The sequence below is a fragment of the Nonomuraea sp. NPDC004580 genome, assembly GCF_040609855.1.
In the GTDB taxonomy this organism is placed as follows: Bacteria; Actinomycetota; Actinomycetes; order Streptosporangiales; family Streptosporangiaceae; genus Nonomuraea; species Nonomuraea salmonea.
In genome coordinates, this window is sequence record NZ_JBEXLH010000001.1 from 340,230 (window position 1) to 454,512 (window position 114,283).

92 protein-coding genes and 1 other RNA gene (2 of these 93 only partly in view) are annotated in these 114,283 nt (G+C 71.7%); 51 read left to right on the forward strand and 42 right to left on the reverse strand.

Going from position 1 to position 114,283, the window contains the following annotated elements; genetic code table 11:
* Nucleotides 1–264 carry the 3' portion of an acetoacetate--CoA ligase gene (locus tag ABZW11_RS01560; protein WP_355411442.1) on the forward strand. 1,710 nt of this gene lie to the left of the window's left edge, so 264 of the gene's 1,974 nt are visible here — the last part of the coding sequence; its start codon lies beyond the left edge, outside the window; its stop codon occupies nt 262–264.
* On the opposite strand, the gene ABZW11_RS01565 is transcribed toward ABZW11_RS01560, so the two are convergent.
* Nucleotides 251–889 (reverse strand): GNAT family protein, encoded by a 639-nt coding sequence (locus ABZW11_RS01565; RefSeq protein ID WP_355411444.1) that lies wholly within the window; start codon nt 887–889, stop codon nt 251–253. The genes ABZW11_RS01560 and ABZW11_RS01565 overlap by 14 nt on opposite strands.
* 141 nt (nt 890–1,030) lie before the next feature.
* Between ABZW11_RS01565 and ABZW11_RS01570 the strand changes: the two genes are divergently transcribed.
* The gene (locus ABZW11_RS01570; RefSeq protein ID WP_355411446.1) at nt 1,031–1,828 is read left to right on the forward strand and encodes a L,D-transpeptidase family protein; all 798 of its coding nucleotides are present in this window, start codon (nt 1,031–1,033) and stop codon (nt 1,826–1,828) included.
* 163 nt (nt 1,829–1,991) lie between these two features.
* Here the strand turns inward: ABZW11_RS01570 and ABZW11_RS01575 are convergent, their stop codons facing one another.
* The 4 genes from ABZW11_RS01575 to ABZW11_RS01590 form a co-directional block, all read right to left on the reverse strand.
* The gene (locus tag ABZW11_RS01575) at nt 1,992–3,575 is read right to left on the reverse strand and encodes an NADH-ubiquinone oxidoreductase-F iron-sulfur binding region domain-containing protein (RefSeq protein WP_355412018.1); all 1,584 of its coding nucleotides are present in this window, start codon (nt 3,573–3,575) and stop codon (nt 1,992–1,994) included.
* A 61-nt stretch (nt 3,576–3,636) separates the two neighbouring features.
* Nucleotides 3,637–4,476, reverse strand: a complete 840-nt coding sequence (locus ABZW11_RS01580) for a ferric reductase-like transmembrane domain-containing protein (protein WP_355411449.1) — start codon at nt 4,474–4,476, stop codon at nt 3,637–3,639.
* A gap of 74 nt (nt 4,477–4,550) precedes the next feature.
* Nucleotides 4,551–6,179: a DUF1996 domain-containing protein gene (locus ABZW11_RS01585; RefSeq protein WP_355411451.1), complete on the reverse strand. Its 1,629-nt coding sequence runs from the start codon at nt 6,177–6,179 to the stop codon at nt 4,551–4,553.
* A gap of 15 nt (nt 6,180–6,194) precedes the next feature.
* Nucleotides 6,195–6,821, reverse strand: coding sequence for a DUF4142 domain-containing protein (locus tag ABZW11_RS01590; protein WP_355411453.1), 627 nt, complete (start codon nt 6,819–6,821; stop codon nt 6,195–6,197).
* Nucleotides 6,822–6,929: 108 nt separating this feature from the next.
* Between ABZW11_RS01590 and ABZW11_RS01595 the strand changes: the two genes are divergently transcribed.
* The 4 genes from ABZW11_RS01595 (at nt 6,930) to ABZW11_RS01610 (ending at nt 13,488) form a co-directional block, all read left to right on the forward strand.
* The gene (locus ABZW11_RS01595; protein WP_345396666.1) at nt 6,930–7,484 is read left to right on the forward strand and encodes a sigma-70 family RNA polymerase sigma factor; all 555 of its coding nucleotides are present in this window, start codon (nt 6,930–6,932) and stop codon (nt 7,482–7,484) included.
* On the forward strand, nt 7,484–7,687 hold the full coding sequence (locus ABZW11_RS01600) for a zf-HC2 domain-containing protein (RefSeq protein WP_355411455.1): 204 nt from the start codon (nt 7,484–7,486) through the stop codon (nt 7,685–7,687). Before ABZW11_RS01595 ends, ABZW11_RS01600 begins: the two co-directional genes overlap by 1 nt.
* Before the next feature lie 84 nt (nt 7,688–7,771).
* Nucleotides 7,772–8,575, forward strand: a complete 804-nt coding sequence (locus ABZW11_RS01605; RefSeq protein ID WP_355411457.1) for a tryptophan 2,3-dioxygenase family protein — start codon at nt 7,772–7,774, stop codon at nt 8,573–8,575.
* Between the two features lie 38 nt (nt 8,576–8,613).
* Nucleotides 8,614–13,488 (forward strand): NAD-glutamate dehydrogenase, encoded by a 4,875-nt coding sequence (locus tag ABZW11_RS01610; protein ID WP_355411459.1) that lies wholly within the window; start codon nt 8,614–8,616, stop codon nt 13,486–13,488.
* Between the two features lie 56 nt (nt 13,489–13,544).
* On the opposite strand, the gene ABZW11_RS01615 is transcribed toward ABZW11_RS01610, so the two are convergent.
* Entirely contained in the window at nt 13,545–14,561 is a 1,017-nt protein-coding gene (locus ABZW11_RS01615) for a hypothetical protein (protein ID WP_355411461.1), read from the reverse strand.
* Nucleotides 14,562–14,608: 47 nt separating this feature from the next.
* Between ABZW11_RS01615 and prfB the strand changes: the two genes are divergently transcribed.
* On the forward strand, nt 14,609–15,727 hold the full coding sequence (prfB, locus tag ABZW11_RS01620; RefSeq protein WP_355411463.1) for a peptide chain release factor 2: 1,119 nt from the start codon (nt 14,609–14,611) through the stop codon (nt 15,725–15,727).
* Here prfB and ABZW11_RS01625 read toward each other — a convergent pair.
* Nucleotides 15,710–15,904, reverse strand: a complete 195-nt coding sequence (locus tag ABZW11_RS01625) for a hypothetical protein (RefSeq protein WP_355411465.1) — start codon at nt 15,902–15,904, stop codon at nt 15,710–15,712. The genes prfB and ABZW11_RS01625 overlap by 18 nt on opposite strands.
* Nucleotides 15,905–16,106: 202 nt before the next feature.
* Between ABZW11_RS01625 and ftsE the strand changes: the two genes are divergently transcribed.
* From ftsE to ABZW11_RS01660, 7 genes are all read left to right on the forward strand, one after another.
* Nucleotides 16,107–16,796 (forward strand): cell division ATP-binding protein FtsE, encoded by a 690-nt coding sequence (ftsE, locus tag ABZW11_RS01630; RefSeq protein WP_020541427.1) that lies wholly within the window; start codon nt 16,107–16,109, stop codon nt 16,794–16,796.
* Nucleotides 16,797–16,816: 20 nt separating this feature from the next.
* Nucleotides 16,817–17,728: a permease-like cell division protein FtsX gene (gene ftsX / locus ABZW11_RS01635; protein WP_355411467.1), complete on the forward strand. Its 912-nt coding sequence runs from the start codon at nt 16,817–16,819 to the stop codon at nt 17,726–17,728.
* 47 nt (nt 17,729–17,775) lie between these two features.
* On the forward strand, nt 17,776–18,243 hold the full coding sequence (gene smpB / locus ABZW11_RS01640; RefSeq protein ID WP_355411469.1) for an SsrA-binding protein SmpB: 468 nt from the start codon (nt 17,776–17,778) through the stop codon (nt 18,241–18,243).
* 28 nt (nt 18,244–18,271) lie between these two features.
* Complete coding sequence (locus ABZW11_RS01645) at nt 18,272–20,137, forward strand: penicillin-binding transpeptidase domain-containing protein (protein WP_355411471.1); 1,866 nt, start codon at nt 18,272–18,274, stop codon at nt 20,135–20,137.
* A 411-nt stretch (nt 20,138–20,548) separates the two neighbouring features.
* Nucleotides 20,549–20,932: a transfer-messenger RNA gene (gene ssrA / locus ABZW11_RS01650) on the forward strand.
* Nucleotides 20,933–21,084: 152 nt separating this feature from the next.
* Entirely contained in the window at nt 21,085–21,969 is an 885-nt protein-coding gene (locus tag ABZW11_RS01655) for a hypothetical protein (protein ID WP_355411473.1), read from the forward strand.
* Nucleotides 21,966–22,565 (forward strand): hypothetical protein, encoded by a 600-nt coding sequence (locus ABZW11_RS01660; protein ID WP_355411475.1) that lies wholly within the window; start codon nt 21,966–21,968, stop codon nt 22,563–22,565. The genes ABZW11_RS01655 and ABZW11_RS01660 overlap by 4 nt, the downstream gene beginning before the upstream one ends.
* A 141-nt stretch (nt 22,566–22,706) precedes the next feature.
* Here the strand turns inward: ABZW11_RS01660 and ABZW11_RS01665 are convergent, their stop codons facing one another.
* On the reverse strand, nt 22,707–23,126 hold the full coding sequence (locus ABZW11_RS01665) for a hypothetical protein (RefSeq protein ID WP_355411477.1): 420 nt from the start codon (nt 23,124–23,126) through the stop codon (nt 22,707–22,709).
* Nucleotides 23,127–23,224: 98 nt separating this feature from the next.
* Here ABZW11_RS01665 and ABZW11_RS01670 point away from each other — a divergent pair, with 98 nt between their 5' ends.
* The 5 genes from ABZW11_RS01670 (at nt 23,225) to ABZW11_RS01690 (ending at nt 29,831) form a co-directional block, all read left to right on the forward strand.
* Entirely contained in the window at nt 23,225–24,187 is a 963-nt protein-coding gene (locus tag ABZW11_RS01670; protein ID WP_355411479.1) for a GlxA family transcriptional regulator, read from the forward strand.
* 28 nt (nt 24,188–24,215) lie between these two features.
* Nucleotides 24,216–25,823 (forward strand): serine/threonine-protein kinase, encoded by a 1,608-nt coding sequence (locus ABZW11_RS01675; protein WP_355411481.1) that lies wholly within the window; start codon nt 24,216–24,218, stop codon nt 25,821–25,823.
* The gene (locus tag ABZW11_RS01680) at nt 25,820–28,591 is read left to right on the forward strand and encodes a BTAD domain-containing putative transcriptional regulator (RefSeq protein ID WP_355411483.1); all 2,772 of its coding nucleotides are present in this window, start codon (nt 25,820–25,822) and stop codon (nt 28,589–28,591) included. The genes ABZW11_RS01675 and ABZW11_RS01680 overlap by 4 nt, the downstream gene beginning before the upstream one ends.
* 75 nt (nt 28,592–28,666) lie before the next feature.
* Complete coding sequence (locus ABZW11_RS01685; RefSeq protein ID WP_355411485.1) at nt 28,667–29,293, forward strand: hypothetical protein; 627 nt, start codon at nt 28,667–28,669, stop codon at nt 29,291–29,293.
* Nucleotides 29,277–29,831: an OmpA family protein gene (locus ABZW11_RS01690; protein WP_355411487.1), complete on the forward strand. Its 555-nt coding sequence runs from the start codon at nt 29,277–29,279 to the stop codon at nt 29,829–29,831. Before ABZW11_RS01685 ends, ABZW11_RS01690 begins: the two co-directional genes overlap by 17 nt.
* Nucleotides 29,832–29,902: 71 nt before the next feature.
* Here the strand turns inward: ABZW11_RS01690 and ABZW11_RS01695 are convergent, their stop codons facing one another.
* Both ABZW11_RS01695 and ABZW11_RS01700 read right to left on the reverse strand, forming a co-directional pair.
* A complete protein-coding gene (locus ABZW11_RS01695; RefSeq protein ID WP_355411489.1) occupies nt 29,903–30,976 on the reverse strand; it encodes a trypsin-like peptidase domain-containing protein in 1,074 nt (357 codons plus the stop codon).
* Between the two features lie 20 nt (nt 30,977–30,996).
* Nucleotides 30,997–32,427 (reverse strand): AMP-binding protein, encoded by a 1,431-nt coding sequence (locus ABZW11_RS01700; protein WP_355411491.1) that lies wholly within the window; start codon nt 32,425–32,427, stop codon nt 30,997–30,999.
* A gap of 1,235 nt (nt 32,428–33,662) precedes the next feature.
* Here ABZW11_RS01700 and ABZW11_RS01705 point away from each other — a divergent pair.
* Together ABZW11_RS01705 and ABZW11_RS01710 are read left to right on the forward strand one after the other, a co-directional pair.
* Nucleotides 33,663–34,451: a hypothetical protein gene (locus tag ABZW11_RS01705; protein ID WP_355411493.1), complete on the forward strand. Its 789-nt coding sequence runs from the start codon at nt 33,663–33,665 to the stop codon at nt 34,449–34,451.
* A 68-nt stretch (nt 34,452–34,519) separates the two neighbouring features.
* Complete coding sequence (locus ABZW11_RS01710) at nt 34,520–36,697, forward strand: acyl-CoA dehydrogenase (RefSeq protein WP_355411495.1); 2,178 nt, start codon at nt 34,520–34,522, stop codon at nt 36,695–36,697.
* A gap of 16 nt (nt 36,698–36,713) precedes the next feature.
* On the opposite strand, the gene ABZW11_RS01715 is transcribed toward ABZW11_RS01710, so the two are convergent.
* The gene (locus ABZW11_RS01715) at nt 36,714–38,531 is read right to left on the reverse strand and encodes a hypothetical protein (RefSeq protein ID WP_355411497.1); all 1,818 of its coding nucleotides are present in this window, start codon (nt 38,529–38,531) and stop codon (nt 36,714–36,716) included.
* 82 nt (nt 38,532–38,613) lie between these two features.
* Between ABZW11_RS01715 and ABZW11_RS01720 the strand changes: the two genes are divergently transcribed.
* The 5 genes from ABZW11_RS01720 to ABZW11_RS01740 all read left to right on the forward strand — a co-directional run bounded on the left by ABZW11_RS01720 (nt 38,614) and on the right by ABZW11_RS01740 (nt 46,546).
* Entirely contained in the window at nt 38,614–40,149 is a 1,536-nt protein-coding gene (locus tag ABZW11_RS01720) for a hypothetical protein (protein ID WP_355411499.1), read from the forward strand.
* A 121-nt stretch (nt 40,150–40,270) separates the two neighbouring features.
* A complete protein-coding gene (locus ABZW11_RS01725; RefSeq protein ID WP_281394582.1) occupies nt 40,271–40,405 on the forward strand; it encodes a hypothetical protein in 135 nt (44 codons plus the stop codon).
* An 11-nt stretch (nt 40,406–40,416) separates the two neighbouring features.
* Complete coding sequence (locus tag ABZW11_RS01730) at nt 40,417–41,220, forward strand: glycosyltransferase (RefSeq protein ID WP_355411500.1); 804 nt, start codon at nt 40,417–40,419, stop codon at nt 41,218–41,220.
* Nucleotides 41,217–42,383 carry a glycosyltransferase family 4 protein gene (locus ABZW11_RS01735; RefSeq protein ID WP_355411502.1) on the forward strand — a complete coding sequence of 389 codons (1,167 nt, stop codon included), beginning with the start codon at nt 41,217–41,219 and terminating at the stop codon, nt 42,381–42,383. Before ABZW11_RS01730 ends, ABZW11_RS01735 begins: the two co-directional genes overlap by 4 nt.
* Entirely contained in the window at nt 42,380–46,546 is a 4,167-nt protein-coding gene (locus tag ABZW11_RS01740; protein ID WP_355411504.1) for an alpha-(1->3)-arabinofuranosyltransferase family protein, read from the forward strand. The genes ABZW11_RS01735 and ABZW11_RS01740 overlap by 4 nt, the downstream gene beginning before the upstream one ends.
* On the opposite strand, the gene ABZW11_RS01745 is transcribed toward ABZW11_RS01740, so the two are convergent.
* Nucleotides 46,473–47,618 carry an acyltransferase gene (locus ABZW11_RS01745; protein ID WP_355411506.1) on the reverse strand — a complete coding sequence of 382 codons (1,146 nt, stop codon included), beginning with the start codon at nt 47,616–47,618 and terminating at the stop codon, nt 46,473–46,475. The genes ABZW11_RS01740 and ABZW11_RS01745 overlap by 74 nt on opposite strands.
* A gap of 166 nt (nt 47,619–47,784) precedes the next feature.
* Between ABZW11_RS01745 and ABZW11_RS01750 the strand changes: the two genes are divergently transcribed.
* Both ABZW11_RS01750 and ABZW11_RS01755 read left to right on the forward strand, forming a co-directional pair.
* On the forward strand, nt 47,785–48,708 hold the full coding sequence (locus ABZW11_RS01750; protein WP_355411508.1) for a DUF3068 domain-containing protein: 924 nt from the start codon (nt 47,785–47,787) through the stop codon (nt 48,706–48,708).
* Between the two features lie 162 nt (nt 48,709–48,870).
* Entirely contained in the window at nt 48,871–49,977 is a 1,107-nt protein-coding gene (locus ABZW11_RS01755; RefSeq protein WP_355411510.1) for a nitronate monooxygenase family protein, read from the forward strand.
* 2 nt (nt 49,978–49,979) lie between these two features.
* On the opposite strand, the gene ABZW11_RS01760 is transcribed toward ABZW11_RS01755, so the two are convergent.
* Genes ABZW11_RS01760 through ABZW11_RS01770 form a run of 3 tightly spaced genes read right to left on the reverse strand, consistent with a single transcriptional unit; the run spans nt 49,980 to nt 51,522 of the window.
* Nucleotides 49,980–50,384, reverse strand: a complete 405-nt coding sequence (locus tag ABZW11_RS01760; RefSeq protein WP_355411512.1) for a type II toxin-antitoxin system VapC family toxin — start codon at nt 50,382–50,384, stop codon at nt 49,980–49,982.
* A complete protein-coding gene (locus ABZW11_RS01765) occupies nt 50,377–50,655 on the reverse strand; it encodes a type II toxin-antitoxin system prevent-host-death family antitoxin (protein WP_355411514.1) in 279 nt (92 codons plus the stop codon). Before ABZW11_RS01765 ends, ABZW11_RS01760 begins: the two co-directional genes overlap by 8 nt.
* 57 nt (nt 50,656–50,712) lie before the next feature.
* Nucleotides 50,713–51,522 (reverse strand): crotonase/enoyl-CoA hydratase family protein, encoded by an 810-nt coding sequence (locus tag ABZW11_RS01770; RefSeq protein WP_355411516.1) that lies wholly within the window; start codon nt 51,520–51,522, stop codon nt 50,713–50,715.
* A gap of 116 nt (nt 51,523–51,638) precedes the next feature.
* Here ABZW11_RS01770 and ABZW11_RS01775 point away from each other — a divergent pair, with 116 nt between their 5' ends.
* From ABZW11_RS01775 to ABZW11_RS01795, 5 genes are read left to right on the forward strand one after another with little or no spacing between them, the layout of a single operon-like run.
* On the forward strand, nt 51,639–53,186 hold the full coding sequence (locus tag ABZW11_RS01775; protein ID WP_355411518.1) for an acyl-CoA synthetase: 1,548 nt from the start codon (nt 51,639–51,641) through the stop codon (nt 53,184–53,186).
* On the forward strand, nt 53,176–54,075 hold the full coding sequence (locus tag ABZW11_RS01780; protein WP_355411520.1) for an OB-fold domain-containing protein: 900 nt from the start codon (nt 53,176–53,178) through the stop codon (nt 54,073–54,075). Before ABZW11_RS01775 ends, ABZW11_RS01780 begins: the two co-directional genes overlap by 11 nt.
* Nucleotides 54,072–55,100, forward strand: coding sequence for a lipid-transfer protein (locus ABZW11_RS01785; protein ID WP_355411522.1), 1,029 nt, complete (start codon nt 54,072–54,074; stop codon nt 55,098–55,100). Before ABZW11_RS01780 ends, ABZW11_RS01785 begins: the two co-directional genes overlap by 4 nt.
* Nucleotides 55,097–56,242, forward strand: coding sequence for a thiolase domain-containing protein (locus ABZW11_RS01790; RefSeq protein WP_355411524.1), 1,146 nt, complete (start codon nt 55,097–55,099; stop codon nt 56,240–56,242). The genes ABZW11_RS01785 and ABZW11_RS01790 overlap by 4 nt, the downstream gene beginning before the upstream one ends.
* Nucleotides 56,242–57,822 (forward strand): acyl-CoA synthetase, encoded by a 1,581-nt coding sequence (locus ABZW11_RS01795; protein ID WP_355411526.1) that lies wholly within the window; start codon nt 56,242–56,244, stop codon nt 57,820–57,822. The genes ABZW11_RS01790 and ABZW11_RS01795 overlap by 1 nt, the downstream gene beginning before the upstream one ends.
* Before the next feature lie 43 nt (nt 57,823–57,865).
* Here ABZW11_RS01795 and ABZW11_RS01800 read toward each other — a convergent pair whose 3' ends face one another.
* From ABZW11_RS01800 to ABZW11_RS01810, 3 genes are all read right to left on the reverse strand, one after another.
* Nucleotides 57,866–63,991, reverse strand: coding sequence for a tetratricopeptide repeat protein (locus tag ABZW11_RS01800; protein ID WP_355411528.1), 6,126 nt, complete (start codon nt 63,989–63,991; stop codon nt 57,866–57,868).
* 96 nt (nt 63,992–64,087) lie between these two features.
* Nucleotides 64,088–64,717, reverse strand: coding sequence for a LysE family translocator (locus ABZW11_RS01805; RefSeq protein WP_355411530.1), 630 nt, complete (start codon nt 64,715–64,717; stop codon nt 64,088–64,090).
* A 21-nt stretch (nt 64,718–64,738) separates the two neighbouring features.
* Nucleotides 64,739–65,611: a LysR family transcriptional regulator gene (locus tag ABZW11_RS01810; protein WP_355411532.1), complete on the reverse strand. Its 873-nt coding sequence runs from the start codon at nt 65,609–65,611 to the stop codon at nt 64,739–64,741.
* A gap of 109 nt (nt 65,612–65,720) precedes the next feature.
* Here ABZW11_RS01810 and ABZW11_RS01815 point away from each other — a divergent pair, with 109 nt between their 5' ends.
* Nucleotides 65,721–66,254: a cysteine dioxygenase family protein gene (locus ABZW11_RS01815; RefSeq protein ID WP_355411534.1), complete on the forward strand. Its 534-nt coding sequence runs from the start codon at nt 65,721–65,723 to the stop codon at nt 66,252–66,254.
* On the opposite strand, the gene ABZW11_RS01820 is transcribed toward ABZW11_RS01815, so the two are convergent.
* Nucleotides 66,251–67,606 (reverse strand): dipeptidase, encoded by a 1,356-nt coding sequence (locus ABZW11_RS01820; RefSeq protein WP_355411536.1) that lies wholly within the window; start codon nt 67,604–67,606, stop codon nt 66,251–66,253. The genes ABZW11_RS01815 and ABZW11_RS01820 overlap by 4 nt on opposite strands.
* A gap of 276 nt (nt 67,607–67,882) precedes the next feature.
* On the opposite strand from ABZW11_RS01820, the gene ABZW11_RS01825 reads away from it, so the two are divergent.
* Complete coding sequence (locus ABZW11_RS01825; RefSeq protein ID WP_355411538.1) at nt 67,883–69,265, forward strand: aspartate aminotransferase family protein; 1,383 nt, start codon at nt 67,883–67,885, stop codon at nt 69,263–69,265.
* Nucleotides 69,266–69,317: 52 nt separating this feature from the next.
* Entirely contained in the window at nt 69,318–70,427 is a 1,110-nt protein-coding gene (gene ald / locus ABZW11_RS01830) for an alanine dehydrogenase (RefSeq protein WP_355411540.1), read from the forward strand.
* Between the two features lies 1 nt (nt 70,428).
* Here ald and ABZW11_RS01835 read toward each other — a convergent pair whose 3' ends face one another.
* From ABZW11_RS01835 to ABZW11_RS01865, 7 genes are all read right to left on the reverse strand, one after another.
* Entirely contained in the window at nt 70,429–71,787 is a 1,359-nt protein-coding gene (locus tag ABZW11_RS01835; RefSeq protein WP_355411542.1) for a tetratricopeptide repeat protein, read from the reverse strand.
* Between the two features lie 72 nt (nt 71,788–71,859).
* The gene (locus ABZW11_RS01840; RefSeq protein ID WP_355412020.1) at nt 71,860–73,002 is read right to left on the reverse strand and encodes a sulfite exporter TauE/SafE family protein; all 1,143 of its coding nucleotides are present in this window, start codon (nt 73,000–73,002) and stop codon (nt 71,860–71,862) included.
* Complete coding sequence (locus ABZW11_RS01845; RefSeq protein WP_345396828.1) at nt 72,945–73,145, reverse strand: hypothetical protein; 201 nt, start codon at nt 73,143–73,145, stop codon at nt 72,945–72,947. The genes ABZW11_RS01840 and ABZW11_RS01845 overlap by 58 nt, the downstream gene beginning before the upstream one ends.
* A gap of 90 nt (nt 73,146–73,235) precedes the next feature.
* Entirely contained in the window at nt 73,236–73,523 is a 288-nt protein-coding gene (locus ABZW11_RS01850; RefSeq protein ID WP_355411544.1) for an SHOCT domain-containing protein, read from the reverse strand.
* 144 nt (nt 73,524–73,667) lie between these two features.
* Nucleotides 73,668–74,423 carry a class I SAM-dependent methyltransferase gene (locus ABZW11_RS01855; protein ID WP_355411546.1) on the reverse strand — a complete coding sequence of 252 codons (756 nt, stop codon included), beginning with the start codon at nt 74,421–74,423 and terminating at the stop codon, nt 73,668–73,670.
* 269 nt (nt 74,424–74,692) lie between these two features.
* Nucleotides 74,693–75,340, reverse strand: a complete 648-nt coding sequence (locus tag ABZW11_RS01860) for a response regulator transcription factor (protein WP_355411548.1) — start codon at nt 75,338–75,340, stop codon at nt 74,693–74,695.
* Nucleotides 75,337–76,443 carry a sensor histidine kinase gene (locus ABZW11_RS01865; RefSeq protein WP_355411550.1) on the reverse strand — a complete coding sequence of 369 codons (1,107 nt, stop codon included), beginning with the start codon at nt 76,441–76,443 and terminating at the stop codon, nt 75,337–75,339. Before ABZW11_RS01865 ends, ABZW11_RS01860 begins: the two co-directional genes overlap by 4 nt.
* 94 nt (nt 76,444–76,537) lie before the next feature.
* Between ABZW11_RS01865 and ggt the strand changes: the two genes are divergently transcribed.
* Complete coding sequence (ggt, locus tag ABZW11_RS01870; protein WP_355411552.1) at nt 76,538–78,277, forward strand: gamma-glutamyltransferase; 1,740 nt, start codon at nt 76,538–76,540, stop codon at nt 78,275–78,277.
* Nucleotide 78,278: 1 nt separating this feature from the next.
* On the opposite strand, the gene ABZW11_RS01875 is transcribed toward ggt, so the two are convergent.
* Complete coding sequence (locus tag ABZW11_RS01875) at nt 78,279–79,733, reverse strand: NAD(P)/FAD-dependent oxidoreductase (RefSeq protein ID WP_355411554.1); 1,455 nt, start codon at nt 79,731–79,733, stop codon at nt 78,279–78,281.
* A gap of 141 nt (nt 79,734–79,874) precedes the next feature.
* Entirely contained in the window at nt 79,875–80,048 is a 174-nt protein-coding gene (locus tag ABZW11_RS01880; protein ID WP_345396849.1) for a hypothetical protein, read from the reverse strand.
* 105 nt (nt 80,049–80,153) lie between these two features.
* Between ABZW11_RS01880 and ABZW11_RS01885 the strand changes: the two genes are divergently transcribed.
* Together ABZW11_RS01885 and ABZW11_RS01890 are read left to right on the forward strand one after the other, a co-directional pair.
* Nucleotides 80,154–80,939 (forward strand): SURF1 family protein, encoded by a 786-nt coding sequence (locus ABZW11_RS01885; protein WP_355411556.1) that lies wholly within the window; start codon nt 80,154–80,156, stop codon nt 80,937–80,939.
* Nucleotides 80,940–80,941: 2 nt separating this feature from the next.
* A complete protein-coding gene (locus tag ABZW11_RS01890) occupies nt 80,942–81,253 on the forward strand; it encodes a DUF3817 domain-containing protein (RefSeq protein ID WP_355411558.1) in 312 nt (103 codons plus the stop codon).
* Nucleotides 81,254–81,277: 24 nt separating this feature from the next.
* Here ABZW11_RS01890 and ABZW11_RS01895 read toward each other — a convergent pair whose 3' ends face one another.
* From ABZW11_RS01895 to ABZW11_RS01905, 3 genes are all read right to left on the reverse strand, one after another.
* Complete coding sequence (locus tag ABZW11_RS01895; RefSeq protein ID WP_355411560.1) at nt 81,278–81,469, reverse strand: hypothetical protein; 192 nt, start codon at nt 81,467–81,469, stop codon at nt 81,278–81,280.
* Nucleotides 81,470–81,596: 127 nt separating this feature from the next.
* Nucleotides 81,597–82,664, reverse strand: a complete 1,068-nt coding sequence (locus ABZW11_RS01900) for a protein kinase (RefSeq protein ID WP_355411562.1) — start codon at nt 82,662–82,664, stop codon at nt 81,597–81,599.
* A 38-nt stretch (nt 82,665–82,702) separates the two neighbouring features.
* Nucleotides 82,703–83,557 (reverse strand): arylamine N-acetyltransferase, encoded by an 855-nt coding sequence (locus ABZW11_RS01905; protein ID WP_355411564.1) that lies wholly within the window; start codon nt 83,555–83,557, stop codon nt 82,703–82,705.
* A 72-nt stretch (nt 83,558–83,629) separates the two neighbouring features.
* Between ABZW11_RS01905 and ABZW11_RS01910 the strand changes: the two genes are divergently transcribed.
* The 6 genes from ABZW11_RS01910 to ABZW11_RS01935 are packed head-to-tail and all read left to right on the forward strand — an operon-like array spanning nt 83,630 to nt 91,939.
* A complete protein-coding gene (locus ABZW11_RS01910; protein ID WP_355411566.1) occupies nt 83,630–84,313 on the forward strand; it encodes a response regulator transcription factor in 684 nt (227 codons plus the stop codon).
* The gene (locus ABZW11_RS01915) at nt 84,310–87,675 is read left to right on the forward strand and encodes a DUF4153 domain-containing protein (RefSeq protein ID WP_355411568.1); all 3,366 of its coding nucleotides are present in this window, start codon (nt 84,310–84,312) and stop codon (nt 87,673–87,675) included. The genes ABZW11_RS01910 and ABZW11_RS01915 overlap by 4 nt, the downstream gene beginning before the upstream one ends.
* 8 nt (nt 87,676–87,683) lie before the next feature.
* Nucleotides 87,684–89,210 carry an amidohydrolase family protein gene (locus tag ABZW11_RS01920; RefSeq protein ID WP_355411570.1) on the forward strand — a complete coding sequence of 509 codons (1,527 nt, stop codon included), beginning with the start codon at nt 87,684–87,686 and terminating at the stop codon, nt 89,208–89,210.
* Nucleotides 89,211–89,266: 56 nt separating this feature from the next.
* Nucleotides 89,267–90,343 carry an alanine racemase gene (locus ABZW11_RS01925; protein WP_355411572.1) on the forward strand — a complete coding sequence of 359 codons (1,077 nt, stop codon included), beginning with the start codon at nt 89,267–89,269 and terminating at the stop codon, nt 90,341–90,343.
* Between the two features lie 9 nt (nt 90,344–90,352).
* Complete coding sequence (locus tag ABZW11_RS01930; RefSeq protein WP_355411574.1) at nt 90,353–90,733, forward strand: Rid family detoxifying hydrolase; 381 nt, start codon at nt 90,353–90,355, stop codon at nt 90,731–90,733.
* A gap of 9 nt (nt 90,734–90,742) precedes the next feature.
* Nucleotides 90,743–91,939 carry a hypothetical protein gene (locus ABZW11_RS01935; RefSeq protein ID WP_355411576.1) on the forward strand — a complete coding sequence of 399 codons (1,197 nt, stop codon included), beginning with the start codon at nt 90,743–90,745 and terminating at the stop codon, nt 91,937–91,939.
* Between the two features lie 22 nt (nt 91,940–91,961).
* On the opposite strand, the gene ABZW11_RS01940 is transcribed toward ABZW11_RS01935, so the two are convergent.
* The gene (locus tag ABZW11_RS01940) at nt 91,962–93,215 is read right to left on the reverse strand and encodes an FAD-dependent monooxygenase (RefSeq protein WP_355411578.1); all 1,254 of its coding nucleotides are present in this window, start codon (nt 93,213–93,215) and stop codon (nt 91,962–91,964) included.
* Between ABZW11_RS01940 and ABZW11_RS01945 the strand changes: the two genes are divergently transcribed.
* Nucleotides 93,100–93,588 (forward strand): TetR family transcriptional regulator, encoded by a 489-nt coding sequence (locus tag ABZW11_RS01945; protein WP_355411580.1) that lies wholly within the window; start codon nt 93,100–93,102, stop codon nt 93,586–93,588. The two genes, ABZW11_RS01940 and ABZW11_RS01945, sit on opposite strands and share 116 nt — an antisense overlap.
* Before the next feature lie 97 nt (nt 93,589–93,685).
* Here ABZW11_RS01945 and ABZW11_RS01950 read toward each other — a convergent pair whose 3' ends face one another.
* Nucleotides 93,686–94,237: a TetR/AcrR family transcriptional regulator gene (locus ABZW11_RS01950; protein WP_355411582.1), complete on the reverse strand. Its 552-nt coding sequence runs from the start codon at nt 94,235–94,237 to the stop codon at nt 93,686–93,688.
* 5 nt (nt 94,238–94,242) lie between these two features.
* Nucleotides 94,243–94,857, reverse strand: coding sequence for a LysE family translocator (locus tag ABZW11_RS01955; RefSeq protein ID WP_355411584.1), 615 nt, complete (start codon nt 94,855–94,857; stop codon nt 94,243–94,245).
* Between the two features lie 103 nt (nt 94,858–94,960).
* On the opposite strand from ABZW11_RS01955, the gene ABZW11_RS01960 reads away from it, so the two are divergent.
* Nucleotides 94,961–97,714: an AAA family ATPase gene (locus ABZW11_RS01960; protein WP_355411586.1), complete on the forward strand. Its 2,754-nt coding sequence runs from the start codon at nt 94,961–94,963 to the stop codon at nt 97,712–97,714.
* 4 nt (nt 97,715–97,718) lie between these two features.
* On the opposite strand, the gene otnC is transcribed toward ABZW11_RS01960, so the two are convergent.
* The 4 genes from otnC to ABZW11_RS01980 form a co-directional block, all read right to left on the reverse strand.
* Complete coding sequence (gene otnC / locus ABZW11_RS01965) at nt 97,719–98,339, reverse strand: 3-oxo-tetronate 4-phosphate decarboxylase (protein WP_355411588.1); 621 nt, start codon at nt 98,337–98,339, stop codon at nt 97,719–97,721.
* A complete protein-coding gene (otnK, locus tag ABZW11_RS01970; RefSeq protein WP_355411590.1) occupies nt 98,336–99,568 on the reverse strand; it encodes a 3-oxo-tetronate kinase in 1,233 nt (410 codons plus the stop codon). The genes otnC and otnK overlap by 4 nt, the downstream gene beginning before the upstream one ends.
* Nucleotides 99,569–99,655: 87 nt before the next feature.
* Complete coding sequence (locus tag ABZW11_RS01975) at nt 99,656–100,753, reverse strand: hypothetical protein (protein ID WP_355411592.1); 1,098 nt, start codon at nt 100,751–100,753, stop codon at nt 99,656–99,658.
* Between the two features lie 95 nt (nt 100,754–100,848).
* A complete protein-coding gene (locus ABZW11_RS01980) occupies nt 100,849–101,790 on the reverse strand; it encodes an AraC family transcriptional regulator (protein WP_355411593.1) in 942 nt (313 codons plus the stop codon).
* 122 nt (nt 101,791–101,912) lie between these two features.
* On the opposite strand from ABZW11_RS01980, the gene ABZW11_RS01985 reads away from it, so the two are divergent.
* Entirely contained in the window at nt 101,913–102,470 is a 558-nt protein-coding gene (locus ABZW11_RS01985) for an NAD(P)H-dependent oxidoreductase (RefSeq protein ID WP_355411594.1), read from the forward strand.
* 370 nt (nt 102,471–102,840) lie between these two features.
* Here ABZW11_RS01985 and dnaE read toward each other — a convergent pair whose 3' ends face one another.
* Together dnaE and sbnB are read right to left on the reverse strand one after the other, a co-directional pair.
* Nucleotides 102,841–106,395: a DNA polymerase III subunit alpha gene (dnaE, locus tag ABZW11_RS01990; RefSeq protein WP_355411597.1), complete on the reverse strand. Its 3,555-nt coding sequence runs from the start codon at nt 106,393–106,395 to the stop codon at nt 102,841–102,843.
* A gap of 115 nt (nt 106,396–106,510) precedes the next feature.
* Entirely contained in the window at nt 106,511–107,536 is a 1,026-nt protein-coding gene (gene sbnB, locus ABZW11_RS01995; protein ID WP_355411599.1) for a 2,3-diaminopropionate biosynthesis protein SbnB, read from the reverse strand.
* A gap of 151 nt (nt 107,537–107,687) precedes the next feature.
* Between sbnB and ABZW11_RS02000 the strand changes: the two genes are divergently transcribed.
* Nucleotides 107,688–109,847 carry an MMPL family transporter gene (locus ABZW11_RS02000; RefSeq protein WP_355411600.1) on the forward strand — a complete coding sequence of 720 codons (2,160 nt, stop codon included), beginning with the start codon at nt 107,688–107,690 and terminating at the stop codon, nt 109,845–109,847.
* Between the two features lie 52 nt (nt 109,848–109,899).
* Here ABZW11_RS02000 and ABZW11_RS02005 read toward each other — a convergent pair whose 3' ends face one another.
* Entirely contained in the window at nt 109,900–111,486 is a 1,587-nt protein-coding gene (locus ABZW11_RS02005; RefSeq protein WP_355411602.1) for an MBL fold metallo-hydrolase, read from the reverse strand.
* Nucleotides 111,487–111,516: 30 nt separating this feature from the next.
* Nucleotides 111,517–112,260 (reverse strand): AfsR/SARP family transcriptional regulator, encoded by a 744-nt coding sequence (locus ABZW11_RS02010; RefSeq protein WP_355411604.1) that lies wholly within the window; start codon nt 112,258–112,260, stop codon nt 111,517–111,519.
* 441 nt (nt 112,261–112,701) lie between these two features.
* Here ABZW11_RS02010 and sbnA point away from each other — a divergent pair, with 441 nt between their 5' ends.
* Together sbnA and ABZW11_RS02020 are read left to right on the forward strand one after the other, a co-directional pair.
* Entirely contained in the window at nt 112,702–113,739 is a 1,038-nt protein-coding gene (gene sbnA / locus ABZW11_RS02015) for a 2,3-diaminopropionate biosynthesis protein SbnA (RefSeq protein ID WP_355411606.1), read from the forward strand.
* Nucleotides 113,727–114,283 carry the 5' portion of an ornithine carbamoyltransferase gene (locus ABZW11_RS02020; RefSeq protein WP_355411608.1) on the forward strand. 364 nt of this gene lie beyond the right edge of the window, so the window shows 557 of its 921 coding nt (coding positions 1–557); it begins with the start codon at nt 113,727–113,729; its stop codon lies off the right edge, out of view. Before sbnA ends, ABZW11_RS02020 begins: the two co-directional genes overlap by 13 nt.

Here is a 114,283-nt window from a genome sequence, read left to right on the forward strand (position 1 = left end):
CTGCTGCTCTACGTCACGCTCGCGGAAGGCGCCGAGCTGACCGAGCCGCTCGAACGCGAGCTGCGCGCCGCCCTCCGCAAGGAGCTGTCGCCGCGCCACGTGCCCGACGAGATCCGGGTGGTGCCCGGCATCCCGCGGACGCTGTCGGGCAAGAAGCTAGAGGTGCCGGTACGCAAGATCCTCCTCGGCACGCCCGTCGAGCAGGCCGCCAACCCCGACGCCATGGCCAACCCCGAGGTGCTGCGCCACTTCACCGGCTCTTGAGGCCGAACAGGGGCAGGCACGCCTCCAGGTTGTGGAGCTCGAAACCGGGCTCCTCCCGCCATTCCTCCCTGTCCATGCGGAAGCGGCGGGTGACGACCGGCTTGCCCTTGCGGTTGTGCAGGGTCGTGCCGTCCTCCCGGTAGCCGAGCTTGCGCGTGACGGCCAGCGAGGAAGGGTTGTCCTCGAACGCCTCCGTCACCGCCGACCTCGCGCCCAGACCGGCGAAGGCGAAGTGCAGCACGGCCTTGCGCATCTCGGTGCCCACACCCTGCCCCTGGAAGCGCCTGCCCAGCCAGGAGCCGGTCTTGACCTCGCCGAGCACGGGGAAGTCGGAGGCCATGACGCCCTGGGTGCCGATGACCTGGCCTTCGCGGACGACGACGAACTCGATCGCCCAGTCGTCCTCGCTGAAGCGGCTCCAGGTCCCGAAGTGGAACTGGATCGTGCGCCTGGCCCGCTCGGCCGGCTCGCCATCGGTCCACGGGAAGAGGAACGGCATCTGCCCCTCGTCGTGGACGCCCTCTGCGGCGCGGTCGCCCAGGTCGTCGAGGTCCTCGAGGGACGGGACGCGGAGGGTGAGGCGGGGCGTGGTGATCGAGAGCTCGAAGAGCGGCCAGTTGCGCATGGCACGGGATGGTGCCAGACGTCCCGGCGACCGCGCGACGCATTTTTCCGACAAAAGGGTATTTTCCTGAATCTCGATATTAGCCGCGTCTTTTCCTCAACAAAACCATGAATTCTCTGCTGTCTGGGTAGGCGTCGATTTATGACGATAAAGCTTCAGACATTCACCGTTCTCGCTCTGTCCGCCGGCGTCCTTCCCTTCATCGCGATCCCGCTGCCCGCCGCCGCCGTCACCGTCCGTCCCGCCGCCCCGCCACCCGCGGAGAGCGCAGAGCGGCCGGCGAGCGAGGAGACGGAGAAGGTCGAGAAGGCCGAGGAGGTCAGGAGCAAGCCGGTGCTGCTGCGCCCGGGACACAGGGGCGAGGCCGTCCGCACGCTCCAGCGCAAGCTGCACAGGGGGCGCTACTACTTCGGCCGGATCAACGGCGTGTACGACGAGCAGACCAAGTTCGCCGTCTGGGCGTTCCAGAAACACAAGCGCATGATGCCGAGGAAGGAGGTCGGGCCGAAGCTGCTGGCGGCGCTGGACAAGCCGGTCAGGCACAAGGTGCTGGTGCCCGGCGGCGCGCCCGACCGGGTGGAGATCGACCTGCGCAACCAGTTGCTGACCGTCTATCGCGACCGCAGGCCCGCGCTGATCTCGCACGTCTCCACCGGAGCCGAGGTGCGCTACTGCGAGAACGGGCGGTGCGGCAACGCCATCACGCCGACCGGGGACTTCCGCGTGCTGCGCCGCGCGCCCGGCTGGACGACGGGGCCGCTGGGGTCGATGTACAACTCCCTGTACTTCACGGGGGCCATCGCCATGCACGGCTCGTCGAAGGTGCCGCTGCAGCCGGCCTCGCACGGGTGCGTGCGGGTGCCGCTGGAGACGTCCAAGCGGCTGTACCAGATGGTGAAGATCGGCGAGCCGGTGCACGTCCGGGGAAAAATTATGTGACCCGCCTTACGGTGAAATTTCTCGAAATATCGGGCTATTCTTCCGCGAGCCATCGCGCCATTCCCGGCGCGGACGTCCGGGCAGGGCGAAGCCCGGCGGGGCGCCGCGCCTTTCTCGGTTGCGTTCCCGATGAGACGCGGTGAACCCCGCCGGGCTCGTCAGCTCACGCCGTGCCGCCCACCCGCGAGATGCGCGGGATGCCGCCCACGCGGCTCAGGCGCGGCACGCTGTCCCCTGCCTTCTTCAGCACGCCGTCCTTGACCAGCCGCAGCGGCGAACCGGCCGGCTTGGGGCCGTCGCCGGTGGTCTGCGCCAGGCGCAACGCCAGCGCCGGGCACATGTCGACCGCCCGCCTGGCGTCCTTGGCCATGAAGCCGGGGATCTGCCTGAACGACGGGAAGCCGTAGTCGTCCAGGTCCACGAACTCGGGCAGCAGGTGCGCGCACAGGCCGTGCCCCTGGCAGCGTGACCAGTCGACCTCCAGCCGGTACTCGGGCTCCGGCTCGCGCTCCGGCATCGGCAGCACGCCGCGTACCGGACGGCCGCAGGAGCCGTGCTCCAGGTGGATGGCGATCTCGTCCTCGAACGCGTCCAGCGCCGACAGCACGAACTTGGCCGTCCCGTCGGGGTGGAAGCAGGCGCCGCGGCGCTCCACGACGCGTACGGCGCGGCGGACCGCGTCCACGGAGCCGGTGCCCTCGGCCAGCGCGCAGATGGCCCTGGCGACGTCGGGCAGCCCGAGCCGGCAGGGGCCGCACTGGCCGGCCGACTCGGCCGCCAGGTACGAGGCGACCCTGGCCGCCTCGCCCAGCGGGCACGTGGACTCGCCGAGCGGCACGATGATCCCTGCCCCCAGGGTCGCCCCTGCCGCTTTCATGCCCTCGCGGGAGATGACGGCCGTCTCGACCGCCTCGGCCGACAGCCACGCGCCGTGGTAACCGCCGATCAGCACCCCGTCGCCGGCCTCCGCCTCGCACAGGGCGAGCACGTCGGCCAGCAGGGTGCCGGTGGGCGCCTCGATCACCGCGCCGTTGGCGGCGCCGCCGCTGACGGTGAGCAGGATCGTGCCGGGCTCCTTGGTGGTGCCCACTTCCGCGTACTTCTGGGGGCCGTACTCGGCCAGCAGCGCGAACTGCGCGTACGTCTCCGTGTTGGACAGCAGGGTCGGCAGCCCGTCCACGCCGCTCTGCGCGGCCCGCTTCTTCCTGCCCGGCGGGATGCCCTCCTCCCCGTTGACCGCACGGACGAGCGCGCCGCCCTCGCCGGAGATGAACCGTTCCTTGATCCCGACCACTCTGATCGGGACCCGGCTCTCGGCGCCTCCCGAGACGTTGGCGGCGCGGCGCTCGGCCACGGCGGCGGCGACGGACGCCTCGGCGACCTCGCCGCCGGCCGTGGCGACGACCACCTCGCGGGCGCCGAGCGCCTCGGCCGCCAGCACCGCGCCGTCCAGCACGAGGTGCGGGTTGCGGGTCAGCAGCATGGCGTCCTTGGAGCTGGCCGGCTCCCCTTCCGCGCCGTTGACCAGGACGACGCTCTCGCCGGTGCCGGCGGAGTCGGCCACCGCCCGCAGTTTCCTGGCGAAGGGGAAGGCCGCGCCGCCCCGCCCCCGCATGTCCACCTCGTTGGCGTACGAGATGAGCTCGCCCAGTTCGCGTGGCTCCACGAGACCGTGGAGCGTGCGGTGGGCGGGCAGGTCGAGACGGCGGCAATGGTCCAGCCCGGCGGTCAGCCGGGCCGGACCCATGCGCAGCACCCGTGGGACGCGGGCGGGAATCACGAAGCCTCCTGGACGAGTGCGAACAGGGTCATCCCGCCTCCCGGTACCTGCGCCTGGCCTCGGCGAGGCTGACCGGCGCGTCGGCGCGGGCCGCCGCCGCGGCGGGCTGCCTGCTCTTGCCGGGGGCCTTGGCGGCGGGCCGTTCCGCGGGCACGCCCATGGGCGCGGCGGAGGTCACGGCGGGCCCCTCGATTCTTTCCGGTACGATCGGCGGCCTGCGGACCGTGGCCAGCACGCGCACGACCAGCGCACCGCCGACCGCCGCCATGCTGGCCACGTACGACCAGGCCACCCAACCGGCCGGCGGACGGCCGGCCGTCAGTCCGTGCATGATGCCGATGGGCCAGGCCAGGTACGCGGCGGAATGCAGGATCCGCCACATCCACGGCCTGCTCCGTACGGCGAAGCGACCTCTCAGCATCCCCGTCGCCACGGCCACGACCATGAGGTCGAAGGCCAGCGCGCCGAATCCCACGTAGATCCCGGCGATGGGCACGACCGCCGCCCCCGGCGGCACGTGTCCCAGGCTGATCATCAGCGTGATGTGCGTGATCAGGTACGCCAGCCCGATGAGCGCGGTGGCTCGGTGCGCGAGCTGTGCCCTGACCCGGTTCGCCGGAGACAGGAAGACGCGTTCCGTGGTGAGCAGGCCGAGCGCGACGGTCGCGGTCAGCAGCACCAGGGCGAACACGCCCGCGTAGAACTCGAGGAAGCCCACCCCTTGGCCGAGCAGCGCGATGCCGCGTTCCGTCCTGGTCAGCGCGAACGCCGATAACAGGACGGCCGCGATCGAGGCGCTCGCCCCCAGCCGGACCTTCCTGGTGTCCAGCAGGGTGGGGGCGTGCCTGGGGTGTCGTCTGTGGAGCATCTGTTTCCCTCCAAGGTCGGGTGAGGGTGCGACTCGGAAGGCTGGGAGCCCGATGGTCCGGGCGGACGGTCAGGTCAGCACCGGCGGCCCCGGTTGATGCAGTTGACGACGTTCTGCATCAGCCTGTCGGGCATCACGTTGACGAAGTCAGCGTGGTCGGTGACCGGGTTGTGCTTCTGCTCCGGGAAGGCGTCCAGTGCGAACGAGGGTCCCTGCGGCACCGCGTACGTGAGGGTCATGCGGAGTGCGGGTACCGCTCTGGTGCCCTGCGGGCAGGCGCCGTTCTGGTCGGGGAAGACGATGTGCGTGCGGTGGTTGGCGCTGTCGGTGTTCTGACCGTCCCAGCAGCTGGGGAAGTCCAGGATACGAACGACCTGGCTGCCGCGCGGGCAAAGCGGGTATTTGTCGGTAGTTATGCGATTTTGGAATCCCGTGCAGGTCCAGGCCGAGCGGGCGTTGGCGGTGCCGTTGGTGGCCGCCTTGGCGTCGCCGGTGATGATCCGCAGGAACCTCGGCATGGCCACGACCCTGGAGTTCGCGTTGCCGCGGAACTGCAGCTGCACCGAGCGGGCCCGCAGCACCTGGCCGACGTTGCCGTCCGGGTCATCGGCGTTCGCCTCAGACCTGCGGTCCCTGATGACCGGCCAGAAGTACGTGGACTGGTCGCCGAGCCGGCAGGTCGTGCCCGCCGCCGCCAGGCTCTCGTCGGTCGAGAACGCGTCGGTCGAGAGGTTGCCCACGTAGTCGTGCAGGTGGTGCGCCCCGTTGCTCACGCCTGGGGCGACGATGAAGTTGTCGGGGTTGTTGTGGCCGTTGCGGTTGGTGCCGCACTGCGCGTCGAACGTGCCGCGCGAGCCGCCCCCGCCGACGCGCGCGTCGAGGCGGCGCGGCTGGACCTGGCGGATGTCCACGAAGTCCTGCACGAACGGGCCGAGGTCGGCGCAGGGGGCATCGGCGGTGGGGGAGGGAGAGGGGCTCTGTGACGGGTCGGCATTGCCGTTGTCACCGCCGTTGTCACCGCCGTTGTCGCCGCCGTTGTCGCCGGTGCCATTCCCGTTGTCGTTCCCGTTTCCGTTGTCGTTGCCCGGGTCGTTGCCGTTGTTGCTGCCGTTGTCCCCGTTGTTAGCGCCATTCCCGTTATCGCCGTTGTTTCCTCCGTTTCCGTTGTCGCCGTTGTTGTTCCCGTTGTCGGCTCCGTCGTTATTTCCGTTGCCGTTGTTGCCGTTGTCTCCGTTATTGCCGCCATTGTCCGGGTTGCCCTGGTTTGCGGTTGGGCTGGGGGTCGGGCTGGGCGATCTGGTCGGCTGGCGGCGGCGCGAGAAGGTGGTGGGATCGTCCTGGTCGTCGGGGAACTGCGGGTCCACCGCGACGCTGCCGCCCTGCGGCGCCTGCTGGTCCTCCTGCTGGTTCTGATCCTGCTGCCGGCCGAAGCGGCCGAACCGGTCGTCGTCGCGCTGGTCACGGCCCTGCTGGTCACGGCCCTGCTGGTTCTGCCCCTGCTGGTTCTGTCCCTGCTGGTTCTGCCCCTGCTGGTTCCTGCCCGGCTGCTGGGACTGCCGCCCCTGAGGTGACTGGCCACTCTGGGCGGGGTCGCAGGGCGCGGCGACCGCCGGCCCTACGCCGATGACGGCCGCGGACACCAGGCCGGTCGCCGTCACGGCCAGCGCCGACACGGCCGCGGCCATGCGTCTGGATCTCCTCATGTGCGTTTCCTCTTTTCAACCGCCATTGACGACGGGTGGAGCGGGTGAGGGCGTGGGGGCTTCTGGAAGCCGCTGGTGGTCCACCAGACGCGTGGACTCCAGGTACGCCATGTGGCGCATCACGTAGTTGATGCCTTCCTGGGCCAGCTTGCGTACCTCGGAGTTGCGGGTCCCGGACCGCACGCCCGCCACGACGGAGAACACCTTTCCGTGCGCGTCACGCAACAGGTTGGCGAAGTCCTTGTCGAAGGCAGGGCCGCTCTCCGCCGCCAGCTGGGCCATCCAGCGCTGCTGGTCGGGGTTGGGCTCGTCGGGCAGGGCCACGCCGAGCTTCTTCGCCGCCTGGCGGACCATCAGGTCGAGCTCCTTGTGCTCGTCCCTGATCAGCCTCCCGACTTCCTTCACACGTTGGGACTCGGCGCGGGTCTGGGCGTACTCGCCGACGGGCATCTCCCAGAGGCCCGCCTGGCGTACCTTGATGAGCAGATCGACGTCGGCGGCCGTGAGCGGGCCCGACGACCGTTGCGTCCACTGAGCGGACGCGGGGTCGATCGCCGGGGGCATGACCAGCGCGATCGTCGCGGCGGCGGCAACCACGAAGCCGCCGAGCATGAACAACTCGCCGCGCAAAAGCCTGTGCATGGTCGGAGGTACGCGGGCGTACCCGCCAAGGTTCACGTATGGTCGGAGATAGTTAGAAATGACTGGAGTTATCGGAGTGGCTACCGCTTGGATAACGAAGGTGTAAAGATGTGCCCCGTGCTAGGTCACCTCGACGGCAGGTTCGAGAGTGCGGATGCCGAGGCGGAGCATCGCATCGCGGTGCTTTACCAGGAGTTCGGCGGCCCTCTGCTGCGCCACGTACGCAAATCAACAGGTAACGACCTTCAGTGGGCTGAAGACGTCGTGCAGGAGACGATCGTCAGGGCCTGGCGAAACTCGGCAAGACTGCAATGGGAACCGAGCCTCATATGGGCGTGGCTGCTGACCGTGGCCCGTCGCATAGTCATTGATGGTCGTCGGCGGAAGAGCGTCCGGCCGCAGGAGGTCGAGCCGCCTGAAGTCGACATGATGTCGGTTCCGGATGGATCGGAGCGAGCGTTATCGGCGATGGTCGTCGCTGACGCGCTGCGGTCCCTATCTCCGGAACACCGCGAAGTCATTGAGCAGACCTACCTCCGAGACCGTACGATAAGTGAGGCGGCGGAGATTCTGGGGATCCCGCCGGGCACGGTGAAGTCCCGGCTCTACTACGGCATCCGGGCTCTCCGTGAGCTGCTGCGGGACAAGGGGGTAGCCGGCTGATGCACGAAGAGGTGGCCGCCTACGCTCTCGGCGTCCTCGATGAGGAGGAGCACGAGGCGTTCGAACGCCACCTCGAAACGTGCGAGCGCTGTCAGGCGGAGCTGGTCGAGCTCGCCGAGGTGCCAGGGCAACTCGACGAGCTCAAGAACGACCCCTCTTCGACCTCCGGCGACGACCCGCCGATGTCCTCCATGTCACGTTGACGTTTATCCCCTTTTCGGGTGGTATCGGTAGGGCAAGGCGTCACGCCCGGCCGCACGTGGCCGGGCGGTCAGGGGAGGTGTTCGGTGGGCATCGACGGTGATGCGCCCGGCCCTCCACGCCGGCGGTTCGGCGAGGAAGGCGGTCTGCTCTCCTACGGCGACTACCTCCGCCTGCCCGAGCTCCTCGACCAGCAGCGGCCGCAGTCCGCGGCCCCAGACGAGCTGCTCTTCATCACCACGCACCAGGTCTACGAGCTGTGGTTCAAGCTGCTGCTCCACGAGCTGGAATCGGTGCGCTCCGCCATGTTCGCGGGCGAGCTGTGGCTGGCCAGGCACCTGTTCAAGCGGGTGCACGCGGTCGAGCGGGTGATGGTCGAGCAGATCGAGGTCCTGGAGACGATGACCCCACAGGACTTCCTGGCCTTCAGGGCCGGCCTGGCGCCCGCGAGCGGGTTCCAGTCGGTCCAGTTCAGGGAGCTGGAGTTCCTGTCGGGGCTGAAGGACGAGCGCTATCTCGGCTCCTTCAGGCACGCGGGCGAGGACGAGCTCGCCCGGCTGCGCCGCAGGCTCACGGAGCCCACGCTGTGGGATGCTTATCTGACCGCCCTCTCCCAGCGTGGCCTGCCGGTCTCCGACAGCGAGATCATGGACTCGCTGCTGGCCGTGGCGAGGGACCGCGGGTCTTACGACGACCTGTGGCAACTGGCCGAAGACCTGCTGACGCACGACGAGACCGCCGCGATGTGGCGGATGCGTCACGTCCAGATGGTCGAACGCCAGATCGGCACCAAATCGGGCACAGGCGGCTCGACCGGTGCTCCCTACCTGCGCGGCAGAACCCGCCTGCACTACTTCCCGCTGCTGTGGGAACTCAGGGCCTGGCTATGAACAGCCATGGCGAACCCTCACAAAGGAGTGAGAGCGAAATGCCGCTCGACGAGGCCAAGGATGAGCTGCTCCAGCGAGCCGCGGAAAGATGCGCGGCGAGCAGTGGGCACATGAGCGCCGAGGAGGCGCTGTCCTTCCTGCGGCTCTACTATCGACACGTCGCGCCGGAGGACCTGCTCGACCGCAACCCCGTTGACGTCTACGGCCCCGCGATGTCCCAGAGGCAGCTCGCGGAGGTCCGCCCCCAGGGCAGGGCGGTGGTCCGTGCCTACACCCCCACGATCGAGCAGAACGGCTGGGACCCCGGCCACTCCGTGGTCGAAGTGGTGACCGACGACATGCCGTTCCTGGTCGACTCCGTCGCGATGGAGCTCGACCGCCGCGACGTCGGCACCCACCTGGTCGTCCATCCGCAGATGCGGGTGCGCCGCGACATGACCGGCCGCATGCTCGGCCGCGGCCAGGAGGACGTCACCGGCCAGATGCTGGTCGAGTCGTGGATCCACATGGAGATCGACCGGCAGTCCGACCCCGAGGTGCTCAAGCGGCTCGAGGCCGGCCTGCTGAAGGTGCTCGCCGACGTGCGCCACACGGTCGAGGACTTCGCGAAGATGCGGGCCCTGGCCGTACAGACCGCCGAAGACCTGAGCATGAACCCGCCGCCGCTGGAGCCCGCCGAGGTCGAGGACAGCCTCGACCTGCTGCGCTGGCTCGCCGACGGGCACTTCACCTTCCTCGGCTACCGCGAATACCGGCTGGAGCACACCGACGAGGGCGAGATGCTGCGCGCGCTGCCCGGCGCGGCGCTCGGCATCCTGCGCGACGACAAGGCCGGGTCGGAGAGCTTCGCCGCGCTGCCCCCCGAGGTGCGGGCCAAGGCGCGCGAGAAGCAGCTCATGATCATCACGAAGGCCAACTCCAAGGCCACCGTGCACCGGGCCAACTACCTCGACTACATCGGGGTGAAGCTGTTCTCGCCGGACGGCGAGGTGATCGGTGAGCGGCGCTTCCTCGGCCTGTTCACCCACATGGCCTACAACGAGTCGATCTCCCGCATCCCGGTGCTGCGCCGCAAGCTGGCCGACGTGCTCGACCAGGCCGGGCTCGCGCCCGACAGCCACGACGGCAAGGACCTCATCGAGATCCTGGAGACCTTCCCGCGCGACGAGCTGTTCCAGACCTCCATCGACCAGCTGCTGCCGATCGCGCTCGGCGTGCTGCGGCTGCGCGAGCGCAAGCAGGTCAAGCTGTTCCTGCGGCGCGACGACTACGGCCGCTACATCTCCTGCCTGGTCTACCTGCCGCGCGACCGCTACACCACCAAGATCCGGCTGAAGATGCAGGAGGTGCTGCTCAAGGCGCTCGGCGGCACGTCGCTCGACTACAGCGCCATGATCGGCGAGTCCGTGCTGGCCCGGCTGCACGTCGTGGTGCGCGGCGAGCGCGGCAGGCAGCTGCCCGCGCCCAGCGTCGACGTCGAGGAGCTGGAGGCCCGCCTCGCGGCCATCACCCGCTCCTGGGAGGACGATCTCGCCTCCGCGCTGACCGAGATGACCTCAGAGGAGGAGGCGCCCACGCTCATCAAGCGCTACGCCTCCGCCTTCCCTGAGGGCTACAAGGCGGACTTCCCGCCCAAGGTGGCCGTGGTCGACCTGCGGCGGCTCGAAGAGCTCGTCGAGGCGGGCGACGGCGACAAGGTCGGCATCAACCTCTACGAGCCGTACGACGCGGCCGAGGGCGAGCGGCGGCTGAAGATCTACAAGATCGGCTCGCCCATCTCGCTGTCCCGCGCTCTGCCGCTGATCCAGCGGCTCGGGGTCGAGGTCGTGGACGAGCGGCCGTACGAGGTCGACCGCGACAACGACCCGCGCACCAAGAACGCGTGGATCTACGACTTCGGGCTGCGCTACACGCCGGCCGACGGCGTCGGCAGGGACGAGTTCAAGCGGCTCTTCCAGGACGGGCTCAACGCCCTGTGGACCGGCCGGGTGCAGGCCGACGACTTCAACGCGCTCATCCTCAGCGCCGGGCTGACCTGGGAGCAGGTCGAGATCCTGCGGGCCTACGCCAAATACCTGCGGCAGGCCGGCAGCACGTTCTCGCAGCCGTACATGGAGGACGTGCTCAAGGGCAACGTCAGGGTGGCCAGGCTGCTGGTGCGGCTGTTCGAGGCCAAGCACGACCCGCGGCGCGGCGAGGACGTCAGGGTCGATCTCGTGGAGGCGCTCAACGAGGAGATACTCGGGGCGCTGGACGAGGTGGCCTCGCTGGACGAGGACCGCATCCTGCGGGCGTACCTGGAGATGATCCAGGCCACGCTGCGCACCAACTACTTCCAGACCGTCGAGGGCGTGCGCAAGCCGTACATCTCGCTGAAGTTCGACCCGCAGGCCATCAGCGTGCTGCCGCTGCCCAGGCCGAAGTACGAGATCTTCGTCTACTCGCCCCGCGTCGAGGGCGTGCACCTGCGCTTCGGCAAGGTCGCGCGCGGCGGCCTGAGGTGGTCGGACCGGATGGAGGACTTCCGTACGGAGATCCTCGGCCTGGTGAAGGCGCAGATGGTGAAGAACACCGTCATCGTGCCCACCGGCTCCAAGGGCGGCTTCGTCGTCAAGCGGCCGCCCAGGTCCGGCAAGCGGGAGGACCTGCTCGCCGAGGGCGTGGCCTGCTACCGGATGTTCATCTCCGGCCTGCTCGACGTCACCGACAACCTCGTGGACGGCAAGGTCGTGCCGCCGCCCGACGTGGTCAGGCACGACGGCGACGACACCTACCTCGTCGTCGCCGCCGACAAGGGCACCGCGACGTTCTCCGACATCGCCAACGGCGTGGCCAAGGAGTACGGCTTCTGGCTGGGCGACGCCTTCGCCTCCGGCGGCTCCATCGGCTACGACCACAAGGCCATGGGCATCACCGCCCGCGGGGCGTGGGAGTCGGTCAAATACCACTTCCGCACTATGGGCGTGGACGTCCAGACGACCGACTTCACGGTGGCCGGCATCGGCGACATGTCGGGCGACGTGTTCGGCAACGGCATGCTGCTGTCGCAGCACATCCGGCTCGTGGCCGCCTTCGACCACCGGCACATCTTCGTCGACCCCTCGCCCGACGCCGCCCGCTCCTACGCCGAGCGCCGCCGCCTGTTCGAGCTGCCGCGCAGCTCGTGGGAGGACTACGACGCCAAGCTGATCTCCCCGGGCGGCGGCGTCTTCCCGCGCACCGCCAAGTCCATCCAGATCACCCCGCAGATGCGCGAGGCGCTCGGCATCCCCGCCGGCATCGCGTCCATGGCGCCCAACGACCTCATCAGCGCCATCCTGCGGGCCCCCGTCGACCTGCTGTGGAACGGCGGCATCGGCACCTACGTCAAGGCCAGCTCCGAGTCCCACACCGACGTCGGCGACAAGGGCAACGACGGGCTCAGGGTCAACGCGTCCGAGCTGCGCTGCAAGGTCGTCGGCGAGGGCGGCAACCTCGGCTTCACCCAGCTCGCCCGCATCGAGTTCGCGCTCAACGGCGGGCTGGTCAACACCGACTTCATCGACAACTCGGCCGGCGTCGACACCTCCGACCACGAGGTCAACATCAAGATCCTGCTCGACCAGGTCGTCCGCGACGGCGAGCTGACCGACAAGCAGCGCAACCAGGTCTTCACCTCGATGACCGACGAGGTCGCCGAGCTGGTGCTGCGTGACAACAAGGCCCAGAACGTGGTGCTCGACGCGGCCCGTACGCAGGCCGTCGAGATGCTCCACATCCACGCCCGCTACCTGCGCAAGCTCGAACGCGACGGGCTGGTCAACCGGGAGCTGGAGTTCCTGCCGTCGGACAAGACCCTCGCCGAGCGGCGCCAGGCCAGGCTGGGGATGACCTCGCCCGAGTTCTCGGTGCTGCTCGCCTACACCAAGCTGGTGGCCGACGCCGAGCTGCTCGGCTCCGACCTGCCCGACGACCCCTACCTGGCGTCGTGGCTGGTCGACTACTTCCCCTCCGCGCTGCGCGAGCGGTTCAGGCCGTACATGGACGCGCACCCGCTGCGCCGCGAGATCATCACCACCCGCGTGGTGAACGAGCTGGTCAACTCGGCGGGCACCACGTTCATGTACCGCTTCGGCGAGGAGACCGGCGCGTCCACGCCCGACATCGTGCGGGCCTACCTGGTCGCGCGCGAGGTGTTCGACCTGCCCGGCTTCCACCGGGCGGTGGAGTCGCTGGACAACGAGGTCGACACCGCCACCCAGATCGCCATGCTGCTGGAGGCCCGCAAGCTGGCCGAGCGGGGCGCCCGGTGGCTGCTGGTCAACCGGCGGCCGCCGCTCGACCTCGCCGGGTCGGTGAGCTTCTTCGACAAGGGCGTCAACGGGATCACCGGGCACATACCCAAGCTGCTCACCGGGCCCGACCTGGCCGCCTTCGAGGAGCGCCGCGACGCTTTCGTGGCCCGCGGGGTGCCCGACGACCTGGCCGAGCGGGTGGCCGCGATGGTGCCGGCGTACTCGACGCTCGACCTCGTGGAGATCTCATCGCTGACGGGACGCCCGGTCAACGAGGTGGGCGAGGTCTACTTCGACCTAGCCGACCGGCTCCAGCTCTCCCGGCTGCGCGAGCGCATCATCGCCCTGCCCCGCGACAACCGGTGGAACTCAATGGCCCGCTCGGCGCTGCGCGACGACCTGTACGCCGCGCACGCCTCGCTGACCCGCGACGTGCTGGCCCACAGCCGCCCCGGGCTGTCGCCCGAAGAGCGGCTGGCCCGCTGGACCGAGGCCAACTCGGCGGCGGTCGCCAGGGCCAGGCAGACGCTGTCGGAGATCTGGGAGAGCGACAACTTCGACCTCGCCACGCTGTCGGTCGCGCTGCGCGCCATCCGTACGCTGGTGGCCGCCAGCAACCTGCCCCACACGGAGGCCTGAGAAGCGCGGGGGCGGGCTCGCCGGCCCGCCCCGCCTACTCCTCGCCTACTCCCCGCCTACTGTCCTGACGCGCGGGTGAGCGCCCCGTCGTGGGCGATGACGGGCGCGGGCGCCGGCTTCGTCAGCGGCGGCACGGCCGTGGCGTATTGGTGGGTCTCGGTCAGCTTGAGCGAGCGGCGCAGCACCGGCGAGCTGATGGCCCAGCGCGCCGAGTCGGGCACCGGGATGTAGTCGTCCTCGGCCGTCTTCGTCTGGGTGGACGTGGTGCGCGAGAGCGAGTATTGGATCAGCGCGCCGCCGTCCTCGGTGCGCAGGGCGTAAACCGCGAAGTTGTCGGCGCTGAAGATCGAGTCGTAGCTGAACCCGTCGCTCTTGGCGCTCTCGCGGCGCTCGGCGATCTGCTCGGCCACCTCGGTGGTGTAGGGGCCGGCCGCGAGCAGGCCGTCGGTGACGCCCGCCTTGCCCGTCTCGGCCACGCTGGCGTGGACGGGGCCGATGAACTGCGGGCTGATGGTGACGCTCTTGTCGTCGGCGGCCACGGCCGTGGCGTAGCCCTCGTCGTCGAGCTCGATGGGCGGCAGCTCCTGGCCGGGCAGCAGCTCGGCCGCCGAGCTGAGCCGCCAGCGGTCGAACTTGACGAACGTCAGCAGCGTCGGCGCGTCGTCGCGCGTCACCAGCACGCTGAACCAGGGCGAGCCCGCGCCCTCGTCGAAGCGGGGGACGTAGAACGTGGGCGAGCCCCACTGGTGGCGTGGCGGGGTGTAGCCGGAGGAGAGGTAGGCGGCCTGGATGAGCTGCCACTGACCGCCCGTCGTGATGTCCTGCACCTGCAGCAGCCGGCCCTGGAAGTCGCCGGGCACGTCGCGCAGCAGGTCGTCGGTGCGGGTGTAGGCGGCGAACTCCTCGGCCGCCTCGGCCCGGGTGACCGCCGGCGGCTCGGGCGACTTCGACGGCGTGGACGTGGCCGCGGCAGGTGTCGAGGGGGCCGGGCGGGCATCGCCGGAGCAGGCGGTCACCGCGGCGAGGAGGCCGGCGGCGAGCGCCAGCACCTTCCGCCGACCGTATGCACGCACCTCGCCATGTTATTCGGGCCCGCGTGGGTCGCGTACCCTTGGGAGACGTGGCAGGCATCGATCCGGCAGAAGAGATCAACGAGCTTCGGGGCACGCTCCGCAGCATCCAGGACGTGCTCGACCTCGACGCGATGCGCAAGCAGATCGAGGAGCTGGAGCAGCAGGTTGCCGCCCCCGACCTGTGGGACGACCCCGACCAGGCCCAGAAGGTGACGAGCCGGCTCTCCCACCTCCAGGGCGAGCTCAACAGGGTCGACGGCGTCGCCAGGCGCCTCGACGACCTGGCGGTCCTCTACGAGCTGGCGGCCGAGGAGGCCGACGACGACACGCGCGCCGAGGCCGACAAGGAGCTCGAGTCGCTGCGCTCCGACATCGGCGCCCTGGAGGTCCGCACGCTGCTGTCGGGCGAATACGACGCCCGCGAGGCGCTCATCACGATCAACTCCCAGGCCGGCGGCGTCGACGCGGCCGACTGGGCGGAGATGCTGCTGCGCATGTACCTCCGCTGGGCCGAGCGCAAGGGCTACGCGACCGAGGTCTACGACACCTCCTACGCGGAGGAGGCCGGCATCAAGTCGGCCACGTTCACGATCAAGGCTCCCTACGCCTACGGCACGCTGCGCGGCGAGCACGGCACCCACCGGCTGGTCCGCATCAGCCCCTTCGACAACCAGGGGCGGCGGCAGACCTCGTTCGCCGGGGTCGACATCGTGCCCGTCGTCGAGCAGACCGACCACATCGACATCAATGAGGACGAGATCCGCGTCGACGTCTACCGGTCGAGCGGCCCGGGCGGCCAGGGCGTCAACACCACCGACTCCGCGGTGCGCATCACCCACCTCCCGACCGGCATCGTGGTCTCCTGCCAGAACGAGCGCTCCCAGCTGCAAAACCGCGCCACGGCGATGAACGTGCTGCAGGCCAAGCTGCTGGAGCGCAAGCGGCAGGAGGAGGCCGAGAAGATGTCGGAGCTGCGCGGTGCCTCCACCACCTCGTGGGGCACACAGATCCGCAACTACGTCCTGCACCCTTACCAGATCGTGAAGGACCTGCGCACCAGCACCGAGGCCGGCAACCCGTCAGCGGTGCTCGACGGCGACCTCGACGAGTTCATCGAGTCGGAGATCCGGTGGATGCGGCGCCAGGAGTCAGGCGCCGAGCAATAGGTGCTCGGCCGCCAGCGTCAGCAGGAGCAGGGCGACGAGCAGCACGCCGATGAGGGCGGGTGACAACCCGGCGAAGCCGTGGTTGTGCATCCGCTCCCGGTTGGCGCGGCACAGGGGGCAGCGTCCCTCGATCACGGGGTGGGCGCACTGCGCGCATACGAGGTGTTCGCAACTCATGACAGCCCCAAGTCTAGCCGCACAATCGTTTTGTTTCCGTTATGGACGTTCCATGCCAGTCTTCCCCCTAGACTGTCGTCTGGCCAATCGGAACGTCGATCATCAGTAAAGAAGACGTAACCGATGGTCGCCTGGCGGGAAGTGGGCATATGCCACCCTCGCTTCCGTCCTGACCCCTAGACTGGCATGCCGTGATGCTCTCGTGATCCATTTCGATAATGTCACCAAGGTCTACGCGAACCAGAACCGGCCCGCCCTCGACCACGTATCCGTTGACGTGGACAAGGGTGAGTTCGTGTTCCTCGTCGGTCCCTCGGGATCAGGCAAGTCCACGTTCCTGCGTCTGGTCCTGAAGGAGGAGCGGCCAAACTCCGGCGCGATCCACGTCGCCGGCAAAGATCTGGCCCGCCTCTCCAATTTCAAGGTGCCGCACCTGCGCCGCCGCATCGGCTGCGTCTTCCAGGACTTCAGGCTGCTCCCGAACAAGAACGTCTACGAGAACGTGGCGTTCGCCCTCGAGGTCATCGGTAAGCCGCGGCGGTTCATCCGCAAGGTGGTGCCCGAGGTCATCGAGCTGGTCGGCCTCGAAGGCAAGGCGCACCGCATGCCCGACGAGCTGTCCGGCGGCGAGCAGCAGCGCGTCGCCATGGCCCGCGCCTTCGTCAACCGGCCGATGATCCTGCTGGCCGACGAGCCCACGGGCAACATCGACCCCGCGACGAGCATCGGCATCATGAAGGTGCTCGACCGCATCAACAGGACTGGCACCACGGTCGTCATGGCCACGCACGACGCGGCCATCGTCGACTCCATGCGTAAGCGTGTCGTGGAGCTGGAGGACGGCAAGATCGTCCGTGACCAGTCGCGTGGCGTGTACGGCCAGGCGTACTGACAGGGAGCTGCAGACAAGACATGCGGGCGAATTTCATCTTCTCCGAGGTCTGGATCGGCCTCCGTCGCAACCTGACCATGACGATCGCCGTGATCATCACGGTGGCGGTCGGCATGGCGATGCTGGGCGTCGGTCTGATGATCAACACCCAGGTCGGCCTGATGAAGGGCTACTGGGACGACAAGGTCGAGATCTCCGTCTTCCTGTGCAAGAAGGGGACGGCCATACCGGAGTGCAAGGGCAAGGCGGTTACGCCCGCGCAGATCAAGGCGCTCGAGTCGCACATCAAGGGCACCAAGGGCGTCAAGGAGGTGTTCTTCGAGGACGAGGCCGACGCGTACCAGAACTTCAAGCAGTCGTTCTCGTCCACGAACAAGGCGCTGGTCGACGCGACCAAGGTCGAAGACCTGCCGCAGTCCTTCCGGATCAAGCTCCAGGACCCCGACAACTACCAGCCGGTGATCCAGGCCGTGACGGGCCAGCCGGGCGTGGCCCAGGTGATGGACCAGAAACAGCTCATCGCCCCGTTCTTCGCCATGCTCGACAAGCTCGCCTTCGCGGCGCTGACGGTCGCCATCATCCTGGTGCTCGCGGCGGCGCTGCTGATCGGCAACACGGTGCGACTGTCGGCGTTCAACCGGCGCCGTGAGACGGGCATCATGCGGCTGGTCGGCGCCTCCAACCTCTACATCCAGCTGCCCTTCGTCATGGAGGGCGTCATCGCCGGCCTCGTCGGCGGCGTGTTCGCGGCGGTCATCCTGATCTGCGCGAAGGTGTTCCTGTTCGAGGAGATCGTCGGCTTCTTCGGTGGCGCGACGGCTCAGCTCGGCTGGAACGACCTGGCCCAGACGATCACCATCACCATGATCATCGGTGTCGTGATCTGTATCCTGGCCTCGTTCGTGACGCTACGTCGCTATCTGAGGGTGTAGCGGTGCGCATGGGCGCCGGGCGCCCCGGTCGCCGGTAAAGTCGAAGCATGCCACGTGAGACCGGGCGGAAGGTCATCGCCCAGAACAAACGTGCTCGGCACGACTACCACGTCGAGGACACTTTCGAGGCGGGTCTCGTGCTGCAGGGCACCGAGGTGAAGTCGCTACGCGAGGGCCGCGCCTCGCTCGTCGACGGCTACGCCATGATCGACGGCAACGAAGCGTGGCTGCTCAACGTGCACATTCCCGAATACTCGCAGGGCACGTGGACCAACCACGCGGCCCGGCGCAAGCGCAAGCTGCTGCTGCACAGGAAAGAGATCGACAAGCTCGCCGCCAAGACCAAGGAGGGCGGGCTGACGATCGTGCCGCTGACCCTCTACTTCAAGGACGGCAGGGCGAAGGTCGAGATCGGCATCGCGCGCGGCAAGAAAGACTGGGACAAGCGGCAGTCGCTGGCGGAGCAGCAGGCCAAGCGGGAGATGGCCCGCGCGCTGCGCTACCGCAACCGATGAGACGGCGGCACTGCGACCGATGCGATCGATGAGAGGCCGACCGATGCGGCGCGCCCGCCGCATCCTGGCCGCGACCGCCACGCTGGCGGTCGCGAGCACCACCCTGACCGGCTGCTTCGAGGAGTCGTCGCCGCACGACGCGGTGCGCGACTTCCTCGTCGGGTGGCAGTCGGAGGACTACGAGCTGGCCGCCGGGCGCACCGACGGCGATCCCGGCAAGGTGCGCAAGGCGCTCGAGGACGCCAAGCTCGAGCTCGACGCCGCCTCCTTCCGCTTCAAGATCACGAGCATCAGCGTCGCCGGCGACGAGTCCACGGCCGACTTCCACGCCGAGGTCGACCTGGGGGAGAACAACCCCCTCTGGGAGTACGAGAGCAAGCTCCCGCTCCACCTGGTCGACGGCGCGTGGAAGGTCCGCTGGTCGCCCTCGGTGCTGCACCCCCAGCTCAAGGAGGGCCAGCGCTTCGCGGTCGACACCGAGCCCAAGCCGCGCCAGCCCGTCCTCGACCGGGCCAACGACCCGCTACAGAGCGACACCGTCCTCTACGTCGCCGGGGTCGTGCCCGACAAGCTGGGCGAGCGGGCCGAAGAGGTCGTCGCCAAGCTGTCCGACGTCACCGGCTACGCCCAAGACCGACTGCTGAGCCGGGTCAGGTCGTCGCCGCCCGACAAGTTCGTGCCGCTGGTGACGTTCGGACGTTCCCGCTACCAGTCGATGCAGGACAAGCTGGGCGCGATCGACGGCATCGAGATCGACGCGCAGGAGCAGCCGGTCAACCCCGACGCGCCCCGGCAGATCGTCGGCACGGTCAGCGCGCTCACGCCCGAGACCGAGCAGAAGCTCGGCGGGCCGCAGCGGGCCGGTGACTCGGTGGGCAGGAGCGGGCTGCAGCAGGCGTACCAGGACTATCTGACGGGGTCCACCGAGACGAAGGTGATCACCCTCGACCTCAAGAGCGGCCGGCAGGTCGCGCAGCTCGAGGAGTGGCCCGGGCGGCAGAACGTCTCGGTCAAGACCACGATCGACCGCACCGCGCAGACGTCGGCCGAGCAGGCCGTGGCCGAGACCCAGACCAGCGCGCTGGTGGCGGTGCAGCGCGACACCGGCGAGATCCTCGCGGTCGGCACCAAGGGGCTGCACCAGGAGCGCCACGCGCTGGCGGGCAAGTTCCCGGCCGGCACGGCGTTCTCCATCGTGGCCGCCGACGCGCTGCTGAAGGAGCAGGTGAGCCCCAAGCAGCGGCTGGCCTGCCCGCAGGAGCGCACGGTGGGCGGCGCCAAGTTCGCCAACGCCGCCCACAGCACGCCGCTGCCGGCGTCGGCCACGTTCCAGGAGAACTTCGCGAAGGGCTGCGTGACCGCGCTGGCCTCGCTGGCCCGCCGCGTCTCGGCCGAGGGGCTGCTCAGGAGCGCCCAGACGCTGGGCCTGGAGCAGCCGTGGCGGCTGCCGCTGAAGTCGTTCAGCGGCAAGCTGCCGAAGCTGTCCAGCGACGCCGACAAGGCCAAGGCCATCGCGGGCCAGAACGTCCAGGTGAGCCCGCTCAGCATGGCCCTGGTGGCCGCGGCGGTGGCCTCGGGCACCTGGCGGCCTCCCGTGCTGGTGACCGAGCCCAGAACGCCCGACGCGACCGCCACGGCGCCGCCGGTCACCCAGCCCGCGCCGCAGCAGCTCGACCCGAAGGTGCGCGCGACCCTGCAGACGATGATGCGGGCCGGTGCGGCCGGCACGCCCGCGCAGGCGGGCAAGGGCAAGGTCTACGGCATCACGGCCACCGCTCCCGAGGGCATGACCTGGTGGGTCGGCTGGCAGGGCAACGTGGCGATCGCGGTGCTGGCGAAGAACCACGACGCCAGGGCCGTGGCGGGCGACTTCTTCGCGGGCCTCGCGAACTGACGCCGCCGGATGAAGCCGCTCACGGCCCTGTGAGCGGCGCTGTGAGCGGCGCTGTCGGCGGTGCTGCGGACTGAGTGTGAAAATGTCCGCACGGTGAGCAACCATCCGGGCGGCCGGTCGCGTCTTACTGAGTGACTGGGCCCGCTCGGGGGGTTGCGGTCCCAGTCGCCGTGATGAGACAGGACTTCATCTCGGGGGAAGTCCTGCCGTCCGGACCGGCTCGACCCTGCCGGTCGGCCCCCGGGAGCACGTGCCTCAGTGCCGGGCTCCCGGGGGTTTCGGCATGGGTGGGTGCATGAGCCGTGGCGGTCACGCCGTGGGGAATTAAGTTGGCGCCGAGGGTGTTGTCCGATGTACATTCCTGTTGCGCCGCCCCTCGCGGGGTCGGCGGTGACGGTTGACAACTGCACAGGGGGTGACTGGCTTCGACTTTGGCCTTGCAAGCCAGGTGAAGCGGGCCGAGGACTGCGGACATAACCTCGTTAATCCTGTGACCGCAAACAACAAGTGCCAATTCCAAGAGCACTGTGGCTGCCAGGGACTCCCTGGCGCTCGCTGCCTAAGCAGCGAAACCACTGTCAGCCCGGGAGCGCCTTCGGCCCGGGATCTGGCATCGCTAGAAGGCTCCACCGCTCGACCCGGCCACGGGGGAGAGCGGGAAATCAAACAGTGGCTGAGCCCGTCGGCGACTCGCCTGCGTGATCGCCGGGGCTGAGAAAAGCACAGCAGGCTGCGCCCGGAGAAGCCCTGACTTGGGGTTGAAGGACGCGGGTTCGATTCCCGCCACCTCCACCAGTCTCGCGACAGGCCCGGTTCCCGTAGGGAGCCGGGCTTTCGTGCGTTTAAGGACCGGTCTGGTCACAGATCTGCCACTCCGTCACTACTCATTGCACTACGTGTGCCAAGGTGTGCTTTGACATTTTCCTGTGCTGGAGTGGGGTTGAAGCGTGTCAAGGTTCGACTGGCGCCATTCGGGGTTCGCGCCGCTGGTGGGGCTGCTGGTGTCAGCGGTTTTGCTGATGACGGGGATGGTCCGGCAGTTGCTGCAGTTCGTGGGGGCGACCACGGCGCCGGGGGCGGCAGAGCTGGTGGTGACGCTGATCTTCGCGGTGTTCCTCACCACCGTGCTGCGGATCGTGCGAGCCGTGCCGGACATCCGCCGCGAGGCGGCCGCGACGGCACGCGCCGCGGCCAGCGTGCAGTCGGTGCGGCCGAGCGATGACACGCTGGTCGGCAAGCGTCTGCGGCTGTTCAGGGAGGCCGCGGAGGCCGGTGGCGACGCCGAGGCGGTGCTGACCGCCCGCTCCGCGCTCGACGACGGGGAGATGGCCAACAAGCACCACATCGACCACGCGCTCATCTGGGCACTGCCGGTCTTCGGCTTCATCGGCACGGCCCTCACCATGGCCGCGATGGTCGGCTCGTTCTCCAGCGCCCTCGACAGCCGTGGCGACCCCGGCGTGCTGATCACCGCGCTCAAGCAGCACGTGCTGCCCGAGCTGGCCTCCGCGTTCGGCGTCACCATGATCGCCTTGTTCCTGAGCGTGCTCGCGTTCGGCGCGATGACGCTGATCGAGCGGTCGGAGCGGGCCAGTGTGGCGGCGGCCGACGAGGTGTTCCTCATCTACCTGGCCCGGCTCCCCGGCGGCAAGGGCGCGGCGCCGGCCGCGCCCGCCGGGTCCGAGCTGCGCGGCCTGACGCAGGAGCTGGCGCAGTCGCGTGACAGGACCGAGGAGCTGATCAAGGGGCTGGACGCGCTGCGCACGGCGGTCGAGCGGCGGAGCGCCGCCGAGAGCAAGCCGCAGAAGTACACGCTGGTGAGGGAGCAGTGAGGAAGCAGGCCAGCCGGTCGTTCGCGCCGCCGCTCGACCTGCGGTTCATCGACCTGTTCATGGCGATCGTGCTGGCATTGTCCTTCGTGGCGATCATGCTGACGGTCGTCGCGCGGATGCTGCCCACCGAGGAGTCCGCGCAGCCGCCGCGCCGCCAGCAGACCATCGCGCAGCTCGAACGCAAGCTTGAGGAGTCGGAGCAGGCGCGGCGGGCCGCCGAGGCGGAGCTGCGCGCCACCAAGGAGCAGATCTCCGAGCAGACCGCGTTCGCGCTGCCGTGGTGGCTGATCGGGTTCTGCGCGCTGCTGGGCGTGCTCGCGGTGTTCATGAACTGGCGGGTGCGGCTGTGGAACAAGGGCAGCCTGCCGCGCTGGTGGACGTGGGCGCTGGTCACCGTCGTGGTGGCGGTGGTCACGGTGGTGATCAGAGAGCTGAGTGACGGGCAGGGCTACCTGCTGCTCGCCGAGATCCCGTGGTGGGCGGCCGACGTGCTCTGCCTGGGGCTGCTGCTGGTCGCGTACGTGCTGATCACCGACATCCGCGACAGGCAGCTCAAGCTCGGAGAAATCAAGGCAAGGTACGCACCGGATCGGTAGCAGGGCTCCGGACGGGCCGGCCGGGCACGCTCGACGCCGCCGCGCCGCGCATCAGCGAGCCATCGCTGGGGATGCGGCTGCGGCGGGCCGGGTTCGGGCATCTGCTGCGACAGGACGTGCTGGACGGCTACCGCAAGGCGCTCAATGGCGGCACCCGGCGTACTCGTCGAGGCGGAGCAGCATCGCCGCCAGCATGAGCGGGAACATGCCGACGTGCGAGACGAGCATGAGCACGTCGCCGTCGATGACGCCCGTCCACAGCAGCGGGAAGAGCGGCACGGCCGGCGCGAACATGATCGCGCACATCTCCAGCGTGGGCGTCCAGCGGTGCCCGCGCACCCGCATCCAGGCGCCCATGCCGATCGACATGTCGAACGCCATCGCCAGGTACCAGAGCTCGGGCTGCTCGGCGAGGGAGACGCCGAGGCCGACGGCGGAGCGGAGCATGCCGATGAGGAACATGCCGGCGAACATGGCGATGATCATCTCGACGTAGTGGAGGGCGAACCTGCCCCAGCGGCGCCCCGTGGGCGTGGTGGTGGTGGTGGTCGTCGTCGTCATGCTTCGACTGTCGCCCTGAGCGGTGGCGGGGCCCAAGGGAAGCCGTCCGGCAGGTCCGGATACTTGGGTTCCTTGTCCCTCGGACCTACAGTCGTGCCATGGATCGACGACGGTTCGTCGTGGTGGCGTACGAGGCGGCCGAGCTGCTCGACATCGCCTGCGTCACCACGACGCTGGAGAGCGCCAACTGGCACGGCGCGTTACCGTACTACGAATACCGCGTCGCCACCCCCGGCGGCCACCCCATCACCACCGGCACCGCCCTCCGGCTGGACGCGCAGCTCGCGCTCGAACGCGTCACGGGGCCGCTCGACACGCTGCTGATCTCCGGCGGCATCGGCCACGAGGACGCCGCCGCCAACCCCCTCGTCGTCGCCCACGTCAGGCGGCTGGCCAGGGAGAGCAGGCGGGTGGCCTCGGTCTGCACCGGGGCGTACGTGCTGGCCGCCGCCGGGCTGCTCGACGGCCGGCGCGCCACCACCCACTGGAAGGAGGCGCACGTGCTGGCCGGCCGCTTCCCCGGGGTGACCGTCGACCCCGACCCGATCTTCATCCGCGACGGCAACGTCTCGACCTCCGCCGGCATCACCGCCGCGCTCGACCTCACGCTCGCCTTCGTCGAGGAGGACAACGGCCCCGAGCTGGCCAGGACCGTCGCCAGGAACATGGTCACCTACCTCCAGCGGCCCGGCAACCAGGTCCAGATGAGCATGTTCGTCGAGCCGCCCTCGCCCGCCAACAGCCTGGTGAGGCGGATCGTCCAGCACATCTCTACCCACCTGCGCGACGACCTCGCCACCGCCGCCCTCGCGGCCGAGGCCGGGGTCAGTGAGCGGCACCTCACCCGGCTCTTCCTCAAGCACCTCGGCCAGACCCCCGGCCGGTACGTCCGCCAGGCACGCACCGAGGCCGCCGCCCACCTGCTCGCCACCACGTCCCTGCCGATGGCCGCCGTCGCCACGCGCTGCGGGTTCAACTCGGCGGAGACGCTGCGGCAGGCCTTCATCGACCGGTACGGCATCTCGCCCTCCCGCTACCGGTTGTCCCAGGCCGCCGGGTGAGTGCCCGGATCTGGCTAATGTGTCTGCGATGAACGACAACCGGGTCATAGGCGGGTACGCGCTGCGGCGCCTGCTCGGCCGGGGCGGCATGGGCGAGGTCCACCTCGCCACCACGCCGACCGGCGGCCTGGCCGCGGTCAAGCTCATCGACCCCGCGCTGGCCAGGGATCCGGCCTTCCGGCGGCGCTTCGAACGCGAGGTGGCGGCGGCGCGGCAGGTGGCGCGGTTCTGCACCGCGCCCGTGCTGGACGCCGGCCTCGACGGTGACGTGGCCTACCTCGTCACCGAATACGTCAAAGGGCCCGACCTGGCGCGGGCCGTGCGCGAGCAGGGGCCGCTGTCCGGCGGGAACCTGGAGGCGCTGGCCGTCGGCATCGCCACCGCGCTGAGCGCCATCCACGGGGCCGGGGTCATCCACCGTGACCTCAAGCCGGCCAACGTGCTGCTGTCGCCACTCGGGCCCAAGGTGATCGACTTCGGCATCGCGCAGCTCGCCGGGCACGACAGCCTGGCCAGCCAGGCGCTGCTCGGGACGCCCGCGTTCATGTCGCCCGAGCAGGTGCGCGGCGAGCCCCTGACGCCCGCCGCCGACGTGTTCGCGTGGGGCGGGGTGATCGTGTTCGCCGGTACGGGGCGGCTGCCGTTCGGCGGCGGGGCGCCGGCCGAGGTGCTGTACCGGATCACGCAGGACGAGGTCCGGCTGGACGGGCTGGACGAGGGGATCCAGGGGGTGGTGCGGCGGGCCCTCGCCAAGGATCCCCGGGTGCGGCCTTCCGCTCAGGAGCTGCTGGGTGATCTGGTCGGGGGGACGCGGCTGGCGGCGGCCACCGAGGTCGTGGAACGCACATGGACCGGCTCCGTCCCCCTGCACCCGGCCACGGAGGCCGCTGGCGATGCCGCCGGCCGATGGGGTGGCGCTGAGCCGCTGAGCCCCGGGGATGGTGGCGCCGGAGGCTCTCCGGTCCTCAAGGCCGCTGCGCACTCTGGGCGAGCGCGGAGGCGGCGGTGGCCTTGGGTGGTGGCCGGTGGGATGGTGGTCGCCGGGGTTGTTGCGGCCGTGACGTTGCCTGGGGTGCTTGCTGCGCCTCGGTGGCCGTATGAGGCCGGGTTCGATGCTTGGGACACCGGGGTGTCCGAGGGTGGGAGTGCCCGGCCGGCCGGGTCCGGTTACGAGCTGAGCGTCAAGCCCGGATGGCGGTTGTGGAAGTCGGCGCCCGTGGCGGAGCCGAAGGAGGGTGTGGTCGTCAGCGCCACAGCCAGGCTTCGAAGTGGGGCCGGTGCGTATGGCGTGTGGTGTCATGGGTCGGCTCGGTCGGGTGATCGGTACGAGTTCGGGGTCGACGGCACGGGCAAGGTGTCGATCGTCAAGCGGCGTACGGGCACCGACGGCGTCACCCTTCACGGGCCCACTGCCGTGCCGAAGACGGCCACTTACCGGGTCGTCGCCGAGTGCGGGGGCGGTGGGGACACGGTCGGGCTGCGGCTCTGGGTGAACGAGCGGCTGGTGGCGCAGGTGTCCGACGGCGACTCCCCGTACGGGCCTGGCGAGGCGGGTGTGCATGCGGCGTCCGCGCCCGGCGAGAGCGTGCACGTGAGCTTCGAGTCGTTCGCCGCCAGGCCGGCGGCCGGCACGTGAGCGTGCGCTTCGGCCTGCTGGGGCCGCTGCGGATCGACGGTGGGCTGCCGCCCGGCCCGGCCAAGCACCGTACGCTGCTGGCCGCCCTGCTGCTGTCGGCGGGCGAGCAGGTGCCGGTCGAGCGGCTGCTGTCGGTGGTGTGGGACGACCGGCCGCCGGCTTCGGCGGAGTCGGTGCTCAGGGTGTACGTCAGCGCGCTGCGCAAGCTGGTGACCGGGATCCGTACCGTGGCCGGTGGTTACCTGCTCGACGTCGAGCCGGACGACGTGGACTGTCACCGGTTCGAGCGGCTGGTCGCCGAGGCGCGGCGGGCGCGGGCGGCGGGGCAGGTGGCGGGGGCGGCCGAGGTGTTCCGTACGGCGCTCGGGCTCTGGCGTGGGGAGGCGCTGGCCGGGGTGGAGTCGTCGGTGCTGCGCCGCGCGTACGGGGTGCCGCTGGAGGAGCTGCGGCTGACCGCCGTGGAGGAGCGGGTCGAGCTGGATCTGCAGCTTGGCAGGGGCGCCGAGGTGGTGGGTGAGTTGCGGGCGCTGACGGGTGCCCATCCGTTGCGGGAGCGGGCGTGGGTGCGGCTCATCGACGCTTTGCACCAGGCGGGGCGCAGGTCGGAGGCGTTGGGGGCGTACCAGGAGGCGCGGCGGACGCTCGTGGACGAGCTGGGGCTGGAGCCGGGCGACGAGCTGGTGGCCGCCCACCAGCGGGTACTGGACGGCGATCAGCCGCCTGGCTACGGCGGCTTCCCCGCTGGTCAAGGCGGGTTTCCTGACGACCGGCGCGGCTTCGCCGCTGGTCAGGGCGGGTCTCCCGTCGGACATATGGGCTTTCCCGCGGGTCTGGGTGGGTGGGTGGATGAGTTGCCGCCGGATATTTCTGACTTTGCTGGACGGCGGCAGGTGCTCGGCTGGATCGCGCGGACGGCCGCCGAGAGCGCCACCACACCCGTCCACCTCGTGCTGCACGGCCCGCCGGGGTGCGGGAAGTCGGCGGTGGCCGTGCATGCGGCCTCGGCGCTCGACCGGCCCGACGGCCGCCTGTACGCCGCGCTCGGCTCCCGCCCGCCCAGTGCGGTGCTGGAGGATCTGCTGCGCTCGCTCGGCTGCCCCGACGGCGCGGTGCCGCCGGGGCTGGACGACCGGGTACGCCTCTACCGCAGCACGACCGCCCGCCGCCGGCTGCTCGTCGTGCTGGACGACGCCGCCGACGAGGCCCAGGTGCGCCCCCTGCTGCCCACAGGGCCGGGCAGCATCACCCTGGTCACCAGCCGGTCGCCGCTGGCCGGGCTGGAGGCGGCGCGGGCGTACGAGCTGGGGCTGCTCGACGAGGACGAGGCCGTCGCGATGCTCGCCGGCGTGGCAGGCGCAGAGCGCGTACAGGCCGAGCCTGAGGCCGCGCTGCGCATCGTCAGGCTCTGCGGTCACCTGCCGCTGGCGCTGCGCATCGCCGGCTCCCGGCTGGCGAGGAGGCCGGGCTGGACGCTCGACCACCTGGCGGGCCGGCTCGGCGACGAGCGGCGCAGGCTCGACGAGCTGAGCGCGGGCGACCTCGCCGTACGCGGCAGCCTCGCCCTGGGCTACCGCGGCCTGCCCGACCCCGAACGGCTGCTGCTGCGCCGCCTGGGCGCCCTGTCGGCGCGGGACTTCGCGCTCTGGGTGGCGGGCGCCGACCTGGAACCGCTGGTGGAGGCGGGGCTGCTGCAGTCGCGCGGGCTCGACGAGGCAGGCCAGGAGCGGTACGGCTGGCACGACCTCACCCGCCTGTACGCCGCGGAACGCCTGGCCGAGGAGGACGGCGGTCCAGGCCCGGTGCTGGCCTCGCTGGCGGGCGAGATCCTGGAGCGCACCAGGCAGGCCAGGGCCGCGCTGCTCCCGGCGGAGCCGGGCACCGGCCGTACCGAGGTGCGCCCGCCCGCCGCCGGCCTGGAGACGGGCCGGCTGCGGCAGGAGGCGCGGTGGCTGGGCGCCGAGCGCCGCTTCCTGGTGGCGACCGTGCACGACTTCTTCCAGTCCGGTCTGTACGAGGCCGCCTGGCGCCTGGCCTTCTACCTGACGCCGCTGTTCGCCCTGAACGCCCACCACGACGACTGGCACGCCACGACCGCCACAGGCCTCGACGCGGCGAGGGCCGCAGGGCATCGGGAGGGCGAGGCGCTGCTGCTGCGCGGACTGGCCGACCTGCACAGGGCCGAGGGGCGTACGGAGGCGGCCGCGGCGGCGTTGCGGGCGGCCCAGCCACTGGTCGAAGGGCTGGAGCTGGCCCGGGTCACGCTGAGGCTCGGCCTCGTGCACGCGGCGCGTCCCGGCGGGGGCGGCGAGGCGGAGCGGGCGTTCGTCCGGGCGCTGCAGGTCTTCGAGGAGCACGGCGACCGGCGGGGACGGGCGGACACGTTGCGCGCGCTCGGCGCTCTGCGCGGGGACGAGGGGATGCTGGGGGCGGGGCTGGCGGCGTACGAGGAGCTGGGTGATCCGCGCGGCGCGGCGGAGGCGCTGCTCGACCTGGGCAGGCTGCACCTGCGGGAGGGGCGGATCGCGCGGGCGCGCGAGTGCGTGGAGCGGCGGCTGCGGGTCAACCGGCGGCTGGGCGACCGGTTGCCCGAGGCGGTGGCGCTGCTGGTGCTGGCCGAGGTGCTGACGGCCGGGGGCGACTTCGACGCGGCGGTTGAGACCGTTATGCGAGCTATGGCAGAGTTTGACGCCCTTGGCGATAGCCAGGGCAGGGCCGAGGCCGAACGGCTCGCGTACGAGCTTCAGAAGCGGCGTGATCTGCGCATATGACGCGACTATGCGGATACTGAACGGCGCCTCCCTAAGGTGAGGCTCACAACCCCCGACGACGAAGGTGACCACACGATGCGAAAGTTGTTCGCGCCGGTTGTCGCGGCTCTCGCGCTGGCGGGCTGCGGCATGATCCCCGGCCCGCCCGGCGCCGGTGGCGGCGAGGAGCGGCAGACGCAGACCGCCGCCCAGGAGTCCGCCCAGCAGGCCCAGCCACCCCAGACGCCGCCCCAGACGCCCACCCAGGCGCCGCCGACCGGGTCAGCCCAGCAGGCGCCCGCCCAGGACACCACCGTGATCGCCACCCGCGAGGCCAAGACGGGCGCGGGCGACATGTACGGCACCGCCCGGGTCGACATCACCTCCCTGCGCCGCCAGGGCAAGACGGTCAGCCTCACCTGGACGGTCACCGCGACCGACGGCAAGGTCAACCTGCACAACGGCATGGGTAGGGGGCCGCTCGACTTCACCGTCTCCAAGGTCTCCCTGATCGACCCCGTCAACGCCAAGCGCTACCGGGTGGCGCGCAACGGCACCGGCCAGGACGCCGAGTGCGTGTGCTCGGGCACGCAGGGGCAGTTCCTGGAGTCGGGCGAGGCGTCCACGCTGTACGCCGTCTTCGCCGCCCCGCCGCCCGACGTCACCAAGGTCAACGTCGAGATGCCGATGATCGGCGTGCTCAGCGATGTTCCGATCTCTTAGCGTCGCGCTCGCCGTCACCCTGCTGCCCGCGCTGTCACCGACGCCCCCGCCCGGCGTGCCCGCCGACGCCACCGGGGTCGTCGAGGACCTCGTGCTGCCCGTCGAGGACATCATCGGCGAGGTCGAGTCCATGGACGGCACCGAGAGCGAGACCACCCAAGGGCGCCAGGTGACCGTGGCGGTGACCAGCGACGTGCTGTTCGCGCTCGACAAGTGGCAGCTCACCGCCAAGGCGCGCGACCGGCTCGCCAAGGTGGCGCGCAAGGTGCGGACGGAGGGGGCCGGCGGGGTCGTCAAGATCGAGGGGCACACGGACGACCAGGGCACCGACCCCTACAACCGTACGCTGTCGCTGCGCCGCGCCCAGTCGGTCGAGAGTGCCATGCGCGGGCTGCTCGCCGACGCCGGGGTGACCCTTCAGGCGCAGGGGTACGGCGAGAGCCGCCCCAAACTGCCGAACGTGGTGGACGGCAAGCCGGTGGAGGCCAACCGCGCCAAGAACCGCCGCGTCGAGATCATCTTCACCGCAAAACAGTGACCCTCCCGGACCCCTCAGCGGGATCGCTGACACCACACCCCCTCCTGCGTCGCTCCCTCGGTGGGCCGGGCTCAGTCGGCTCGGAGCTGGCCGAGGGTGACGGTGACGGTTTCCTCGGTGCCGTCGGCGCGGATCAGGGTCACCTTGGCGCGGGCCCCGGGCCGGAGGGTGGTGATGATCTCCGCCAGGGCGGCCATGGTGTTCGTGGGCTTGCCGTTGATCGAGGTGATCACGTCGCCGGGCCGGATGCCGGCCTTCTCGGCGCCGCCGCCGCGCTCGACGGTCGCCACCCCGACCCCGGCGGGCTGGCCGTCCGGGCCGATGACCGTGCTGCCGCGGATGCCAAGGGCGGCGCGGTGGCTGTTGGTGACCTTGCCGTTCTTGACGATCTGGCGGGCGATGTCGGTGGCCGTGTTGCTCGGGATGGCGAAGCCGATGCCGGGCGCGGCGCCGCCGCCCAGTTGCGGGTCGGTGGCGGCCAGGGTCGGGATGCCGATCACGCTGCCCGACAGGTCGACGAGCGCGCCGCCGCTGTTGCCCGGGTTGATGGCGGCGGAGGTCTGGATGGCGCCGGCGATGGTGGCGCCGGGGGAGCCGGGGTCCTGGGGTTCGGTGACCGTACGGCCGAGTGCGGAGACGATGCCGTTCGTCACGCTGCCGGACAGCCCGAGCGGGTTGCCCATGGCCAGCACGATCTGCCCGACCCGCACTTTGGACGAGTCGCCGAACCTGGCCGGCCGCAGCCCGTCCGCCTTGTCCACCTTGATCACCGCGAGGTCGCCCGCGGGGAACGACCTGACCAGCCGGGCCGACCGCGGCGCCCCGCCCGTGGCGATGGTGACGGTCATCTGCGTGGCCTGGCCGACGACGTGGGCGTTCGTGACGATGTGTCCGCTGCGGTCGAACACGATGCCCGAGCCGAGCCCGACCTTCGTGTTGATCTGCACGATGGACGGCAGGACGTCCGCGATCACCTTCTCGTACGCCGCCTCCAGGCCCTGCGGCGAGACGGGACGGGACGTCGCCGGGGACGGCGAGGTGGGCCCGGTCACGGTGGGTGTGGTGGTGCCTGTCGTGGTCGGGGGAGGGCCGCAGCCTGTCAGCAGCACTGCGGCGGCGGCCAGTCCTGCGGCGATCTCCCTCATGGGAAGGTGAACTGCCCAGCTCACCCCGAAAGATACGCCTCCCTGACATTTCTCCTGCTGAGCTTGCCGGTCGGGGTGCGGGGCAGCGACTCGCGGTACTCGATCACGCGGGGGTGCTTGAGCCTGGCCAGACGGGGCGCGCAGTGGCGCAGCAGCTCGGCCGTGAGCTCGTCCCCCGCGGTCGCCCCGGCGGCCGGCTGCACCAGGGCCACCACCTTGTGCCCCCATTCCGGGTCGGGCACCCCGATCACCGCGACGTCGGCCACCGAGGGGTGTTCGAGCAGCGCCGCCTCGACCTCCGCCGGGTAGATGTTGACCCCGCCGGAGATGATCAGGTCGGTACGCCGGTCCAGCAGGAACAGGTAGCCGTCCTCGTCGAGGTAGCCGATGTCGCCCGGCGTGTACGCGCGTCCGCGCATCGTCGAGGCCGTCTTGCCCGGGTCGCCGTGGTACTCGAACCGGTTGATGCCGCCGATGTAGACCAGGCCGGGGGAGCCCGCCGGCTGCTCCTCGCCGTCCTCGCCGATGATCGTGAACGTCATCCCGTCCAGCGCCCTGCCCACCGTGCCCGGCCTGGCCAGCCACTCCTCCGACGACACCATGGTCGCCACCGCGGCCTCCGTGGAGCCGTAATACTCCCACAGCACCGGGCCCAGCCAGTCGATCATCGCCTTCTTGGTGGCGGGCGGGCAGGGGGCGGCGCCGTGGTAGAGGTGGGTGAGGGACGACAGGTCGTACTTCTCCCTGTCCGGTACGTCCAGCATGCGGTGGAACATGGTGGGCACCATGAACGCGTTCGTCACCCGGTGCCGCTCGATCAGCTCCAGCGTGGCGGCGGCCTCGAACCGCTCCGGCGCCACGATCGCGTGGCCGAACTGCAGCGCCATCATCGCCTGGCCGTACGGGGCCGAGTGGTAGAGCTGCGAGCACACCAGGTGCACGCCGTCGATCGGGAGATCGAAGTGGCGCCAGCTCTTGCGCATCAGGATCGGGTACAGCTCCTCCGGCGTCAGGTCCAGCAGGCGGCGGCGGACGCCTTTGGGGCGGCCTGTCGTACCGGAGGTGTAGAGCATCATCGAGCCCGCCTTGCGGAGTGGCGGTGGCGTGGCGGGCCGGCCTTCGATCAGCTCGGGCACCGTGAGCGCGTCCGGGGAGATCACCGCCTTGGCCTGGCAGTCGGCCACGATGTAGTCGATCTCCTCGGTGGTGAAGTGCCAGTTGACGGGGACGAGGTAGACGCCGATCTGGTACGTCGCCAGCATCATCGTCAGGGCGTCGAGCCCGTTCTTCAGCACGGTCACCACGCAGTCGCCCGGTCCCGCGCCGCGCGAGGTCAGGCCGTTGGAGGCGCGGTTGACGCGGTCGAGCAGCGCGCCGTAGGTCGTGCCCTGGTCGCCGAGGAGGGCGGGGCGTTCTGGGTCGTGGGCCGCGATCTCGTAGAAACCCCTCATGTTCGCTGACATTACAGAATTAGATTCTGCTGGGGGAATAGCGGAAATATCGTGCTCGTCGGTGACGTAACCTCATGGCCATGGCGGACGACGGCGAGCAGACACCTACGTATGACCCACCCACCACCCCGTTCCGCAAGATCGTCCTGCCCGCCGAGGAAACGGTAAAAATCCCCCTCCCACCCCCCGGCACCAAGCCCTCCACCCCGGCCAAGGACTCCCAGCCCTCCGCCAAGGACTCCGGGCCGGCGAAGGGCGCAACCCCGGCAAAGGACTCAGGGCCGGCGAAGGACGCGACTCCAGGTAAGGGCGCCGCTTCGGCGAAGGGCGCGGCACCGCGTAAGAGCGCGGCATCGGGTGACGCTGCCGCCCCGCCCAAGGGTGCCGGTTCTGTGCAGGGTGCTGGAGCGGGGAAGGGCGCGGCGTCGGGTAAGAGTGCGGCGTCGGGCGAGACTGCCGCCCCGGCCAAGCCCGCCGCCCCTGCTAAGGGTGCGACGTCGGGCAAGGGTGCGGCCTCTGGCAAGGGCGCGGGTCAGGCTCAAGGCGCTGGGGCGGGCAAGGGGGCTGGTTCCGGGCAGGGGGCTGGTGGTTCGGCTGCGTCGCAGGGTGTTGCGGCGGGGGCTGAGGCTGGGCAAGGGGCTGCGGCTGAGGAGGAGCAGCGGCGTGTGGCGCCGCCTTCGGTGCCCTCGCAGGATCTTGGGCGGAAGGTTGCGCCCATCACCAAGCCCGATGCCAAGCCGGTGCGGGGTGTGCCGCCTTATGCGCCGCCCACGTCGGGCTCTGGGCCGAACCCCGTGCCGCCAGGTGTCGGGCCGAACGCGGTGCCGCCGCGTGTCGGGCCTTATTCCGTGCCGCCGGGTGCTGGGCCGCATGTCGGGCCTGGGCCGCAGGCGGGGCCTCATCCGGTTCCGCCGCCGGGGGTGGGGGCCTATGCCGGGCCTGGGCCGCAGTCAGGGCCTAGTCTCGTGCCGCCGCCTGGGGCTGGGCCGAATCTCGTGCCGCCGCGTGGGGCTGGGCCGTATCCGGGGCCTCAGCCGCACTCGGGGGGCAATCCCGTCCCACCGCAGGGGGCGGCTCTCCACATCGGGCCTGGGCCGCATTCGGGGGCTGATCCTGTGCCGCCGCCGGGTCCTCATGCGGGGCCGATGCCGGGCTCAGGGCCCCATCCTGTGCCGCCTGCCGGGCCGGGGGCGCATCCCGTCGCCGGGCGGGAGCAGCAGTTCGGGCAGCCGGGGGTGCAGGCGTTGGTGCCCCCGCCGCCCAGGCGGCGCGGGCTCGGGGATATTCCGATCAAGGTGATTTACCTGTTCGGGGCCATTCTTGCGACGGTTCTGGCTGTTCTGCTGGTGTTCGTGGTGTTCTCCGGGGATGTGCCTAATCAGGAGCAGGAGCAGGTCGTGCAGGTGGCGCCGGTGCCTACGACGCCGACGCCGTCCGCCTCCGCGTCGGCGAGCCCGACGGTGACCGAGACGCCGATCGTGTTGCCGCCCGTTCCGGCGAGCAAGAAGTACGCCGCGTTCTCCGGCACGGCGTCCGCGGTCACAGGGACGATCACCGACAAGAAGTCGGGCATCAGCTACCCGAGGCTGGCCGCGCCGTGGACGGCGAAGTCGTTCTCGCCGTTCTCGATCGCCCAGCGCATCGGCAAGGTCGCGGTGCCGCACACGGTGGTCGCCTCGGCGATGCTCCCGGGTGACGCGCCGGAGAAGAAGCCGTCGTCGAACGGCGACTACCGGGCGATCGCGACGCAGGCGGCCCGCTGGACGATCCGCACCCAGTATCCGAAGGGCGCGACGCTGGACGAGTGGACGGCGTCGAAGAAGGTCCCGGTAGGCAAGGGCTGGACCTTGGGTTACAAGGTGACCTTCACCTCGGGCGGCAAGAAGCAGGTGGCACAGGCGATGGTGACGGTGATCGAAGTCGGCAAGACGAAGCCGGCGATGCTGATGGCGTCGATCCCGGAGGCGAACAAGGCCCGCTGGCGCGATCTGAACACGCTCGCGGAGCAGGTTCGTCCACTCTGACCGAGAGGCAGAAGCATCCTCTAGAATATGGTTCTGGGCATGACTCGGACCTGGCTGGAGGATGAGTAATGGCGATCGGTTTGAGCGAGGAGCACGAGGCGCTCCGCGAGTCGGTGAGCGGCTGGGCCGAGCGGAACATCCCCTCGGAGCTGCTGCGCGCGGGCACCGAGGGGCGTCCGCCGTTCTGGTCGGGCCTCGCCGAGCAGGGGCTGCTCGGCCTGCACGTGCCCGAGGAGCGCGGCGGCTCCGGCTACGGCCTGCTGGAGGCGGCCGTCGCGGTCGAGGCGCTGGCCGAGCGGATGGCCCCGGGCCCGTACGTCCCGACCGTGCTGGCCAGCGCGGTCATCGGCGCGTCGAAGCGCCCCGAGCACCTGGAGCAGTACGCCGACGGCACCCTGACCGCCGCCGTCGCGCTGACCGGCAGCCTGACCGGCACGCGCACGGAGGACGGCTCGCTGGTCGTCTCCGGCGCCGCCGAGCCCGTGCTGGGCGGCTCGCTGGCCGACTCGCTCGTGCTGCCCGTCACCACCGACGACGGTGAGGAGTGGGTGCTGGTCGAGGCCGCGTCGGCCACCGTCACCGAGCTGAAGTCGCTCGACCTCACCAGGCCGGTCGCCAAGGTCGAGCTGGACGGAGTGCGGGTGCCCGCGTCGGGCATCCTGGGCGGCGTGCAGCGTTCCGACGTGCGCGGCATCGCGGCGATCCTGCTGGGGGCAGAGGCGGCGGGTCTGGCGTCGTGGTGCGTGACGGCCGCCTCCGAGTACGCCAAGGTACGCGTCCAGTTCGGCCGCCCGATCGGCCAGTTCCAGGGCATCAAGCACAAGCTGTCGCGCATGCTGGTCGCGCTGGAGCAGGCCCGCGCCACGGTCTGGGACGCCACCCGCGCCGAGGGCAAGGAGCTGGAGTTCGCCGCCGCCGTCGCCGGGGTGATGGCCCCCGACGCGGCCGTGCAGTGCGCGAAGGACGCCGTCCAGACATTCGGCGGCATCGGCTACACCTTCGAGCACGACGTGCACCTCTACTACCGCCGCGCGCTCACCCTGCGCGCGCTGCTCGGCTCGTCGGCCGAGTGGGCGGGCACGGTGGCGGAGCTGGCGCTGGCGGGCGTGGCGCGGGAGATGGAGATCGACCTGCCGGAGGGCGCGGAGGAGCTGCGCGAGTCGATCCGGGCCGAGATCGCGGAGATCGCCGGGCTGGAGGGCAAGGAGCAGAAGCGGGCGCTGGCCGAGCGCGGCTTCGTGATGTCGCACCTGCCGAAGCCGTGGGGCCGGGGCGCCAAGCCGCTGGAGCAGGTGCTGCTCGCGCAGGAGCTCAAGGCCGCCAAGGTACGCCTGCCCAACATGATCATCGGTGCCTGGGTGGTGCCGTCCATCGTCGCGTACGGGACGCCTGAGCAGCAGCAGCGCTTCCTGCCCAAGACGCTCAGCGGCGAGATGATCTGGTGCCAGCTCTTCTCCGAGCCGGGCGCGGGCTCCGACCTGGCCTCGCTGCAGATGAAGGCGGAGAAGGTCGAGGGCGGCTGGAAGCTCAACGGCCAGAAGATCTGGACGTCGGTCGCGCACGTCGCCGAGTGGGGCATCTGCATCGCCCGCAACTCCAGCGAGGGCTCCAAGCACGAGGGCATCACGTACTTCCTGGTGGACATGAAGGCGCCGGGCGTGACGGTCAGGCCGCTGACGGAGATGACCGGCGAGAACCTGTTCAACGAGGTGTTCCTCGACGACGTGTTCGTGCCGGACGACCTGGTCGTGGGCGAGGTGGGCCAGGGCTGGAAGGTGGCGCGCAACACGCTGTCCAACGAGCGCGTGTCGCTGTCGTCCGGCTCGGGCGGCACGGGCGCGTCGGTGCCCGACCTGCTGGGCCTGGCCGGACGGCTGGGCAGGGAGCTGACGCCGGCCGAGAAGCAGCGGGTGGCCGAGGTGGTCTGCGAGGGCCACTCGATCAACGCGCTGTCGCTGCGGGTGACGCTCAAGCAGCTGGCCGGCAGCGAGCCGGGCGCGGACGCCTCCGTACGGAAGCTGCTGTCCACCTCGCACGCGCAGCACGTGTCGGAGACGGCGGTCGAGCTGCTCGGGACGTCCGCCGTGGTCGCCGCGGACATGAAGCTGGGCGACGCGGGCTACTGGAACAGGGCGGTGCTCGCGACCCGCGCCATGACGATTTACGGCGGCACCACGGAGGTGCAGCTCAACATCATCGGCGAGCGCATGCTGGGCCTGCCGAGGGACCCCGAGCCCGGCAAGTAGCGGGGGAGACGCCCGGTCAGCCCCCCAGGGGGATGGCCGGGCCGTCCTCGTCGGGGGCGGGGCGGCCGATCCTGATCTCGCCGACGCAGGCGCCGGGGCCGAGCGCGCGCAGGAACAGGTCGGCTCCCTGGCCGTGGACCTGGGCGTACGTCGTGCCGAGGTCCTTGCCGGCGGCGGCCTGCGCGTGGCCCGGGGCGCCGAGCCGGACCGCGAGGGTGGTGGGGGCGGCGTTCAGGTAGGAGATCTGGGCGGTGTGGACGCCGCCGGGCAGCGGCGCCGGCAGCCGGAAGCGCACCTCATCGGCCCCGACCGGTACGCACGTGCGCTGCGGCACCCGCAGCCCGCGCACGGTCACCGGCCGCAGCCGACCGCGCGCGTCGAACGTCAGCGGCTCGCGCAGCGGCCCGTTCAGCTCGTCGACCCAGCTGACCGGCCACGGGCGGGGCACGCCGAGGAGCTTGGAGTGCCGGGCGTACTCGTGGAAGAAGACGGCTGCGGCGACCTCGGGCGGCACGTACGTGTCCAGCACCACCGTCCCCGAGGGCACCTGGGACAGCGCCCGCTCGGCCGTCCGCACGTAGTCGCGCACGGTCCGGCCGAGCGGCCGGTCGGCGTACGCGGCGACGGACCAGACCGAGCCGGCGGCGACGACGGCGGCCAGCGGCACCCAGCCGAGCCGCCATCGAGGCAGGGGCCGTGACCAGGGACGTTCCTCGCCGTCGAGCGGGATGAAGGCGAGCCCGGCGGTGAGCGCCACGACGGTGGCGGTCGCGGCGAGGTAGCGCAGCTCGTGGCCGAGCACGCCGGGTCCGAGCACCTCGATCCTGCCGAGCAGCACCGGCACCACGTCGGCCAGCAGGAAGTAGCCGAGCAGCGTCAGCCAGGCGGCCCAGGCCCGCCGCCGGTGCCGCAGCGACACCGCCACCACGACAGCCGCGACCGCCAGCCCGGTCCAGGCGAGGGGTTCCGGCGTGGCCGCCATCGCGTAGTCGTCGCCGATCGGCCGCCACTGCCAGGGCCCGCCCAGCGCCGACGGCACCAGCGCGCGGACGCCGAGCACCCACGCGAACTCGGCCGCCGTCCCCGCATCGGGCAGCTCGGGCGTCTGGGTGGCGTCGTTGAGCTGCACGGAGCCGTAGAGCCCGGTGAAGAAGACGGCCGCGTACGCGGAGAGGATCACCGCGTACGGCACCCAGGCCCGCCACAGCCGCCACCACCCGCGCGGCGCCAGCCAGAAGACGGTCACCACCAGCATCAGCACGGGGATGAACGCGGCCTTGACGAAGAACAGCAGCCCGAACACCGTCCACGCGCACGCCGCCACGAGATGCCGGGCGCGCCCATGACGCACGTAGAGCACGTGGGAGGCCAGCGCCATCGGCAGCGCGAGCTGCAGCGGCAGCGTCTCCAGCACCGCCGCCCACCACGACAGCGACGGCACGGTCATGGGCGTGATCAGGTAGAGCCCGAGCGGCACGAGGATGACCGGCCGTGGACCGAACAACACCCACAGCAGCCGCAGCATCGCCAGGCTCGCCCCGGCCTGCAGCGTCATCGTGGTGGCATGGGCGAGCAGCTCGTTGTAGCCTCCCAGCCTGGCCATCGCCCACGAGATGCCGAAGCCGCCGGGCAGCAGGTGGCCGACGTCCACCCACATCAGGTAGTCCCAGGTGAGGCCGCTCTCCTGGCCGCGCATGATGTAGTGGAAGTCGTCCTGGCGGAAGAACGTCCGCCTGACCAGCTCGTACTTCCACACGAGCTGCACGGCGACCATCACCAGGCCGGCGGTCAGCACGGCGTCGCGCTCGCGCAACCGCTGCCACATGGTCGTCATCCCCGTCCTCCCCCGGGCGCAGCGTAATCACGGGACCGGCCGCGATGGAATGATCGTGTCCCGGTTGTGATGTCATAGCGGGATGTCTCACCCCGCCCGTGCCGGGCTCGCCGCCGCCCTGCTCGGGCTGGTGCTCGGCTGCGTGGCGCTCGGCCCGGCGCTGGGCTGGGGGTTCGTGCTGGTCCAGGACATGGTGTTCGTGCCTGAGCCGGAGTTCTCGCGCTTCACGTTCGGGCTGGCGGGCGGGGCGGCGCGGGTGGTGCCGAGCGACGCCGTGGTGACCGCGCTGGCGCAGGTGCTGCCGGCCGAGCTGGTGCAGAAGGCGATCCTGCTGGGGATCTTCGTGCTCGGCTGCTCGGGGGCGGCGCTGCTGGTGCCGTCGGACTCGCTCGGGCCGCGCCTGGTGGCGGGCGCCTTCTACGTGTGGAACCCGTACGTCGCCGAGCGGCTGCTCATCGGGCAGTGGGCGCTGCTGCTCGGGTACGCCGGGCTGCCCTGGATGGTGCGGGCGGTGTGGTCGGGGCGGCGGCTCGCCCTGGCGATGCTGCCCGCCGCCGTGGGCGGGTTCGCGGCGATGACGGTGACCGCGATCACCGCGCTGCCCGCCGCCGTGCCGCGCCGGCAGGCGGTGGCGCGGGTGGCGGTGGTGCTGGCGCTGTTCAGCCTGCCGTGGCTGGTGGTGACGGCGCTGCGGCCGTACGGGATCGAGGGTGACCCGGTGGGGGTCGCCGCGTTCGCGGCCAGGGCGGACACGCCGTTCGGCGCGGTGGGCAGCCTGCTGGCGCTGGGCGGGATCTGGAACGCGTACGCGGTGCCGCCCGGCTACGAGAGCTTCGTCGGCGCGGTGGCCCGGCTGGTGCTGACGCTGGCGGGGGTGGTCGCGTTCCTGGGCAGCCGGTTGCCGCACAAGTGGGGGCTGGCCGGGGCCGCCGCCGTCGGGCTGGCGGTGGCGTCCGTGGGGGTGAGCGGGCCTGGGCGGGCGGCGTTCGCGTGGCTGATCGGCGTGTGGGGCGGGTTCGGGGTGTTCAGGGACGCCCAGCAGTACGTGGCGCCGCTGGCCCTCGTCGCGGCGCTCGGGCTGGGGCTGCTGACCGAGCACGTGGCGGGCCGCAGGGCGTGGGTGGGCGCGCTGGTGCTGGTGCCGGTCGCGGTGCTGCCGACCCTCGCGTGGGGCGCGCTCGGGCGGCTGGACGCCGTGCGCTACCCCGACGGCTGGACGGCCGCGCGCGAGGTGATCAGGCGGGACCCCGAGCCGGGCGAGGTGCTGGTGCTGCCGTTCGAGTCGTACCGGCGCTTCCCGTGGAACGGGCACCGGGCGGTGCTCGACCCGGCCCAGCGCTTCTTCGCGGTGGCGGGGCGGCGGGTGGTGACCAACGACGCCGTACGGGTCGGCGATCTGGTCGTCGGCAGCGAGGATCCCCGTGCCCAGGAGGTAGAACGCGTACTAGTAGGACCTTCGCCTGACCTCCGCGCGGCAGGATTTCGCTATGTGATGGTCGACGCGGGGACAGGTGCGGAACGACATCGTTTCGACCAGTGGCTACGGAGCGCGGAGGTCCTAGTCGATACCGGTGACCTGCGCTTGTATCGGTTCGACGGCCAGGTGGCGGCCCGCTGACCTCGATCGGTACCCTCGTCAACGGCTTTGTTAGAGTTTCGCCTAGCTACTTCCCAGTAGCAAGAATTGGTTCTAAGTTTGGGGACGCTCGCACCACCCGCCCGCTTCAGGAGGAACCCCCGTGATCAAGATCCTCTTAGCAGCGATCATCGGCGTCGCCGTGGCGGCACTCGTGGCCACGGTCACCACGGTCTCCTTCACCGGCGCCACGGCCACGCCGGTCAACCAGCCGCTCTACAACTACGGCGACCGGTAACCCCCAGCGCCATGGCACCCTCTCCGCTTGGGGGCGAGGGGGCGAGTCGGCGACCACTGCTCGAGATCGTCATTCCCGCGTACAACGAGGAAGGACGACTACCCGGGGGGCTCCTGCAGCTGTGCGCGAAGCTTGCCCGCATGCCGTTCCCCACCTCCGTCATCGTCGTGGACAACGCCAGCACCGACCGGACGGCCGAGATCGTCTCGGGCTGGCCGCGCGGGCCCGTCCCCGTCCGGCTCGCCCGCTGCGCGACCCCCGGTAAGGGCGCCGCCGTCCGCGCCGGGCTGATCGGCACCACCGCGCCCTTCGTCGGCTTCTGCGACGCCGACATGGCCACCGACCTCGACGCCATCGACCACGCGCTCGGGCTGCTGCTGTCCGGCGAGCGCGTGGTGATCGGCTCGCGGGCGCACCGCGACTCGCGCGTGGAGAACCGGCACAGCCGGATTCGCGAGCTGGGCGCGTACGGCTTCCGCGCACTGGCCGGCGCGCTCGTCCGCGGCGTCAGCGACACCCAGTGCGGGTTCAAGTTCTTCGACGGCGTGCTCGCCCGCGAGACCGCCGAGCTGCTGCGCACGCCCGGCTTCGCCTTCGACGTCGAGCTGCTCGCGCGCTGCGTCGAGCGGGGCGGCCGGGTCCGCGAGATCCCCGTGCGCTGGCGGGACATGCCGGGGTCCCGGTTCTCGCCGGCCAAGCACACCTTCGGCATCGTGCTGGAGCTGGGCCGGATCTGGCTGCGGCTGCGCACGAAACCCGGCTCCGCCGCCCGGCCGGCGTGGGAGCCGCCGCTCGACCCCGTCGGATATCCGTGAAGATCGCCGTCGTCAACTGGCGTGACCCCTGGCATCCCCAGGCGGGTGGCGCCGAGACCTTCGCCTGGGAGTCGGCCCGCCGTTTCGCGCGGGCCGGCCATCAGGTGTGGTACGTCACCGCGCGCGCTCCAGGGCAGCGCCGCCGCGAGCGGGTGGAAGGCGTGACTTTCGTACGGATGGGCGGGGTCTTCACCGTCTATCCGCTGGTGCTGGCCTGGTTGCTGCTGCGCGGAGGGCGCTTCGACGCGGTGCTCGACTGCCAGAACGGCATCCCGTTCTTCACCCCCTGGGTGGTGCGGCGGCGGACGCGGGTGGTGTGCGTGGTGCACCACGTGCACGACCGGCAGTTCGGCGTGCACATGCCGGGGTGGCTGGCGGCGTTCGGGCGGTTCCTGGAGGGGCCGGTGTCACGGTGGAGCTACCGGCGGCACGCCAGTGTCGCCGTCTCGCCGTCCACCGCGCGCGCCATGCGCGAGCGGCTCGGGTGGCGCGGGCCGGTGCACGTCATCCCGAACGGGGTCAGTGTCGCTCGACCTGGGCCTGTCGCGAAGAGCCCTGAGCCGCGGGTGGTCTGCCTCGGGCGGCTGGTCGCGCACAAGCGGGTGCACCTGCTCCTCGACGCCGTCGCCGAGCTGCGCGAGCACCGGCCGGGCCTGGTCGTGGACGTCATCGGCAGAGGACCTGAGGAGGACGCCCTGCGGGCCCGGCTGCCCGAGGGCGTCACGCTGCACGGCTACCTGCCCGAGGACGACAAGGCGCGGCTGGTCGCGCGGGCGTGGCTGCACGTCAGCGCCTCCCAGGGGGAGGGCTGGGGGCTGAGCGTGCTGGAGGCCGCCGCGCTGGGGGTCCCGACCGTGGCGTTCGACGTGGACGGGCTGCGTGATGCCGTACGGCCTGGTGAGACCGGGTGGCTGCGGCCCGAGGGGACCGGGCTGGCCAAGGGGATCGCCGCCGCACTCGACGAGCTGGACGACACTTATACCGTGAAATGTCGGGAATGGGCTGACCGCTTCTCCTGGGACCGCACCGCCGCCCGCCTCACCGCCCTCCTGCGCGGCGACGACCCCGGCGCGGACCCCGCCTTCGGCGGCCTGAGCGGCGACCTCGGCCGCGACCCCGGCGCCGGCGGTGGCGGCCCCAGCGGCGGCGGGGAGCGCCCATGACCCCAGCCGCCAGGCCGCCCGCGACCGGGCGGATGAGGACGCTGCTGCCCACCCGGCTGCCCACCGACAAGCTGGTGGCCGGGCGGCGGACCGGGGCGGGGCGCCCCGTCGGGGAGGCCGCCCGGCGCCGCCTGTGGCTGCTGCTGTGCTGCTTCGGCTTCGGCCTGCTCGCCTTCACCACCCGGCCGGGCCACCTCATCTCCGACACCAAGATGGACCTCGCGCTCAACCCGGTCGGCTGGCTGGAGCGCGCCGCCCACTTGTGGGACCTGCAGCACTTCGGCCAGCTCCAGAACCAGGTGGCCGGCTACATCTTCCCCATGGGGCCGTTCTTCGCGCTGGGCGAGCTGGCCGGCGTCGAGCCGTGGGTGACGCAGCGGATCTGGCTGACGCTGCTCATGTGCGTGGCCTTCCTCGGCGTGGAACGGCTGGCGGGGCGGCTCGGCATCGGCTCGCCCGGCACCAGGATCGCGGGGGCGCTGGCGTACGCGCTGGCTCCGCGCACGCTGTCGATCATCGGCGAGATCTCCGTCGAGTGGCTGCCCGCCGCGATGCTGCCGTGGATCCTGCTGCCGCTGCTCACCGCGTCGGAGACCGGCCAGCGGGCGCGCGGCGCCATCAGGTCGGCGCTGGCGGTGGCGCTGTGCGGCGGCGTCAACGCCGTCGCGGTGCTGGCCGTGCTGGTCGCGCCCGTGCTCTACATCCTCACCAGGCCGCGTCCCGTGCCGCGCTGGCGGCTGCTCGGCTGGTGGTCGGGCGCGGTGGCGGTGGCCACCCTGTTCTGGTCGCTGCCGCTGCTGCTGGTCGGCCGGTACGCGTTCTCGTTCCTGCCGTACACCGAGACCGCGGGGACCACCACGGCCGTCACCTCGCTCACGAACGTGCTGCGCGGCGCCTCCGACTGGGTGCGTTACCTGCCGCTCAACGGCGTGCTGGAGCAGCCGCCGGGGTTCAGGATCGCGACCGCGGCCTCCATGGTCGTCGTCACGGGCGTGATCGCGGCGCTCGGGCTCGCCGGGCTGGCCCGCCGCGACCTGCCGGCCAGGGGGTTCCTGGTGGCGGTGTTCGTGGTGGGCGTGGTGGCGCTGGTCGCGGGGCACGCGGGCGCGCTGGAGCCGGTCACCGCCGAGCCGGTGCGCTGGCTGCTCGACGGGCCGCTCGCGCCGCTGCGCAACCTGCGCAAGTTCGACCCGCTGGTCCGGCTCGCGCTCGCCATGGGCCTGGCGCACCTGCTGGTCAAGGCCAGGATGCCGGTCCGTACGGTGGCCGTCGCCGCCTGCGCCGCGCTCGTCGTGCCCGTCTTCAACCAGGGCCTGGCCGCCCCCGGCGCCTTCGAGGACGTGCCCGCCCACTGGCGCGAGGCCGCCGCCTGGCTGGACACCAACGCGGGTGACGACGGCGTGCTGCTCGTGCCGGGCGCCAAGTTCGGCGAGTACGTCTGGGGCCGCCCGATGGACGAGCCGCTCCAGGCGCTGACCACGGCCCGCTGGACCACCAGGAAGATCGAGCCGCCCGGCTCGGTGGGCCTGACCCGGCTGCTCGACGCCATCGACCAGCGCCTGACCTCCGGCCACGGCTCGGCCGGCGTGACCACCGTGCTGCGCCGGCTCGGCGTGCGCTACCTGCTCGTCAGGAACGACCTCATCCGCCAGAACCTTCAGGGCGCCTGGCCGTCGCGCGTCTACGAGGCGCTGCGCGAGTCGCCGGGCATCACGAAGGTGCGCTCGTTCGGCGCGCCGGTCGGCGACAGGGAGACCGACGACGCGGTCAACGCGCTCGACCCCGCCTTCCCCGCGCTCGACCTGTACGAGGTGTCGGACGCCGCCGACCTGGTCACCGTCCGCCCTGCGGCCGACGCGCTGGCCGTGCGCGGCGGGCCCGACTCGCTGCTCGCGATGGGCGACCTCGGCCTGCTGGGCGACGAGCCGGTGCTGGTCAACGGCGACGCGGGCACCCGCGAGGCGCCCTCCGTGGTCAGCGACGCGCTGCGGCTGCGCGAGCGCTCGTTCGGCGAGTTGCGGACGAACCGGTCTCCGACCCTCACGGCCGGCAAGAAACGCGACTTCGACGGGGTCAGGGCGCTCGACCTGCTGGAGAAGGGCTGGCTCGACGAGGCCGCGGTCGCCGAGTACGACGGCATCGCCGGCATCAGCGCCTCCTCCTCGGTCGCGGACCCGTACGCGCCGGCCGGGATCAGCAGCGCGGGACGCGGCCCGTACGCGGCCATGGACGGCAACACGAAGACCGGCTGGGAGACCGACGGCACCAGGGCCCCGCAGGGCGAGTGGCTGCGGGTGGACCTGCGGGGACGGATGCGCATCCCGTACGTGAACGTCATGTTCGCGCCCGACCTGCTGCTCGGCCAGGCCGTCTCGCGTGTGGCGGTGGAGACCGAGTCGGGCAGCCTGGTGCAGGACGTCGCCCGTACGACGGACCCGCAGCGGCTGCGCGTGCCGGACGGGCCGGCGAGCTGGGTGCGGCTCAAGGTGGCCGGCACGGCGTCGGAGACGTGGACGTACGGCCAGCGCATCGGCGTGGTCGAGCTGTCGATCCCCGGCGTCACGGCCGGCCGCACGATCCGGCTGCCCGGCCAGGGCGGCGACGCGTACGTCATGGATCGCGGCCTCGACGAGCGGCCCGCCTGCATGCGCAACCCGCAGCGCTGGGTCTGCAACGAGGTCGCGCTGGCCGAGCAGAGCGAGGAGACCGGTTTCGACCGGACCTTCCGCGCCGATGCGGCTTCGAGCGTGACCGTGCGGGGAACGGCGGTCCTGCGGGACCCCGACCTGATCGACCGCTACACCCGCATCCGTGCGGACCTGAGCACGGTGACCGGCTCGTCCCAGCTCAGCGATGACGCCGTGGTCGCGCCCAGGTCGGCGTTCGACGCCGACGACAGCACGACGTGGATCCCCGACGCCGAGGACAAGGAGCCCACGCTCACCGTGGCGTGGCGGGGCAGGAAGACGATCTCCCGCGTCCAGATCGGCCGCCCCGGCGGCGACCAGGCGCCGCTCGACGTGATCGTCACCGGCGACGGCGGGGCCGTGCGCGGCGGGCGGGTGGACGAGCACGGCATCCTGACGTTCAAGGCGATGAAGACGAGCCGGCTCAAGCTCCGCTTCACCCCCTTCTCGCAGCGGCTGCAGGTGACCGAGCTGGTCATCCCCGGCGTGGACCCGGTGGGGCGGCCCGCCGACGTGCCGCTGCGGCTGGCGTGCGGGTTCGGCCCGGCCATCGAGGTGAACGGCCGCAGCGTCCCCACCCGGGTCACCGGCACCCACGCCGACCTGCTCGAACAGCGGCCGGTGCGGATCACGGGCTGCGCGAGGGCGCCGCTCGCCGCCGGGGACAACCGGGTGCGGGTGGCGGGCTGGGACCCCTACGCGATCGACGCGCTGGTGGTCGGGGCGCTGCCCGAGCGGCCCGCCGGCGTGGAGGGCTCGGCGGTGCCGAGCACGTGGACGCCGTCGCAGCGCGAGGTCGCCGTCAGCGCGCCCAAGGACGCCTTCCTCGTCGTCAACGAGAACGTCAACGCCGGCTGGCGGGCGAGCATCGGCGGAGAGACGCTCAAACCGGTCAGGATCGACGGCTGGAAGCAGGCATGGGAGCTGCCCGCCGGCACCTCCGGCACCGTCCGGCTCGACTACCTGCCCGACCGGCTCTACCGGCTCGCGTTGCTGCTGGGGCTGGCCGGGATCGCGCTGCTCGCCCTCGCCGCCCTGGTGCTGCGGGGGCCGCGACCCGAGCACGTACGCGAGACCGCCCCCGCTTCGGCCGCCCGCCTGTCGCGGCCGCGGGCGCCGCTCGTGGTGGTGGCGGCGCTGGCGTTCGGCGGCTGGACGGCGAGCTGGCCCGGCATGCTGGCGGTGCTCGGCGCGGCGCTGGTGACCCTGCTGCTGCGGGCCAGGCGATGGCCCGCGCACTGGGCGGCGGCCGGTGCGTTCTGCGTGGCGGCGCTGTCCCTGGCCGCCGGCATGACGCTGCGGGACTACGGGATCGACGTGGAGGTGCTGATGGACCCGCTTATGGACCACGTGCCGCAGCTCGCGTCATGCGCGGCGGTCGGCGTGCTGTTCGGCCAGCTCGTCACGGAGCCGGCGCGGCCGGCAGCGCCGCGCGAGCTGCCGGCGGCGAGGCAGGTGCTGACCGGTGTCGGCTGAGCTTGAGCGCGCTCACCTCGATCAGGTGGTAGCTGCCGACGCTGAGCAGCATCGTCACGATGAACGAGATCACCGCGACGCTGGTGAAGTCGGCCTGGAACGGCTGCGCGCCGGTCAGCTTGAGCTGCAGCGTGATCACGGGCGCGTGCCAGAGGAAGAAGCTGTAGGAGATGCGGCCGAGGTAGCTCGCGACGGGGTTGCCGAGCACCCGGCTGCGCAGCGAGTCGGGTCTGGAGGCCAGCGCGAACGGCGCCACCAGCAGCACCGCGACCGCCGTCTCCAGGCTGAGCCGCCACAGCGACTGTCCCAGGGTGGGCAGCACGAGCGTGCGCGGGCCGGCCAGGTCGGTGCTGAGCAGCGCGTACAGCAGGCCGGCGAGCACCAGCAGCTGCGGGGCCAGCGAGTCGATCACACGGCTGTGCCCGATCCACACCGACAGCACCGCCATCGCCATGCCGCAGCCGAAGAACACCAGGTGGTACGGCAGCAGCAGGGCCAGGTCCGGCTGCCCGGACAGCCGGGCGACGACCACGGTGACCACCGAGACGAGCGGCAGCACCGCGATGCCGGCGAGCAGCCGCACCGGCCTGTTGCCGCCGCGCGCCCACCGGTGCAGCGCCCAGCCCAGCACGGGCAGCAGCACGTAGAAGGACATCTCGATGGGCAGCGTCCACATCTGGTAGAGGCCGTCGGGCGTCGGGTCGGCGGGGAAGAAGTTCTGCGCGAGCAGCATCCACTTCAGCCAGCCGGTCCAGTCGTACGACGCCCACGCCCACAGGGCGAGCGCGCTCACCAGCCAGTAGACGGGCATGACGCGCAGCACCCGGCGCCACAGGTAGCCGAGCGGCCGGGGCCGTGGCGTATTCTCGATCACCGCGCGCGCCCACGGGCGGTAGAGGAGCAGGCCCGACAGGAGGAAGAAGATGGGGACCGCGATGCCCAGGCGGCTCATCAGCCAGTGGAGCATGCCGTCGCGGTACATCACGCCGGTGTTGCTCCCGACGTGCAGCAGCCAGACGCCGAGCGCGGCCACCGCGCGGATGCCGTCGAGTGCCGCGTCCCTGCCCTTCATCGCTGCTCCAATGTCCCGTCACCGATTGCGGCAACCACGATAGAACCTGTTTCTATCGATTTGGTTGCGGTGGTTTGCCCGCCGCTGACGGGCCGCACCCCCTGTCATACTTTGATGCTCGACGATCGCACCGAACGACAACATGTTCTACAATGCGGAGGCCTCGATGGGTCGCATCTCAACGCTCGTCCTCATCGGGTTCGGGGCTTTCTTCATCGCGCTGGCGCCACTGCTCAAGTTCTGGGCGGCGGGCCAGGTCATCTCCGCGCCGGCCGACCAGTTCGGCATCTCGCGGCTGGAGGCCAAGAACGCCCAGTACTTCTCGCTGCAGGACCTCAAGGTGCTCACCGGTGACCTCGACATCATCGTCACCACCCGCGGTGACGTGAAGGAGGCCACCAATGACCGGGTGGTCTGGGACGAGGCCACGGTCGTCAACGACGTGACCAACAAGCGGCCCCAGATCGACATCTCCGAGCGGCGCAGCGCCTTCGACCGCTACACCGGGGTGGCGCTCAACTGCTGCGGGTCCAGCGTCGAGAAGGCGCCGGTCACGCTGGAGGGGCAGGTCTACAAGTTCCCCTTCGACGTGGAGAAGAAGACGTACAAGGTGTTCAACGCCACCGCGCAGAAGGCGTTCGACGCCACGTTCGTCCGCGAGGACAAGGTCAACGGCCTGCCGGTCTACGTCTTCGAGCAGACCGTGCCCCCGACCAAGACCGAGACCCGCAGCGCGCCCGCCAACGTGCTCGGCATCACGGGCACCACCGGTGACGTGCAGGTCGACCGCTGGTACGACGGCAAGACGACGTTCTGGATCGAGCCGGTCACCGGGTCTCCGGTCCGGCAGGAGGTGCAGCGGCACGAGGTGCTGAAGACGCAGGACGGCGTCGAGCGCTCCGCGGCCTTCGTCGCGACCGCGAAGATGACCGAGAAGACGGTCGACGACCTGGTCAAGAACGCCCAGGACGGCAAGAACATGATCAACCTGCTGCGGAACGTCATCCCGCTGGTGCTGCTCGTGATCGGTGTCGTGCTCGTCGTGGCCGGCGTCATCGTGGGGCGCCGCCGCCCGGCCGACGCCGGGTGACATTCGCGGTGTTTCGGGGGCCCGTGCGAACGGGCCCCTTTTTCGTTGACTCGACGCTTTGACGGAACGCGTTTCATTTCCAGGTTACTCACCAGTACCAGACGAAAGGTTCTGGTCTAGAACGCGTTGCAGTTCGCCGCTTTCCAGACGTATTGTCGGGCCATGCGGACACGCGTCACGGACATGTTCGGAATCGAGCTCCCGATCTTCGCGTTCAGCCACTGCCGGGATGTGGTCGCCGCCGTCAGCAAGGCCGGCGGCATGGGCGTGCTCGGCGCGCTCTACTTCACCCCGGAAGAGCTCGAGATGGAGCTCAAGTGGATCGACGACCACGTGGACGGCCGGCCGTACGGGGTGGACGTCGTCATGCCGGCCTCGTACGAGGGGGCCGACTTCGCGCCGGAGGAGCTGGTCGGCCGGCTCCAGACCATGATCCCCGACGGGCATCGGGCGTTCGTCGAGGGCCTCCTGGCCAAGCACGGCGTGCCGCCCCTGTCCTCGGACGCCGACCCGGGCCGGGTGCTGCTCGGCTGGACCGACGCCACCGCCCGCCCCCAGGTCGAGGTCGCCCTGCGTCACCCCATCGCGCTGCTCGCCAACGCGCTCGGGCCGCCGCCCGCCGACGTGGTCGAGCTCGCCCACGCCCACGGCGTCAAGGTCGCCGCCCTCGCCTCCACCCCGCGCCACGCGCTCAAGCAGGTCGAGGTCGGGGTGGACGTGGTGGTCGCCCAGGGCACCGAGGCCGGCGGGCACACTGGCGAGATCTCCACCATGGTGCTCATCCCGCAGGTCGTGGACGCGGTGGACGTACCGGTGCTGGCGGCGGGCGGCATCGGCAACGGCCGCCAGATGGCCGCGGGGATGGCGCTCGGGGCCGAGGGCGTCTGGACGGGCTCGATCTGGCTCACGGTCGAGGAGGCCGACACCCCGGAGATGGCCCGGCGTCGCATCCTCGCCGCCACCTCCCGCGACACCGTCCGCTCCCGGAGCTGGACCGGCAAGCCCGCCCGCCTGCTCAAGAACGAGTGGACCGAGGCATGGGAGTCGGAGGAGTCGCCGGGCACGCTCCCGATGCCCCTGCAGTTCATGCTCGTCTCAGACGCTCTGCGCCGCATCGGCCGCTCGGACGCCAGCGAGCTGGCCACCTTCCCCGCCGGCCAGATCATCGGCGTCATGAACCAGGTCAAACCGGCCAAGGACGTCGTCTACGACCTGATCTCGGAGTACACCGAAGCCCTCGACCGCCTCCACAGCCTCACCGCCGACTGACCTCACACCGGCACGACGGTGACCATGCTCTCTAGTCCGACGAAGTCGTCCGTGTTGCGGGTGTAGAGGGGGAGTCCCCGGCTGGAGGCGATTGCGGCGATCATGAGGTCCATCCGCCGCGGCCTCGGATCTCGCTTGGCTGCGAGGGTGAGTGCGACCAGGCTGCCATAACGCGCCGCGGCCTTGGAGTCGAAGGGCAGCGGCTCGAAATCGACGGCGGCCATGCCGAGCTTCTCCATGCGGGCGGCCCGGGACGCTTCGTTCTTCGCCATGGCCACGCCTTGGTGCAGCTCAGCGAGCGTGACGGTCGTGAGTTCCGGCTGCTTCGGAAGGGCCTCGGGTGGAATTTCCGCGAGGTCGATGAACACGCACGTATCGATGACGCCCATGGCACGGTGATCAGCCATGGTGCCGCTCCCACGGGTCGTCGCCCACGCGGTCCTCGCCGTCGAAGAACTCGTCGGCCTCGCGGCGCATCTCGGCGTAGTCCACCTTTGGCAGGAGACGGTGCTTGGCAACAAGCTCCTCCGCACTGAGCCGGCGCCTACGCGGAAGCGGACGCAGCTCTGCGATCTCGATGCCGTTGCGGGTGATGTGGAAAACCTCACCCGCTTCGACCTCGTCCATGACGGCAGCGGAGTTGTTGCGGAGCTCACGCTGACTGATGATCTTCAACATGCACCTCACTGTAGCCCCGCGTAGCTCGGTGTGCTACTCACATCAGTATAAGAGCATTCAGTGGCCTTGGTAGAAAGAGGGGCGTTTTTCGCGGAAGGCGCGGGTGCCTTCCTTGGCGTCCTCTGAGCCGATGACGGGCCAGCCCAGTTCGTCCGAGACCTTCAGGGCCTCCTGCTCCGGGAGGCCCAAGGTGTCGCGGTAGGTGCGGAGGATGGCCTGGACGGCCAGGGGGCCCGAGCTTGCCACGTCGTCCGCCAGTTCGCGGGCCGCCGCCAGCGCCTGGCCGTCCGGGACCACGCGGTTCACCAGGCCCATCGACAGGGCCTCCGCGGCCGTGACGGCGCGGCCCGTCAGCAGGAGGTCCATGGCGTGGCAGTACGGGATCTGGCGGGGGAGGCGGACGGCGCTGCCGCCCATCGGGAACAGGGCGCGCTTGGCCTCGAAGAGGCCCAGGGTGGCCGACTCGGCGACCACGCGCAGGTCAGTGCCCACCAGGAGCTCGGTGCCCCCGGCGACGGCGTAGCCCTCGACCGCGCAGATGATGGGCTTGGTCGGCAGGTCCTCGCGGAGCAGGCCCTTCCAGTGGAAGTTGGGGATCTGGGCGGCCCTGGCCTGGACGCCGGGGTCGCTCGACGGCTGTCCCATGGCCTTGAGGTCGGCGCCGGCGCAGAACGTGCCCTCGGCGCCGGTCAGGATCGCCACCCGGATGCCGGGCTCCCCGGAGGCGTACGCCCACGCCGACGCCAGCCCGATCAGCATGTCGGAGGAGAGCGCGTTGCGGGCCTCCGGCCGGTTCATGGTGACGGTCAGGACGTGCCCGTCGCGTTCGATCCGGCAGTGCGGCGTGCTGATCGGCAGGAGCTCCACGGGTGCCTCCGAAGTCGCTAGATCAAGCGCTTGCTACGAACTTGGGCCCAGGATACGCTCCCACCAGCAAACGAGAACAGGTTCCTGTTTTGCCCGCCCACAGCTGAGGAGATCAGATGGGCACGCTCGGTTTCTGGAGGCTCGCGCAGGCGGATCCCGAGTGGATCGCGGCCGTGGACCCCGACGGCACCCAGCACCGCGCGGGCGACCTCCTCGCCCGCTCCAACCGCCTCGTGCACGGGCTGCGCGCGCTCGGTCTCCAGCCGGGCGACGGCGTCTGCGGCCTGGTGCCCAACGGCGCCGACGGCCTCGTCCTCTACCTGGCGGCGCTGCAGGCGGGCTGGTACTACACACCGGTCAACTGGCACCTGACCGGGCCGGAGATCGCGTACATCGTCTCCGACAGCGAGGCCAAGGCGTTCTTCGTGCACCCGCGCTTCCTCGCCGAGGGCATTCGCGGCGCCGAGGCCATCGCGCCCGAGCGGCGGTTCCTGACAGGAGGCGAGGCCGGCGGGTTCCGTCCGATGAGCGAGCTGACCGGCGGGCAGCCGGACACCGCGCCGGAAGGCCGCACCGCCGGCGCGACCATGCACTACACCTCAGGCACCACCGGCAAGCCCAAAGGCGTCAGAAGGCCGCTCAGCGGGATGGACCCGGACGACGGGGCCGAGCTGATGACGTTCCTGCTCACGTTGTTCGGCATGACGCCGGGCCGACCGAACGCGCACCTCGTCACCTCGCCGAGCTACCACACGGCGGTGACCCAGTTCGGCGGCACCGCCCTGCACATGGGGCACACGCTCGTCTACATGGACAAGTGGGACGCCGAGGAGATGCTGCGGCTGTGCGAGCGGCACCGCATCACCAACTCGCACCTGGTGCCCACCCACTTCAAGCGGCTGCTGGCGCTGCCGGAGAAGACGCGCACCGCGTACGACCTGTCCTCGCTGCGCTGGATGATCCACGCTGCCGCCCCCTGTCCCGTCCCGGTGAAGTGGGCGATGCTCGACTGGTGGGGCGACTGCGTGTACGAGTACTACGCGGCCACCGAGGGCGGCGGCACCATCGCCACGCCCGAGGATTGGAGGGCGCACCCCGGCACGGTCGGCAAGGCGTGGCCGATCAGCGAGCTGCTCATCGTGGACGACCAGGGCGAACCGGTGTCCACCGGCACCCCGGGCACGATCTACATGAAGATGATGGGCGCCACGTTCGAGTACAAAGGCGACCCCGACAAGACCGCCGCGAACCGCCTCAAAGACCACTTCACCGTCGGAGACATCGGTTACCTGGACGAGGACGGCTTCCTCTACCTGTGCGACCGCAAAGCCGACATGATCATTTCAGGCGGCGCCAACATCTACCCGGCCGAGATCGAGAACGAGCTCATGGTCCACCCGAAGGTCGCCGACGTGGCCGTGTTCGGCATTCCCGACGAGGAGTGGGGCGAGCAGATCAAGGCCGTCGTCGAGCCCGCGCAGGACGCCGAGCCGGGCCCCGAGCTGGAGGCCGAGCTGCTGGCCTCGCTGGAGGGCCGCCTGGCCAGGATGAAGTGGCCCAAGAGCATCGACTTCATCGCCGAGATGCCCCGCGAGCCCAACGGCAAGCTGCTCAAACGCAAGCTCCGCGCCCCGTACTGGGAGGGACACGACCGTGCCATCTGATCCGCTGGTCGCGCAGCACGTCCTGGAGTTCCCCGGCGGCTACACGCGTACGACGGGGCCGGTGATCGGCCGGTTCCTCAGCGAATTACGCGCCCGCCGCCTGGTCGGCGTGCGTACGGCGGAGGGCCGCGTGCTGGTGCCGCCCCTCGAGTACGACCCCGCCACCGGCGAAGCCGTCACCGGCGATTACGTCGAGGTGGGCCCGGCCGGCACGGTCACCACGTGGGCCTGGGTGGACGAGCCACTGCCAGGACACCCGCTCGACCGCCCCTTCGCCTGGGCGCTGATCCGCCTCGACGGCGCCGACACCGACCTCGTGCACGCCCTCGACCCCGGCGATCCCAAGGCGCTGCGGCAGGGCATGCGGGTCTGGCCGGTGTGGCGCGACCGGCCCAAGGGCCACATCACCGACCTGTCGCACTTCGTCCCCGAGGTCACCCACATCGTCTCCGACGTGCGCGCCGAATACCGCCTCCAGGCCGGCGGCGCGCTGCGGGTCTTCCTCGAAGGGGTCGAGCGCGGCGTCCTCCTCGGCGGGCGCTGCGAGCGCTGCGCCAAGGTGTACGTGCCGTATCGGGCGGCGTGCCCCGAATGCGGCAGCGCCCTCCCCGACACCTTCGAAGTGCCCGACACCGGGACGATCACCACGTTCGCCATCAACAACCTGCCCGACCCGCGGGCCCCGCAGGTGCCGTTCGTGTCGGCGTACATCCTGCTCGACGGCACCGACATCCCCTTGATCGCGCTGGTCGGCGACGTGCCCGCCCACGAGGTGCGCCAGGGCATGCGCGTCAAGGCGGTCTGGGTGCCCGAAAGCGAGCGCACGGCGTCCATGGCGAACATCCGCTGGTTCGCCCCCACCGGCGAGCCCGATGTGGAGCTGTCATGAGAGATGTGGCCATCGTCGCGTTCGCCCAGACGCGGCACACCGATCACGACACCGGCCTGAGCGAGCCCGAGCTGATCGCCCCGGTCATCAACGAGGTCAAGGAGCGCACCGGGCTCACCAGGTTCGGCTTCACCTGCTCGGGCAGCTGCGACTACCTCGCGGGAGCGCCGTTCTCGTTCGTGTCGGCGCTCGACGCGCTCGCCGCCTGGCCGCCGATCTCCGAGAGCCACGTCGAGATGGACGGCGCCTGGGCCCTGTACGAGGCGTGGGTCCGCCTCCAGCACGGCGACGTCGACTCGGCGCTGGTCTACGGCTTCGGCAAGCCGTCGCTCGGCGACCTGCGCACGATCATGACCCTCCAGCTCGACCCCTACTACCTGGCTCCGCTCGGCCTCGACCAGCTCTCCTACGCCGCGCTCCAGGCCGCCGCCGTCGGAGCCGACCCCGGGGAGCTGGCTGAGATCGTCCGGCGGAGCAGGGCGGACGGGCGCGGCAACCCGTACGCGCTGGACCTGCCCGAGCCGGAGCCGGGCGGTGAGGACTACGCCGTGCGGCCGCTCAGGAAGATCGACGTGCCGCCCGTCACCGACGGCGCGGCGGCCGTCGTGCTCGCCGCCGGCGACCTGGCCGGGCAGCTGTGCCCCAGCCCTGCCTACATCACCGGCATCGCCCACCGCATCGAGCCCCACTACCTCGGCCTGCGCGACCTCGCGCGATCCGGCTCCGCCGCCGACGCCGCCCGCGCCGCCGGGGTCGCCAAGGGCCCGGTCGAGGTGGCCGAGCTGCACGCCCAGTTCCCGCACGAGGAGGTCATCCTGCGCGAGGCCCTGGAGCTCGGCGGCGACACCCTCATCAACCCCTCGGGCGGGCCGCTCGCCGCCAACCCCGTCATGGCCACCGGCCTCATCCGCATCGGCGAGGCCGCGCGGCGCATCCACGACGGCGCCGCCCGCCGCACCGTCGCGCACGCCGCCGCCGGCCCCTGCCTGCAACAGAACCTCGTGACCGTCCTGGAGGCGCGATGAACAGGTGCGCGGTCATCGGCGTCGGCCAGACCCGCTACACCACCAAGCGGCACGACGTCTCGCTCGCCGGGCTCGTCCGCGAGGCGGCGCAGCGGGCGCTCGACGACGCCGGGCTGACGTTCAAGGACATCGACGCCGTGGTCGTCGGCAAGGCGCCCGACCTGTTCGAGGGCGTGATGATGCCGGAGGTGTACCTCGCCGACGCGCTCGGCGCGGCCGGCAAGCCGCTGATGCGGGTGCACACCGCGGGCAGCGTCGGCGGCTCCACCGCCATCGTCGGCGCCTCACTCGTCCAGGGCGGCGTGCACGACCGGGTGCTCGTCGTCGCCTTCGAGAAGCAGTCGGAGTCGAACGCCACCTGGGCCCTGTCCACCCACCTGCCCTTCAGCTCGTCCCTCGTGGTCGGCGCCGGCGGCTACTTCGCGCCGCACATCCGCGAGTACATGCGCAGAACCGGCGCGCCCGGGCACATCGGCACGCTCGTCGCGGTCAAGGACCGGCTGAACGCGCTGAGGAACCCGTACGCGCACCTCAAGATCCCCGGCATCGACCAGAAGATGGTCGAGTCGACGCCCATGCTCTGGGAGCCCATCCGCTACCTGGAGACCTGCCCCTCCAGCGACGGTGCCTGCGCGCTCGTGCTGGCCTCGGAATCGGCCGTCACCGGCACGCCCGCCTGGGTGCACGGCACCGCCATGCGCTCCGAGCCGATCTTCCGCGCCGGGCGCGACACCGTCAGCCCGCAGGCCGGCAAGGACTGCGCCGCCGACGTCTACCGCCAGGCCGGCATCACCGACCCGCGCAGGGAGATCGACGTGGCCGAGGTCTACGTGCCGTTCTCCTGGTACGAGCCCATGTGGCTGGAGAACCTCGGCTTCGCCGCCGAGGGCGAGGGCTGGAAGCTCACCGAGTCGGGCGCCACCGCGCTCGACGGCGACATCCCGTGGAACGCCTCGGGAGGGGTGCTGTCCAGCAACCCCATCGGGGCGTCGGGGCTCATCAGGTTCGCCGAGGCCGCGCTGCAGGTGCGCGGCATGGCCGGCGAACACCAGGTGGACGGCGCCCGTACGGCGCTCGGCCACGCCTACGGCGGGGGAGCCCAGTTCTTCGCGATGTGGATCGTCGGACGGGGGAGACCCTGATGGAGTTCAACCACGCGGACCTGTTCGAGGGGCTCGCGGACACGATCGGGGAGCGCACGGCCATCGTCTGCGGCGATGAGCGGCGCACGTACGCCGAGCTCGAGGCCGAGGCCAACCGGCTCGCCCACTACCTCATGGACCTCGGCATCGAGCCGGGACAGCACGTCGGCCTGCACCTCTACAACGGCGTCGAGTACGTCGCCGGGCTGCTCGCCGCGCTCAAGATCCGGGCCGTGCCGATCAACGTCAACTACCGCTACGTCGAGGCCGAGCTGCTCTACCTCTACCGCGACGCCGACCTGCGGGCGCTCGTCTACGACGTCGAGTTCGAGCCCCGGGTCGCCGCCGTCGCCGGGCAGGCGCCGCTGCTCGACCACCTCGTCGCCGTGGGCGGGCCGCCCTCGATCGGCGGGGCCGTGACGTACGGCGACGCTCTGGAGCGCGGCCGGCCCGACCGCGGCTTCCCCGCCCGCTCCGGCCAGGACGTCTACATCATCTACACCGGCGGCACCACCGGCCTCCCCAAGGGCGCGATGTGGCACGTCGAGGACCTGTTCATGGGGTTCGGCGGCGGCAACCCGTACGGCGAGCCGCGCACCACGCCGCAGGAGGTCATCGACGAGGCGGCCAAGGCCAACCCGATGGTGATGATGGCCGCGCCGCCGCTCATGCACGGGGCCGCGCAGATGGCCACGTTCATCGCCTTCTTCATGGGCTCGACCATGGTGTACGTCCGCAAGTTCGACGCCGCCGAGGTCCTGCGGACGATCGAGCGCGAACGCGTCACCACCGTGAACATCACCGGCGACGCCATGGCCAGGCCGCTCACCGAGGAGCTGGCGACCGGCTCGTACGACGTGTCCTCGCTGTTCGTGATCAGCTCGACCGGGGCGATCCTGTCCGGCGCCGTCCGCGACCGCCTCCAGGAGCTGCTGCCGAACGTCATGATCCTCGACAACTTCGGCTCCACCGAGTCCGGCTACACCGCCTCCGGCGTGGCCGGCTCCTCGCCCGAGAAGGGCCTGCGCTACCAGCCCAACTCCGTCGTCAGGCTGGCCGTCCTCGACGAGGAGAACCGGCCCGTCGAGCCCGGCTCAGGGCAGCTCGGCACCGTGGCGCGGTCGGGTCGGGTGGCGTTCGGCTACTACAACGACCCCGAGAAGACCGCGCGCACGTTCGTGGTCGACGAGGACGGCACCCGCTGGCTGCTCACCGGCGACCTCGCCACCGTCGAGAAGGACGGCACGGTGAACGTCTTCGGGCGCGGCTCGCAGTGCATCAACACCGGCGGCGAGAAGGTGTTCCCCGAGGAGGTCGAAGCGGTGCTCAAGGGGCATCCCGCCGTGTTCGACGCGGTGGTGACCGGGGTGCCGGACGAGCGCTGGGGCAACCGCGTGGCCGCCGTCATCGAGCCCCGGCCTGGGGTGCCGGTGACGCCTGAGGAGCTGGACGCGCACTGCCGGACGCTGCTGTCGGGGTACAAGGTGCCTCGGACGTACGCGTTCGTGGACGAGATGGTCCGCTCCCCGGCCGGGAAGGCCGACTACCGGTGGGCTCGGGAAACCGCCGAAAACGCCTGAAAGCCTTCCGCCTGGGCCGGGTCCGGGGGCGCTCGGCCTGGGCTCAGGTCGTGTGGCGGAGCTCGTCGTGGAGAGTCTGGGCTTCGGACGTCCTGCCGGCTTTCTCCAAAAGGGTCAGCCTGCGCTGCAGCACGTCGCGGAGCAGGCCGGCGGGGGCGTCGGCACCGGGGAGGCCGCGCAGCAGGTCGGCGGAGACGCGCAGCGCGGCGTCGGCGGCGTCGTCCCGGCCCAGCTCCTGCTGGCACATGCCGAGCCGGGCGTGCGCGACCGCCCGAGACAGCGGGTCGCGGGTCACCTGCGTACCCCGATGGAAGACCAGCCCGGCCTCCAGCGCCCGGCCCGCCTCCATGAGCGCGTCACCCAGCATGAGCATCGCCCTGGACAGCAGCCCGGCCTGCATGGGGTTGCCGGGCGAGAACCGTTCGAGCGCCGCCACCGCCTCCCGCAGCGGCTGCACCGCCTCAGCCGGCCGCGCCCGCATCCTGAGCGCCCCGGCCAGCGTCAGGCACGCGCCCGCCCTGCTGGTGTGCAGGGCCTGCGCGTTCGTGCCCGTGGCCAGCAACTGGTCGTAGACGGTGATCGCCTCACGCGCCCTGGCCTCCGCCTCGGCGCCGTCGTCCAGGCCGAGCAGGGGCAGCAGCTCGGAGCTCTGCGCCAGCGAGTCCGCCAGAATCGCCCGGTACGTCAGGTCGCCCGGCGTCTTCCTGGCCGCCGGAATCAGGCCCTCGACCAGCGTGTTCGCCTCGGCCAGCGCGCCCAGCATCATGTGGCACCTGATCAGCCGCTGGGTGGCCAGCACCTGCTGGACGGTGCCCGGCTCGTGGTGATCCGCGGCGATCCGAGCGTACTCGGCGGCCTCCTCAGGCCGTCCCTCCGCCAGCAGGTCGTCCGCGACGAGCGCGGCCGTCTCGGCGGCCGCCTGCGGCTCCGGCAACCGTCTGAACAACGTCAGTGCCTCTATGAGGTGCGCCAAAGCCTCCCGCCCCCGCCCGAACACCCTCAGCACCCGCCCGCGCACCTGAATCGCCCGCGCCCGCACCAGCGGCAGCTCTCCACCCGCCTCCTCGGCACGGTCCACCTCGGCCAGCGCCCACGTGATCGCCTCCAGCGCCGCCTGCGGCCGGTCGAGCGCGGCCAACGTGGACCCGAGCCGCGCGAACACCGCCGCCGCGACACCCGGATCATCCAGCTCATCGCACAGATCAGCGGCCCGCTCGCCATGCGCCAACGCCTCCACCGCCCGCCCCTGGTCGAGCAGCGCACCTGCGTAGTGGTGCGACGTCTCGGCCAGCGGACGCGGATCACGCTCATCAAGCAACGCAATGGCCTGCTCCAGCACAGGCAACGCGGGCCGCGCGATGGCGGCGAGGGTGGCGAGGGCGTGGCCGAGGGGTTCGCGGTGGGCGGGGGAGACGGCGGCGAGCCCTCGGTGCACGCGTACGCACAGCTCGGCCACCTGCACCGCGCTCGCGACGTCGCCCGCCCGCGCCGCCGCCGCAGCGAACGCCGTCAGGCACCGGCCGTACCGGTCGTGGGCGTCCGTCCCGCCCTCCGCGCTGAGCGGCACCTCACGTTCAAGCGCCTCGGTGAACGCGGTCAGCGGCCCCACCAGCCCGCCGACGTCCACGAGATCCTGCTCGGCCCCGTCGGCGAACCGACCGGCAGCCGCCAGCACCTCACCCGCGAACCCGGAAAGCGCCCCGATGAGCGCATCGAGCGCATCCGCCCCGGGCAGCGGACGAATATCAAGAATCCGCGCATACAACACAACCCCGGCCGCCGGCCCCTCCTGCTCCACCCGCAACCGCGCCAACCGCACCAGCGCCAGCACATGCACACCCATGAACTCACCCGGCACCCGCCCGGCGGGGCTCCCCTCCAGGGTTGCGTCCGGGGCCTGCGCGGTGAGGGTTGCCATCGCGGTGGTGCCCTCGGCCAGGCGGGCTTCGGCGGCGTCGGGTTCGTGCAGGTCGGCGAGGCACAGGCCGGCCAGCTCCAGGCAGGCTGCGGAGAGGAGTCGTTCGTCGTCGTCGCCCGGTGCTGGCAGGAGGCCGAGTGCTCGGTCGACGGAGGCCAGGGCGCCCTCGGGGTTCTGGCGGGCGAAGCGGATTCCGGCCTGCAGCCGCAGGGCGCCGGCCAAAGCCGACGGGCGGGCCGCCCCTTCGGCCACCAGGGACGTGTACAGGTCGACCAGGCGGTCGGCCGCCGCCTCCGCGTCCGAGAGGCAGTCCGCGCGGGAGAGGGCGACGGCTTCGAGGATGAGCAGTTCGCCCAGCTCGGCCTGGGCGCCCGCCTGCGGGCGGCTTGCCTCGATGGCGGTGAGCAGGTGGGGGATGGCCTCTTTGTAGCGTCCGAGGCCGACCAGCGAACGGCCCAGCGCCGCCGCCACCATGCCCACGGCGATGGCGTGCGGGGCGGCGGGCGCGGCATGACGTTCGAGCAGCTCGGCCGCCTGCATGGCGAGCGCGAAGCCCTCCCCGGCCCGCCCCGTGTCCGCCCAGACCCGGGCAAGGTCCGCCTGCGCCGACAGGTACGCATGGATGCGCTCGATCTCCGGCGTACCGGCGCGTTCCACCGCCTCCCTGCACTCGGCGAGCCGCCGCTCCGCCCTGGCCACGGCCTCCTCGGGCCGGTCGAGCACCATCCGCAGCAGCCACGGCTCGTCGGCGGGCCGGTCCGCCTCTCCGCCCCTGCGCAGCCGGGCCCGCACCTCGGGGCCGTACCGGCGGTAGGAGGGGTCCTCGACGCCCAGCACGTCGTACAGCTCGGCCGCCATCTCCAGTTGCGCCCGCCCGTCGGCCGTCCGGCCCAGCCCGTCCAGGCAGAGGCCGAGCAGCCGCCGCCCCCTGGCCTGGGTCGCCATGTGCCCCTCGGACGCCTCCACCCGCACGGCCATGGCCTCCTGCAACGGCCCGAGCGCGTCCTCAGGGCGGTCGTCGATCAGCAGCGACTCGCCCAGGTCGAGCAGCCGGTCGGCCAGGGCGGGCCGGTGCTCGGCGGGGTCGAGCGTCACGAGGGCCCGCAGGTTCCGTACGGCCTCCGCCGCCGCCCTGATGGCCGCGTCCAGGTCGTCCAGCCTGGCGTGCAGCCTCGCCACCAGGCCGGCCGCCGACGCCAGCATCGCCCGCAGCCCCGGCTCCTCACCCGCCAGGCCCCGCAGCCGCGCCACCGCCTCACCCGCCGGAACGAGCGCTTCGGCCGGCCTGCCGTTGCCCTCCAGCCAGGCGGCGACAAGGTGCAGCCGCTGCGCCACGTCCCGATGCGTCGGCGCGACACCCCTGACCGCAGAGGTGACCGCCACCGCCAGGCAGGCGGCCAGCTCAGGCAGCACCTCAGCCGTACCGACCTGATCGAACGGCATCAGCGGCTCCGGTCCCGCCACCGCCTCATGCCCGGGGGCGCTTCCACCTGACCCGGTGACAGCCCTCTGGCTGCCCGCGCGCGTCAGGCCGGTTTCGCCGGGCGGAGCGGGGCTGTCCGCGCCCTCCCCGGTGAGGCCGCCTGGGCCGGCGTGGGCGTTCCAGGTGGGGCTGGGGTGGGGGCCTGCGCCTGTGCCGGTTTTGGCGAGGGTGCGGAGGGTGGTCAGGTGGGAGGCGAAGCCGGGGTGGCCGCCGGCGTCTTCGAACGCCGTCACCGCCTCCTCCAGCCGGCCGCTCTCCAGCAGCGCGCAGGCCACGTTGTACTGGGCTCGGGCGGCAGGCCCGGCATAGCGGGGGTCGTCCTCGGCGAGGACGTGGAAGCGGGTCGCCGCCTCCTTCGCGGGCTTGATCGCCTCGCCCGCCTCGCCGCCCAGCAGCAGGTACGCCCCCAGGCCGAACAGCGCCTCCGCCTGCCCCACCGCGTCCTCGTACGGGGGAGCGCCGGCGTACAGCTCCACGGCCTCCGCCGCCGCCGCGACCGCCTCGCCCACCCTGCCGACGGCCGCCAGCCCCCGCGACCACCACGCCAGGGCACCGGCCAGCGCGACCCGTTCCCCGGTCGCGCGCCGGTGCCGCACGGTCAGCTCGGCGAGCGTCACGTCCAGCGCCCGCAGGCCGAGCCCGCCGTCACGCAGCCCAGGGCCGGCGTTCCCCGGTTGCGCCACGGGGAGGGCGGCCACCGCCTCGGCGAGCTGCCGGTCACCGCCGAACAGGACCAGCGCCGCGTTGACCGCGTCGCCCAGCCTGCTGCCGGGATCGCCCACGGCCGCCGCGACCAGCCGGCCGATGCGGCTGGCGATCAGCGACCACAGCGCCGCCCGGACTCGCTCGCGGCCGGCGGCGAGCCGCAGCACGTCGAGCATCCGTACGAGGTGCGCCGTCGTCCGTGCCTCGTGATCGTGGACGGCGAGGACGAGCGCGTCGAGATCCTCCGCCCCGTCCAGCAGCTGCTCGCCCACCACATCGAACCCCTGGGCCGGCACCCCCACCCGCACCAGCCACCGCGCCACCTCCCCAGCGACCCCGCTGCGGGCGCGGATGCTGGGGACGGCGGTCAGCAGGGCGGGGAGTTCGTCGGGGCGCGGGGAGGTGAGCAGCAGTACGGCCACCGCCTGTCGCCACGCTGAGTGCCCGAGCTGCTCTGGCCCGCCCGGCTGTTCGTCCTCGGGGTGGGGCTGCCACAGCTGGGCCCAGCGGGCCGACTCTCGGGTCAGGAAGCGGTCGATCAGGGTTGCGCCGCTGATCTGGGGTTCGCCGTCCAGATGGAGTAAGGCCGCCAGGTGGGCGTGGAGGGGGAGGCCGTATTCCGGGTCGTCGAGGCGGGGTGGGGCGGGGAGTGCGGCTTGGCCTGAGGTGAAGGCGCGCATGGCGGCCAGGGCGTGGTCTTCCCGCTCCGGGAGCGTCAGCGGGTGGGTGTTGAGCCGGATTCTCGTGGTGTTGAGGCGTCGTAGGCGGCCGCCCGCTGCTGTGTCGAGGCGGCGCCACCAGCCGGGGTCGCCAGGCTCACGGGCCACCAGCAGGAGTCGTATGCGGGGGTTGCGGCCGTGCTGGGCCAGGCGGCGGATCAGCTCGCCCACCAAGGGGGCCGACGGCTCAGGGCCGTCCAGGACGACGAGTGTCGGCCTCAAAGCCTCCAGGCGGAGCACCTGTCCGGACGGAGGTGTTCTCAGGTCGCTGGGTGGTGGTGCGGAGAGTACGGCGGCGAGGGTGTCCAGCGGGAGGAATCCCGCGTCCCATCCGGCCGATCCCAGCTCGGCGCACAGTTCGGCGGCCAGCCGGGTCTTTCCCGTGCCACCTCGTCCGGTCAGTACGGCGATCGACAACGCCGCCGCCTCCGCGGCCCACGCGTGCAACTCCGCGAGAGGCGCCTTCCGGCCCAGGAACGGCACCACGGCAGACCGGGCTGTCAAGTCCGCCCAGTGGCCGCTCACCGAGACAGGCGGGGGGACGACCGGTGAGGCCAGGACCTCCGGGACAGGCGGTACCCGTGGGGGGTTGTGGGCGGAGGGCGGCAGGGTGGGGAAGGTCACGGCGGGGGGCGGCGGCGTGGGGAGGGCCACGGCGGGGGTCAGCAGAGTGGGGAGGGCCACGGCGGGGGTGCCGGGGACGGTTTCGAGGCGCCAGGGGGCGACGCCGGTCAGGTCGCGGAAGCGTTCGTCGGCCAGCAACGCGCTCACCGGGACGACGTCGAGGCGGCGCGGCGCGTACCCGATGACCACGCCGACGATCTGCCCGGCCGGTTCGGCCAGCAGTGCGGCGCCGGGCAGTCCGTGCCAGAGCGCCGCCGGGCGGGTCTCGAAGCCGGGGCTGACCACGCGGGCCGTCAACGCCTTGGACACGGCGCTCGCGGGCGGGTCCACCAGCCCGGACACCGTCTCAGGCGCGCGGGCCCCGCCCCGCTCCCCGGCCTGCCCGTAGCCCGACGCCGCGCAGCGTGCCGTCGCCCCCGCGACGCGGCCCCAGCGCGTGTGCTCGATGTCGGCCAGGGTCGCCCAGGCGGGTTCCGGCACGCGCAGCAGCACCGCGTCCGCGCCGCCCCGGCCCCGCCACACCGGCTCGGCCGGCAGCCAGCGGTCCGACCACGCCGGGCGTACGTGGCACGGCCCGCCCGCGTCCACGACCTGCCCGGAGGTCAGCACGAGATCGGCACCTATCGCGTACCCCGAGCCGGTCACGCCGACGACGTCGTCATGACCGGAGAAGACCTCGGCGACCCGTTCGAGCCCGAGGCTGTGCGGTGGCGTGTGCATGGGTCCGCCTATCAGCTACGTCCCGGCGTGTCTTCCCCCTGATCAGCGGCTGATCTAACTCACTATCGCACTATGGCCAGGAAATTTCCTGGCTTGTCACGCCTTCTCCGTCGTGAGCCACGCCGCCATCCCCAGGTACACGAGCCCGCTGCCCACGTCCAGCCGCCGCCGGGCACGGGCCGACCCGCGCAGCCGGCCGGCGAGGGCGGAGGACAGCAGCGCGTACGCACCGTCGGACGCCACCCCGAGCACCACCCACAGCAGCCCCAGCAGCAGGATCTGCGGCCCCACAGGCCCGGCCTCCGGGTGCACGAACTGCGGCAGGAACGCCAGGAAGAAGATGGCCGTCTTGGGGTTGAGCACGTTCACCACGAACCCCTCCCAGAACAGCCGCCGCCGCGTCTGCACCGGCAGCTCCACCGGCGTGTCGCCGGTGGAGCCCCTGCGCATGAGCTTGCGTACGCCGAGCCAGAGCAGGTAGGCCACGCCGACGTACTTGACCACGGTGAACGCGGTGGCCGACGCGGCCAGCAGGGCGCTGATGCCGAGCGCGGCGGCGGCCACGTGGACGAGGGAGCCGGCGTGCACGCCGAGCACCGAGATCATGCCCGCGCCCCGGCCTTGGGCGACGCTCCTGGTGACGATGTAGAGCACCGCCGGTCCCGGGACGATCAGCAGTCCGAGGGTGGCCGCGCAGAAGAGGGCGAGGGTGGTGATGTCCGGCATGAGGCCATCGTAGGAGCGGCGTCAACGACTTTTCGAGAGGCTTTGGGTGAGGGCGGTGAGGAGGGCCTGGGTGGCGGGCGGATGAGGTGGTTCGCCGTAGACGGCGGCGTACACGTGTCGCACCGAGCCGGGCACCTCGCGTACCCGCACCTCGGGATGGCGGTGGGCGGCGAGCGCGAGGCCGGGCAGCAGCGTCACGCCCAGGCCGGCGGCCACCAGCGCCTGTACGGCCACGATGTCGTCGCTGGTGAACCCGATGCGCGGCTCGAAGCCGGCCTTCGCGCACACGTCGAGCAGGTGGCTGCGGCACCGGTCGCAGCCCGCGATCCAGGACGACCCGGCGTGGTCGGCGGGCGCGCCGGGCTCGTCGGCGGCCAGCAGGTAGCTGGGGTCGTCGAGCAGGTGGACGAGGTGGAGGCCGTTGTCCTCCGGAGCGGTGTCGTCGTAGCGGAAGATGACGGCGACGTCGACCCGCCCGGCCCGCAGCAGCCGCAGCGCCTCGGGCGGCTCGACCTCGGTGAGCTGGAGCCGCAGCCCGGGATGGGCGGCGGCGAGCCGTGTGGCGGCCTTGGGGATGAACGTGCCGAGCGCGGAGGGGAAGGACGCCAGCCGCACCCGCCCGGACCGCAGCCCCACGTGCGCGGCCAGCTCCTCGGCGGTGGCGTCGAGGCGTTCGATGATGTCGGCGGCCCGCTCGGCGAGCAGCCGGCCCGCCTCGGTGAGCCGGATGCCGCGCCCGGCGCGCTGGATGAGCTTGGCGCCGGTCTCGGCCTCCAGCCTGGCCAGGTGGTGGCTGACCGAGGGCTGGGAGTAGTGCAGCTCCTTGGCGGCCTCGGTCAGCGAGCCCTTGCGGGCGACCGCGAGGAGGACGCGCAGGCGAGCGACATCCAGCATTCATCAAGCATATCTATCGATCAACCACAAGACATCTGTTGGACCTATCAGTCGAGGTGAGGGACCGTGGAAGGGAAGGCAGCGGACGGACCTCGGCAGGGGGTTCACCATGAAGACGGCCACCGCCGGACCAGGCACCCGACCAGGGCTGGACGTGCTCGTGACGGGCGTGTCGCGCATCGTCGCCCGCGACCTCGGCGCACGACCCACCGCCTTCGCGGTCGCCGACCTGCTCCGCGACCACCTGCCCGGCCTCGACGTGCTCACGCCGCACGAACGCGAGGGCTCGCCGGGCGGCTACGTCTCGCACGTCCTGCACGCCGAGGACCGCTTCTCGATCTGCGGCGTCGTCTGGCGCCCCGGCCAGGAGACCCCGGTGCACGACCATGTGTCGTGGTGCACGTTCGGCATCCTGAGCGGCATCGAGGACGAGATCCTCTACCGCGACATGAGCGACCACCTGATCGAGATCGGCCGGGCGGCCAACCACCCGGGCGAGGTCAGCGGGTTCGCCCCGCCCGGCGACATCCACAAGGTGCGCAACACCAGCGACGAGGTGGGGGTGTCGCTGCACGTGTACGGGGCGGACGTGGCCAGGCTGGGCAGCAGCGTCCGCCGCGTCTACGACCTGCCCGTGCGTTAGACCCCGAGCGCGGACGGCAGGCTCAGCTCGTGCAGGAACAACGCCTCCGTCGTGGCGACCCGGCGCAGCTCCTCAAGATCGACCCGCTCGTTGGGCGCGTGGATGGCGGCCTCCTCGTCCTCCGCCCCGAACAGCAGGATCTCGGCCGCCGGGAACTGCTTGAGCAGGGTGCTGACCAGCGGGATCGAGCCGCCGGCGCCGACGTCCCTGGGCGGGCGGCCGAAGGCGCGCTCCATGGCGCGGTTGAGCGCCGAGCGGGCCTTGCCGCCGGAGTCGGCCTGGAAGCCGGCGCCCACGGTGTGGTCGCCGAACGACACCTGCACGCCCCACGGCGCCACCTGGCGCAGGAAGTCGGCCACGGCGTCGATCGCGGTCTTGGGGTCGCTCGCCGGAGGCACGCGGACGGTCACCCTGGCCCGCGCGACGGGCTGGACGGCGTTGATGGCGCCGGAGACGGTGGGCACGTCGAGGCCGGTGACGGTGATCGCGTACGACGACCAGAGCCGGTCGGCCAGCGACCCCGACCCCACGAGCGAGACGCCGTCGAGCACCCCGGCCGTCCTCCTGAACTCCTCCTCCGACGGCCCCTGCCCGAGGAACGACCCGCGGGGCAGGCCGGGCACGCGTACGTCGCCGTTCTCGTCGTGCAGCGCGGTGAGCATGCGCATGAGGGCGGCCAGCGCGTCGGGCGCGGCGCCGCCGAAGGACCCGCTGTGCACGGGCTCGCGCAGCGTGCGCACCTCGATGGTGAACGCGGCCATGCCGCGCAGCGAGGTGGTGACCGCCGGGTCGGCGACGCGCGGGTTGCCGGTGTCGGCGACCACGATGGTGTCGGCGCGCAGCAGCTCGGGGTTGCGCTCGACGAACGCCTCGAGGCGGTCGCCGGCGTATTCCTCCTGGCCCTCGATGATCACCTTGATGCCGACGGGGAAGCGCCCTTGGAAGGCGCGCAGGGCGGTGACGTGGGAGATGACGCCTGACTTGTCGTCGGCGGTGCCGCGGCCGTAGAGGCGGCCGTCGATCAGCGTCGGCTCGAACGGCGGCGTGCGCCACGCGGCGGGGTCACCGGCGGGCTGCACGTCGTAGTGGGCGTACAGCAGCACGGTCGGCATGCCGGGCGGCGCGGGGGCCTCGCCGTAGACGGCCGGGAAGCTGCCTTCGACGGGCACCTGCTGCACGCGCGGCAGCCCGGTGGAGCGCAGCAGCTCCTCCGTCATCTTGGCGGCGGCGAACACCGGCTCTTGCGGGTGCCCGGGGAAGGCCACGGAGGGAATGGCGGCCAGCCGCTTGAGCTCCTCGACGGCCTGTGGCATCGCGGCGGAGACAGCGTTCTCGATCTGGTCAGGAGTCACGGGACGGTCCCCCGGGGGTCGTTCTCAACAGTCGCGCCCGTCACCGGGCGCTCACGGCAGTTTCGGTCTCATTGGACCACAACCGGTCCTGTCCTGCGGAAACGGGACAGGGTCGCGGTCCTGACCCGCGGGCTAATCTACCTGCGGATTTCGTCGTAGTTACAGATGGGTTCTGCGGATCCCGATTTTCATGCATATTGCTGCGACCGATTCGCTTGGCAACTCCGCAGGTGAACGTGCAGACTGTGGGGAGTTCAGACACGAGGGAAGATAACCATGACGCAGCCGGAACTCGACGTCCTGAAAGCCGCGCAGGACAACCTGTGGTTGCACTTCACCCGACACAGCGCCTACGAGCAGTCCGAGATCCCCACCATCGTGCGCGGTGAGGGGTCCTACATCTACGACATCCACGGCAAGCGCTACCTCGACGGTCTGGCGGGGCTCTTCGTCGTCCAGGTGGGGCACGGCCGGCAGGAACTGGCCGAGGCCGCCGCCAAGCAGGCGCAGGAGCTGGCGTTCTTCCCGCTCTGGTCCTACGCCCACCCCAAGGCGGCCGAGCTGGCCCAGCGGCTGGCCGCCCACACTCCCGGCGAGCTGAACCGCGTCTTCTTCACCACCGGCGGCGGCGAGGCGGTCGAGACCGCGTGGAAGCTCGCCAAGCAGTACTACAAGCTCGTCGGCAAGCCGCTCAAGCACAAGGTCATCAGCCGGCAGATCGCCTACCACGGCACCCCGCAGGGCGCGCTGTCGATCACCGGCATCCCGGCGTTCAAGCAGATGTTCGAGCCGCTCGTGCCGGGCTCGGTCAGGGTGCCCAACACCAACCACTACCGCGCCGACGAGATCACCGGCGTCCCCGGCATGACCCCCGAGCAGTACGGCCGGTGGGCCGCCGACCGGGTGGCCCGCGCCATCGAGATGGAGGGCCCCGACACGGTGGCCGCCGTCTTCGCCGAGCCCGTCCAGAACGCCGGCGGCTGCTTCCCGCCCCCTCCCGGCTACTTCCACCGGCTGCGCGAGATCTGCGACGAGTACGACGTGCTGCTCGTCTCCGACGAGGTCATCTGCGCCTTCGGCCGTCTCGGCACCATGTTCGGCGGCGAGAAGTTCGACTACGTGCCCGACATCATCACCTGCGCCAAGGGCATGACCAGCGGCTACTCCCCGATCGGGGCCATGATCGCGCACGAGCGGCTGTTCGAGCCGTTCAAGGACGGCGACACCATGTTCGCCCACGGCTACACCTTCGGCGGCCACCCCGTCTCCGCCGCCGTCGCGCTGGCCAACCTCGACATCTTCGAGCGCGAAGACCTGCTCGGCCACGTCACCGCCAACGAGCCCCGCTTCCGCCAGACCCTCGACGACCTGCGTGACCTGCCGATCGTCGGCGACGTGCGCGGCTCCGGCTACTTCTGGGGCATCGAGCTGGTCAAGGACAAGGCGACGAAGGAGACGTTCGACGCCGAGGAGTCGGAGCGGCTGCTGCGTGGCTTCCTGTCGAAGGCGCTGTTCGACGCCGGCCTCTACTGCCGGGCCGACGACCGCGGCGACCCGGTCATCCAGCTCGCGCCGCCACTGATCGCCGGGCAGAAGGAGTTCGACGAGATCGGCGAGGTCCTGCGCGGCGTGCTCACGGAGGCGTGGGCACGGCTATGACACCCTCTCATCCGGTACGACGACGTGCCGGTTCCCGAAAGGAACCACCGCAATGAAGATCGGCGTCCCAGCCGAGGTCAAAAACCACGAATACCGTGTCGCCGCCACTCCGGCGGGCGTGCACGAGCTGGTGCGCAACGGGCACGACGTCTCCGTACAGCGGGGCGCCGGCCTGGGTTCGCAGATCACCGACGAGGAGTACCTGGCCGCGGGCGCCAAGATCATCGACTCCGCCGACGCCGTGTGGGCCGAGTCCGACATGGTGCTCAAGGTGAAGGAGCCCATCGCCGAGGAGTACCACCGGCTGCGTGAGGGGCTGGTGCTGTTCACGTACCTGCACCTCGCCGCCTCCAGGCCGTGCACCGACGCGCTGATCGAGGCCCGCACGACCGGCATCGCGTACGAGACCGTGCAGGTGGGCAACGCCCTGCCGCTCCTCGCCCCGATGTCCGAGGTCGCCGGGCGGCTGGCGCCGCAGGTGGGGGCGTACAACCTGATGCGCTTCAACGGCGGCAGGGGCATCCTGCCGGGCGGCGTGCCCGGCGTCGCCCCCGCGAAGGTCGTCGTCATCGGCGGCGGCGTCTCAGGTCTGAACGCCGCGCAGGTCGCCGTCGGCATGGGCGCCGACGTCACCGTGCTCGACACCAACATCGACCGGCTGCGCCAGATCGACGCCATCTACCAGGGCCGGCTCAAGACCGTCGTGTCCACCTCGTACGCGATCGAGCAGGAGGTCCTGCGGGCCGACCTCGTCATCGGCGCGGTGCTCATCCCCGGCGCCAAGGCCCCGACGCTGGTCTCCAACGACCTCGTCTCCCGGATGAAGCCGGGTTCCGTGCTCGTGGACATCGCCATCGACCAGGGCGGCTGCTTCGAGGACTCCCGGCCCACCACGCACGCCGAGCCCACCTACAAGGTGCACGAGTCGGTGTTCTACTGCGTGGCCAACATGCCCGGCTCGGTGGCCAACACTTCGACGTACGCGCTGACCAACGCGACCCTGCCGTACGCGGTCAAACTGGCGAACCTGGGCTGGCGCGACGCGCTCAAGAGCGACCCGGGGCTCGCCGGCGGGCTCAACACGCACGGCGGGCGGCTCACGAACGAGCCGGTCGCGCAGGCGCTCGGCCTGCCGTACACGCCGGTCTCCGAGGTCCTTTAGGTCAGCGGACCCCGAGGCGGCGGCGCAAATCGCGGGCCGTGGTCAGGACGTGCTGCAGCTCGCCCTGACCCGGCCACGGCGCGCTGCCGGGACGCAGCAGCGTGCCGCGCACCGACGCCAGGTGCTCCACCGCGCTGAGATGCACGCCGCTGCGCGCCACCAGCCACGCCACCACGTCGGAGTGATCGTGCAGCGGCCGGGTGACGACGTCCCACGTGCTCAGCACCTCGGCCAGGTCGGCCACGGCCGGCGGCTCGCCGCCGCCGCGCCCGATCGCCGCCGCGGCCAGCTCGGCCCTGGCCGTCAGCTCGGGCTCGGCCGGTCGCGCCCACGCGGGCGGCGGCGGGTCCGACAGCCACACCTGCGCCTCGCCGTGCTCGCCCGCCACCGACAGCAGGCCGCCCAGCTCGACGGCGGCCTCGTGGTGCCCCGCCTGCGCGGCCTGGCGGAACCAGTGGCGCCCGCCCGCCAGGTCGCCGAACTCGGCGATCAGCAGCAGCCCGTAGTTGTAGGCGGCCTCGGCGTCGCCGCCCGCCGCCGCCCGGCCGAACCAGTGGCTGGCCGCCGCCGTGTCGCCCAGCTCCACGCAGACGAACCCGGCCATCCGCTGGTCGCAGGCCCGCCCGGAGGCCGCCGCCTGCTCGAACCAGCCCCGCGCCGTGCGCAGGTCGCCCCGCGACAGCGCCACCCCGCCCAGGCGCGACGCCGCGCCGGGATGCTCGCTGCGCGCGGCCAGCCGGTAGTACGCCTCCGCGCCCTCGGGGTCGCGGCTCGCGTCGAGGTAGAGACCCAGGCAGTACGCCGACTCGGCGTGGCCGCCCCTGGCCGCGTACTCCCACCAGTGCAGGGTCGCGGCGTCGTCGCCCCCGCAGTAGGCCAGGAACCCCAGGTCGTGGGCCGAGGCCACGTCGCCGTCGGCCGCCGCCCTGCGATGCCACTCGCGGGCCGCGCCCAGCTCGCCCGTCTCCTCGCACATCAGCGCCAGCCGCCGGGCCGCCGCCCGGGACCCGGCCGTCGCCGCGCTCTCGAACCACACCCTCGCCGCCCCCGGGTCGCCGCGCTGCTCAAGCAGCAGGGTCGCGAGGTGCGTCGCCGCCTCGGCGTCGCCGGTGCTGGCCGCCGCCTCGTACCAGGTGACGGCCTCCTCCAGGCTGCCGTGCTTCTCGTGCCAGATGCCCAGGTTGTACGCGCTGTCGACGTTGCCGCCCGCGGCCGCCCGCTCCCACCAGTGCTTGGCCGCCGCCCGCTCGCCGTGCTGGGCGTAGAGCTTGCCCAGCCGGTGCGCGGCGCGGGCGTCACCCGCCTGCGCGGCGGCCAGCAACTCGGGCTCGTCTCCTGCGCGCGGTGCTGGTACCGCCACCTCTCCTCGCCAGGCCATGGCGACAGACTGGCACGTGATCAGCCGATCGCGAACCGTAATCGCCCTAAGGCTTCACGAGAAGTTGATGAAGCCCGTGTACATGCCCATCCCGCAGACGTACCGCAGGGTGCCGGGGGGCTGGGGCGGCAGGCGTACGGTGGCGGGCAGCGCCACGTCGCGCCCCTCGATGACCACGGTGCCGGTGCAGCCCTGGTCGAGCACCTTGAAGACCACCTCGACGGGGGCGTTCGCCCGGGCGTCGACCATGGCGGGGCGGTAGCCCTCGCGGGTCGCCCACACGGTCACCGACGTGGGCCTGCCGCCCTGCGAGGTGGCCTGGGCGGGGGCGGGGGTGGTCAGCCAGCCGCCGAGGTTGACGCCGGTCCCCGCCGTCCACAGGCCGGCGACGATCGCCACCACCCCGGCCAGCCTGGCCAGCCGGGTCCTGGAGACGCGCCGCAGGACGTACCCGAGGAGCGCGAACGCCGGTGCGGTGCCCGCCACGAACCCCGCCATGACCGCCGCACCCGCGAGCGGCGAGCCGCTGGTGATCGCGACCATCTCCATGCCGAGCGTGACCCCGCAGGGCACGAGGACGGTGACCGCTCCCAGCAGCGACGCGCGCCGCCCGGAGGCGGGACGGGGCTCGGCGCCGGCAGGCCCGTACTCGCCGCAGACCGTCGGCTCCGCTTCGAGCTCCGCGCCCGCTTCGAGTTCCGCGCCCGCTTCAAGCGTCGCGCCCGCTTTGAGTTCCGCGCCCGCTTCAGGCGTCGCGCCCGCTTTGAGTTCCGCGCCCGCTTCAAGCGTCGCGCCCGCCGCCGGCTCCGCGTCTGACGGTGGGCCGGTGCAGAGTGCCCGGTCGCGCCGGATCAGGCGGACGGCGAAGGCGATGACCGTGAGGCCGGCCGCGACGAGCAGCACCGCCCGCGCCTGGGGTGGCAGGCTGACGGCCGAGCCGAGCAGCCCGAGCAGCGCCCCCGCCGCCGTGTGCGAGGCAAGACGCCCCGCGAGGAACCAGCCGACCAGCGCGGGATCACGCCCGCGGCGCCCGTCGGCGAGCCCGATGAGCAGCCCGCCCTGCGCCGCCGTACAGGTCGCGGTGCCCGCGAGCAGACCGGCGGCCGCCCCGCCGGCCAGCAGGGTCAGGACCTGCGCGCTCAGGGTACGAGCGCCAGGCTGTCCAGAGACCCGCTCTTGGCGGCCTCCACGATCGATTCGAACTGGTCGAGGCTCATCTCCACGCGCTGCCCGAAGTCGTCGACGATGACCACCTGGCGTTCCTCGGGCGCCGTGTGATCGACGAACAGTTCGGGGCAGCCGCAGCTGCACTGGCCGCAGAACTTGGCGATGGACCGCATTCTTGTCTCCACTTCCGATGAAGGCGTATACGAAACGTAACGCGACGCCATGAATGCGACCAGTGACAGTTCTTTGCCTCCGAGTGACGTTTATGCAGCTCCGCCGCGAAGCACGGACATCTTCTCGAAGTACTCGTCGTCCGTCATCTCCCCGCGGGCGTACCTCTCGGCGAGGATCCGCTCCGCGGTGGCGGTCGGCTCGGTGGGCGCGCCCGGGGTCGCGGCGGCCGAGCGCCTGGGCCCCCACCAGCCCTTGCGGAACCCCGTGACGGCGAGTGCGATGGCCGCCACCCACAGCAGCCCCCAGGTGAGGGGGAAGATCGGCCAGAAACCCGCGGCGGGACCCCAGTGAGGCGCCGACATGACGATGGTGTGCATGTTCTCCTCCTTCGAACGCTGTGACTCAAGGGTCCTGCGCAGGAGGCCGCGGCGAATCGCACGCCGGGCTCTGTCGCGACTGCGCCCGGGGGAGTGTTCAGGCCGCGGTCGCGTACGACGCCGGGGGTAGACCGGGGAAGCGCCTCAACCGATCGGTTTGCGGGCGTCGATGAGGAAGCGGGCCGAGTGGGCCGTGAACGGCCCCTCCGACTCGATCAGCTCGTGCAGCTCGCGCAACCGGTCGTGGAAGCGCTCGACGGAGAAGCCGGGCACGATCCAGATCACCTTGCGCAGGAAGTAGATCACCGCCCCGACGTCGCGGAACTCCATGTGGAGCCGCTCGGAACGCAGGTCGACGACCTCCAGCCCGGCCGCCTCGGCCGCCGCCCTGGCCGCGCCGACGTCGCGGGTGTGGGAGTGCTGCGGGCCGAGGAAGAACTCGGTCAGCTCGCCGGCGGTGCGCGGGCCGATCTGCTGGGAGAAGTACGCGCCGCCGGGCCGGAGCACGCGGGCGATCTCCGTCCACCACGTCTGCACGGGGTGGCGGCTGACGACCAGGTCGAAGGCGGCGTCGGCGAACGGCAGGCGCGGCTCGTCGTCGTCGGCCACCACCCACGCGCCGCGCGGGCGCAGCCGGGCGGCGGCCAGCTTGAGGTTGGGCGGCCACGACTCGGTGGCCACGGTCACCGGCGGCAGGGTGGGCACGCCGGCCAGCACCTCGCCGCCGCCGGTCTGCACGTCGAGCGCGCTCCTGACCGTGGCCATGCGCTCGCCGAGCAGTTGCGAGTAGCCCCAGGACGGCCGTTCTTCGCTGGCCCTGCCGTCGAGCCAGGAGAAGTCCCATCCGGCCACGGAGACGGATCCGGCTTCCTGCACCAAGTCGTCAAAGCTGCGCCCCATCCCTCGACCTTCTCAACCCCCCGGCCTCCGCTCAACCGAATATCTTCCCCTAACGCGGGCGGCCGTCGCCGGAGGAGGTCAGGTCGCGGGGCGGTTGCGCGGGCGGGTCCCGCACTCCATGGGGAACGACGACTGGGTACGCGTGATCAGGGCGACCTGCGACGACCCGCCCGCCGACACGCTGCTCATCCGCCCCCGACGGCTACGTGGCCTGGGCGGGCGCCGACGGGGCCGAGGAGCGGCCGAGCGCTGGTTCGGGGGCAGCGCCGTCAGAGCCAGCCGGGTTTGACCAGGCCGGACTCGTAGGCGATCACGACGAGCTGGGCCCGGTCGCGGGCGTGGAGCTTCATCATGGCCCGGCTCACGTGCGTCTTGGCCGTCGCGGGCGACATGAACAGCCTGGCCGCGATCTCGTCGTTCGTCATGCCGGTGCCGACGAGGGCGAGCACCTCGCGTTCGCGCTCGGTGAGCTGGTCGAGGCCGTCGGCGGCGACCGGCTCCTTGGCGCGGGAGGCGTACTCGGCGATGAGCCGGCGGGTCACGCTGGGCGACAGCAGCGCCTCGCCGGCCGCCACCACCCGCACGGCCTGGATCAGCTCGGCGGGCTCGGTGTCCTTGACGAGGAAGCCGCTGGCGCCGCCGCGCAGCGCCTCGAAGACGTACTCGTCCAGCTCGAACGTGGTCAGGATGATGATGCGCGGCCCCTGCGGCATGCGGCGGGTGGCGGTCAGGCCGTCGGTGCCCGGCATGCGGATGTCCATGAGCACCACGTCGGGGCGGTGCTCGGCGGCCAGGCTGACGGCCTCCGCGCCGTCGGACGCCTCGGCCACCACGGTCATGTCGGGCTGGGCGTCGAGCAGCGCCTTGAAACCCGCGCGGACCAGCGCCTGGTCGTCCGCCAGCAGCACCTTGATCATGAACTCTCCTCGGGTAGGGGCAGCCGGGCCTCGACCTGGAACCCGGCTCCGCTGGGACCGGCGACGAGGCTGCCGCCGAGCGCGGAGGCCCGCTCGCGCATGCCGGGGATGCCGTTGCCGCTGCCCTCGTCGGACAGCGGGGCGGGGCTGGTGGCGCCGGTGTCGGTGACCCGGATGACCAGCTCGTCCTGACCGTATTCGAGCCGCACCCGCACGTCGGCGCCCGGCGCATGCCGGCCCGCGTTGGTGAGCGACTCCTGCACGATCCGGTACGCCGCCCGCTCCACCTGCGCAGGCAGCGGCCTGACGCCGTCACGTTCGAGCGTCACCCGCTGCCCCGAGCGCTCGGCCAGCTCGTCGAGCCGGTCGAGCCCGGCGGTGGGCGAGCGGGGCGCGCCCTCGCGCAGCACGTTCAGCACCGAGCGCATCTCGCCGAGCACCTCCTTGGAGGCCGTCTTGATCGTGGCCAGCGCGGTCCTCGCCTGCTCGGGGTTGGCGTCCATGAGGTGCAGCGCGGTGCTGGCCTGGACGTGGATGAGCGAGATGTTGTGCGCGAGCACGTCGTGCAGCTCCTGCGCCATGGTCAGGCGCTCCTCGCTGGCCTGCCGCCTGGCCTCCTCCTCGGCGGTGCGCTCGCGTTCGAGCCGCCGCTCCTTCACGATCCTGACCAGCTCGGCCACGACCATCAGCAGCATGACCGCGGTGATGATGGCGCCGCTGTGGAAGAAGTCCCTGGTGCCCGTCATCCAGGCGTAGCCGATGAAGGACAGCAGCGTCAGCCCTGCCATGCTCCAGGCCATCGTCCGCCGGCCCCGTACGACGAGGAGGAACAGCAGGACGGACGGGCTGATGAAGGTCGGCCCGTAGGCGTAACCGGCGATGAGGAACGCGTCGCACGCCACCAGCGCGCCGATCGTGGTGAGCAGCGGGAAACGGCGGTGCAGCAGCACCATGACGGGACCGACCGCGAGCAGCGCGAACGCGCGGCCGTCGAGCGGCTCGCGCCAGCCGGCCTGCCCCCAGGACGCGCCCCTGGCGATCACCATCTGGGCCACGGCCACGATCAGGGCGAGATAGGGGTCGAAGCCGGACTTCCTACGCACGGGACCACGCTAAGTCAAGCTTCTGACCAGCGCATCACCCTGATGTGTGACCAGGCCCTACCACAACGGGCGTAGCTGGGTCATCGTGGGAACCATGCGCCGTGCGATCTTCTCCGCAGCAGCAGTCCTCCTCTCCCTCGCGTCCGCGCCCGCCGCGGCGGCTCAACAGCAGCCCCACCAGCCCCAGAAGGCGCCCGTCGCCGAGGGGTACGGCGGCGCCGTCGCGACCGTCGACCTCGACGCCACCAAGGCCGCCATCTCCGTGCTCAGGAAGGGCGGCAACGCGGTGGACGCCGCGGTCGCCGCGGGCGCCGTGCTGGGCGTCACGGAGCCGTACTCGGCGGGCCTGGCCGGCGGCGGCTTCATGGTCTACTACGACGCCAGGAAACGTAAGGTCTTCACCATCGACGGCCGGGAGACCGCGCCGCGCGCCATGACCAGCAGGTCGCTTGAGGGCATCCCGTTCGACGAGGCCGTCACGAGCGGCCTGTCGGCGGGCGTCCCCGGCACGGTGGCCAACTGGGACGTCGCGCTCAGGAAGTTCGGCACGCTCTCGCTCAAGCAGGCGTTGCAGCCGGCCATCGAGGTCGCGTCCAAGGGCTTCGTGGTCGATCAGACCTTCCACGACCAGACGGCGGCGAACGCCGGCCGCTTCAAGGACTTCACCTCCACCGCCCGCCTCTACCTGCCGAACGGCGCCCCGCCGCCGGTCGGCTCGGTGTTCAGGAACCCCGAGCTGGCCGCCACCTACCGGGAGCTGGGCAAGCGGGGCCCCGGCTGGCTGTACGGCGGCAGGCTGGGCCAGGAGATCGTGGCCACGGTCAAGAAGCCGCCGGTCACGCCGGGCAGCACCCGTAACGTCAGGCCCGGCCTGATGGAGCTGTCGGACCTGCGCGCCTACCGGGCTCCGCTGCGCGAGCCGACGAAGGTCTCGTACAAGGGCTTGGACGTGTACGGCATGGCGCCCCCCTCCTCGGGCGGCTCGACGGTCGGTGAGGCGCTCAACATCCTGGAGGCGCTGCCGCAGGTCGGCCTGCACGAATACCTGGAGGCGTCGCGGCTGGCCTTCGCCGACCGCGGCGCGTACGTCGGCGACATCCCCCGTGTGCCGCTCAAGGAGCTGCTGTCGGACGGCTTCGCCAAGGAGCGCGCCTGCCTGATCGGCCAGACCGCGATGGCCCACCCGGCCGCGCCGGGCAACCCCGACGGCCGCTACGGCGCCTGCGAGCAGCCGACCGGCGCCGCGACCCCGGTCGCCAAGGAGGGCCCGGAGACCACCCACCTGGTGGTGGCCGACCGCTGGGGCAACGTGCTCGCCTACAACCTGACCATCGAGTCCACCGGCGGCAACGGCATCGTGGTGCCCGGCCGCGGCGTGCTGCTCAACAACGAGCTGACCGACTTCACCTTCGGCCCCGCACCCGGCGACCCGAACCTGCCGGGCCCCGGCAAGCGGCCGCGCTCGTCGATGGCGCCGACGCTGGTGTTCGACGACGGCAGGCCGGTGCTGGCGGTCGGCTCGCCCGGCGGCTCCACGATCATCACGACCGTCCTGCAGATCCTGCTCAACTGCTACGACTTCGGCATGAACCTGCCCGAGGCGCTGGCCGCGCCGCGCGCCACCCAGCGCAACACCGAGCAGACCCAGGCCGAGCCCGCGTTCCTGGCCGCGCACCAGGCCGAGCTGGAGGCTCAGGGACACGAGTTCGCGCCGAACCCGGAGATCGGGGCCGCCACGGCGCTCGAGTTCCTCGGCAGGGGCCGCGTCCAGGCGGTGGCCGAGCCGACCAGGCGCGGCGGCGGCAGCGCGATGGTGGTCTCCACGCGCCGGTGAGTCACGGGATGAGCTGGAAGGCGCCGGGTTTCATCCGCTTCGTACGCGCCCAGTACTCGAAGCTGAAACCCGGCCAGATCGTCCGGTTCACCCCGTGCTCGTCCAGGTACCAGGAGTGGCAGCCGCCGGCGTTCCAGACCAGGGGGTCGAGCCGGCGGCGCAGCCGCTCGTTGAAGGCGCGCTGCGCCTCGGACCGCACCTCGATGGCCCTGGCGCCGGTGCGGGAGAGCAGGCGCAGGCACTCCAGCACGTAGCGGACCTGCGCCTCGATCATGAAGACCACCGAGTTGTGTCCGAGCCCGGTGTTGGGGCCGAGCAGGAAGAACAGGTTCGGGAACCCGGCGGTGGCGACGCCCAGATACGCCTCTACGCCGTCCTTCCACGCGTCCTGGATGCTCATCCCGTCGCGGCCGGTGATGTGCTGCTCGGTCAGCGCGTCCACCACCTTGAATCCGGTGCCGTAGACGATCGCGTCGGCCGGGTGCTCGACCCCGGCCGCGTCCACCAGCGAGCGTGGCCTGATCTCGGTGATGGCGTCGGTGACCAGGGAGACGTCCGGCCTGGTCAGGGCCGGGTAGTAGTCGCCGGCGAGCAGGATGCGCTTGCAGCCGATGACGTAGTCGGGGGTGAGGGCGCGGCGCAGCTCGGGTTCGGGGACCTGCTCGCGCAGGTGGCGCAGCGCGAGCCGCTCCTGCGCCTTCATCAGGCGCGGGTGCACGGCGAAGCCGAGCGCCCTGGTCTCCAGGGCCCAGTAGATGGCGTACCGCAGGGCCCTGGCGGCGCCTGGCAGGCGCAGCAGGCGGCGGGCCGTGGGCGGGAAGGCGAAGTCGGGCTTGGGGTGCACCCAGGGGGCCGTGCGCTGGAAGACGGTGAGGTGGCGGGCGGCGCCGGCGAGCTTGGGGACGAACTGGACGGCTGAGGCGCCGGTGCCGATGACGGCGACGCGTTTGCCGGTCAGGTCGATCGAGTGGTCCCACTGGGCGGAGTGGAAGGCGGGGCCGGTGAAGGACGCGCGCCCGGGGATGTCCGGAAATTTCGGGATGTGGAGGGCACCGATGGCGGAGACGACCGCGTGCGGGCGCAGCGTCTCGCCGTCCTCCGTGGTGACCGTCCAGGTGCGGGTGGGGTCGTCGTACTCCAGGGAGGTGACGCGCCGGCCGTAGCGGATGTGCGGGGTGACGCCGTACGCGGCGGCGCAGGCGCGCAGGTAGCGGCGGATCTCCTCCTGCGGCGAGAACATCCGCGACCAGCCCGGATTGAGGGCGAAGGAGTAGGAGTACATGTGCGACGGGACGTCGCACGCGCAGCCCGGGTACGTGTTGTCGCGCCAGGTGCCGCCCGGCTCGCCGGCCTTCTCCAGGATGACGAAGTCGTGGTAGCCGGCCTCTTTGAGCTTGATGGCCATGCAGATCCCGGCGAAGCCGGAACCGACGATGACGATGCCTGGTCCGCTCACTGGCCCTCCCGGCGGGTCCGCCTATTGGACTGTGCATCCAACATAGAGAGGATGCCCTGGCCGGGTCCAGAGTACGGGCCGAACCTGCGGGAACGACGAATCCCCGCCACGGCCTCCGCGGCGGGTGATGCGGTCGGCTGGCTACTGGAGCAGCAGGAAGGCGACGACGCCGACGACGACGATGGCGGCGACGACCGCGATGATGGGGACGAGCGGCGACTTCTTCGGCTTGGCTGCGGCCTCCTGCTCGCGCGCGTTCGCGAACGCGCGGAAGGCCTGGGTGTTGCCCGCCGGATCGATGTGCTGGTCAGACATGGGCAGCAGCCTAGCGTTATCCTCTGCGTCGTTTGCGGCTTTTGGTGGGAACCATTGGGCCGGGCTGATTAGGGGACCGCCTCACCCGGCAGATAGCTTTGAAGCATGCTGCGGACCCTGCTGTCGCCCCGTCTCCTGGGGCTGCACCTGCTCACCATCGGGGTCCTCGTCGCGTTCATCCTGCTCGGGCGCTGGCAGCTCGGCGTGTTCGAGGACTCCGGCAAGCCGCGGTCCGCCACCGACCCCGCGCCCGTCGCGGTCGCCACGCTCGCCCAGGTGGGCGCGCAGATGAGCGGCGAGTCGGTGGGCCGCAAGGTCACCGCCGAGGGCGTCTACGAGGCCGGCGGGCAGCTCCTGGTCGCCGACCGGCGGGCCGACGTCGACGCGCCGGGCGGCAACGTCTCGCGCGGCCACGGCTACTGGGTGCTGACGCCGCTCAGGCTCGACGACGGCACGCTCATGCCCGTCGTACGCGGCTGGGTGGCGAAGGACAGCGACCCCGCGATCGCGTCCGTGCCGGAGGGCCGGGTCACGGTGGCCGGCCGGCTGCGTCCCCAACAGGGCACCGACAGCGTGCAGCGGCGGGCCGAGGGGCTGCCGCAGGGCCAGGTGCAGACGGTCTCCACGGGCGAGCTGGTCAACCTGTGGTCAGGCCGGCAGGTCCGCACCGGCTACGTCGTGGCCCAGCCGCCCTCGGGCCCGCTCACCCAGGTCAAGGTCGATCCACCGGTGGTCGGAGGAGAGCTGACCTGGCGTAATCTGGCTTATGCCGCCAACTGGTGGATCTTCGCTGGATTCGCCGTCTTCATGTGGTTCCACTTCGTGCGCGACGCGGTGCGGCGCGACAGGGACCGCGGCACGTCGTCCCCTGAGATGGTTCTGGAAGGTTAACGGTGGAATCGGCTCTCAAACCCTTCCGGGTGCTCGCCTACATCGTCGGCGTCATGCTGCTCGTGCTCTGCGTCGGCATGGTCCTGCGCTACGGCTTCGGCCAGGAGGCGTTGTCGAAGATCGTCGCCCCCATTCACGGCGGGCTCTACATGATCTACCTCGTCGCCGCGATGAACCTGGGCATGAAGGCTCGCTGGTCGTGGCCGTACCTGCTGGGCGTCATGCTCGGCGGCACGGTGCCGTTCCTGTCCTTCTACGTGGAGCGAAGGGTGACCCAGCGCGTGCTGAACGCGCCGGCCGCGGCGGAGGCGTGACGGCCTCCGCCGCCCGGCGGTGACTCAGCGGCCGATGCCGCGCCTGCGTGCCCTCTTGAGGCGCTCGCGCTGCGACGGGTCGAGCATCAGGTAGCCCACCACCGGGGCGGCGACCAGGCCGAGGAGGACCAGCAGGGTGACCCATCCCGGCAGGAGCCACCACGAGAGCAGGACCGCGGCACCCGCGCCGATCAGATACTTCTGGATTGGCGACATCCTCGAAACCCTCCGAACGCGGAGCGCGCGCTCCGCCTCTTTCCACATTCTGCGTCGCCTGTCCAACGTGTGAACCAGGCGCCTTGGTTCCGTCTCGCGATGTATCTCAATTGTTGCACAACGGTCATCACGGGCGGGCGCCGGTGATCTCACGCAGGTCGCGGCGCAGTTCGTCCAGTGTGGGACGTTCCAACGGGTTGGCGGCGAGCAGCCGGAACAGCACGGGAGCCAGCGGTCCCGCGCGGGTCAGCGCCGCGCCGGGCGCGGGTGGCGCGCCCTCGACGGCCATGAAGAGCGTCGCGCCGAGCGACCACAGATCCGCCGCCTGGGTCGCCGCGCCCTCGGGAGCCGAGTACGCCGGGAGCGTTCCCGCCCGCAGCAACGGCATCAGCCTGGCCCGGCCGAACGCGTCGATCAGCACGTTGCCCGGCTGCACCCCGCCGTGGAACTCGCCCCATGCCGCCAGCCGGTCGAGCACGTCGAGCCCGATCGCCGCCACCTGGACAGGCGGCAGCGGGCCCGCGGCGGCGACCACGACGTCCAGCGGGCGATCGACCGCCAGCCGGTCGAGCGTCTCGCGCACCACCTCCATGGACGGCGGCCCCGACGGGTGCAGCATGGCCCGCAGCAGCGACCTGAACGGGTCGGCGCCCTCCGCCGGCACCTGGCCGGGCGGGCGGCCCTCCACCGCGAAGTGCAGCGTGGCCGCCAGCGACCACAGGTCCGCCGACGGCAGCATGCTCAGGCTGGGATGGCCGAAGCCGCTCAGCACCGCCCGCCCCGTCGTGGTGAGCAGGACGTTGCCGGGATCGACCCGGCCGTGCACGATGCCGGCCGCGTGGGCGGCGGTCAGCGCCGACAGCAGGCACACGCCCGCCCTGGCCGCCTGGGCGACGGGGAGCGGGCGGCGGGAGCGTACGACCTGCTCCAGCGACGTGCCCGCGACGAACTCCATGACCAGCCACGGCACGCCGTCCTCGATCAGCACGTCGAGCACCCGCACCACGAAGGGGTGCCGTAGCCCGCTCGCCCTGCGCGCCTCGAACAGGGCGGCCTCGCGCAGCTCCGGCGGCACCCGCAACTGCCTGACCGCGACGTCGCGGTGCTCCGCCTCGTCGAAGGCCAGGCGCAGGGAGCCCGTGCCAAGCGGATTGAGCAGGCGGTAGCGACCGTTCAGCTTCCTGGTCTCACCCATGTTGAGTGCACGATAGCGCCACGGACAGGGCTCGGCCATCACGAGGTGCCGGCCGCCAGCCAGGCCTCCTGCGCGGCGTGCACCTTGCTCCACAGGGCGTCCTTCTCCTGCGCGCTCACGTCGTCGAGCGGCAGGCCGAAGATGTCGGACAGCGCCGCGTAGTAGTCGCGCGCCGAGTCGAGCGTCACCGACAGCGACGTGTTGCCGTAGCGGGTCAGGGTCAGGCCGCGCAGGCAGTCCACGCCGTACGCGTCGCGCCGCTGCACCACCGCGACCCGCACGAACCCGGACGTCGGTGACGTCGTCAAATGCTCGTGCATCGCAGCGAACGCCGACATCTCCGCCGGTTCCGGCGCCAAGTCCATGCCCTGGAACGAGCCACTCGGGTCGTGCTCCAGCCGCCACCCGCCGGGCGCCACCTCCGAGCGGCGCAGCCCGTACGTGAAAGGCCCCTGCTTGTAAGAGCCCTCGACCAGCGGCAGCGGCTCGTGCAGAGCGTCACCCAATCCCACGTCCACCAGCCACTCGCCGCCCGGATTGTCCACAGAGGGCAGGTCGCTCACGGTCAGCACCAGATGGTTGGCGGTGATCCCCGGCTCGGAGTTCCGCAGCTGCACCCCGCCGACGTGCCGCGTCACCCGGTAACCCAGCGCCGCGAGCAGCGCCGAGAACGCGCCGTTCAGGTGGTAGCAGTAGCCGCCGCGCCCCCTGAGGATGCGCGCGGCCGAGTCAAAGGGATCGACCGTCGTGGGCCGGCCCAGCCAGATCTCCAAAGCCTCATAAGGCACCCGCTCGACGTGCGCGGCGTGCAGCGCCCGCAGCGCCTCCGCGCTGGGGGGAGCGCCGAGCAACGAGGGCAGGCCGAGACGGGCGAGATAAGCGGTGGTTTCCATCCGGCAATTCTGCACGGATTGTGCACGACTTCGGCAGTGTCGTCTGCACAGCCCGCTTCTAGGCTTTCGTACGTGGCAGAGCAGCGACGCATCCTCGTGGTCGAGGACGACGTGACGATCGCGCTGGCCGTACGGAACAGGCTGGCCGCCGAAGGGTTCGACGTCAGGGTGGCGGGCGACGGGCAGGACGCCCTCATCCAGTACGGCAAGGCGGAACCCGACCTGGTCATCCTCGACCGGCTGTTGCCCGGGCTCGACGGGCTGGAGGTGTGCCGCCGCATGCAGGCCGCGCGGCCCGTGCCCGTGCTGATGCTCACCGCGCTCGGCGAGGAGACCGACGTGCTCGTCGGGCTCGGCGTCGGCGCCGACGACTACCTGGCCAAGCCGTTCAGCATGCGCGAGCTCGTCGCCCGCATCCACGCCCTGCTCCGCCGCGTCGAACGCGCCGCGCAGCTCGCCGCCGAGGACACCGTGATCAGGGTCGGCGAGGTCGAGATCGACACCGCCGCCCGCCGCGTCTTCGTGCGCGGCGCCGAGGCCCAGCTCACCAGGACCGAGTTCGACCTGCTGCGCCGCCTCGCCGAGCGGCCGGGGCACGTCTTCGAGCGCGACCGGCTGCTGTCGGACGTCTGGGGCTTCTCCGAGGCCGCCGCCACCAGGACCGTGGACAGCCACGTCCGCGCGCTGCGCCGCAAACTCGGCTCCGACGTCGTGCGCACCGTGCACGGCGTCGGCTACGCCCTGGTCGGCCGATGAACCCCCTCGACTTCCTCGGCCGCATCAAGGTCAAGCTCGGCATCGTGATCGTGCTGGCCGTCGGCACCGCGTTCGTCGTGAACGAGGTCGGCATCAACTCCGGGCTCTCCCGCGAGCTGCGCATCGCCGTCGCCGTCGTCCTCGCCCTCATCATGGTGCAGGTCCTCGCGATGGGGATGACCAAACCGCTGCGCCAGATGGCCCGCGCCGCCCAGACCATCGCCAAGGGCGGCTACAGCCTGCGCGTCAGCGCCACCTCACGGGACGAGGTCGGCGAGCTGGCCCGCGCGTTCAACGCGATGGCCGCCGACCTCGGCGAGGTCGACCGGCAGCGGCGCGAGCTGGTCGCCAACGTCAGCCACGAGCTGCGCACGCCCATCACCGGGCTGCGGGCCGTGCTCGAGAACGTCGTGGACGGCGTCTCCGCCGCCGACCCCGTCACCATGCGCACCGCGCTCGCCCAGACCGAGCGGCTCGGCCGGCTCGTCGCCCAGCTCCTCGACCTGTCGCGGCTCGACTCCGGCGTGCGCCTCATCGAGGCCGAGGCCGTCGCGCTCGCGCCGCTCGTCGAGCAGGCCGTGCGCGAGGCGGCGCTGGCCCGCGAGGACGTCTCCATCCGGCCGGCCGTCCCTGACGACCTCGTCCTGCGGGCCGACCCCGACCTGCTGGCGCAGGTGCTGGCCAACCTGCTCGACAACGCCGTACGGCACAGCCCGCCCGGTGGGACGGTCACCGTACGCGGGGCCGCCGTCGGGCCCGGCGTCCGGCTCGCCGTCGAGGACCAGGGGCCCGGCATCCCCGCCTCCGCCCGTGCACGCGTCTTCGAACGCTTCTCCCGCCTCGACACCGGCCGAGCCGCCGACTCCGGCGGCGCGGGGCTGGGGCTGGCCATCGTCAAGGAGATCGTCGAGCTGCACGGGGGCGCCATCCGCATCGACGACTGCGCGGGCTGCCGCATGGTCGTCGACTTACCAGGGAGAACCACGATGGCCCACACCTCCGACCTCCCCCACGGCACCGCCGCACCGTCCGTGACCGCTGTCACGCTCCCGGCCGCCGGGGACGGAGAAGACCCGCTGGCCGGCGGTCCCCCAGCGGCTGATGCGGCAGAGACAGGCCCTGCCGTGGCTGGTGTCGCGGGGGCAGACCCTGCTGTGGCCGGTGCCGGTTCCGCGAACGTTCAGACCGAAAGTGTGGACGCTCAGATTGGAGGTGCGGGCGCGCATGTCGATGGACTGGCCGCCGGGGACGGCGAGGCGGATGCGCATGGCGCCGGTGCCATGACCTCCGATGCGGCGGGGGCCGGCGCCGGCCGGCCGTACTCGGGGGCGGGGGCCCCGGCGGCGGGGTTCGGGGGCGGGGCCGGGGGGCTGGTGCGGATGGTCGCGGGTGGGGGCGTCGGGGTGCTGGTCGGGTTCATGGTGGGGATGTTCGCCGCCGTGCTGGCCAGTGTGGCCATAGGTGACATGGCGGCGCTCGTGACGCTCATCGGCTGTACCGCGCTGTTGGGCGCTGTCGGTGCGGCCCTGGGGGCGGGGTCGGGGCGGCGTGCGGCGGCGGCGGAGTATCACCGGCGTCAGGTCGCCTACCACCAGAGCACCGCACAGCCCCCGGCCTCCGCGAGCAGGTCGGCCGCGACGGCCGGTGCGACGAGTCGGTCCGATGCGGAAGGTGCGACGAGTCGGTCCGATGCGGGGGGTGCGCAGGACGCGACCCAGCTCGGCGCGGGAGGTCAGAAGGACGCGGCACAACCCGGTGTGGGGAGCCGGCAGGGCGCGGGGGCGTCTGGCGGCGTGGGGCAGGCGGGTGGGCGGGAGCCGGCGCAAGGGCAGGTGGTGGCGGGGCAGGTGCTTGTGGGGCAGGGTGGGGGGCCACCCCATGTGCCGCCGTACGTGCCGCCGCCGCTGTTCCCGCGGCCCGAGCTGCCTGAGCCGCCCGGGTGGATGGTGCCGGCGGCGGCCGGCGCGGGGGTGTTCGCGGCGGTGGCGCTGCCTGAGGCGCAGGTGGGGCTGGGGATGGTGCTGGTGTCGGTCGTGCTGGGCGGGGCTGCGCTGCCGGCGATGCTGCGGCGGATGACGCCGTGGACGGTGGCGTTGGGCGGGACGGCGTACTGGCTGATCTCCATGGCGGCGGTGCGCGACGCGGACTGGCTGGTCGCGCTCCTGCTGATCGCGGGCGCGGGGCTGGGCGCGCTGGCCGTGTCGGGCGCGGGCGCGGGCTGGCTGGGCGTGATCAGGGGCGGCTGCTCGGTGCTGCTGGCGCTGGGCCCGGTGCCGTGGTTCCTGGCGATGCCGATGAAGCGGCTGACGGCGCGGCGCAGGGTGCTGCCGATGCTGGCGGCACTGGGCATCACGGCGGTGCTGCTGCTGGTGTTCGGGCTGCTGTTCGCGTCGGCCGACGCGGTGTTCGCCTCGTACGTGGACCGCCTGACCGCCACCCCGGCCTGGGCGGAGACGATCCCGCTGCGGATCTTCCTGTTCGGGCTGTTCGGCGTGTTGCTGGCCGCGGTCGTGCTGGTGGCGCTGCGGCCGGTGGCGGACCCGGCGGGGCCGGGGGCGAAGTTCCGGGTCAGCACGAGCATCTGGCTGGTGCCGCTGACGGGGGTGAACCTACTCTTCGCGGCGTTCGTGGCGGTGCAGATCAGGGTCCTGTTCGGCGGCGACACGCTGGTGCTGCGGACGGCGGGCCTGACCTACGCCGAGTACGCCAGGCAGGGCTTCTTCCAGCTCGTGGTGGTCAGCGTGTTCGTGCTGGGCATCGTGGCCGTGGCGGCGGGCCTGCTGAAGGTGGACCGGCGCGAGCGCTGGATGCTGGCGGCGCTGCTCGGCGTCCTGTGCGGGCTGACCATGGTGGTGCTGGCCTCGGCGCTGCACCGGATGAACCTCTACACCGACGCGTACGGCCTGTCCCGGCTGCGGCTGTCGGTGCAGGCGACGGTGTACTGGCTGGGCGCGCTGTTCGCGCTGGTGCTGGTGGCGGGCGCGGCGCGGCTGGCGGGCCGCAGGCCGGGCTGGCTGCCCCGGACGATCGTGCTGGTCACGGGCCTGAGCCTGGGCCTGTTCTCGCTCGCGAACCCCGACCTTCAGGTCGCGCGTACGCAGGTCGAGATCCGCGGCGTCACCAACCTCGACTCCGACTACCTGGGCGACCTGGGCGCCGAAGCGGTCCCGGCGCTGGACCGGCTGCCCGAGCCGCAGCGCAGCTGCGTGCTGCACGACGTCGTCCAGGCCAACGGCCTGGACTACCCCGAACCGTGGAACGGCTGGAACCTCGCCCGCGCCCAAGCGCGAGCCCTGCTGGCCGAGCGCCCTGTGCGGTATCACCCGGACTGCGGAGCGGTGCGGGCCGGCGGCTCTGATTGAATCCTGGAGTGACCTTCGACGTAGTGATCAGCGGCGGCCGGGTGCTCGACGGCACGGGCGCCCCGCCGTTCCGCGCGGACGTGGCGATCTCGGGTGATCGCGTCGCGGCGGTCGGCAGGATCGACCCGGCAGGGGCGGGCGCGGTGATCGACGCGACCGGGCGCTTCGTGGCGCCGGGGTTCGTCGACTGCCACGCCCACGGTGACGCCGCCGTGTTCGATCCGGCGGTGCAGCGGGCGGCGTTGCGGCAGGGGGTGACGACGTTCGTGCTGGGCCAGGACGGGCTGTCGTTCGCGCCCGGCTCGGCGGCCACGGTGGCCTACGCCTCGCGTTACTTCGCCGCGGTCAACGGGGCGCTGACCGACGGGCCGCTGAGCGTGCGCGAGCTGCTCGACGGCTATGACGGGGCGGTGGCGCTGAACACCGCGTACCTGCTGCCGCACGGCACGATCCGCTACGACGTCATGGGCCCGTCGCCCGACAAGGCCGCGCCTTCCGATCTCGACGCGATGGTGCGCCGCGTCGAGCAGGGCCTGTCGGAGGGCGCGGTGGGGCTGTCCAGCGGCCTCGAATACCTGCCGGGACGCTACGCCGACGCGGCGGAGCTGGCCGCGCTGTGCGCGCCGCTGGGCGGGCTCCCGTACGTCACCCACATGCGCGCCTACGGCGAGCGCGCCGAGACGGGCATGACGGAGGTGATGGAGATCGCCGAGCTGTCTGGGGCCGCGGTGCACGTCTCCCACCTGCACGGACCCGCCGACGTGCTGCTGCCGCTGGTCGAGCAGGCGCTCGGCAAGGGCGTCGACCTCACCTTCGACACCTACCCCTACCTGCGCGGCAACACGATCCTGGCGATGGTCGTGCTGCCGCCGTCGGTGCCGGGCGCGGAGCCGGAGGCGGCGATGGAGATGATCGGCTCGGGCGTGCTGGACGACTGGTGGCCGGCGCTGGACGCCGTCTGGCCGCGCCTGACCGTCTCGCACGCGCCGGGGCTGGAGTGGGCCGAGGGCCTGACGATGGTCGCGGCGGCCGAGCGGGCGGAGGTCTCGCCCGCGGAGTTCTGCCGGCGGCTGCTGACGGAGACGCGGCTGGAGGCGGGCGTGGTCACGGCCCGTCCCGACGAGGGCCCGCAGGGCGAGCAGTCCGTACGCCGCATGCTCCGCCACCCCTCGCAGACCGGCGGCTCCGACGGCATCTACGTGGGCGGCCACCCGCATCCGCGCGGCCACGGCGCGTTCGCCAGGTTCCTGGCCAGGCACGTCAGGGAGCTGGGCGACTGGACGTGGGAGCAGGCGGTGACGCACCTGTCGGCCCACCCGGCGCGCCGCTTCGGCCTGCTCGACCGGGGATTGCTGCGGCAGGGCTGCGCGGCGGACGTCGTGGTGTTCGACCCGGCCACGGTGACCGACCTCGCCACCTACCCGGCGCCGCGCACGCTCGCCGAGGGCGTGGACGACGTGCTGGTCTCGGGCGTGCCCGTGCTGACGCGCGGCGAGCTGACCGGGGCCACCCCCGGCCGGGCGCTGCGGCCGTGAGCGCGCGGCCGGAGAGCCTGGTTGGGATAGGGTCGGACCCGGACGAAGGGGGTGTGGTGCCGGCGATCCTCGGTCAGTCGGTCTTCGACGGCGGCCTTGAGTTTCCCGCCATGGTGGTGCACCGCGACGCGCTGGAGCACAACGTCGCCACGATGGCGGCCTTCGCCCGCGATCACGGCATGGAGCTGGCGCCGCACGCCAAGACGCACATGTCAGCGGAGATCGCCGCGATGCAGCTGTCCGCCGGCGCGTGGGGGCTCACGGTGGCGACGCTGCGGCAGGCCGCGACCGTCAGGGGCTTCGGCGTGGGCCGCGTCATGGTGGCCAACCAGGTGGTCGATCCCGCGGGGCTCGCCTGGGCGGCGGCCGAGCTGGACCGCGACCCCGGGTTCGAGCTGCTGAGCTTCGCCGACTCCGAGGCGGGGCTCGACCTGCTCGCCGGGCACGCGGGAGAACGGCCGTTCCGGGTGCTGGTCGAGCTGGGTCACGAGGGGGGCCGGGCCGGCTGCCGCTCGCTGGAGCGGCTGCTTGAGGTGGCCGCGTACGCGCAGCGCACGCCAGGCGTGGAGCTGGCCGGGGTGGCGGGCTACGAGGGCGGGCTGAACAGCGCGGAAGACGTCCGGAAGTATCTGGCGGCGCTGCAGGACGCCGTCGAGTACGTCCGGCTCAAGCGTCCCATCCTGACCGTCGGCGGCAGCCAGTGGTTCGACGTGATCGGCCGCGAGCTGGTCGCCACCCAGGCGCGGATCCTGCTGCGCAGCGGCGCGTACGTCACCCACGACGACGGCTTCTACCGCGAGCGCACCCCGTTCAACCGCATCGACGGCGAGCTGCGCCCCGCGCTGGAGGTGTGGGCGCACGTGCTGTCCACCCCCGAGCCCGGCCTGGCCATCGTCGGCATGGGCAAGCGCGACGCCCCCTACGACGAGGGCCTGCCGATCCCGCGCCGCGGCGGCGTCACGATCATGAAGATGCAGGACCAGCACACCGTGGTCCGCGCCGCCGGGCTCAAGCCGGGCGATCTGCTGGCCTTCGGCATCTCCCACCCCTGCACCGCCTTCGACAAGTGGCGCGTGCTACCGCTGGTGGACCGGGATTACCGTGTCGTTGGCACGATACGCACCAACTTTTAGGGAGATCTCGTGAAAAAGGAGCTCAGGACCACAGAGGGCGCCGCCCCGGTCGGCGCCTACTCCCAGGGGCTCGTGGTCGGCGACTTCGTCTTCACCTCCGGCATGGGCCCGCTCGACCCCCACACCGGCGAAGTCGTCGGCGACGACGTCGCCACCCAGACCCACCAGGTGATGCGCAACCTCGGCGCGATCCTCGCCGCCCACGGGCTCGGCTACGACGACGTCATCAAGGCAACCGTGCACCTCCAGCACGTCAAGCGCGACTTCGCCGCCTACAACGAGGTCTACAAGTCCTACTTCAACCAGCCGTACCCGGTGCGCACCACCGTGGGCTCCGAGCTGATGGACATCCTGGTCGAGATCGACTTCGTCGCGCACAAGGGCGCCTGAGGCGCGGCTGTGGACAGTTCGGTGTACGTCTTCGTCGAGGACCTGCGCGGCGAGGGCGTCGAGCGGGTGCTCGACAGGCTCAGCGGTTACGGCGTGTCCGGCGTCACCGTCGGCGCCGTCCACCACGCCTCACGCGACGTCACCCCCCACGGGCTGTCCCGGCTGACCCTGCGCCACGACGGCACCCACTTCACGCCGCCGCCCGAGCTGTTCGACGGGCTGCGGCTGCGGCCCGTGCCCGGCTACACCGACGCGCTCGACGGGCTGGCCGAGGCGTGCGCGAAGCGGTCGATGAAGCTGCACGCCTGGACGGTCTTCCTGCGCAACGCCACCCTCGGCACCGCCCATCCCGACGTGACCGTACGCGACTGCTTCGGCGACCGCGGCTCGCTCACCGACCTGTGCCCGGCGCACCCCGACGTGCGCGACTACGCCGTGGCGCTGGCCAGGGCGGTGGCGCGGCTCGGGGCCGACAGCGTGGTGGCCGAGTCGCTGCACTTCAGGCCGCTCAAGCCGCAGCGCTCGTTCGTGCCGCTCGGGCCGATGGATGCCTACCTGTTCGGGCTCTGCTTCTGCGACTACTGCCTGCGCCGGGCGACCGACCTGGGCGTGGACGCAGAGGTGGCGCGGGAGGAGTGCGCCCGCATCGTGGGCGGCGTCTTCGACGGTGACCCTCCCGCGCAGGGCGAGGTCACCAGGGCGGCGCTCACCGCGTACGCGGGGCCCGACGTGGTGGCCTACGCCCGCGCCCGCTCCGAGACCGTCACCACGCTGGTCTCCGAGGTGGCGTCGGCGGTGGCCGACGAGGGCTCGAAGCTGGTGTTCATCGACTCGACGGGGGCGGTCAAGGGATACGCCGACGGGCTGCCCACCCCCGGCCTGGCCGCTCACGACGCCTGGCAGTTCGGCGTCGACCTGGTGGCGCTGGGCGACCTCGTGCCGGCGTTCGGGGTGCTGGCGTACGCGCGGGACGCGGCGCGGGTGGCCGACGACGTGGGCGCCTACCTGCGGTCCGTGGGCAAGGACCGCGAGGTGCGTGCGGTGCTGCGGCCCGGCCACCCCGACAGCGACTCCACCGACCGGCTGATGGCCAAGGCACGCGGCGCCAAGGCGGCGGGGGCGATGGCGGTCGACTTCTACGCGTACGGGCTGGTGCCGTACCCGGTGCTCGACCGCATCCCGTCCGCGCTGGCCGAGGCGCCCTGACCGGGCCTCACTCGACCGGGCCTCACTCGATCGGGGCGGCCTGCGCGCCGAACATCGCCGCGGCCTCCCTGCCCCTCTCCTGGTTCTCCTCGACGTAGGGCCGCAGCTCCGACTCGTAGGCGGCGAAGGCCGCCGCGTGGTCGCCGCCCGACTCGGCCAGGCACCGAGCCAGGGTCCACGCGCCGATGAGGGCCTGCGAGGTGCCCATGCCGCTGGTGGGCGCCGCGCAGTAGCCGGCGTCGCCGACCAGCGCCACCCGGCCGCGCGACCAGCCGTCCAGGACGACCTGGCAGGAGGAGGCGAAGTACAGGTCGTCGGCCGCGCTCATCGCCTCCAGCAGCCTCGGCACCTCCCAGCCGCGTCCGGCGAACGCGTCGCGTACGGCCTGTTCCTGCGTACGGCGGTCGCGGTGGTCGAGGTCAGGGCCGTCGGTGGCGAAGGAGAGGCTGACCGTGAGCGGGGCCGCCGGGTCGTGACCGAACAGCAGCACCGCCGAGCCGGGTGAGGTCTGGATCAGCGAGCGGTGGTCGAGCCCGAGGTGGTTGGGGGCGCTGAAGCCGACGCCCGACATGCCGAGGTGGCGCAGCGCGCCCGGCTGCGGGCCGAAGGCCAGCCGCCGGACGATGGAGTGCACGCCGTCGGCGCCGATCACCAGGTCGAAGTCGCGGGTCCCGGCGCGCTCGAACGCGACCGTGACGCCGGTGTCGTGCTGGGTCATCGCGGTGATGGAGTCGTCGAAGACGTACGTCACGTCGTCCGCGGTGCGGCGGTGCAGGATCCTCGTCAGCTCGCGCTTCGGCACCTCCAGCTCGCCGGCGAACGTCTCGCTGGGCAGCTCGGCGAGCACCTCGCCGTGCTCGTCCACCATCGTCGTGCCGCGCATCATCGTCTCGTGGGCGCGGACCTCGTCGAGCACGCCCATGTCCGCGAGCACGTCGAGCGCCCGGCCGCGGAAGTCCACCCCGTAGCCGCTGTCGCGCAGATGCGGGGCGCGCTCGACCACGGTCACGGAGCAGCCGTGGCGGTGCAGGAAGTACGCGAGTGCGGGGCCGGCCACGCTGGCGCCCGAGATCAGAACCGTCGTCATGGGGCCCGACTGTACGCGCGTCTTGTCCATTTGGTCAAACCATTTGGGCAAATATCTCGGTATGCTGCCGGGCATGGGAAACCGGGAGGATCTGCTGGCGGGCGCCAAGCGCTGCCTGATCGAGCGCGGGTGGGCCCGTACGACCGTGCGCGACATCGCCGCGGCCGCCGGCGTCAGCCACGCCGCCATCGGCTACCACTTCGGCTCGAAGGAGGCGCTGCTCACCCAGGCCCTGGTCGAGGCCGTGGACGAGCTCGCGGAAGAGCTGGCCCGCCGGGCCCCGACGGACCGGTCTGAGGAGCACTGGCAGGCGCTGATCGACAGCTTCACCACGCACCGGGCGCTGTGGGTGGCTCAGCTCGAAGCCGCGGTGCAGGCCGAACGCTCACCCGAGGTCCGCGAGCACCTCGCGAAGGGCCAGCGGCTGGGACGGGAGGGGATGGGCGGCTCGGTCCCGCTCGCCCTGGTGAGCGGCCTGATGCTGCAGTGGCTCGTGGACCCCGGCCACGCACCGTCCGCCGCGGACGTGGTCAGCGAACTGCGCTCACTCCAGGGGCTGTGACCCGCGCCGGTCACCTGCCCGGCCCAGGGGCACGAGGGTCACGCGCGCCCGCGCCGGCGCACGCCACGAGCCGGCTTGACCAGCGGGCGTTATGGGGTCAGCCTGGCCGGTGCACGCCGTCGAGCACCAGGGCGACGGCTTCGGCGGCGAAGCCGTCGCCGACCTTCATGCCGCGCAGCACGGCCCGCATCCACACCGCCCCGGCCAGCAGGTCCATGATGAGCAGCGGGTCGGCGGAGCCGGGCAGCTCGCCCCTGCGCGCCGCGCGTTCGAAGACCGCGCGCTCCCTGGCGAACCGGTCGGCGAAGAACCGCCGCCCGTCCAGCTCGGGATGGCGTACGGCGGCGGCCAGCGCGGCCACGGCGATGTCGCTGCCCGGCGGCTCGGTCAGCAGCCGCCGCACCCCCTCGACCAGCGCGACCAGGTCACCCCGCAGGCTCCCTGTGTCGGGCACGGTGAACCCCAGCACGTCGGACTCCACCAGCGCCGCCCCCAGCAGCGCCGCCTTCGACGGCCACCACCGGTAGATCGTGGTCTTGTTGACCCCCGACCGCTCGGCGACCCCCTCGACGGTCAGCCCGTCATAGCCCCGCTCGGCCACCAGCCGCAGGGTCGCGTCGAAGATCTCCCGCTGTTTCCTGGGTGCCATGAAGGTCATTCTCTCGCCGCGAACGCGGTGAGGACGCCCAGGCCCAGGTAGACGGTGCCGCTGACGTACTTCAGGGTCTTGGCGGCGCGGGTGAGGCGGCGGGAGAGGGCGCCGGCGGTGACGGCGTACAGGATGTCGGAGATCAGGCCGAGCAGCAGCAGCGTGAGGCCGAACACCACCACCTGGAGTGCGGGCGAGCCCGCGTCCGGGTCCACGAAGTGCGGCAGGAACGCCAGGAAGAACAGCGCCACCTTCGGGTTCAGCACGTTGACCAGCACGCCTTCGAGGAACACCTTGCCCAGCGGCTGCGGCTCGGGCGGGCCGGCCTGCTGGTCCTTGGCGGTGAACGCGCGGATGCCCAGGTAGACGAGGTAGGCGACGCCGGCCCACTTGATGACGGCGAACAGCGTGGCGGACTGCGCGATGACGTACGACAGGCCCAGGGCGGCGGCCGCGATGTGCACGAGCGTGCCGGCCTCCACGCCGAACGCGCTGGCCAGGCCGGCCGCCCGGCCCTGGGAGAGGCCGCGCGCGGTGATGTAGAGGTGGTTGGGGCCGGGGATGAGGACCAGGGCGAGGCTGGCCGTCACGAAGACGGCGAAGGTGGAGGGAGCTATCACGGAAGAGCAATCTAGGCCGGGTTTGGTCCGTCCAGGAGGGCCAATCCCGTGGGCGTTCCGTGGACCAATTTGTGGTCGGGCGAGCGTGGCATAGTTTGCAGACGTGAATGGTCTACTCGTCGGGCGCTCTGCTGAGCTGGCCGGACTCCTGCGGGCGCTGAGCTCGGCCGCCGATGGCGTGGCCGGCGTGGCGCTCGTCGGTGGAGACGCCGGCATCGGCAAGACCCGGCTCGCCGCCGAGCTGGCCGCCGCGGCCCGCACGCGCGGCTTCAACGTCCTGGTCGGCCAGTGCGCCGAGCTGGGTGACGCGCTGCCCTACCTGCCGCTGGCCGACGCGCTGCGCGGCGCCGAGCCCGTCGTGCGCGAGGCCGCCGCCGCCCACCCCATGCTGGGCCAGCTGCTGCCCGGCACGGAGAGCGCGCCGTCCGCCGGGCTCACCCAGCAGCGGCTGTTCGGCTCGCTGCTCGGGCTGCTGGCCGACGTGCAGCCGGTGCTGTTCGTCATCGAGGACCTTCACTGGGCCGACCGCTCCACCCGTGACCTGCTGGTCTTCCTCAGCCGCATGCTGCAGAGCGAGCGGGTCTGCGTGGTCGGCACCTACCGCACCGACGACCTGCACCGCCGCCACCCGCTCAGGCCCGTCCTCGCCGAGCTCAAGCGGCTGCCCACGGTGACGAGCGTGGAGCTGGGGCCGCTGGGCGCGGGCGAGATGGCCGACTACGTCGCCACGCTGGGCGAGATCGACGCGCAGAGCCTCGGGCTCATCGTCTCCCGGGCCGACGGCAACCCGTTCTACGCCGAAGAGCTCCACGCCGCCATGGCCGAGGGCGACAGCCTGCCCGACGAGCTGGCCAGCCTGCTGCTGTCCAGGGTCGAGGTGCTGTCGGAGGCCGGGCAGCAGGTGCTGCGGGCCGCCGCCGTGGCCGGCCGCCGGGTCGAGGACGACCTGCTGCGCGAGGTGTCGGGGCTGCCGCTCGCCGAGTTCGAGGAGGCGGTCAGGGAGATCGTCTCGCGCGGCCTGCTCAAAGTACGCGGCCACGGCTACGCCTTCCGCCACGCCCTGCTCCAGGAGGCCGTCTACACCGACCTGCTGCCGGGCGAGCGCACCCGGCTGCACGCCGCGTTCGCCCGCCTGCTCACCTCGCCGGCCGAGCTGGCCCATCACCACCTGGCCAGTCATGATCTGGCGGGCGCGTTCGCCGCCTCGGTCGAGGCGGGCAGGGCGGCCGAGCGGCTCGGCGCGCCCGCAGAAGCCCACAGCCACTACGACCGCGCGCTGTCCCTGTGGGAGCGGGTCGAGGACGCCGCCCGGCTGGCCGGGGCGAGCCGGGCCGAGCTGGCCTTCCGCAGCGCGGTCATGGCCGCCGACAGCGGCGACAAGCACCGCGCCGTGGCGCAGCTCCGCGTGCTGCCGCAGACGTCCGAGGTGAGCGAGCGGCTCGCCTACTACCTCTACGAGATCGACGACGAGGCCACCGCGGCCGAGGTGGCCGAGCGCGCCGTCGAGAGCGCGGACGAGCCGGCGGCGCTCTCCCGTGCCATGGCCACCCACGCCCGCGCGCTGCTGTGGGGCCCGCGCCACCAAGAGGTCGAAGAGCTGGCCACGAAGGCGCTCGAGCTGGCCCGCACGGCCGGCGCCAGAGACGCCGAGGTCGGGGCGCTGCTCACGCTGGCCACGTCCGTCGAGCTGCGCGGCGACATGCACCGCGCGCACGAGCTGGTCGAGAAGGCCACGGCAGGGCCCACCGGCGACCTCGCGATGGACCTGCGGGCCCGCTTCCACCACGCCCGCATCCACTACGAGCAGGGCGTGCTCGAACACGCCGCCGAGGTGGCCGACGACGGCATCCGGCTGGCCTCCGACACCGGGCTCATGTGGAGCACCTACGGCACCGACCTGCGGTTCCTGCGCTTCCTCATCCACTACGTCGCCGGCGAGTGGGACGCGGCGGAGACGATGGCGGCCGGGTTCGGCGCCAGGGTGGGCACGGTGCCGGAGGCGATCCTGTCGTCGTTCGCGCTGTTCGTCGAGGTGGCACGCGACCTGCCCGTGGTCGAGTCGCGGCTGAGCTGGCTGCGGCCGTTCTGGTCCGACCCGCTCGCCTCCTACATGTCGCGGGGGCTCGCGGCCGAGCACGCGCTGTGGCACGGCGACCCCGCCACAGCGCTCGACCACGTACGCGCGGTCCTCCCGGCGCAGATGCCCGGCGAGTCGGGCAACGTCCGCATGGCCGCCATCGGCCTGTGGGCCCTGGCCGAGCTCGGCACCACCGAGGGCGCCGACGACCTGCGCGCCCAGGCCAGGCTGGCCGTCGAGTCGGGCCCCACCGGCGGAGGCGGCCACCTCGGGCCCGAGGGCCGCGCGTGGGCGCTGCGCGTCGAGGCCGAGTGGCACCGCGTGCACGGGCGGCTCGACGTCGAGCTGTGCCGGCGCGTGGTCGAGGCGTTCGACTACGGCTTCGTCTACGAGGCCGCGCGGGCCCGCTGGCGGCTGGCCGAGGCGCTGCTCGCGGCGGGCGAGCGCGACGCGGCCCAGGCGGAGTGGGAGCAGGCCAGGGAGGCGGCGGGCAAGCTGCGGGCCGTGCCGCTGGAGAGCGCGCTGCTCGACTTCGGGCGGCGCGCCCGCTTCGGCTCATCCGGCGGGCAGAGCGCCGCCCCGCAGGGTGAGCTGACGGCCAGGGAGGCCGAGGTGCTGCGGCTGGTGGCCGAGGGGCTGACCAACAGGGAGATCGCCGAGCGGCTGTTCATCGCCCACAAGACGGTCAGCGTCCACGTGTCCAACATCCTCGGCAAGCTCGGCGTCTCCACCCGCACCCAGGCCGCCGCCACCGCCCGCCGCATCGGCCTGCTGCCCTAGACGGTCACCCGCCCAGTGCCGCGCGCTGCTCCGGGGTGAGCGGGCGGGTCGGCACGCCGCGCAGGAGGAGGAAGAGCTTGGCGGTCTCCTCCAGCTCCTCCACGGCGTCCAGGGCCGCGCCCAGGCTCGCGCCCGCGACGATCGGGCCGTGGTTGCTCAGCAGCAGCGCCCGGTGCGTACGCGCCTTCTCCTCCGCTGCCGGGCCCAGCGCCGCGTCGCCGGGCGCGTAGTAGGGCAGCAGCGGCAGCCGGCCGACCCGCATCGCGAAGTACGCGGTCAGCGGCGGCAGCGCGTCGTCCGGGTCGAGGCCGTCCATGCAGGACACGGCGGCCGCGCACGTGGAGTGCGTGTGCACCACCGCTTGCGCGTCCGGCCTGGCCCGCAGCAGCGCGGCGTGCAGGAACGCCTCCTTCGACGGCTTCGGCCCGCCCACGTGCGCGCCGCTCAGGTCGATCAGCGACAGGTCGGCGGCCTCGACCGTGCCCAGGCTGGAGCCGGTGGGGGTGACGAGGACGCGGTCGCCGACGCGTACGGACAGGTTGCCGGTGCTGCCGTGGGTCAGGCCGCGCGCGAACAGCGAGCGGGCGGCGGCCACGATGCTCAGGCGTTCCTTCTCGAAGGTCATCGGGACGCCTCCAGCAGCAGGCCGGGCTCGCCGAAGTTGCCGGACTTCAGCAGCAGCGAGAAACCGTTCGGGGTGTGGATCCATGGCACGCCGCGCGCCGCCTCCGCGCCGATCACGCCGCCCGGCGCGCCGAGCGCGCTCACCACGGCGCCCGAGGTCTCGCCGCCGGCCGAGATGACCCGGGTGACGCCCCGCTCCACGAGGCCGCGGGCGACGGCTCCGAGCGCCTGCTCCAGGATGCCGGCCGAGCGTTCCGTGCCGAGCGTCTGCTGGACGCGGCGCAGCGCCACCGGCTCCAGCGAGGAGTAGATGAGGGGCGCGCCCGCGCCGGGCGGCAGCCGGTCGTACCAGGCCAGGGCGCCGTGGGCCAGCGAGGCAGGGTCGCGGTCGGCCAGCGCGTCCAGCCGGTACGCCGGCCTGCCCGCCTCGATCATGACGGCGACCTGCTCCAGCGTACGGGCCGAGCAACTGCCGGCGAGCACCACGGCGGGCCCGGAAGGCTCAGGCGCGGGCGGCTCGCCGCCCTCGGCACGCGCGTGCGCCGCCGCCAGCCCGCCGGCCAGGCCCGCCGCGCCCGCCACCAGCCGCGCCCCCGCCAGCGCCCGCCCCGCCACCTCCAGGTCGGAGTCCTCCAGGGCGTCCACGAAGACGTAGCGCACGCCGTGCTCGCGCAGCTCGGCCAGCCGCTGCTGGACCGCGTGGCCGCGTACCTGGCCGAGCGTCACCACCCCCGCCCGGTACGCGCTCTGCGCCTCCAGCAGCCGCGGCAGGTACGAGTCGGTCATCGGCGTGAGCGGGTGGTCGCGCATGTGCGACTCGCCCAGCAGCACGTCACCGACGAACAGATAGCCGTTGTACTGCGTGCGGCCGTGCTCGGGCGAGCTGGGCGTCATCGCGACCAGCGGCACCTCCATGGCGTCGGCCAGCGCGTCCAGCACCGGCCCGATGTTGCCGTCACGGGTGGAGTCGAACGTCGAGCAGTACTTGAAGTAGACCTGCCGCGCCGCGCCGTGCGCCCGCAGCCACCGCAGCGCGCGCAGCGACCGCGCCACCGCGTCGGCCTTGGGGATCGTACGGGTCTTGAGCGCGATCACGACGGCGTCGTGCTCGGGCGGCTCGGTGCCCTGGGGCGGCAGCCCGAAGTAAAGGACGGTACGCAGGCCGCGGCGGCGCATCGCCACGGCCACGTCGGTGGCGCCGGTGAAGTCGTCGGCGATGGCGCCGATCATGGACGCCCCTCGGTGCGGGGGAGGTGGTCGAACATGAAGCCGACGTTATCGGCGCGAAAGTGGATCAATGACGACGGGGCGGAGTCGTCAGCTCGTGATCGTGGCGTCACGGATCCTGAAGTAGGACGTGTGGTCGGTCTGCAGGTACGCGTGGAAGCCCGGCGCCTTCTCCCCGGCCGTCTTGTCGGCGGTGACGATGGTCACCACCACGTACTTCCTGGACGCGCCCGAGAGGATCTTGCCGTACACGTAGTCGGAGTGCGCCTTGTCCTGGCGCCACGTGACCGCGTCCGACGAGAGCTTCGACAGGCGGTCGGCGGTGGTCTTGGCGGCCTGGTCGCTGGGGAACTCCATGATCAGCTGGACCGCCTTGAGGTGGCCGTTGTAGGCCGAGTACGCGAGCTGGACCGCGCGCTCGCACTTGTTCTTGCGCAGGACGCCGCCCTTGCCGTCCACCGGGGTGCACGTGTCGTAGGTCCAGCCGGCGACCTTGTCCGCCTTGAACTTGACCGTGCCCAGCGCGAAGTTCCAGTCGTCGAACTCGTCGTCGGTGATGGGGGAGCCGGGCTGGACCTGCCTCTTGGACGAGGTCGTGGTGGGGGACGGGGACGGGCTGGGCGTCTTCTCCTCGGTCTTCGAGGGCTTCGGGGTGGACGAGGTCGTGGGCAGGGCCACCTTGGCCGCGGGGTCGTCGCGGTTCAGGTAGAGGTAGGTGCCGACGCCCGCCAGAGCCAGCACGATGAGGCTGACCAGGCTCAGGACGGCGATGAGGACGCCCTTGCCGCTGCTCGAACCGGCCGGAGGCCCGTAGGGAGGGCCGCCCTGGCCGTAGGGCGGCTGGGTGTAACCCTGCTGCTGGTAGGCGGGCTGGGTGTTGGCGCCCTGATGGTGACCGGGCTGCGTGGCACCCGGGCCGGGCGGCCCGTAGCCCTGCTGCCCGTAGCCCTGCTGCCCGTAGCCGGGCTGGCCGTGATCAGGCTGGCCGTGATCAGGCTGGGGCCGGCCATAGCTCTGTGGAGGGCCGTATGGCGACTGGCCGTACTCCGGCTGTCCCGGCTGTCCCGGCTGGTTCGGGTGGGGTGGGCCGTAGGGCTGCGGGGGGCCGTACCCTTGCGGCGCCCCCTGGCCTGGCGCGCCGCCCCACGGGCCAGGCTGCGGGGGCTGCGGCTGCGGAGGGTATGCCATCCCCCCATTGTGGGGCAGCCCCTCACCTTCTGCCCCAAAGACCCCACCAATTGTGATGCCACGGCATGTCCTGGCTATGGCCCGTCGAGTACGTCCTACGCCGCGTCACCACCTGGAGCCGGCGCCTGGCGGCGGAACCTGCCGGGCGCGACGCCGTACTCGCGCTTGAAGGCGTTGCCGAACGCGAACTCCGAGCCGTAACCGACCCGCTCGGCCACCTCGGAGACCGGCGCGTCCGACTCGAGCAGCAGCCGCGCCGCCGTCGCGAGCCGCCACGACGTCAGGTACGCCAGCGGCGGCATCCCCACCAGCTCGGTGAAGCGACGGGCGAAGCCGGCCCGCGACAGGCCCGCCTGGGCGCCCAGCGACTCGACCGTCCAGCGGCGGTCGGGGGCGCGGTGCATGGCGTCGAGCGCGGGCCCGATGGCCGGGTCGGAGAGCGCGGCGGCCCAGCCACCGCACGTGCAGAGCTCGTTGGAGCTGAACCAGGCGCGCAGGACGTAGAGCTGCACGGCGTCGAGCAGGGAGGCCACGATCGTGTCGGCGCCTGGACGCGGGTTGTCGATCTCGCCGGCCAGCAGCTCGACGGCCGCGCGCAGCTCGGGGCGGCAGCCGAGGGTCGCGGGGAGGTGGATCACGGCCGGCAGCGAGCGCAGGATGGGGTGCGACACGCGGACGTCCAGCCGGTAGCCGCAGGTCAGGGTGACGGTCTCGGCGCCCGTGCCGCCCATGCCCGCCGAGGTGAACAGCTCGGGGTCGTCGTGGCTGCAGCCGCCGGGCGGTGGCAGCGGCTTCTCCGGGTCGTCGGTCAGCCCGTACGCGTCGCCGTGCGGAAGAAACACCACGTCGCCCACGCTGAGCGGGATGGGCTCGCCCGTGCTCGGGGCGAACCAGCAGGAACCGCGCAGCACGATGTGGAAGCTGGCCGAGCCGGGGGCGGAGGGGAACGCGTGGCTCCAGGGGGCGCGCCAGGAGATGCGGGCCGAGATCGGGCGGCCGGTCCGCATGAGGGCGACGACGTCGCTCAGGAGATCCATGCATGCAGTCTAAGAGCGTAGACGCTGACGTATAAAACGTGGACACCAGCGCATTCACCATCTCAGCACTACTGCCTACGGTGGTCAGCGGGCGGAAAACCCTTTGAGAGAGGAACGTTGACATGCCGAAGGTGGGCATCATCCTGGGCAGCACGCGTCCCGGACGCAACGGCGAGGCGGTGGCGCGCTGGGTGCACGAGCTGGCGGCCAAGCGCGGCGACGCCGAGTACCAGGTGCTCGATCTGCAGGACTACGACCTGCGCCACCTGGACGAGCCGACCCCCGCGGCCGCCGGGGTATACCACCACGACCACACCAAGAGCTGGTCGGCGGCCGTGGCGCCGCTGGACGCGTTCGTCTTCGTGACGCCCGAGTACAACCACTCGATCCCCGGCGTGCTCAAGGACGCGATCGACTTCCTGTACGAGGAGTGGGCGAACAAGGCGGCCGGGTTCGTCAGCTATGGGGTGGACGGTGGGGTGCGGTCCGTCGGGCACCTGCGGGACATCCTGGCGACGCTGCGGGTGGCGACCGTACAGATGTATGTGGCGCTCTCGGTCGCCACCGACTTCGAGAACTTCTCCGACTTCAGGCCCGCCGCCGGGCATGAGGAACGGCTGAACACCATGCTCGACCAGCTGCTGGAGTGGGATGCCGCGCTTCAGCCGCTGAGAGGATGACCTGAAAGAGGTATCTCTCCGGACAGTCGCCCCCCTCTACGAGAGCACGATCGTGAGCACGGGACCGCGCCCTCACGAGCCGGGGCGCCCGCGCCCGCCCGCAGGATCAGGCCGACCCCGACCGCATGGGTTCGTCGGACGGGCTGCTGCGCACCTTTATGGACATCGGCGCACTGCTGGCCGCCGCTGATGTAACCCATCATGGCCGTCGCCACCCTCGGCCCGCGTACCGCGGCCGGGGCGTGACCCACATCGTGCTCACGGGCGTGGCCACGAGCATCGGGCACCACCGCCGACGTCCTCGCCCTCCTGGCGAAGACCGGCTGAAGCGCCGGGCCGCCGCCCTTCGTGAGGGCGGCGGCGAGAACCGTCAGAGGGAGATGGCCTCCGGGCCCAGGAGGGCCTTGATGTCGGCGGCGAAGCTGGGTGCGGCGTTGACCGGCCACTCCGGCAGGGCCATGACCATCGTCTTGCCGGCCGGCCGGCGCAGGTTGATCTGGAGCGGGACCTGGCCCTGGTGGGTCTTCAGCACCTGGCGGAGCTCGTCGAGGAGGCTCGGCGTGATGCGTTCCTCGCGGAGCTGCAGGGTGATCGGGGCGCCGTTCTCGCTGTTGACGCCGGAGACGTCGATGAGCGTCATGTCCTGGGCGAAGACGCTGATCGCGCCGTCGCGGTTGTTGATCTGGCCGCGTACGGACACCACGATGTCGGGCCGCAGCTCGGGCCCGTACAGCTCGTAGTTGCGCGGGAAGAACAGGCACTCGACGGCGGCGTCCATGTCCTCGACGGTGATGATCGCCCAGGTGTTGCCGGCCTTGTTGACCCGCCGGTCGACCTTGGTGACGAGGCCCGCGACCTGGACGTCGCCGCGGTCCTCGCGGCCGCTGTCGAGCAGGTCGGCGATGGTGGTGTCGCGGTTGCGCGCGAGCAGGCGCTCGGTGCCGGCCAGCGGGTGGTCGGACACGTAGAGGCCGAGCATCTCGCGTTCGAAGTCGAGCTTGGTCTTCTTGTCCCACTCGCCCTCGGGCACGGCGATGGAGAACACCTCGTCGTCGCCGTCGTCGGCCAGGCCGCCGAACAGGGAGTCCTGGCCGTGGGCCTCGTTCTTCTTGATGTCGATGACGGACTCGACGGCCTGCTCGTGGATCATCAGCAGGCCCTTGCGCGGGTGGTCGAGCGAGTCGAACCCGCCCGCCTTGATCAGCGATTCGATGACCCTCTTGTTGCAGGCGGTCAGCGGCACCTTGGCGAGGAAGTCGTTGAAGTCGGTGAAGCGGCCCTTCTCGGTGCGGGCCTTGACGATGCCGTCCACGACGTTCTCGCCGACGTTGCGTACGGCGCCCATGCCGAAGCGGACCTGGGTGTCACCGACGGCGACGAAGTCGAGCTGGGAGTCGTTGACGTCGGGCGGCAGCACCTGGATGCCCATCTTGCGGCACTCGGCGAGGTAGACGGCCGCCTTGTCCTTGTCGTCGCCGACGGAGGTGAGCAGGGCGGCCATGTACTCGGCGGGGTAGTTGGCCTTGAGGTAGGCGGTCCAGTAGGCGACGAGGCCGTAGCCGGCGGTGTGGGACTTGTTGAAGGCGTAGCCGGAGAACGGCAGCATGACGTCCCAGAGCGCCTGGATGGCCTCGTCGGAGTAGCCGTTGCCGCGCATGCCGGCCTGGAAGTTCTCGAACTCCTTGGCCAGGATCTCGGGCTTCTTCTTACCCATGGCGCGGCGCAGCAGGTCGGCGCCGCCGAGCGAGTAGCCGGCCAGCTCGCGGGCCACCGCCATGATCTGCTCCTGGTAGACGAGCAGGTGGAAGGTGGGGCCGAGGATCGGCTCGAGCGCCTCTTTCAGCTCGGGGTGGATCGGCTCGATGTCCTGGCGGCCGTTCTTGCGGTGGGCGTAGTTGGTGTGGGCGTTGGCCGCCATCGGGCCGGGCCGGTAGAGGGCGAGGACTGCCGCGATGTCCTCGAACCGGGTCGGCTCCATGAGCTTGAGCAGGGAGCGCATGGGCCCGCCGTCGAGCTGGAACACGCCCAGCGTGTCGCCCCTGGCCATGAGCTGGTAGGTGGTGGCGTCGTCGAGCGGGATGGTGAGCGTGTCGAGCTCGATGCCGCGGTTCTGCTTGATGATCTTGATGGCGTGGTCGATGATGCCCAGGTTCCGCAGACCCAGGAAGTCCATCTTGACCAGGCCCATGTCCTCACACGACGGGTAGTCGAACCCGGTGATGACCACGCCGTCCTTGTCACGCATGTGCATGGGGATCAGGTCGAGCAGCGGCGTGGAGGACAGGATGACCGCCGCCGCGTGCACGCCGGTGCCGCGGATCAGGCCCTCGATGCCGCGCCCGGTGTCGATGACCTTGCGGACGTCGGGGTCGGAGTCGTAGAGGGCGCGGATCTCGGTGCCCTCGATGTAGCGAGGGTGCTCCTCGTTGAACAGGTCGGCCAGCGGCACGCCCTTGCCCATGACGTCCGGCGGCATCGCCTTGGTGATCTTGTCACCCATGGCGAACGGGTAGCCGAGGATGCGGCTGGAGTCCTTGACGGCGGCCTTCGCCTTGATCGTGCCGAACGTGTTGACCTGGGCGGTGTACTCGCTGCCGTACTTCTGGGTGACGTAGGCCACCATGCGGTCGCGCTGGCGGTCGTCGAAGTCGAGGTCGATGTCGGGCGGGTTGATGCGCTCCGGGTTGAGGAACCGCTCGAACAGCAGGCCGTGCTCCAGCGGGTCGAGCTCGGTGATGCGGGTGGCGTAGGCCACGATCGAGCCGGTGGCGCTGCCTCGGCCGGGGCCGACCGGGATGCCGTTCTCGCGCGCGTAGCGGCAGATGTCGGCCACCACGAGGAAGTAGGAGGAGAAGCCCATCGGGCCGATGACCTTCATCTCCGTCTCGTAGCGCTCCGTCACCTCGGCGGGGACGGGCGTGCCGTAGCGCATCTCCAGGCCGCGCTCGACCTCCTTGCGCAGCCACGACTCCTGCGTCTCGCCCTCGGGCACGTCGGGGTAGTCGGGCATGCGGTCGACGTGGGCGAACACGTCGCCGTAGTCGCCGATCATCTCCGCGACCAGCAGCGTGTTGTCGCACGCCTCGGGCAGCTCGGGGAACAGGCGGTACATCTCGTCGGCCGGCTTGAGGTAGTAGCCGGAGCCGTTGAAGCGGAAGCGGTTGGGGTCGTCCTTGTTCTTGCCCACGCCGACGCACAGGAGGCTGTCGTGCGCGTCGGCCTGGTCCTCGGTGACGTAGTGGGAGTCGTTGGTGACCAGCAGCGGGATGTCGAGCTGCTTGGCCAGCCGCAGCAGGTCGTCGCGGACCTCGCGCTCGATGTCGATGCCGTGGTCCATCAGCTCCAGGAAGTAGTTCTCCTTGCCGAAGATCTCCTGGTATTCGCCGGCCACCCGCACGGCCTCGTCATATTGGCCGAGGCGGATGCGGGTCTGCACCGCGCCCGACGGGCAGCCGGTGGTGGCGATGATGCCCGAGGCGTACTGCGAGATGAGGTCTTTGTCCATGCGGGGCTTGGAGTAGTAGCCCTCGAAACTCGCCAGCGACGACAGCCGGAACAGATTGCGCAACCCGTCGGCGTCCTTGGCCCACATCGTCATGTGGGTGAACCGGCCGCCGCCCGAGACGTCTTTCCCGCCCTCGCCGTCGGCCACGCCGGTCTCGGCCCGCTGCCCCCAGAAGACCGGCTTCTTGACGAACCGGTTCTCCGGCGCGACATACGCCTCGATGCCGATGATCGGCTTGACCGGGGAGCCCGAGGCGACCTTCTGGAACTCGTACGCGCCGAACATGTTGCCGTGGTCGCTCATCGCGATCGCCGGCATCTCCAGCCGCTCGGCCTCCTTGAACAGCGGCTTCAGCTTCGCCGCGCCGTCGAGCATGCTGTATTCGGTGTGTACGTGCAGGTGCACGAAGGACTTGCTCACCCGGTCCCCTAACCTTCGCCCCGGCCAGACTTACCGCATGAGCCTATTCCGTCCCAGCCCTCACTCGAAGCGCCGGAGAGGCCTCCGGCGACGGCCGTGACCCGATCGGCTGAGGTCAGCCGTAGCGCGTCAGCTCGTGGAAGAAATCGGGGACGGTGGCCAGCTCCCGCGCGTCGCGGACGGTGTCGTAGACGTGCTTGGCGACGGCCAGGTCCAGCACGCCCAGACCGAACGGCGAGAAGATCACCGGCCGGTCGGCGGGCGGCCGCAGCGCGCCGGTGAGCACGTCGTACAGCGTGCCCGCGACGAAGCCCCGGTGCCCGGTCAGCTGCTCGGCGAGGTGCGGCGAGGTGCCGGCCTTCATGCAGTGCTCGACGTCGTCCACCACGTTCCACGCCGACACGATGATCTCCGGCGACAGGTCGCGCAGCGAGACGTGCAGCACCAGCGGGTCGTGCGCCAGCCAGGCGGGGTCGGTGACGTGCGGCTCGCCGGCGACGGTGGCGAAGACGACCAGCTCGTACGAGCGGATCAGCTCTTCTGCCGTGTCGCGGACCCGGACCTTGCCGGCCCCGGCGCGCTCCAGATAGTCACAGAACCCCCGCGCGTGCCCCGCCACCAGATCGTGCACGCCCACCTCGTCGAAGGAGAACCCGGCCGCCACCAGATAGGTGTGGATGTACCGGGCGATCAGTCCCGTCCCCACGAACCCCACCCGGGCCGGGAGCCGCCCCCGCGCCGCGCTCAGCTCGGCCGCCGCCAGGGCCGCCGACGCCGCCGTACGCGAAGCGCTGATGATCGAGCTCTCCAGGCAGGCGAACGGGTAGCCGGTCTCCGCGTCGTTGAGCACCAGCACCGCCGACGCCCTGGGCAGCCCGGTGGCGACGTTGCCGGGGAAGCTGGAGATCCACTTGATGCCGTGCACGCCGACGTCGCCCGCCACCGACGCGGGCAGGCCGATGATGCGGGAGGAGGGCCGGTCGGGGAAGCGCAGGAAGAAGGAGTCGGGGTTGACGGTGGCGCCGGCGCCGTGCAGCTCGTACGCGCGGCGCACCACGTCGATCACCACGGTCTCGTCACCCGACAGCGCGCGGTGCACCTGCGCTCCCGGGATGACGGCGAAGGACGGTGACGCATCCATGTGCGGGCTCCTGTTCATGAGAGGCAACGAGAGAGGGGAACGTGAGAGGGGAACGTGAGAGGGGAACGTGAGAGGGAAATAGGTCTAGGCCCACCGGAAGTCAGGGCATCGCTCCACTGACGGCCCTGCCGGGCGCGGGCATCGTGGGTGCATGACGAGATCGATAGGGAAGTTCTGCTTCCAGCACCGCTGGAAAGTGCTCATCGCCTCCCTCCTGTTGATGGTGGCGGGTTTCGCCGCGGCCGGGTCGGTCGTCGGCGGGATGTCCGCGGTGCAGCAGCAGAACGTCTCCGAGTCGTTGCAGGCCAGGCAGCTGCTGGGCGAGGGCGGCTCGCAGGTCGTGCTGCTGGTCGAGGGCGTGGACCCGCAGGCGGAGGCGACCAGGGCCGCGCTGGCCCGTACCGCCGCCGCCGTCCGCGGGCTGGAGGGCGTCACCGGCGTGGACGAGCCGCGCACCGCCTCCGACGGCAGCGGCGTCATGATGGCCGCCGGGATCTCCAGAACCGGGGAGGAGGCGACCGCCTTACGCGTCGCCGACGCCCTCAGGAGCGCCGGCGACGGCCTGCCGGGCGCGCGGGTGCGCATCGGCGGTGACGCCTGGCTGCGGTACCAGACCAAGATGGCCGCGCAGACCGACATGCGGGACGCCGAGTTCAAGGCGCTGCCGCTGACGTTCGTGGCCCTGGTGATCGTCTTCGGCGGGGTGGTCGCGGCCGGGCTGCCGCTGATCACCACCATCGTCAGCGTCGGCGCGGCCTTCGCGGTGCTGCTGGCCATCTCGCAGGTGATCCCGCTGGACGGCAACGTCACCACCGTGGTCACCCTGCTCGGGCTCGGCCTGTGCATCGACTACGGCCTCCTGCTCGTCGGCCGGTACCGCGAGGAGCTGGTACGCCCGTACCGGCGGGCCGCGGCGGCCGGGGGCACGCGGATCAGCCTGGAGGAGCGGGCCAAGGCGGTCGAGCGGACCTGGGCCACGGCCGGGCGCACGGTGATGTTCAGCGCGCTGACGGTCGCGGCGGCGCTGACCGGGCTCATGGCGTTCAACGCCGTCGGTCTGCGCGCGGTCGCCGCGGGCGGCGCCGCCGTCTCGCTGGTCGCCATGCTGACCGCGCTGACCATGGTGGCCGCGCTGATGCGGCTGTTCGGCGGGCGCATCCACCCCTCGCGGCGGGCGCTGCGCGGCGAGGACCGCGTCGGCGGGTTCTTCGAGCGGCTGATCGGCCGGGTGCAGCGCTTCCCCGTGCTGGTCGCGGTGGGCATCGTGGTCGTGCTGGTGGCGCTCGGCGCGCCGATGCTGAACGCCAAGCTCGCCCTGTCGGGCACCAAGATCCTGCCGCCCGACCTGGAGTCGGTGCAGGTGACGAACGTGCTGGCGGCGAAGTACGGGCGTACCGACCGGCCGGCCGTGCTCGTGCTGGCGCGGACCGAGCCGGAGCGGCTGCAGCAGTGGGCGGAGCGCTGGAAGGGCGATCCGGCGGTCGTCCGCGTGGAGACCGCGCGGCCCGACGGCCCTGGACTGTCGTCCGTGGCGCTGGCCGTGCGCGGCGACACCCAGGGCCCGCCCGCCCGCGAGCTGGTCGAGCGGGTCCGCGCGGACCGGCCCGGCGACTTCCGCATCTGGGTCGCCGGCCAGGCCGCCGAGCTGGTGGACGTCAACGCGCTGCTGCGCGACGGCATGCCGGTGGCGCTGAGCGTCACCGCCGCCGCGATGCTCGTGCTGCTCTTCCTGCTCAGCGGGTCGATCCTGGTGCCGCTGACCGCGGTCGCCATGGCGGTGGTCTCGCTCGGCGCCACGTTCGGGGTGCTCGTGCTGGTCTTCCAGGACGGCTGGCTGTCCGGTGCGCTGGACACGCTGACCGTCGGAGGGCTGGATCCGTTCGCTCTCGCGGTCATCTTCGCCTTCGCGTTCGGTCTCTCGATCGACTACGAGGTGTTCCTGCTGGGCCGGATCAGGGAGCACGTGGACGAGGGCCTCGGCACCCGCGCGGCGGTCCGGGCCGGCGTGCGCGACACCGGGCGGATCATCACCTCGGCCGCGCTGCTGATGCTGGTGGTGTTCGGCACGTTCGGCATGGCCAGGATGGGCGACATCGAGCAGATCGGCATCGGGTTGTTCGTGGCCGTGCTGGTGGACGCCACCCTCGTCAGGTGCCTGCTGGTGCCGTCGGTGATGACGCTGATGGGCCGGGCCAACTGGTGGGCCCCGGGGCCGCTGCGCCGCCTGCACGCCCGGTTCGGGCTGCGGGAGGCGGAGCCCGCGCCACGCCCGCTCATCGAGGTGGGTCAGTCGGCGCGGACAGGGGGCTGAGGTGACCGCACACGCGGGGTCCGCCGGCCGGACGACCGGCGGACCGCACCGGTCACCAGCGCCATTCGCGCTGGTCGAGCAGGTGCTCGGCGGTGACGCCGTGCGCCTTCGCCCAGCTCAGGAACTCGTCGATCTGCTGCAGCTGGTACGAGCTCTCGTTGTAGCTGGTCGCCATGACGTGCCCCAGCCAGCTCTCCTCGCCCATGGCGTAGATGTACGCCTCGCGGGTGCCCAGCTCGGTCACGATGTCGGCCGCCTGCGCGGCGTCGGAGCCGGAGAGCTTGCGCGAGTCGCTCATCCGCTTGGGCACCGGCCGGGTCAGCAGCGCCTGGTAGAGCCAGGTCAGCGGCGCGCCGTCGCACTCCATGCCGAGGAAGGCCATGTCGGCCGTCCCCAGGTGGGAGCGGACGTGCCGGTAGAGCGCCGGGTCCACGCCGGAGGAGTCGGCCCCGACGAAGACGGACCGGCCGGCCAGGCGGATCCAGTAGGTGGACTTGGCGCGGATGTCGAGGCTGGCGTGCTCGCCGAGGAACGGCGCGGCCACCACCTCGCCGCCGGGGAAGGCCACCTCGTCGAAGGTGTCGACCTCGGTGACGTCCATGCCGAGCCGGCGCAGGTAGAGCGCGAGCGACGGGTCGGACAGGTTGCCGCCGGAGGAGCGCGGCACCACGACCGTGCCGATGCGGCCCCGCAACTGCAGCAGCGACTCCAGCACGATGTGGTCCTGGTGGCCGTGCGTGATCAGTGCGAGGTCGATGTGGTCGGGCAGGTCGTCGTAGGTGTAGCGGCCGGACGCCGTGGAGTCGCCGCTGATGAACGGGTCGGTGATGATCGCCGCCTCCGGCGACTGCAGCACCAGGCAGGCGTGGCCGAAGTAGCGGACCCGGCCGCCCGACTCGATGTGCCGCTCCGGCCGCCCGGGAGGCTCGGGCGCGAGCAGCCGGGCGAGGCCCGCGGCGGTCTCGTCGTCGGAGATCTCCAGCGCCTCACGCAGCGCGGCCGGCGTGGTGGGCCGCAGCCGGGCGCCGAACAGCGCGTCGATGCCCTGGTGCCGGAACGGCAGCGGCAGGTCCACCACGCCCGGGTTCGGCAGGCGCGGAGTGCTGAGGATGAACGGCCGCTCGATCCCGGTCTCCAGCGACAGCTGCACCGACTGGCGCGCCTCGATGAAGGCCGGGCTGTGGTAGATCAGCGGCTCGAGGAAGCGCAGCGACGGCTGGTTGTAGGTGTCGTAGACCAGCTCGACCAGGCCGGACAGGGCGGGCGGCAGCTTGGCGTAGAGCGGGGTGAGGTCGAAGCCGGTGGCGTTCTCCTCCAGCAGCTGCTCGGCCTGCGCGATCGACTCGGCGAAGTCCAGCATCGCCGCGCGCTCCGACCTGATCGCCGCGACCAGCGCCTTCACCTCGTCCGCCCGGCTCTCCGGCACGTTGACGAAGTAGCCGCCGCGCAGCTCAGGGTTGGCGCAGGCGGCGACGTGCGCGGGAGGCGACTCCAGGTACGACTCCAGCAGCGGCACCTGGAGGAAGGCCAGGTTCATCGACGCCTGGACCGGCGTGAACGTGTGCATCCAGGCGTAGAAGCGGTCCACCAGCGGTTCGATGATGGCGTTGGCGTGCAGATAGCGTAATTCGTGATCCATGTCGGCTCCCGGGTGACGTGTGATGATCCGTTAGGAGGCTTCCGCGCCGGTGGGGACGGCGACTTTCGGGCTCTCTCCGGACAGCAGCGCTTGGTAGACGGAGCGCAGGGTGGGGCTCGGGTCCACGCCGAGCTCCTCGGCGAGCAGCCGCCGGCCCTCCTGATAGACCGACAGCGCCTCCTCGCGGCAGCCCTCCTGGTCGAGGGCCATCATGAGCTGGGCGCGGAAGCGTTCCTGCAGGGGGTGCTGGATGACCAGGTCGACGAGTTCGGGGATCAGCCGGGTGTGCCGGCCGAGCGCCAGCTCCGCGTCGATGAGCGAAGACAGCGCAGTCAGGCGGGCCTCTTCGAGGCGCGGGCGCTCGATCTGGATGAGGTGTTCCGTGACGTTCGACAGCGCGGGGCCGTGCCACAGGCGTAACGCCGAGCGGAACCAGTTGACGCTCTCCTCGTAGCCGCCCAGGCGCAGCGCGCTGTGCCCGAACCTGACCCTGGACTCGAACAGCTCCAGATCGAGGTGACCGTGACAAACCTGCAGCAGATAGCCGGGGTGGTGCCGCCGGATCGTCACGGCGGGCGCGAGTTGCTTGCGCAGCCGCGACGCGTAGGTATGGATCTGGGCGCTGGCGGTGGCCGGCGGCCGGTCACCCCACAGCAGCTCACCGAGCCGCAGATCCGACACCACCTGGCCCCGCTGGAACAGCAGCGCCGCGAACATCGTGCGCTGCTTCGACCCCTGCAGCGCGATCTCGCGCTCCCCTTGCCACGCGGTCACCGGACCGAGAACCCTGAACTCCAGTCGCGAATTTTCCATGTCAAGCAATCCACGTCGATTCGTGAACATGGATCCCCCTTGTCGTGGGTGGATGTACGGGCGGCTGCCGGTCTTGCGCGCGGACTCTGCTACGGTTCGCACGACCGCGATCGCGGGTTGTTTTCGACCGGCGCGACGCCCGGGCACCGGCAGTCGCCCCCGTTCGCCGCCCATGGCTTCCGAGACTAGGTGTGCGGCTCTGGCCTGTCCAGGGTCGCCGCAAATATAGACGCCATATAGCGGCGTGTCACATAATGTCGCTGCCATTTATCGCATCCGATTCTTTCCGAATCCGCCGGCGACGCGTCACCCCAGCTCGGCGCGGGGAGGGCACCGGAGATATAAGCCGCGTATAGCTCGCCCCGGCACGATGGAAATGTGCTGAGAGAGCAGAGTCGCGGGGTGAACGGAATACTCGGAACCATCGGGAACACGCCGCTGATCAGACTGGACCGATTGTCCGCGGACACGGGGGTGAACCTGTTCGCAAAACTCGAACGGTTCAATCCGGGCGGCAGCATCAAGGACCGCACCGCACTCAACATGGTCGTCGGGAAGATATACAGCGGAGAAATCGTGCCGGGCCGGTCGGTGGTCGTCGAATCCAGTTCGGGAAATCTCGGCATCGGGCTGGCGCAGATCTGCCGCTATTTCGGCCTGCGTTTCGTGTGCGTGGTCGACCCGAAGACGACCCGGCAGAACATCGAGATACTCAAGGCGTACGAGGCGTGCGTCGAGGTGGTCACCGAGCGCGACCGCGAGACGGGCGAATACCTGCCCACGCGGCTGCGCAGGGTGCGCGAGATCATGGCCGCCGAGCAGCACGCCTTCTGGCCCAACCAGTACGCCAACCCGCTCAACCCGCAGGCCCACGCGACGACCATGAGGGAGATCGCCGACGCGCTGGACGGGCGGGTCGACTACCTGTTCTGCTCGGTCAGCACCTTCGGCACGCTGCGCGGCTGCGCCGAGTACGCCCGCGGCAACGCGCTGGGCACCACCGTCGTCGGCGTGGACGCGGTCGGCAGCGCCATCTTCGACGGCGAGCCTGAGCCCCGGCTGATCTCGGGCCACGGCGCATCCGTCGCGCCCGCGCTGCTGGACCGGCGGCTCGCCGACGAGGTCGTGCACGTCTCCGACCTCGAATGCGTGGTCGGCTGCCGGCGGCTGATCCTGCGGGAGGCGATCCTGGCCGGCGGCTCGTCGGGGGCGACGGTCGCGGCGCTGGAGAAGCGCGGCCCGCACCTGCCGCGCGGGGCCAACTGCGTGCTGATCTTCCCGGACGGCGGCGACCGCTACCTGGACACCGTCTATTCGGACGAATGGGTCACCGAGCACTTTGGCGAGGTGTCCCACCTGTGGAAGAGCCCAGACAGGGCGGCCCCGGGCGCGGACGACGCGGTCGCCCCCGAAGGAGGGGAGGCCGCATGCGGCATCTGATCTCGATCGACGACCTCACCGACGACCAGCTGCGGCACATCGTCGAGCGCGGCGCCGGCTTCGCGACCGGCCGCAACGGCGCCGCCCGGCCGCTGGCGGGCCAGGTGGTCGGCGTGTACTTCCGCCGCACCTCCACCAGGACCAGGACCGCGTTCGCCAGCGGCGCCCTGCGCCTCGGCGCGCACATCATCGCGTACGGGCCGGACGACCTGCAGACCAACACCGGCGAGACCACACAGGACACCGGCAAGGTGTTCGCCCTGATGCTGGACGCCCTGGTGGCGCGCACGGCGGACGACCCGGCCGAGATGCGCGGCTGGGCCGACCAGGACCGCATGTCGGTGATCAACGCGATGAGCTCCGACGAGCACCCCACGCAGGCGCTGGCCGACCTGGTCACGCTGCAGCGCCGCTTCGGCGCCGTGGACGGCCTGCGCGTGCTGTACGTCGGCGAGGGCAACAACACCGCCACCGCCCTGGCGCTCGCGCTGGCCCGCTTCTCTGACGTCGAGCTGGAGTTCCGCACCCCGCCCGGCTACGGCCT

Excerpts from the sequence above, each read along its gene's own strand:
- ABZW11_RS01565 (WP_355411444.1), bottom strand. The coding sequence starts at position 889 with ATGCGCAACTGGCCGCTCTTCGAGCTCTCGATCACCACGCCCCGCCTC.
- ABZW11_RS01570 (WP_355411446.1), top strand. The coding sequence starts at position 1,031 with ATGACGATAAAGCTTCAGACATTCACCGTTCTCGCTCTGTCCGCCGGC.
- ABZW11_RS01575 (WP_355412018.1), bottom strand. The coding sequence starts at position 3,575 with ATGGGTCCGGCCCGGCTGACCGCCGGGCTGGACCATTGCCGCCGTCTC.
- ABZW11_RS01580 (WP_355411449.1), bottom strand. The coding sequence starts at position 4,476 with ATGCTCCACAGACGACACCCCAGGCACGCCCCCACCCTGCTGGACACC.
- ABZW11_RS01585 (WP_355411451.1), bottom strand. The coding sequence starts at position 6,179 with ATGAGGAGATCCAGACGCATGGCCGCGGCCGTGTCGGCGCTGGCCGTG.
- ABZW11_RS01590 (WP_355411453.1), bottom strand. The coding sequence starts at position 6,821 with ATGCACAGGCTTTTGCGCGGCGAGTTGTTCATGCTCGGCGGCTTCGTG.
- ABZW11_RS01595 (WP_345396666.1), top strand. The coding sequence starts at position 6,930 with ATGTGCCCCGTGCTAGGTCACCTCGACGGCAGGTTCGAGAGTGCGGAT.
- ABZW11_RS01600 (WP_355411455.1), top strand. The coding sequence starts at position 7,484 with ATGCACGAAGAGGTGGCCGCCTACGCTCTCGGCGTCCTCGATGAGGAG.
- ABZW11_RS01610 (WP_355411459.1), top strand. The coding sequence starts at position 8,614 with ATGCCGCTCGACGAGGCCAAGGATGAGCTGCTCCAGCGAGCCGCGGAA.
- ABZW11_RS01625 (WP_355411465.1), bottom strand. The coding sequence starts at position 15,904 with ATGAGTTGCGAACACCTCGTATGCGCGCAGTGCGCCCACCCCGTGATC.
- ftsX (WP_355411467.1), top strand. The coding sequence starts at position 16,817 with ATGCGGGCGAATTTCATCTTCTCCGAGGTCTGGATCGGCCTCCGTCGC.
- smpB (WP_355411469.1), top strand. The coding sequence starts at position 17,776 with ATGCCACGTGAGACCGGGCGGAAGGTCATCGCCCAGAACAAACGTGCT.
- ABZW11_RS01645 (WP_355411471.1), top strand. The coding sequence starts at position 18,272 with ATGAGAGGCCGACCGATGCGGCGCGCCCGCCGCATCCTGGCCGCGACC.
- ABZW11_RS01665 (WP_355411477.1), bottom strand. The coding sequence starts at position 23,126 with ATGACGACGACGACCACCACCACCACCACGCCCACGGGGCGCCGCTGG.
- ABZW11_RS01670 (WP_355411479.1), top strand. The coding sequence starts at position 23,225 with ATGGATCGACGACGGTTCGTCGTGGTGGCGTACGAGGCGGCCGAGCTG.
- ABZW11_RS01675 (WP_355411481.1), top strand. The coding sequence starts at position 24,216 with ATGAACGACAACCGGGTCATAGGCGGGTACGCGCTGCGGCGCCTGCTC.
- ABZW11_RS01685 (WP_355411485.1), top strand. The coding sequence starts at position 28,667 with ATGCGAAAGTTGTTCGCGCCGGTTGTCGCGGCTCTCGCGCTGGCGGGC.
- ABZW11_RS01690 (WP_355411487.1), top strand. The coding sequence starts at position 29,277 with ATGTTCCGATCTCTTAGCGTCGCGCTCGCCGTCACCCTGCTGCCCGCG.
- ABZW11_RS01695 (WP_355411489.1), bottom strand. The coding sequence starts at position 30,976 with ATGAGGGAGATCGCCGCAGGACTGGCCGCCGCCGCAGTGCTGCTGACA.
- ABZW11_RS01700 (WP_355411491.1), bottom strand. The coding sequence starts at position 32,427 with ATGAGGGGTTTCTACGAGATCGCGGCCCACGACCCAGAACGCCCCGCC.
- ABZW11_RS01710 (WP_355411495.1), top strand. The coding sequence starts at position 34,520 with ATGGCGATCGGTTTGAGCGAGGAGCACGAGGCGCTCCGCGAGTCGGTG.
- ABZW11_RS01715 (WP_355411497.1), bottom strand. The coding sequence starts at position 38,531 with ATGACGACCATGTGGCAGCGGTTGCGCGAGCGCGACGCCGTGCTGACC.
- ABZW11_RS01720 (WP_355411499.1), top strand. The coding sequence starts at position 38,614 with ATGTCTCACCCCGCCCGTGCCGGGCTCGCCGCCGCCCTGCTCGGGCTG.
- ABZW11_RS01730 (WP_355411500.1), top strand. The coding sequence starts at position 40,417 with ATGGCACCCTCTCCGCTTGGGGGCGAGGGGGCGAGTCGGCGACCACTG.
- ABZW11_RS01740 (WP_355411504.1), top strand. The coding sequence starts at position 42,380 with ATGACCCCAGCCGCCAGGCCGCCCGCGACCGGGCGGATGAGGACGCTG.
- ABZW11_RS01745 (WP_355411506.1), bottom strand. The coding sequence starts at position 47,618 with ATGAAGGGCAGGGACGCGGCACTCGACGGCATCCGCGCGGTGGCCGCG.
- ABZW11_RS01750 (WP_355411508.1), top strand. The coding sequence starts at position 47,785 with ATGGGTCGCATCTCAACGCTCGTCCTCATCGGGTTCGGGGCTTTCTTC.
- ABZW11_RS01755 (WP_355411510.1), top strand. The coding sequence starts at position 48,871 with ATGCGGACACGCGTCACGGACATGTTCGGAATCGAGCTCCCGATCTTC.
- ABZW11_RS01760 (WP_355411512.1), bottom strand. The coding sequence starts at position 50,384 with ATGGCTGATCACCGTGCCATGGGCGTCATCGATACGTGCGTGTTCATC.
- ABZW11_RS01765 (WP_355411514.1), bottom strand. The coding sequence starts at position 50,655 with ATGTTGAAGATCATCAGTCAGCGTGAGCTCCGCAACAACTCCGCTGCC.
- ABZW11_RS01775 (WP_355411518.1), top strand. The coding sequence starts at position 51,639 with ATGGGCACGCTCGGTTTCTGGAGGCTCGCGCAGGCGGATCCCGAGTGG.
- ABZW11_RS01785 (WP_355411522.1), top strand. The coding sequence starts at position 54,072 with ATGAGAGATGTGGCCATCGTCGCGTTCGCCCAGACGCGGCACACCGAT.
- ABZW11_RS01790 (WP_355411524.1), top strand. The coding sequence starts at position 55,097 with ATGAACAGGTGCGCGGTCATCGGCGTCGGCCAGACCCGCTACACCACC.
- ABZW11_RS01795 (WP_355411526.1), top strand. The coding sequence starts at position 56,242 with ATGGAGTTCAACCACGCGGACCTGTTCGAGGGGCTCGCGGACACGATC.
- ABZW11_RS01800 (WP_355411528.1), bottom strand. The coding sequence starts at position 63,991 with ATGCACACGCCACCGCACAGCCTCGGGCTCGAACGGGTCGCCGAGGTC.
- ABZW11_RS01805 (WP_355411530.1), bottom strand. The coding sequence starts at position 64,717 with ATGCCGGACATCACCACCCTCGCCCTCTTCTGCGCGGCCACCCTCGGA.
- ABZW11_RS01810 (WP_355411532.1), bottom strand. The coding sequence starts at position 65,611 with ATGCTGGATGTCGCTCGCCTGCGCGTCCTCCTCGCGGTCGCCCGCAAG.
- ABZW11_RS01815 (WP_355411534.1), top strand. The coding sequence starts at position 65,721 with ATGAAGACGGCCACCGCCGGACCAGGCACCCGACCAGGGCTGGACGTG.
- ABZW11_RS01825 (WP_355411538.1), top strand. The coding sequence starts at position 67,883 with ATGACGCAGCCGGAACTCGACGTCCTGAAAGCCGCGCAGGACAACCTG.
- ald (WP_355411540.1), top strand. The coding sequence starts at position 69,318 with ATGAAGATCGGCGTCCCAGCCGAGGTCAAAAACCACGAATACCGTGTC.
- ABZW11_RS01845 (WP_345396828.1), bottom strand. The coding sequence starts at position 73,145 with ATGCGGTCCATCGCCAAGTTCTGCGGCCAGTGCAGCTGCGGCTGCCCC.
- ABZW11_RS01850 (WP_355411544.1), bottom strand. The coding sequence starts at position 73,523 with ATGCACACCATCGTCATGTCGGCGCCTCACTGGGGTCCCGCCGCGGGT.
- ABZW11_RS01855 (WP_355411546.1), bottom strand. The coding sequence starts at position 74,423 with ATGGGGCGCAGCTTTGACGACTTGGTGCAGGAAGCCGGATCCGTCTCC.
- ABZW11_RS01860 (WP_355411548.1), bottom strand. The coding sequence starts at position 75,340 with ATGATCAAGGTGCTGCTGGCGGACGACCAGGCGCTGGTCCGCGCGGGT.
- ggt (WP_355411552.1), top strand. The coding sequence starts at position 76,538 with ATGCGCCGTGCGATCTTCTCCGCAGCAGCAGTCCTCCTCTCCCTCGCG.
- ABZW11_RS01880 (WP_345396849.1), bottom strand. The coding sequence starts at position 80,048 with ATGTCTGACCAGCACATCGATCCGGCGGGCAACACCCAGGCCTTCCGC.
- ABZW11_RS01885 (WP_355411556.1), top strand. The coding sequence starts at position 80,154 with ATGCTGCGGACCCTGCTGTCGCCCCGTCTCCTGGGGCTGCACCTGCTC.
- ABZW11_RS01895 (WP_355411560.1), bottom strand. The coding sequence starts at position 81,469 with ATGTCGCCAATCCAGAAGTATCTGATCGGCGCGGGTGCCGCGGTCCTG.
- ABZW11_RS01900 (WP_355411562.1), bottom strand. The coding sequence starts at position 82,664 with ATGGGTGAGACCAGGAAGCTGAACGGTCGCTACCGCCTGCTCAATCCG.
- ABZW11_RS01905 (WP_355411564.1), bottom strand. The coding sequence starts at position 83,557 with ATGGAAACCACCGCTTATCTCGCCCGTCTCGGCCTGCCCTCGTTGCTC.
- ABZW11_RS01915 (WP_355411568.1), top strand. The coding sequence starts at position 84,310 with ATGAACCCCCTCGACTTCCTCGGCCGCATCAAGGTCAAGCTCGGCATC.
- ABZW11_RS01945 (WP_355411580.1), top strand. The coding sequence starts at position 93,100 with ATGGGAAACCGGGAGGATCTGCTGGCGGGCGCCAAGCGCTGCCTGATC.
- ABZW11_RS01940 (WP_355411578.1), bottom strand. The coding sequence starts at position 93,215 with ATGGCGGCGTGGCTGACGCCGGCGGCCGCGGCGATGTCGCGCACGGTC.
- ABZW11_RS01950 (WP_355411582.1), bottom strand. The coding sequence starts at position 94,237 with ATGGCACCCAGGAAACAGCGGGAGATCTTCGACGCGACCCTGCGGCTG.
- otnC (WP_355411588.1), bottom strand. The coding sequence starts at position 98,339 with ATGACCTTCGAGAAGGAACGCCTGAGCATCGTGGCCGCCGCCCGCTCG.
- otnK (WP_355411590.1), bottom strand. The coding sequence starts at position 99,568 with ATGATCGGCGCCATCGCCGACGACTTCACCGGCGCCACCGACGTGGCC.
- ABZW11_RS01975 (WP_355411592.1), bottom strand. The coding sequence starts at position 100,753 with ATGGCATACCCTCCGCAGCCGCAGCCCCCGCAGCCTGGCCCGTGGGGC.
- ABZW11_RS01980 (WP_355411593.1), bottom strand. The coding sequence starts at position 101,790 with ATGGATCTCCTGAGCGACGTCGTCGCCCTCATGCGGACCGGCCGCCCG.
- ABZW11_RS01985 (WP_355411594.1), top strand. The coding sequence starts at position 101,913 with ATGCCGAAGGTGGGCATCATCCTGGGCAGCACGCGTCCCGGACGCAAC.
- sbnB (WP_355411599.1), bottom strand. The coding sequence starts at position 107,536 with ATGGATGCGTCACCGTCCTTCGCCGTCATCCCGGGAGCGCAGGTGCAC.
- ABZW11_RS02000 (WP_355411600.1), top strand. The coding sequence starts at position 107,688 with ATGACGAGATCGATAGGGAAGTTCTGCTTCCAGCACCGCTGGAAAGTG.
- ABZW11_RS02005 (WP_355411602.1), bottom strand. The coding sequence starts at position 111,486 with ATGGATCACGAATTACGCTATCTGCACGCCAACGCCATCATCGAACCG.